Origin of the sequence: Micromonospora avicenniae, assembly GCF_900156065.1 — a bacterium.
In the GTDB taxonomy this organism is placed as follows: domain Bacteria; phylum Actinomycetota; class Actinomycetes; order Mycobacteriales; family Micromonosporaceae; genus Micromonospora; species Micromonospora avicenniae.
Map to the genome: position 1 here is coordinate 1 of NZ_FTNF01000021.1, position 96,142 is coordinate 96,142.

66 protein-coding genes are annotated in these 96,142 nt (G+C 68.8%); 37 read left to right on the forward strand and 29 right to left on the reverse strand.

Annotation, left to right across the window (positions count from 1 at the left end):
• Positions 1 to 145, reverse strand: a 145-nt coding sequence (locus BXA10_RS32610; protein WP_342742903.1) for a helix-turn-helix domain-containing protein, incomplete at its 3' end; no start/stop codon positions are given.
• 359 nt (positions 146 to 504) lie between these two features.
• The gene (locus tag BXA10_RS24505; RefSeq protein ID WP_084753216.1) at positions 505 to 915 is read right to left on the reverse strand and encodes a GNAT family N-acetyltransferase; all 411 of its coding nucleotides are present in this window, start codon (positions 913 to 915) and stop codon (positions 505 to 507) included.
• 1,100 nt (positions 916 to 2,015) lie between these two features.
• On the opposite strand from BXA10_RS24505, the gene BXA10_RS24510 reads away from it, so the two are divergent.
• From BXA10_RS24510 to BXA10_RS24525, 4 genes are all read left to right on the forward strand, one after another.
• A complete protein-coding gene (locus BXA10_RS24510) occupies positions 2,016 to 2,396 on the forward strand; it encodes a nuclear transport factor 2 family protein (protein WP_076473192.1) in 381 nt (126 codons plus the stop codon).
• 9 nt (positions 2,397 to 2,405) lie between these two features.
• Positions 2,406 to 3,227 (forward strand): isocitrate lyase/PEP mutase family protein, encoded by an 822-nt coding sequence (locus tag BXA10_RS24515; protein ID WP_076473193.1) that lies wholly within the window; start codon positions 2,406 to 2,408, stop codon positions 3,225 to 3,227.
• Between the two features lie 140 nt (positions 3,228 to 3,367).
• Complete coding sequence (locus tag BXA10_RS24520) at positions 3,368 to 4,654, forward strand: MFS transporter (RefSeq protein ID WP_076473194.1); 1,287 nt, start codon at positions 3,368 to 3,370, stop codon at positions 4,652 to 4,654.
• A 101-nt stretch (positions 4,655 to 4,755) separates the two neighbouring features.
• Positions 4,756 to 5,994: an MFS transporter gene (locus BXA10_RS24525; RefSeq protein ID WP_076473195.1), complete on the forward strand. Its 1,239-nt coding sequence runs from the start codon at positions 4,756 to 4,758 to the stop codon at positions 5,992 to 5,994.
• Positions 5,995 to 6,017: 23 nt separating this feature from the next.
• On the opposite strand, the gene BXA10_RS24530 is transcribed toward BXA10_RS24525, so the two are convergent.
• On the reverse strand, positions 6,018 to 6,497 hold the full coding sequence (locus tag BXA10_RS24530; protein WP_076473196.1) for an SRPBCC family protein: 480 nt from the start codon (positions 6,495 to 6,497) through the stop codon (positions 6,018 to 6,020).
• Positions 6,494 to 6,841, reverse strand: coding sequence for an ArsR/SmtB family transcription factor (locus BXA10_RS24535; RefSeq protein ID WP_076473197.1), 348 nt, complete (start codon positions 6,839 to 6,841; stop codon positions 6,494 to 6,496). The genes BXA10_RS24530 and BXA10_RS24535 overlap by 4 nt, the downstream gene beginning before the upstream one ends.
• Before the next feature lie 167 nt (positions 6,842 to 7,008).
• Here BXA10_RS24535 and BXA10_RS24540 point away from each other — a divergent pair, with 167 nt between their 5' ends.
• The 3 genes from BXA10_RS24540 (at position 7,009) to BXA10_RS24550 (ending at position 16,403) form a co-directional block, all read left to right on the forward strand.
• Entirely contained in the window at positions 7,009 to 9,963 is a 2,955-nt protein-coding gene (locus BXA10_RS24540) for an ATP-binding protein (RefSeq protein ID WP_076473198.1), read from the forward strand.
• Positions 9,964 to 10,043: 80 nt separating this feature from the next.
• Positions 10,044 to 10,199, forward strand: a complete 156-nt coding sequence (locus BXA10_RS31665; RefSeq protein WP_175649298.1) for a hypothetical protein — start codon at positions 10,044 to 10,046, stop codon at positions 10,197 to 10,199.
• A 15-nt stretch (positions 10,200 to 10,214) separates the two neighbouring features.
• Positions 10,215 to 16,403, forward strand: coding sequence for a S8 family serine peptidase (locus BXA10_RS24550; protein WP_076473200.1), 6,189 nt, complete (start codon positions 10,215 to 10,217; stop codon positions 16,401 to 16,403).
• An 87-nt stretch (positions 16,404 to 16,490) separates the two neighbouring features.
• Here the strand turns inward: BXA10_RS24550 and BXA10_RS24555 are convergent, their stop codons facing one another.
• The 4 genes from BXA10_RS24555 to BXA10_RS24570 form a co-directional block, all read right to left on the reverse strand.
• Positions 16,491 to 17,441, reverse strand: a complete 951-nt coding sequence (locus BXA10_RS24555; RefSeq protein ID WP_076473201.1) for an NAD-dependent epimerase/dehydratase family protein — start codon at positions 17,439 to 17,441, stop codon at positions 16,491 to 16,493.
• A gap of 264 nt (positions 17,442 to 17,705) precedes the next feature.
• On the reverse strand, positions 17,706 to 19,406 hold the full coding sequence (locus tag BXA10_RS24560) for a RyR domain-containing protein (protein ID WP_139338125.1): 1,701 nt from the start codon (positions 19,404 to 19,406) through the stop codon (positions 17,706 to 17,708).
• 158 nt (positions 19,407 to 19,564) lie between these two features.
• Positions 19,565 to 22,351, reverse strand: coding sequence for a TIR domain-containing protein (locus BXA10_RS24565; RefSeq protein ID WP_076473203.1), 2,787 nt, complete (start codon positions 22,349 to 22,351; stop codon positions 19,565 to 19,567).
• A 595-nt stretch (positions 22,352 to 22,946) separates the two neighbouring features.
• Complete coding sequence (locus BXA10_RS24570; RefSeq protein WP_076473204.1) at positions 22,947 to 23,726, reverse strand: DUF899 family protein; 780 nt, start codon at positions 23,724 to 23,726, stop codon at positions 22,947 to 22,949.
• Between the two features lie 133 nt (positions 23,727 to 23,859).
• On the opposite strand from BXA10_RS24570, the gene BXA10_RS31015 reads away from it, so the two are divergent.
• Both BXA10_RS31015 and BXA10_RS24580 read left to right on the forward strand, forming a co-directional pair.
• Positions 23,860 to 24,531 carry a winged helix-turn-helix transcriptional regulator gene (locus BXA10_RS31015; protein ID WP_245828448.1) on the forward strand — a complete coding sequence of 224 codons (672 nt, stop codon included), beginning with the start codon at positions 23,860 to 23,862 and terminating at the stop codon, positions 24,529 to 24,531.
• A 122-nt stretch (positions 24,532 to 24,653) separates the two neighbouring features.
• Positions 24,654 to 25,709 (forward strand): CapA family protein, encoded by a 1,056-nt coding sequence (locus BXA10_RS24580; RefSeq protein ID WP_245828451.1) that lies wholly within the window; start codon positions 24,654 to 24,656, stop codon positions 25,707 to 25,709.
• A gap of 132 nt (positions 25,710 to 25,841) precedes the next feature.
• On the opposite strand, the gene BXA10_RS24585 is transcribed toward BXA10_RS24580, so the two are convergent.
• The 8 genes from BXA10_RS24585 to uxaC all read right to left on the reverse strand — a co-directional run bounded on the left by BXA10_RS24585 (position 25,842) and on the right by uxaC (position 40,752).
• Positions 25,842 to 26,252, reverse strand: coding sequence for a DUF2267 domain-containing protein (locus BXA10_RS24585; RefSeq protein WP_076473207.1), 411 nt, complete (start codon positions 26,250 to 26,252; stop codon positions 25,842 to 25,844).
• Positions 26,253 to 26,551: 299 nt separating this feature from the next.
• Complete coding sequence (locus tag BXA10_RS24590) at positions 26,552 to 27,538, reverse strand: zinc-binding dehydrogenase (protein WP_342742901.1); 987 nt, start codon at positions 27,536 to 27,538, stop codon at positions 26,552 to 26,554.
• A 299-nt stretch (positions 27,539 to 27,837) separates the two neighbouring features.
• Complete coding sequence (locus tag BXA10_RS24595; protein ID WP_076473209.1) at positions 27,838 to 28,230, reverse strand: hypothetical protein; 393 nt, start codon at positions 28,228 to 28,230, stop codon at positions 27,838 to 27,840.
• A 254-nt stretch (positions 28,231 to 28,484) separates the two neighbouring features.
• Positions 28,485 to 30,947, reverse strand: a complete 2,463-nt coding sequence (locus tag BXA10_RS31915) for a type II secretion system protein GspG (RefSeq protein ID WP_217696843.1) — start codon at positions 30,945 to 30,947, stop codon at positions 28,485 to 28,487.
• 19 nt (positions 30,948 to 30,966) lie between these two features.
• Positions 30,967 to 32,871 (reverse strand): hypothetical protein, encoded by a 1,905-nt coding sequence (locus tag BXA10_RS24605; protein WP_076473211.1) that lies wholly within the window; start codon positions 32,869 to 32,871, stop codon positions 30,967 to 30,969.
• A gap of 134 nt (positions 32,872 to 33,005) precedes the next feature.
• Positions 33,006 to 34,835 (reverse strand): CocE/NonD family hydrolase, encoded by a 1,830-nt coding sequence (locus BXA10_RS24610; protein WP_076473212.1) that lies wholly within the window; start codon positions 34,833 to 34,835, stop codon positions 33,006 to 33,008.
• 253 nt (positions 34,836 to 35,088) lie between these two features.
• Positions 35,089 to 39,174 carry a glycosyl hydrolase 115 family protein gene (locus BXA10_RS24615; protein WP_076473213.1) on the reverse strand — a complete coding sequence of 1,362 codons (4,086 nt, stop codon included), beginning with the start codon at positions 39,172 to 39,174 and terminating at the stop codon, positions 35,089 to 35,091.
• Between the two features lie 159 nt (positions 39,175 to 39,333).
• Positions 39,334 to 40,752, reverse strand: coding sequence for a glucuronate isomerase (gene uxaC, locus BXA10_RS24620; protein ID WP_076473214.1), 1,419 nt, complete (start codon positions 40,750 to 40,752; stop codon positions 39,334 to 39,336).
• A gap of 179 nt (positions 40,753 to 40,931) precedes the next feature.
• On the opposite strand from uxaC, the gene BXA10_RS24625 reads away from it, so the two are divergent.
• The 8 genes from BXA10_RS24625 to BXA10_RS24660 all read left to right on the forward strand — a co-directional run bounded on the left by BXA10_RS24625 (position 40,932) and on the right by BXA10_RS24660 (position 49,819).
• On the forward strand, positions 40,932 to 41,921 hold the full coding sequence (locus BXA10_RS24625; RefSeq protein WP_076473215.1) for a LacI family DNA-binding transcriptional regulator: 990 nt from the start codon (positions 40,932 to 40,934) through the stop codon (positions 41,919 to 41,921).
• A gap of 67 nt (positions 41,922 to 41,988) precedes the next feature.
• Positions 41,989 to 43,209, forward strand: coding sequence for an extracellular solute-binding protein (locus BXA10_RS24630; RefSeq protein ID WP_076473216.1), 1,221 nt, complete (start codon positions 41,989 to 41,991; stop codon positions 43,207 to 43,209).
• On the forward strand, positions 43,206 to 44,345 hold the full coding sequence (locus BXA10_RS24635; protein ID WP_076473217.1) for an ABC transporter ATP-binding protein: 1,140 nt from the start codon (positions 43,206 to 43,208) through the stop codon (positions 44,343 to 44,345). Before BXA10_RS24630 ends, BXA10_RS24635 begins: the two co-directional genes overlap by 4 nt.
• Complete coding sequence (locus BXA10_RS24640) at positions 44,342 to 45,271, forward strand: ABC transporter permease (RefSeq protein ID WP_076473218.1); 930 nt, start codon at positions 44,342 to 44,344, stop codon at positions 45,269 to 45,271. Before BXA10_RS24635 ends, BXA10_RS24640 begins: the two co-directional genes overlap by 4 nt.
• On the forward strand, positions 45,271 to 46,137 hold the full coding sequence (locus BXA10_RS24645; protein WP_076473219.1) for an ABC transporter permease: 867 nt from the start codon (positions 45,271 to 45,273) through the stop codon (positions 46,135 to 46,137). Before BXA10_RS24640 ends, BXA10_RS24645 begins: the two co-directional genes overlap by 1 nt.
• 79 nt (positions 46,138 to 46,216) lie before the next feature.
• Positions 46,217 to 47,731: a UxaA family hydrolase gene (locus BXA10_RS24650; RefSeq protein WP_076473220.1), complete on the forward strand. Its 1,515-nt coding sequence runs from the start codon at positions 46,217 to 46,219 to the stop codon at positions 47,729 to 47,731.
• On the forward strand, positions 47,707 to 49,203 hold the full coding sequence (locus BXA10_RS31025) for a mannitol dehydrogenase family protein (protein ID WP_217696844.1): 1,497 nt from the start codon (positions 47,707 to 47,709) through the stop codon (positions 49,201 to 49,203). The genes BXA10_RS24650 and BXA10_RS31025 overlap by 25 nt, the downstream gene beginning before the upstream one ends.
• A 118-nt stretch (positions 49,204 to 49,321) precedes the next feature.
• Positions 49,322 to 49,819 (forward strand): SRPBCC family protein, encoded by a 498-nt coding sequence (locus tag BXA10_RS24660; RefSeq protein ID WP_139338126.1) that lies wholly within the window; start codon positions 49,322 to 49,324, stop codon positions 49,817 to 49,819.
• Positions 49,820 to 49,986: 167 nt separating this feature from the next.
• On the opposite strand, the gene BXA10_RS24665 is transcribed toward BXA10_RS24660, so the two are convergent.
• Both BXA10_RS24665 and BXA10_RS24670 read right to left on the reverse strand, forming a co-directional pair.
• A complete protein-coding gene (locus BXA10_RS24665) occupies positions 49,987 to 51,633 on the reverse strand; it encodes a hypothetical protein (protein WP_139338127.1) in 1,647 nt (548 codons plus the stop codon).
• Between the two features lie 27 nt (positions 51,634 to 51,660).
• Positions 51,661 to 51,939 (reverse strand): hypothetical protein, encoded by a 279-nt coding sequence (locus tag BXA10_RS24670; RefSeq protein ID WP_076473223.1) that lies wholly within the window; start codon positions 51,937 to 51,939, stop codon positions 51,661 to 51,663.
• Between the two features lie 508 nt (positions 51,940 to 52,447).
• Here BXA10_RS24670 and BXA10_RS24675 point away from each other — a divergent pair.
• The 3 genes from BXA10_RS24675 (at position 52,448) to BXA10_RS24685 (ending at position 60,085) form a co-directional block, all read left to right on the forward strand.
• Positions 52,448 to 54,133, forward strand: a complete 1,686-nt coding sequence (locus BXA10_RS24675) for a glycosyl hydrolase family 28-related protein (RefSeq protein ID WP_076473224.1) — start codon at positions 52,448 to 52,450, stop codon at positions 54,131 to 54,133.
• A 240-nt stretch (positions 54,134 to 54,373) separates the two neighbouring features.
• Positions 54,374 to 57,559 (forward strand): glycoside hydrolase family 28 protein, encoded by a 3,186-nt coding sequence (locus BXA10_RS31920; protein ID WP_217696845.1) that lies wholly within the window; start codon positions 54,374 to 54,376, stop codon positions 57,557 to 57,559.
• Positions 57,560 to 57,673: 114 nt separating this feature from the next.
• Complete coding sequence (locus BXA10_RS24685; RefSeq protein ID WP_076473225.1) at positions 57,674 to 60,085, forward strand: glycoside hydrolase family 28 protein; 2,412 nt, start codon at positions 57,674 to 57,676, stop codon at positions 60,083 to 60,085.
• A 147-nt stretch (positions 60,086 to 60,232) separates the two neighbouring features.
• Here the strand turns inward: BXA10_RS24685 and BXA10_RS24690 are convergent, their stop codons facing one another.
• Together BXA10_RS24690 and BXA10_RS24695 are read right to left on the reverse strand one after the other, a co-directional pair.
• On the reverse strand, positions 60,233 to 61,636 hold the full coding sequence (locus BXA10_RS24690; protein ID WP_076473226.1) for a DM9 repeat-containing protein: 1,404 nt from the start codon (positions 61,634 to 61,636) through the stop codon (positions 60,233 to 60,235).
• Positions 61,637 to 62,176: 540 nt separating this feature from the next.
• Positions 62,177 to 62,941 carry an SDR family oxidoreductase gene (locus tag BXA10_RS24695; protein ID WP_076473227.1) on the reverse strand — a complete coding sequence of 255 codons (765 nt, stop codon included), beginning with the start codon at positions 62,939 to 62,941 and terminating at the stop codon, positions 62,177 to 62,179.
• A gap of 69 nt (positions 62,942 to 63,010) precedes the next feature.
• Between BXA10_RS24695 and BXA10_RS24700 the strand changes: the two genes are divergently transcribed.
• A complete protein-coding gene (locus BXA10_RS24700; protein WP_084753226.1) occupies positions 63,011 to 63,718 on the forward strand; it encodes a TetR/AcrR family transcriptional regulator in 708 nt (235 codons plus the stop codon).
• A gap of 58 nt (positions 63,719 to 63,776) precedes the next feature.
• Entirely contained in the window at positions 63,777 to 64,307 is a 531-nt protein-coding gene (locus BXA10_RS24705) for an NADPH-dependent FMN reductase (protein WP_076473228.1), read from the forward strand.
• A gap of 36 nt (positions 64,308 to 64,343) precedes the next feature.
• Here the strand turns inward: BXA10_RS24705 and BXA10_RS24710 are convergent, their stop codons facing one another.
• On the reverse strand, positions 64,344 to 65,249 hold the full coding sequence (locus BXA10_RS24710) for a LysR family transcriptional regulator (protein ID WP_076473229.1): 906 nt from the start codon (positions 65,247 to 65,249) through the stop codon (positions 64,344 to 64,346).
• Positions 65,250 to 65,320: 71 nt separating this feature from the next.
• Between BXA10_RS24710 and BXA10_RS24715 the strand changes: the two genes are divergently transcribed.
• The 7 genes from BXA10_RS24715 (at position 65,321) to BXA10_RS24750 (ending at position 75,006) form a co-directional block, all read left to right on the forward strand.
• Positions 65,321 to 65,710 (forward strand): RidA family protein, encoded by a 390-nt coding sequence (locus BXA10_RS24715; protein ID WP_076473230.1) that lies wholly within the window; start codon positions 65,321 to 65,323, stop codon positions 65,708 to 65,710.
• A 56-nt stretch (positions 65,711 to 65,766) separates the two neighbouring features.
• Positions 65,767 to 66,132, forward strand: a complete 366-nt coding sequence (locus BXA10_RS24720; protein ID WP_084753228.1) for an enolase C-terminal domain-like protein — start codon at positions 65,767 to 65,769, stop codon at positions 66,130 to 66,132.
• Between the two features lie 1,164 nt (positions 66,133 to 67,296).
• A complete protein-coding gene (locus BXA10_RS24730; RefSeq protein ID WP_076473232.1) occupies positions 67,297 to 67,590 on the forward strand; it encodes a hypothetical protein in 294 nt (97 codons plus the stop codon).
• 541 nt (positions 67,591 to 68,131) lie between these two features.
• Positions 68,132 to 69,730, forward strand: a complete 1,599-nt coding sequence (locus BXA10_RS24735) for a WD40/YVTN/BNR-like repeat-containing protein (RefSeq protein WP_175649299.1) — start codon at positions 68,132 to 68,134, stop codon at positions 69,728 to 69,730.
• Positions 69,688 to 70,488, forward strand: coding sequence for a WD40/YVTN/BNR-like repeat-containing protein (locus tag BXA10_RS24740; protein WP_076473234.1), 801 nt, complete (start codon positions 69,688 to 69,690; stop codon positions 70,486 to 70,488). Before BXA10_RS24735 ends, BXA10_RS24740 begins: the two co-directional genes overlap by 43 nt.
• Positions 70,489 to 70,662: 174 nt before the next feature.
• On the forward strand, positions 70,663 to 73,812 hold the full coding sequence (locus BXA10_RS24745; protein WP_076473235.1) for a WD40/YVTN/BNR-like repeat-containing protein: 3,150 nt from the start codon (positions 70,663 to 70,665) through the stop codon (positions 73,810 to 73,812).
• A 447-nt stretch (positions 73,813 to 74,259) separates the two neighbouring features.
• Complete coding sequence (locus BXA10_RS24750) at positions 74,260 to 75,006, forward strand: SDR family oxidoreductase (protein ID WP_076473250.1); 747 nt, start codon at positions 74,260 to 74,262, stop codon at positions 75,004 to 75,006.
• A 164-nt stretch (positions 75,007 to 75,170) separates the two neighbouring features.
• Here BXA10_RS24750 and BXA10_RS24755 read toward each other — a convergent pair whose 3' ends face one another.
• Positions 75,171 to 78,530 (reverse strand): S8 family serine peptidase, encoded by a 3,360-nt coding sequence (locus BXA10_RS24755; RefSeq protein ID WP_076473236.1) that lies wholly within the window; start codon positions 78,528 to 78,530, stop codon positions 75,171 to 75,173.
• A 142-nt stretch (positions 78,531 to 78,672) separates the two neighbouring features.
• Positions 78,673 to 79,662, reverse strand: a complete 990-nt coding sequence (locus tag BXA10_RS24760) for a hypothetical protein (protein ID WP_084753232.1) — start codon at positions 79,660 to 79,662, stop codon at positions 78,673 to 78,675.
• A gap of 184 nt (positions 79,663 to 79,846) precedes the next feature.
• On the opposite strand from BXA10_RS24760, the gene BXA10_RS24765 reads away from it, so the two are divergent.
• Positions 79,847 to 84,121 carry a carboxypeptidase regulatory-like domain-containing protein gene (locus tag BXA10_RS24765; RefSeq protein ID WP_084753234.1) on the forward strand — a complete coding sequence of 1,425 codons (4,275 nt, stop codon included), beginning with the start codon at positions 79,847 to 79,849 and terminating at the stop codon, positions 84,119 to 84,121.
• Between the two features lie 171 nt (positions 84,122 to 84,292).
• Here the strand turns inward: BXA10_RS24765 and BXA10_RS24770 are convergent, their stop codons facing one another.
• Positions 84,293 to 84,862, reverse strand: a complete 570-nt coding sequence (locus tag BXA10_RS24770) for a TetR/AcrR family transcriptional regulator (protein WP_076473237.1) — start codon at positions 84,860 to 84,862, stop codon at positions 84,293 to 84,295.
• Positions 84,863 to 84,963: 101 nt separating this feature from the next.
• On the opposite strand from BXA10_RS24770, the gene BXA10_RS24775 reads away from it, so the two are divergent.
• From BXA10_RS24775 to coaD, 3 genes are all read left to right on the forward strand, one after another.
• Positions 84,964 to 85,929, forward strand: a complete 966-nt coding sequence (locus tag BXA10_RS24775; RefSeq protein ID WP_076473238.1) for a zinc-dependent alcohol dehydrogenase family protein — start codon at positions 84,964 to 84,966, stop codon at positions 85,927 to 85,929.
• A 107-nt stretch (positions 85,930 to 86,036) separates the two neighbouring features.
• Positions 86,037 to 86,387, forward strand: coding sequence for a vWA domain-containing protein (locus BXA10_RS24780; RefSeq protein WP_076473239.1), 351 nt, complete (start codon positions 86,037 to 86,039; stop codon positions 86,385 to 86,387).
• On the forward strand, positions 86,384 to 86,872 hold the full coding sequence (coaD, locus tag BXA10_RS24785) for a pantetheine-phosphate adenylyltransferase (RefSeq protein WP_076473253.1): 489 nt from the start codon (positions 86,384 to 86,386) through the stop codon (positions 86,870 to 86,872). Before BXA10_RS24780 ends, coaD begins: the two co-directional genes overlap by 4 nt.
• Positions 86,873 to 86,935: 63 nt before the next feature.
• Here coaD and BXA10_RS24790 read toward each other — a convergent pair whose 3' ends face one another.
• Positions 86,936 to 87,313 (reverse strand): MerR family transcriptional regulator, encoded by a 378-nt coding sequence (locus BXA10_RS24790; protein ID WP_076473240.1) that lies wholly within the window; start codon positions 87,311 to 87,313, stop codon positions 86,936 to 86,938.
• 113 nt (positions 87,314 to 87,426) lie between these two features.
• On the opposite strand from BXA10_RS24790, the gene BXA10_RS24795 reads away from it, so the two are divergent.
• The 3 genes from BXA10_RS24795 (at position 87,427) to BXA10_RS24805 (ending at position 90,105) form a co-directional block, all read left to right on the forward strand.
• Positions 87,427 to 88,134: an SDR family oxidoreductase gene (locus tag BXA10_RS24795; protein ID WP_076473241.1), complete on the forward strand. Its 708-nt coding sequence runs from the start codon at positions 87,427 to 87,429 to the stop codon at positions 88,132 to 88,134.
• A gap of 242 nt (positions 88,135 to 88,376) precedes the next feature.
• Positions 88,377 to 88,946, forward strand: a complete 570-nt coding sequence (locus BXA10_RS24800) for a TetR family transcriptional regulator (RefSeq protein WP_076473242.1) — start codon at positions 88,377 to 88,379, stop codon at positions 88,944 to 88,946.
• A gap of 229 nt (positions 88,947 to 89,175) precedes the next feature.
• Positions 89,176 to 90,105: an NADP-dependent oxidoreductase gene (locus tag BXA10_RS24805; RefSeq protein ID WP_076473243.1), complete on the forward strand. Its 930-nt coding sequence runs from the start codon at positions 89,176 to 89,178 to the stop codon at positions 90,103 to 90,105.
• Between the two features lie 202 nt (positions 90,106 to 90,307).
• Here the strand turns inward: BXA10_RS24805 and BXA10_RS24810 are convergent, their stop codons facing one another.
• From BXA10_RS24810 to BXA10_RS24825, 4 genes are all read right to left on the reverse strand, one after another.
• On the reverse strand, positions 90,308 to 91,192 hold the full coding sequence (locus tag BXA10_RS24810; protein ID WP_245828453.1) for a phosphotransferase family protein: 885 nt from the start codon (positions 91,190 to 91,192) through the stop codon (positions 90,308 to 90,310).
• Positions 91,193 to 91,214: 22 nt separating this feature from the next.
• A complete protein-coding gene (locus BXA10_RS24815; RefSeq protein WP_076473244.1) occupies positions 91,215 to 92,120 on the reverse strand; it encodes a ferritin-like domain-containing protein in 906 nt (301 codons plus the stop codon).
• Between the two features lie 280 nt (positions 92,121 to 92,400).
• Positions 92,401 to 94,395, reverse strand: coding sequence for an aa3-type cytochrome oxidase subunit I (gene ctaD / locus BXA10_RS24820; protein WP_076473245.1), 1,995 nt, complete (start codon positions 94,393 to 94,395; stop codon positions 92,401 to 92,403).
• Entirely contained in the window at positions 94,392 to 94,661 is a 270-nt protein-coding gene (locus tag BXA10_RS24825; RefSeq protein ID WP_076473255.1) for a hypothetical protein, read from the reverse strand. Before BXA10_RS24825 ends, ctaD begins: the two co-directional genes overlap by 4 nt.
• 538 nt (positions 94,662 to 95,199) lie before the next feature.
• Between BXA10_RS24825 and BXA10_RS24830 the strand changes: the two genes are divergently transcribed.
• Positions 95,200 to 95,568, forward strand: a complete 369-nt coding sequence (locus tag BXA10_RS24830; protein WP_139338130.1) for a GNAT family N-acetyltransferase — start codon at positions 95,200 to 95,202, stop codon at positions 95,566 to 95,568.
• Positions 95,569 to 96,142 lie beyond the last annotated feature (574 nt).

A 96,142-nucleotide genomic window follows, 5' to 3' on the forward strand; every position in this document is an offset into this window, starting at 1 on the left:
GGCCACCCGCCCACTGAGGGTCCAGGCTGGCCATCCCCATCTCGTTGAACCGGTGGATGACCTGCCGGATCGTGTCCTCATCGGCCTGCACGAGACGGGCGATCGCCGGCACCGTGTTCCCGCCAGCCGAGGCGAGCACGACCATCGCCCGTCGTAGTCGGATCGGGGAACCGGTTCCCCGGCGGGTGATTCTGAGCAGCTGCTGACCTTCCTGATCACTCAGCCGCCGCACGCGTACAAGATCTGCCACCGCCACAGCCTGACCGCCGCAACGCCGCCAGACCGACAGGCCGGCCGGCGTGTCAACCAACACCGTGAACGTTCGTGGTCACGGCACTAGCGATGCGACGACGCCTTCGGGTGAAGTGGCGAGTGGAAAGGACTCAGACATCTCGGCTCCCTGTTCGTGTTGGTTGAACGGTCGGCGACCAACTGGGCGGCATCGTCCAGCGGGCCTGCATCTTCTCGGCGGAAAGCGCGGGTTCGGGCGCCGACGACCGGTGTTCAGTGCCCATGCCAGACTAGCTGCGCGCCGGGGAATGCCGGATCCAGGACGTCGGCATATTCCGGATGGGACTTGACGAATGATGCCGCGAACGGACACGTGACGGTAGCGGTCTTTCCTTGCATTCGCAGCTCATTGAGGACGCCTCCGATCAGCCTGGCGGCTAATCCCTTCCCTCGGAACTCGGGGAGCACGGATGTCGCCATCAGCACGACGCGGCTCCCTACCTTGTTGTAGACGATCCCAGCGGCTGTCTGGCCCTTTATCTTGGCCTCGTAGATGCCGAGCGCGCTGTTGTCGGTGATGACGAGGTCTTCCGCGTCGGGCGCCACGGCTCCCGACAGGTCCGAGCCACTCAAATCCTGCGTAGCACTGGTCAATGTGATCATGTCCTCGGCGTTGCCCGCCATGTTGTCTCCTGAATTTCGCCGCTGGTCAGCGACCTGGGGCCGCGCCTGATCACTGCGTCTATGCCGTCACCGCCGGCGAGCGCCCCGGGGATGGGATTCTCTGCGGTGGCGATGTGGTCGTCCGCAATCCGGGGTGGATCGACTGGACCATTGCGTCCAGCGTAGACATGCGTGGCGCGAGTCGCCAAGCCTGGCCGGCTGGCGGTGGCCTGCGGCACAACAGGGCACCTGGGGATCATGACGTGCGACCCCTATGCGGCGCATGTCTCCCAGGCGACACATTCTGGACTAGGTAGTCCATGACTCGCGCCTAGAGATTGTTCCGGGCGGTCGTTCGACATGCCGCTTCGAGCGTGCAAGCTGTGGAAGTGCTGATTCAGCGCCCCTCGACGGGTAAGAGTGCGGTCGGCCGATTCCTCGAATCGTCGACCCTGGTGCCAGCGGAGACGTCGGTGGTAGCAGCTACAGCGATATCTGGTCGGGATGGGTCGGTGGAGGTTGGCTCAACTTGGATTATCGCGAGCCATCGAGGGCTCCGGAGCGAATATCGAAGCTTGTAGCCGCCGCCTGCGCCAGTGTCGCAGCAGGTAACCGCCGGGCCATCAAGGCCGGGGGAGCGGACTGCTACAGTCTAGCCAACAACAGGACGTTATGGTCCATGGACCTGGGTTTCCCGGAGGCGCTCCTGAATGGTGCCGGACGACCGCGTGCGCCAATGGGCTGCGCCGCCAGCCGCCCGCTCCGACCTGTTCAGGGCCGAGGCGAGTCGCAGGCCCAGCATGGTTGGGTCGTGCGCTTGCGAGCGGTGTCGCGAGGCCCTAAGCTGGACCAAACCGTCCTGTTACCACGCGGTCGGCGGGGTCGAACCCGTCGGGCCGATCTGCCGCATATCGAGGACGGGGCAGGCAGGAGTCATCAGCCGCGAAACCGACTGCGGTGGGCGGGCGTCGAGGCCCGACCGCTATTGCGACGTAGTCAGGAAAACGGCGCGACGAATCTGAGACCAACTAGGCGGTACGACCCTCATGCCGACACCGCATAACGGCACGGGGCGACAATCTATTCAGGGGAAAGTCGAACTTCATGGAGAAGAACAAGAAATGAACGGCACCAAGCAGTCCGCTGAAGATCTGGCGATCCTCGAACAGCTCAACCTCGACTACATCCACTCGGACGAGGCCAGCGATGCCAAGCGCTTCAGTGAATTCCTCGCCGAGGACTTCATCGTGCAGACACCGGGTGTCACCCGCAACCGTGAGGAGTACCTCGAATACATCGCCAAGCCCCGACCCATCAAAGACATCGCTCTGCGCGACGTCAAGATCCGCATCCTCGGCGACGTCGCGCTGATCCACGGCCGCGTCACGTACACCATGATCGCCGATGGAGTGTTGCAAGAAGCGCTGTACACGGACGTGTACCAGAAGCGCGAGGGCACCTGGGTCTGCGTCTCCGCCTGCGCGATCGCCCCAGGCGCCTGACCCGCCACCATGTCTGACATTGCCGCCCGGGCACGCTACGAACAGTTCGTCGAACTCCATCGCGGCCCCGACGCGTTCATCATGCCCAACGCATGGGACGGCCCGTCGGCTCTGCTCTTCAAAGAGGCCGGATTCAAGTCCATCGCGACCTCTTCAGCGGCTTTCGCCGCGACACTGGGCCGGCTCGACGGTATCCACGCCATCAGCCGCGACACGCACCTTGACCATGCCGCCCTACTCACGTCCGTGAGCGGTCTGCCGATCAACGGCGACTTCGAGGATGGCTACGGCGAGACTCCCGAAGACGTCGCGGCCACTGTCGACGCTGCCATCGCCCGCGGTCTCGCCGGCATCGGAATCGAGGACACCACCGGTGAGCCCTCGAACCCGATTCGTCGCTTCGATGACGCGGTTCGGCGCATCGAGGCCGCAGCCGCGGCTGCGCGTGGACGGATCGTGTTGACCGGCCGTACGGACAACTTCCTGTGGGGGATCTCCGACCTCGATGACACCATCCGCCGCCTCACGGCCTTCGCGGAAGCAGGAGCTGACGTCCTGTACGCGCCGAACCTGCCGGACATGGCCTCGATCAGCGCAGTCATCAAGGCCGTCGCGCCCAAGCCGGTCAACATCCTCGTAAGCCCCAAGGACACGGCCACCCTCGCGGAACTTCAGGCGATCGGTGTCCGCCGGATCAGCCTCGGGGTCGACCCGTACACGCACGCTCTCGCAGCTACCCGGGCGGCCGCGGCGAAGCTGGCGGGGGGAGACCTGACAGCGCTTGCTTCGGAGCTCAGCTTCGGCCACATCATCAAGCTCATCAAGGCCTGACACGGCCACCCAACCACGCAGCCTGTGCCGCTCTCATTCCGCCGAATCGGCACGTGAGTCATCTCGAATGCGTGCGTGAGTCGCGCGGAACGTCCTCGGGTGACCGGCCCTGTCAGGAGCATGCGATCAGTGAGGAGAACATGACCGACACCGAACAGGTGGCGCCGACCCACCACCCCTCGCCGGTGCGTGTGGTCGCGGCATCGTCGTGCACCGCCGCCATCCCGATCGAACCTGTAGTTGACCGCACCACCCCAGAGACCGGCAGCAGGCGGGGCTGGTTGTCCGTGGGTGCGCTCGCGCTCGGCGCGTTCGTCATCGTCATGACGGAGACGCTCCCGGTGGGGCTGCTGCCGCAGATCGCCGACGGCCTGGATGTCTCGCTGGGGCTCGCCGGGTTGATGGTGCTCGTGCCGGGTTTCAGCGCCGCGGTGTCCGCGCCGCTGTTCTTCCTCCGTTCCGGCCGCTTCAACCGGCGCTCGGTCATCCTCGTCCTGGGTCTGACGGTGCTCGTGTCGAACGCGGCCGTCGCGGCGGCGCCGAACCTCGCGTTGGTGCTGATCGCCCGCATGCTCTTCGGCGCAACTCTCGGCGCCTTCTGGACCGTGGTCTCACCGGTCGGACCCAAGCTGGTGGGCCGGGGCGGCGGCACTCGCGCCATCACCATCATCGCGGCGGGCATTTCCGGTGGAACGGTGGTGGGGTTGCCTGCGGGACAGTTCCTCGGCAACCTCGTCGGCTGGCGTCTCACGTTCGCCATTGCGGCGGCGGCGACACTGCTTGTCGTGGTCGTGCAGGCGGTCGTGCTGCCGGGTATTCCCCCGGACGGACGTACGCACCTGCGTGATCTCGTAGCGGTCGTGACGCGACGGGCCGCCCGGTTCGGGATGGCCGCGGGCGCGGTGGTGTTCATCGGCCAATTCACCGCCTGGACGTACATCACTCCATTCCTCATGGACCACACACAACTGTCCAGCGGCGTGATCTCCCTGCTCTACGTCATCTACGGCTGCGGTGGCATAGTCGGCTCGATCGTCGCCGGATCGCTGTTCAAGCGCGGGGTGATCGGCAGCTTCGCCGGGGCGGCGACGGTGGTGGCCGCATTACTCATTGGGCTGGCGTACCTGGGCTCCTTGCCCTGGCTGGCCGGCCTGTTGCTCGTGCTGTGGGGCCTGTTCTGGGGAGTCGTGAACCCGGGAACCCTGGTCTGGATACTCGACGCGGCCCCGGAAACCCCAGAGGCAGCGTCCGCAGTGAATGTGACGAACCTCCAGGTGGCCCTGGCGGCAGGGTCCGGCCTCGGCGCGGTCCTTGTCTCATCGACGACCTTGCAGATGGTGTTCCTCACGGCGGGCTTCATGGTCCTTGCCGCCGCCCTGCTCGCCGCGGTGGCGGCGCGGCTCGTGACCCTCGCCCGGAGGGAATGAGGGGGACCGGAACGAGGTGAAGGGTGGCCGGGCGCGTGGAGGTGCGGCCCTCGAACCCTCAGAAGCGCCAGCATGGTTCATGACAAGAGAAAGACGGCTCTATGCAACACGTAACCCCAGCGACCGATCTGGGCCGCCGGGACGGAAAGCTCGGGCTCGCATTCGTATCCGCGGTGGTCTCACTGGTGGCCGTGTTCGCCGCAGTGGGCTCGACGATCCCTCTTTTCAACATCTACCGGGCCGAGGACGGGTTCACCAACGCCGGAATCTCGCTGACCGTCGTCGCCTACTCCGCCGCTACTCTCGGCACACTGCTGGTGCTGGGACGGCTGTCCAACCATGTGGGCAGGCGGCCCGCGGCGATCGCCAGCCTCGTCCTGCTCGTACTGGGTTGTCTGCTGCTGTTGAACGTGCACCACATCGGCATCCTCATCGCCGGTCGGCTCCTGATGGGCCTCGGCGCGGGGCTGGCCAGCAGCAGCCTCACCGCCTACATCGTCGACGCCGCTCCCACCAGGCCGACCTGGCTGGCCTCCGTCGCTTCCAGTCAGACCGTCATGCTCGGTCTCGCCGTGGGCGCCATCACCTCCGGCGCCCTGGTCCAATTCGGCCCCTGGCCACGTGACCTCATCTACCTGGTTGTCATCGGGTTGCTCCTCCTGTCTGCGGGGCTCGTCGCCATCAGCCCGGAGACGGTTACTCCCTCGCCTGGCGGTTGGAGTTCACTGCGACCGAGCGTTCGGGTACCGGTCCGCGTCCGGCATCTGCTCCCCGTCGCGGCCGCGGTGCTCCTGGCCACCTGGGCAACCGGGGCCTTCTACCAGGCCTTCGTACCCGCACTGGTCGAGGATCAACTTCACACCAGCAACTCGCTCGTCCTCGGACTGGTGTTCGCCGCATACATGGGCCCCAGCGCTCTGGGTGCGCCCCTCGGCGGCCGGTTCTCACCGGCCGCAGCTCAACGCATCGGCATGATCGGCTTCCTGGCCGGATGGACCGGCATCCTCACAGCGATCATCACCGGCGCACTGCCGCTGTTCATCGCCGCAACCATCGTTGCGGGAGCCGCTCAGGGCATCGCCATCAGCGCCGCCACGCGTGGGCTGCTGTACGGCAGCGCTCCGCGGGACCGGGCACCGATCTTCGCCGTCGTGTATCTCCTCAGCTACAGCGGTGCGACGATCCCCAGCCTCATCTCCGCTCAACTCTCCAGCGTCTTCTCGGTGCCGCACATCGCGATCGGGTACGGCGCACTCGCGCTCCTCGCCACCGCGTTCACCGTCTTCGCCGGCGGGACACTGGAAGCCGATCATCAACGCCCTCGCCAGAAGGTTCGCTGACCGCCAGCCTCATCGCCTCCGCGTTATCTGGCGTCGATGAACAGATCGGCGTAGCGGTCCAGGTAGAGCGGCCAGCCCTGGTCGTGAGCGACGCCGTCACGAACCGACTCCCAGCCCGGACCGTGCCGGTCCAGGTTGCGGTGCTCCAACTCCACCCGGGTCCGCTGCGGTGTTTCGGCGACGAACCGGACCTCGACCTCGCTGGCGTTGTCCGGATCCTGTTCGACCTGCCATGCCGGGCTGATGTCCCAGCTGAACACGACCCGGTCCGGCGGCTCGAAGGCGAGGATTCGCGCCCAGGCGCACTCACTGCCGTCCTCGCTGCGGTCATAGATGTGCCCACCGACCTTCGGCTCGAACACAGTCTCCACAATCGGCGAACCCAGCAGGTTGTGCTCCTTCGGCTTGAAGTCGCCGAACCTCTCCGTGAACACCGCGAACGCCCGTTCAACTGGCGCGTCGACCACGATCTGCCGCCGCACCACCGCATCCGTGCCACTCATGATTCCTCCTCGTCAGGACGCTCGGTGGCGTCCCTGAAGCCGTCCAACGCCCGACTCCAGTAGGTGTCGAGCTGATCTCGTAACGCGGCCACGCCGGCGGGATTGAGTCGGTAGACGCGCCGCGTGCCCGCCGTACGGTCCGTCACCAGACCAGCCCCCTTCAGCACCCGCAGATGCTGCGACACCGCCGGCCGGCTGACCGGCAGCACCTCGGCCAGCTCGCCGACCGCCCTTGGCTGCTCCGCGAGACAAGCGATGATCGCCCGCCGCGTCGGGTCGCCCAGGGCGTCCCACCCGTCCTCAATTCGGTAAGTGGCCACGAACGGTAAGCTACGGCTTACCATCGGGATCCGTCAAGCCCCGCCACTCCTCAGAGCCTCCGAGTCGGCCAACGCCGGTAGCCGTCTCGACAGCAACTGCTCGAGGTTGGGCGGGACACGTACGAGGCTCCCGCAGCGCGAGTCTGTGAGACGTACTTGCGCCCGAGCATCGAAAAACGAGATCATCACGCATGCTCGACCCCTCGCCCCAGGACGACGGGACTTCACCAACAGTTTCCACGCCGGACTTCGTAGGCCGTGATCGCGAGATGGCGGCGCTCACCGGCGCCTTGGCCCGGCCACCGGCGATCGTGCTGGTGGAGGGCGAGGCGGGGATCGGGAAGAGCCGGCTGCTGCGAGAGTGGTTGGCCGCGCCGCACCAGCGCACCGCCCTGGTCTCGGTGTGCCCACCGCTTCGCGAGTCGCTGACGCTGGGGCCGATCGTCGACGCGTTCCGTGGGATCGACCGCCCGGCGTCGCGATTGCGGCTCACCGAGCTTGCGGGTGCGTTACGGCCCCTGTTCCCGCAATGGTCCTCGGACCTGCCGCCCGCGTTGGAGCCCTTGGACGATGCGAAGGCGGCACGGCATCGCCTGTTCCGCGCCCTGGACGAGCTGCTCCGGGCTCTGCGGGTCGACGTTCTCGTACTCGAGGACGCGCACTGGGCCGACGAGGTGACCTTGGAGTTCCTGCTGTACGTCACCTCCCGACAGCAGTCGGACGGGCCGAGCCTCGTGATCTCCTATCGCCCGGAGGAGGTGGACGCCGGATCGTTGCTGCTGCGGTTGACCTCCCGGTTGCCCGCCGGCGTGACCCAGCTGAGGATCGCCCTGGCGCCGATGCGACCCGACGACACGGCGGCGCTGGTGTCCTCGATGCTGGACGGTAACCCGATATCGCAGGAGTTCACGACGTTCATGCACGAGCGGACGGGTGGGGTTCCGCTGGCGCTGGAGGAGTCGGTTCGCCTCATGTGCGACCGTGCCGACCTCGTCTTCCGCGACGGGCAGTGGGTCCGGCTGAAGCTGCGTGAGCTGCAGGTGCCGCCAACGGTGCGCGACTCCACCCGGGAGCGGGTGGGCCGCCTGTCGCCGACGGCGCAGCAGGTGTTGCGAGCCGCGGCGACGTTGGCTCAGCGGTCATCGGTCGCCACGATCGCGGTGACCGCCGGCCTGTCACCAGCCGCGTGTCGTGGCGCCATCGCGGAGGCGGCCGCTGCCGGCATCCTTGACGGGGACGACCGTGGCCAGTGGCGATTCCGGCATGTGCTGGCCGCCACCGCCGTCTACGAAGCGATCCCGTTGACCGATCGCAAACACTTCCACCTGCTGGCCGGCCGGGCATTGGAGGAGATCGAGCCGCCGCCTGTCGCCCGCCTTGCCCGCCACTTCCGTGAGGCGGGTGAGACGGAGTCCTGGGCGCGGTACGCCGAGCAGGGCGCCGCGCTGGCCATGGCCTCCGGTGACCACACCAAGGCGGTCGCCCTGCTTGTCGATCTGTTGTCGTGGCCCGAGCTGTCGCCGTCGGATCGGGCGCGAGTCGCGCGGATCGCCGGAGTAGCCGCGCTGGGCCGCCGTGAACCGGTCGACGAGGTCTACCACCGCGTGATCCGTACCTTGCGTGCGGTGCTGGAGAGCCCCGGCCTCTCCGCACGCCAGCAGGCCGAGATCCGCAACCCCCTGGGCCGGCTCCTGATTCTCGGGGGAGAGGCGCAGGCCGCGCTCAGCGAGCTTGAGCAGGCGGTGGTCAACCTCGACCATGACCCGGTCGAGGCGGCTCGGGCGATGACCTATCTCGGCTGGGCCTATGCGGGCCCGTGGCCTGCGTCGACTCACCGCCGATGGCTGGATCGCGCCGCTGAGCTCACCGCCGAATTCGATTCGCCCGCAGAGCGGCTGAATCTGGCCGGCAACCGGGCCGCCGCGTTGCTCATGCTCGGCGAAGAGGAGGCGTGGGACGTCGTCGCCGACCTCCCCATCGACGGAGCGACCTCGGCGGAGCGCCTCGACGTGGCCCGCATCCACGCGAATGTCGGAACCGGCGCGCTGATCTGGGGCCGGTACGCCGAGGCGGAGGAACATCTCGTCGTGGCCATGCGCCTTGCCGAGGCCGAGCAGGCGTCCCGGTTGCAATACAACGTCCGACTCGAACAGGCCAACCTGGCGTGGCTCACCGGCCGGTGGGAGGGGCTCGCGGAGCGAAGCGCGACGCTCGCCGATGCCGACCGCGACCGGCCGGGGCTCTACCTCGGCACCGTCCGGCTCGCGGCCCGGCTGGCAGCCGCGGCCGGACGGCGGCGCGCCGCGGAGGAGCAGTTCCGCCTGGTCCTCGAGGAGTCCGCCCGTCTCGGCGCGGCCGACGACACGATGGAGGCCGCCGCTGCGCTGGCCCGACTGTGGCTGACGGACGGAAACAGCGGCCGGGCCTTGCAGGTCACGGACGAACCGATGGACACGGTCCGGAGAAAGGGCATCTGGGTCTGGGCGACGGACCTCGTCCCCGCCCGGATCGAGGCGCATCTCGCCGCAGGCGACCACCAGGCCGCGACACGCCTGGTCGACCAGTTCGCCAGGGGACTGCGTGGCCGTACGGCGCCCGCCCCTCGCGCCGCGCTCACCGTATGCCGTGCCCTGCTGGCCGCCGCGGCCGGAGACCACGCCCGCGCGGCGGCGGCATACGACCGGGCGGCGCGCGCCTGGAGCGTGTTGCCGCGCCCCTACGACGCCATGCTCGCCCGCGAGCGTCAAGCCGAGGCGTTCATGGCGCTCGGCCGGCTCGAACAGGGCCGAGAGCTACTGGCCGCACAGTACGAGCAACTGTTCAAGCTCGGAGCTCGCGGCGATGCGGACCGTGTCGCACAGCGACTTCGCGAACACGGCGGCGAGGTTCCGCGATTGTGGCGCGGCGGGCGACGGGGGTACGGCGACCGGCTCTCACCTCGTGAGCTCGACGTGGTCCGACTGGTTGTCGCCGGCAAGACGAACCGGGAGATCAGCCGGATCCTGGCCAAGTCTCCGGCCACCGTGGATCAACAGCTGCGGGCGGCGATGCGCAAGTTGAAGGTGGGCTCCCGGACCGCGCTCGCGGTCAAGGCAGTGGAGGCCGGAGTGTTCGCAGAAGAAGACTCCCTCGATGAACCTTCGTGAAAATTGACGTATCCGCTGGATAGCTAACGCCGCTCGTCGCCCCGAGCATGACTTCATGATCCATGGCCCTAGGGCAGTTCATGCCTGAGCGACCTGGCGAGCGTGACGACGCGGTCATCGAGGACCAGCCGCCACTCGAGTTGTCGCGCGAGCCGCGCGTCGGCGCCCCCGACACCCCTGACGTCGCCGACGATGCCGACGACCACGAGAGCCACGACCCCTACCAACCCCTGTAGGTCAAAGGACTCCACATGAGACTCAAAGCCCTCACCGCCGCGGTCGCCGCAGCGGTCGGCCTGAGCATGATCCAGCCACCACCGGCGTCCGCAGCTGAGCCGGATCCCGGCGCGTCCGCCAACAAGGTCGCGTCGGACCTGAAGGACCGCTTCCGCACGGAGCCGGTCTCCGACTTTCTGATCACGTTCGACACCAAGGCCGATCTCGCTCCCGCCAAGAAGATCGCGGACTGGACTGCCCGCGGTCAGTTCGTCTACGACGCGCTGAAAGCGGCAGCGAAGAGCTCCGCGGCGTCCGTCTCCGCCGAGCTCGACGCCGCGGGCGTGAAGTACACGTCCTATCCGCTCGTCAACGCCGTGCTCGTCAAGGGCGGCACGCAGCAGCTCGCGCTCGACGTCGCCTCGATCGGGCAGGTCGCCGAGATCCACGCGGCGCCGCAGGTCGCGCTGGTGGAACCCGTGGACGAGAAGACGCCGGCCGACCAGGCCGTCCGTCCCGCCGCCCCGAAGGCCGCCGCCGAGGATGGCACCGTCACGTGGGGTCTGGACGCCATCCACGCCCCCGAGGCCTGGGCCATGGGGGCCACCGGTGCGGGCATCACCGTGTCCAACCTCGACTCGGGCGTCCAGTTCGACCACCCCGCGCTGATGCACCAGTACCGCGGCACGAAGCCCGACGGCACGGTCGACCACAACTACAACTGGATGGCCGCCCGCGGCACGTGCACCGCCGTGCCGTGCGACGACAACGGACACGGCACGCACACCATGGGCACCATGGTCGGCGACGACGGCACCAACCACGTCGGCGTCGCCCCGGACGCGCAGTGGATCGCGACGAACGGCTGCTGCGACAGCACCGGCGTCGAGTCGCTGCTCAAGTCAGGCTGGTGGCTGCTCGCCCCGACCGACCTCCAGGGGAACAACCCCGACCCGTCCAAGCGCCCCCACGTCATCAACAACTCGTGGGGCCAGACCGTCGAGCACGCCTTCGACGACTTCTTCCAGGCCATCGACGAGGCCTGGAGCGCCGCGGGCATCTTCAGCGTCTGGTCGTCGGGCAACAGCACGCCGTACGCGGACTGCGACACCGTTTCCTCGCCCGGCTCCGCCGAGAGCGCCTACTCCGTAGGCGCGTACGACTCGGACGGCACGCTCGCGTTGTTCTCCCGCAAGGGCGAGGGTGAGGGTGGCCGGATCAAGCCGGAGATCTCCGCTCCGGGCGTCGCGGTCCGGTCGTCCTACCCGAACAACAGTTACGTCGAGATGGCCGGTACGTCGATGGCCGCTCCGCACGTCGCCGGCGCCGTCGCCGACCTGTGGAGCTACGACCCGACCCTCATCGGGCAGGTCGACCAGACCCGCCGCCTGCTCGCCGAGTCGGCCGTCGACGTCGACGACACCGAGTGCGGCGGCACCGCCGACTTCAACAACAAGTACGGTGAGGGCCGGCTCGACCTCGTCCGCCTGCTCGAGCTCGCGCCCCGGCAGGGCGGCACCCTGACCGGTGTCGTCACCGCCGACGGCGCCCCGGTCGCCGCCGCCGACGTGACGATCAGTGGACCGTTCAGCCGGTCGATCGGGACCGACAAGGACGGCCGGTTCACCACGAACCTCCCGGTCGGCGACTACCAGCTCAGCACCAAGGTCTTCGGCTACCTGACCGCGACCGCCAACGTCACGATCACCCTCGGCCAGGACACCTCCGTCAAGCTGCCGCTGACCGCCGCCGCGAAGCACGACATCAGCGGCAAGGTCGTCGACGACAAGAAGCAGCCCGTCCCGAACGCGGACGTCACCGTCACGAACACGCCGCTGAAGCCGGTACGCACCGACGCCAATGGCGCGTTCACGATCACCGGTGTGCCGGAGGGCCAGTACGGGCTCGCCGTCACACCCAACGCCTGCTTCTCGCCGACGTCCCTCCCGCTCACCGTGGGCGACGAGAACAAGTCGCTGGAGATCCCGGTCGGGCTCGTCGTCGACAAGGGCGGCTACAGCTGCGCCGTCTCCGAAGGCGAGTACCTGCGCGGCACCGACCAGGTCGCGTTCACCAGCGGCGTGTGGGCCACGGTGAACCTGCCGTTCCCGATCGCGCTCTACAACGGCAGCCACGACACCCTCGGCATCGGCCTGCGCGGGGTGATCTCCCCGGACACCTCCACCGGACCCGGCAGCGGCGGTGCGGGCATCTTCCCGTTCTGGGTCACGTCCCCCGTCGAGTTCGCCCCGGGCGGGGGAGTGTTCACGGCGGCCACCAAGGTCGACGGCGAGGACGCGTTCGTCGTCGAGTACCGCAACGCCAAGATCTGGGCCTACCCGATCCGGTCCGAGTACTCGGAGCCGGTCAACTTCTCGGCCACGCTCACCCGCTCGGGCAAGGTGATCTTCGGGTACGGCGACGGCATCGGCACCGACGACCCGGTGACCGGCGGCGCCCGCACCACCACCGGCATCCAGGGCTGGGCCGGCGTCGACGGCATCCGGTTCTCCGAGAACGTCCCGGTGCTCCACGACGGGATGATCGTCACCTACGACCTTCCCGACTGGGGCTACCTCGACGCGACAGTCGTCGACAAGAACGACGGGCTGCCGGTGGCCGGCGCCAAGGTCTCGTTCACCGACAAGGACGGCCTCGTCGAGAGCGTAACGACCAACGGCACGGGCATCGTGCACCGCCAGCTGCCGGTCGCCGACTACACGATGACCGTCGAGGCGCCGAACTACGTGACGGGGTCGTACGACTTCACCCTCGACAAGCTCTACGCGAAGGCGACGGTCGACGCGCGCCTCACCACGGGTGTCGCCGGCCTGAAGGCGAGCGGCCTCGACGCCGTCATGGGCACCGACCAGAACGGTGTGGGCTCGCTGACGCTGACCAACAACGGTTCCGCCCCGCTCACGTACGATCTGGCCGAGGCCGCGCGCCACCCCGAGCTCGACCCCACCGGCGCCACCACGCGCACCGGGACGGGCGCGGAAAGCAAGATCGACCTCACCGCGTGGAAGGCCGGTGCGAGCGGCATGAAGCCGTCGAACGCCGACGGCAAGGCTGCGACGGCGAGCGCCGCGGAAGCACAGGCGGCCGCCAAGGTCGGTACGACCTCCGGCGGTGACGTCATCACCCGCATCGAGATCCCGGGCACCATCGCGGAGAAGGAGCCCTCCGGCATCGGGTACGACGGCGACGTCTGGATCCACGACTACATCGAGCGGACCAACAGCGCCTACACGGTGACGGGCAAGCCGACCGGCAAGGTCTTCGACGCCTCGTGGAACCCCGCGTACCGCGCGTTCGACATGGCGCTCGACACCAAGACCGGTGACATGTGCCAGATGGAGGACAGCCCGGCCAGCTACATCCACTGCTTCGACCGGGAAACCGGCAAGGAGACCCGGCAGATCAAGGGTGACTGGTCCACGCTGCAGCTGACCGGCCTGGCGTACAACCCGGCCGAGGACGTGTTCTACGTCGGTGGCCGGGCGAACGGCATGATCGGCACCGTCGCCGGCACGTCCCACGACAACGCCGGTGCGCTGCTGTCCTTCTGCGCACCGCCGCTGCCCGAGGTGATGGGCCTGGCCTACAACCAGGCGTCCGACACCATCTGGTACACCGACCTCACCACGAACAGGCCCACCCGCCTGCTGCAGGTCGACCCCGACGACTGCTCGCTGGTCAACGCGTGGTGGTTCCCGGGCCAGAAGGCGACGCAGGGCGGCGGCCTCGAGACCGACTCGACCGGCGCGCTGTGGGCCGCGGACCAGGTCGCCGACGACGTCGTGCTGGTCGACGTCGAGGACGACCTGTTCACCGACCTGCCGTGGCTGTCGCTCTCCTCGACCGGCGGCACTCTCGCCCCGGGCGAGTCGACGACCGTCAAGGTCTCGCTCTCCTCGAAGGACGCCAAGCCAGGAGTCCTCGGCGCGAACATCGTCGTGCGGTCCGACTCCGGACGGCAGTCCAAGACCTACGTCCCGGTGACGCTCACGACCACGAAGTACCAGGTCGGCGTCAACGCCGGCGGCGCGAAGTTCACCGACGCCTCCGGTTTCACCTGGTCCGCCGACCAGGCGGCCGGTCACGGGGCGTGGGGCTACGACGGGAAGGGCAAGACGATCTCCGCGGGCTCCGCGATCGAGGGCACCGAGGACGACACGCTGTTCCAGTCCCAGCGCACCACGTCGGGCAAGGACCTGGTCTACACGTTCCCCGACGCGCCGAAGGGCACCTACGCCGTCGACCTCGGGTTCGCGGAGATCGCACAGGTGAAGCAGGGCAAGCGGGTGTTCGACGTCCTCGTCGACGGCGAGCTGACGCAGTACGCCTACGACGCCGTGGCAGCCGTCGGCCCGAACGCCGCCGACTGGCACAGCGCCGTCGTGCAGCACGACGGTGGTCCGCTGACCGTGGAGCTGCGGGGCGGGAAGGGCCTGCAGGCCCCGAGCATCTCGGCGCTGCGCGTGACGCTCGACCCGCGCGGAGACAAGGCGGAGCCGGAGCCCCAGCCCGAGCAGCCGGAGCCGGGCCCCGTGCCGGTGGCCCCCGCCGGTCGCTCGTACTCGATGAAGGTGACCGAGGGGCTCTACCGCCAGGGTACGGAGGAGTCCGGGTGGCACGGCGATGACTCCTGCGGCGTGCTGTGGTTCGACTCCAGCTTCCTGTTCCCGTTCTACGACACGGCCTGGGACGGCGTGTGCGTGACGACGAACGGTGCGCTGGTCTTCGACCGGGCCAGCACCTTGGGGGGCAACACGGAGCTGCCGTCGCCGTACCCGATGGACGCGATCTACCCGCTCTGGGACGATCTCGTCGTCGACGACCAGGCGAACATCTACTTCGGCAGGACCGAGGTGGACGGCCTGGCCGCCGAGGTCATCGAGTGGCGCAACGCCACCTTCTACAGCGATCAGACGGCTCGGGTGAGCTTCTCGGTCACGCTGATCGCGGACGGCCGCATCCAGATCGGGTACGGCGACGGCATCGGCGGCGACAACCCCGTCACCCGCGGGTCGTCGGCGACGGTCGGCGTGGAGAGCCTCACGCGCAACCTCGCGAGCCAGTACTCCTTCAACCAGCCCGTCCTGACGGCCGGCCTGGGGCTGGAGTACACCCTCCCGGCCGCGGGCACGATCGAGGGCACGGTCACCGACGCGAACGACGGCAAGCCGATGGCGGGCGCGATCGTCACGCTCAAGGGGCCGAACGGTGACCGGGTCATCACGGCCGACGCGAAGGGCCGGTGGAAGGCCCAGGCGCTGGTCGGCGAGAACACCGTGGAGGTCGGCGCACCGAACTACGTCACCGCCAGCCACCCGGTGACCATCACCAAGAAGGACCAGGCCGAGGTGGTCGACACCGCGTTGACCACGGGCGTGGCGACCGTCACCGGAGGTGACCTCGACTGGCTCGTCGGCCCGGACCAGAAGGCGACGGCCGACGTGACCGTGACCAACAGCGGCTCCGCCCCGCTCGAGGTGCGGCTCAGCGAGCAGAATCGCACCAGCGACGGCGGCCACGAGGCCGCCGACCTTCCGTGGCTGACCCTCACGGGGGCGGCCGCAACCGGCACGGTCACGCTCGCCGCCGGCGAGTCGACCACGGTCACGGCGACGGCCGACAACGCCGACGTCGAGCCCGGCGTGCTCGTCGGGGACGTGCTCGTCGCGTCGAACGCCGGCAAGGGTGAGACCCAGTTCAAGCCGGTCCGCCTGGCGACCTCGGCCTACTGGAAGGGTGTCGACGCGGGCGGGTCCGGGCACGTCGGTGCGGACGGCTTCGTCTGGTCGCCCGACCAGGCGCTCGGCTCGGGATCGTGGGGCTACGTCGACGGCACGGCGCGTGCCACCAAGGCCGACATCGCCGGCACTGAGGACGACGAGCTGTTCCGCACCCAGCGGACCGGCAAGACGTTCAGCTACGTGTTCAAGAACGCGCCCGCCGGGAAGTACCGGATCGGCCTCGACTTCGCGGAGATCGAGAATGTCAAGGTCGGCAAGCGTACCTTCGATGTCCTGGCCGACGGCAACGTCGTGCTCTACGACCACGACGTGCAGGCGAAGGCGGGTGCGCTGACCGCGGACCTGAACATGGTCACCGTCGAGCACGCGGGTGGCGATCTGAAGATCGAGCTCCGCGGCGAGACCGGTGAGCGCGACGCGATCCTCAACGCCCTGAAGGTCCAGGAGGACCCGCGCCTGTGAGATAGCCGAACCGGTCCACCAGTAGTGGTCAGAGCCTCCCCGGCGAAGGATTGCCGAGGAGGCTCTGACCGTGTGGTGCGATTGAACTCAGCGGTCGTTGCCCGCGCGCAGCCAGGCGATGTAGTCGGCGGCGGCGCGCTCGGTGTCGTACGCGGGGACGTAGCCGGTGTCCTCGTTCAGTCTGGTGATGTCGAGCCAGGATGCCGGGGGAGCGGACCCGCGCCACGGCAGGGTCAGGTCGGCGGACGGGACCAGGGTCTTGATGGCGGCGATGACGTCGGCGTTCGACGTGGCCCGGCCCGAGGCCACGTTGTACGTACGGTGGTTGAGCTTGTCGGTCAGGTGTAGCAGGGCGATCGCGCGTGCCGTGTCCTTCACGTAGCACAGATCCAGGGCGTCCTCGGCGTACGGTGTTCCGGCCTGCGACGACAGGTCGAGTTCGGTGCCGCGGGCGACCGCGTGGATCAGGGCGGGCGCCGGGAAGAACGGGTCCTCGTGGCCACCCGGGCCCCAGGTGGCGGAGATCCGGTAGTTGACGACGTCGAGGCCGGCAGCCGGGGCCAGCCAGTCGTCGAGCAGCTCACCGATCTTCTTGAAGGTGGGGATGACGTGGGACGAGTCCATCGGCAGCGGGAGGTCTTCCCGAAGGGCGCCGTACTCGGAAAGGCCGTGGTAGACGCCGATGGTGCTGGCGACACCCACTCGCCGTACGCCCCACTCTTGAGCGACCTGGAAGATGTTGAGCAGGCCGCCGAGCGCCTTGCGGGTGGCGGGGATCGGCTCGTCGGCGCCGATCGGCCAGGGCATGGAGCCGGCCAGATGGACGATCTCCGTGATCTTGTGGCGGGTGCCGAGGTCCAGCAGGGCCGGCAGGTCCGTGACGTCACCCTGCTCGATCGCGACCTGGGCGTCGGCGAGGACGGGCGGCAGCCCGCGGGCGCGGCGCTGCATGAGCACGCACTCCTCGCCCTGGTCGAGCAGCGCCCGCACGGTGTGCGACCCGATGAAACCCATGCCTCCGGTGACCAGAACGGCCATGACGCGTCCCCTTCCAAGACAAGCGGAACCTTGTTCCGTAACTATACGGAACGAGGTTCCGGATCTACAAGGGGAGTGCGTCGCGGGCCGCCCGGCACGGGTGCGAGGTACCGGACAGGTCGTCCCATCCGTGACCCGTGCTGCCGGCACGAATCAGCCCGGGCCGTGGAGAAGAGGTCGCCTCGACTGGACCTGCGTGACCCTCGGGATGGTGGGCACCTCCACCCGGAGCCGCCGTCCGTCCGAGCCTCTTTCGTCGGCAGGCTACGTGGTCGGAGGTGCGACAGCGGGCGGTGTCAGGCGCACGACCTGCAGCCCGTAATCGGCGAGTATCAGAGGGATGTCCCGCACGACGTCGCGATCCTTGTCTCGCTCGGCTTCCGACAGCTCACCCCAAGGCTTGATGCTGGGGTGCAGCTTTACTCGGTCGTCCCTGACCTCGCCGAATCGCCAGCCCTGTGAGATCCGTTCGGCCACCCATCGGTCGTGCTCGGCGACCGCCAGCGACTCGATCAGCGTGTCGTCGATGCGGTCGACGCCGGAGCCGGTGCGTGGAGCGACCGTGTATCCCAGTGCGATCAGCTTCGCGCCGATGTTCCGTGCCTGCTGAAGGTTGGCCTCGCGGAAGCCGGTCTCGAGCCGCTCCCAGGGAACCATCGCGGCCGTGTCGCCCAGGCGCGCGCCTTGGGCCACCCGGCGTTGAAGATAAATATGGTGGATCGACTGGGCCAAGCGTTCGTAGATGTCCTCGTGGATCGTTCCGGATTCGCCGGGAGTGACGTTGAAGATCAAACTGCCGACACTGATCGGCCACAACTGACCCTCGATGTCGTCCAGGAGGGTGGTCGAGTCCTGTCCGAAGACCTCGACCAGCCGCGCCAGCCGGTCCAGCGGCAGCACCAGAGAATGTGGTCCGCCGCGCCACAAAGGCGCCAAGGTGAGCGCCGCCAGCACCGAGGCGTCCTCGTCGTCGAAGCACAGATACGTGCGATGCGGCGGTACGGACTCGTCGTCGACTGCCGTGCGCAGATCGCCTGGGAAGGGCCGTAACAGGCAGGACTGCACCACCGCCGGCCAACGCCGCCGGAGATCGTCGGCGATGATCTCCGCCGCCGGGTCGACCAGCGTGACCGACAGCCGCTCGCCGCAACGCGGCGATAGTTGCCACATCCGCGCCAGCTCGACGACGAGCGCCTGGCCGAAGGCGCCCAGGCCGGCGATGACGACATGCGGAACGGCGTCCTCGAATGTGGCTGCATCACGGCGCACAAGCTCCCGCGCGGCAAGTTCGTCGGTGTTGAAGAAGTCGGAACCGGTGTTGGGCTGGCTCAGGTGACGCGCGCGTAGCGCCAGGGCGTAGGCGGGGTCGCTCACCTGGGCGTAGACGGCCAGTGGCCCGGCTTTTCGGGCGCGACGGGCCCGACTGGCGGTGGCAGCTGCCAGTACGTTGATGCTGCTGTCGGTACTGTCGTCCGCGCAGGCGTACAGCACTCGTGCACCTTGTACGCCCGCGTCGTAAAGGCTGCCGGCGTCACCGGTCTCGGTCCGGATCACCCGACGGCCGCTCGCCTGAAGTTCCGCGGCGATCGCGGCCGCTGTCGGCGTCTTGCCGGTAACGATGGCGTGCCCGGACATGTTCCGCTGCCGCACGACTCGCCAGGTGTCCGCGAACATCGCGCGAGCGGCCTCGAACAGGAAATAGACGGTCGCCGCCGGGGCGAGGAAGCGCGCGATCTGCAGCGGCCATGGGATCGGTCCCCCGGCCTCCAGCGGGCTGGAGCCGAGTACGAACAGCTGCAGGTCGTAGTAGATGAGGTCCAGTAGCCCGTCGTTCGTCTCGTGCCGGGGGTCACTGGTGTAGTCCCGCAGCCCCCACAGACCCAGCGCGAGGGCGGCGACCACTGTCGCGACGAGTCCCCACCGGGCCGCCGTCAGTGCTCGGATGCCGCGCGCAGGCACTGCCACCGATCCATTCCCTGCTCCATCCTCGGCTCCAAACTGAACGGCCGCGCCACCGGGTGACGGACGCCAACAGGCTATCGACTCCTGTCAGCGGCGATCACCGCCGGCGCCGGCGGTAGTGCGCCCAGACGAGACGGCCACGGGACACGGAGCCCCCGCGCTCACGCCGACGGACGGCCGCACGACAGGTCCTCAGGTGGACCGACGGCGGCGAGTGACTCCCACTCCGAGGTCGTAAGGTCGCGACCCGCCGTGTCGCATGCGATCCGCAACAACACGTCGTCTCTCATCGACCATCGGACAAGGCTGCCTCCCGACGTCGCGGTGAGGAGCTCGCCCGTGCCGGCCGCGCCGACCATGGCGGTCGCGTGCCACGGGCTGGCCGTCGAACCTCGCGTCATCGGCGGCAGTTGCACGGAGCCCACCACCGCACCCTCGTTGGTGTCGATGATTACGGCCTGCCCGTTCGCTCGGAGGCGAACCACAAGTCCGGTCCCGGGCACGACGGTGATCGCCCTCGCGTAGCCGACATCTCCGGCCACAGTTCGCAGCCGCGATTCGCCGCCCTGATCCCAAACCTCAAGATCGCCGCTCTCCCTGACCACCAGCAGGTGGCCGTCGCCGAAGGTGACCGCCGATGCGGGCGGACCGGGCAGGACCTTCGAGTGCAGTGACTTCGTGTCGATCACCGCGACGCTCTGGCTCGTCTCGGCGTGCACGACGGCCGCAGTCCTGCCGTCCGCACTGACGGCAGCCAGCCCGGCGCTCATGGGTCCCGAGGTACTTATCACGGGATCGACCGCGCCTGGCAGGTCGCGAACTACGCTGCCGTCCGTTGCACGGCGCACCTGCACCCCTGCGCGGTCATCGACCACGACGACCTCCTGGCCATCGCGTGAGACCCCGGCGGCGAGGACTTCCGCCTCGCCGAACGCCGGCCAGGTGCCGGCGTCGCGCGCCTCGGAGGTAAGGACTTGTGCCGCGCCACCGTCACCGATGAGCCACAAGTGTTCACCGGTCGCGCTCCAGACGGGCGTGACGTTGTCGAGCCGGCCCGCCGGGATCGCTGTGGTTCTTACCGCCTCGGTGGTGAACTCGTGGATCGCGCCCTGGTCACCGTTGCCGCCGACGACAGCGACTCGCGCACCATCGCTCGTGACGGCGATCCGGGGCGGCGGGCCGAAGTTCGCGACTTCCGGTACGTCGACCCGGAACGGCAGGCTCAGCCGCGACACCTGGTTCAGATCCCACAGCGCGAGCGACGCGCCAGCTGTGGAGACGAGCCGAGACGTCTTACCGAGGAATGCCATGGCCTCGATCCGGCCGCTCCCGGTCAATTCGGTGGGATCTTCGGCGTCCTCGGACGTGCCGGCGACCCAGAGTGTTCCCCCGCCCGACACCGCGACGTACCCGCCGTCGTCCCGGATCGCCAGCACCTCTGGTTCGGCGACTGGCACTTCCGCGCCTGGTATGTCGGTCTCGGCATCGCCGTTCGGGTAGACGAGCACGTTCCGGTACTTGACGTATCCCGAGTACCCCAGGCTCGTGGAGGAGCCGGGCACATAGTCCCCGGCGGGTACCTTCGGGTCGTCGGAGTATCCCGATGAGGAGAGGTCGCTGGTGCGGAGGACCTCCCACGAGCCCGTACCGCCCTCCAGGACGATGGAGCGTTCGTTCGGCATACCCACCTGAGACCAGGAACTTCGCGGTCGGGTGGAATGAAGCCGCTTCCCCGTCGTGGCCTCGTACAGCGACACGGTGGTCTCGACTTCCGAATCCGTGCCGCTCCTCACCATCACCGCGGCGAGCCGTCCCGATGGTGAAGCGGCGATCGCATACCCGCCCTTGACATCGAACCTCGAGGGTGGGGCGTCCCCTTCTCCCGTCCAGGTCGCCGCGACGGTCCCGTCGATGGCCAATGTGGTGGCGCCGTCCGCGCTGATCGCGATCCCGCCGATCGGGTTCGGCCCTAGTCGCACCTCGTCCAGCGTGCCCGCGTCCGGCCGCCATCGAAGGAGCCGGCCATCCTCGGTGCCCGCAACAATCGTCTTGCCGTCCGCTGATCCGGCGAGGGCAGTCACCCTTCCGCCCGCTGGTATCTGTCGCACGAGATGAGGGCTCGCGGTGTTGACCTCCAGTAGGGCGGCGCGAGTACGAGGATTGCGCTCCATCCGATAGCCCTCGACAGCCAGGAGTTGCGCTCGATCCGCCTGCACCTGCATCTCGGCAACGGCTGTTGCTGCGAAGAGCTGGGCCAACGCCGAACGCGCGTTGCGCTCGGCTTCGTTGCGCTGACCGATCGCGAAGACGCTCGCGGCAAAGAGGCACACGGCCAGCGTTGAGAGGATTGCAATCCCAGCGCGTGCCTGCCGCATCGCCTGCCGATGTCGCCTCACGTGCTCGCCGATGAGCAAATCCTTCGGTATGCCGCGGATCGCCGACCCCAAGTCCGCGATGCTTTCACGTAACCTCGGGTTTGCGGCATCTGCAAGGTTCGCATCGGCCAGCCAGCGCAGGTTGATGATGCGCGGCTCCGCGGCCAACAGGCCGCGCAGCGCGGGCGGCGCAGCCGTACTGCGCGCAAAGTCCACATCACCGGTCTGTGCGTTCCAGGCAAACTCGCCCCCGGTGGCTACGATGAGCAGCCGGTCGGGCGAGCGGTTTGCCGCCCACCACGCCACTTCTCGATTGACCCACTCGGATCGCGCGGCTTCTGGTGAAGCCATGAGCACGAACCATTCCGATGAGGCGAGAGCCAGTTCGATCGACGCCCAGAGATCCGATGATGCCGACAGGTTTGCATCGTCCCTGAAGACTCGAATCGCGCGCATCCGGTACCAGGGCTTGGCAAATTGCTCCAGCTCGCGTTGCACGACCGGAGCGAGCTTCCCGTCCAGCGCGTGACTGTAGGAGATGAATGCGTCGTACTTATCTGCTGAACGAACCAAGCTTCCTCCCCGGCATCGCCGTCCATTGCAGACACTCTGCGATGACATGTCAAGCGACGCTCGGTCGCGGTCGTAAATGTCCAGCTCCCACCGAAAGTGCCGTCGGTACTCCGTCCACCGATGCGGGGCGCCTGCCGACGCGCGACTGCCTGCACCGCCGCCGGACATGATTCAGCTCCGCACCACTTGCGCCACGTCAGCCGGAAAGCGTTGCGGATCAGAGGAGGCGACCAATGTCCGGCGCCAGCCGCACCTGGGCGGACATCAGCACCAGGTGGTCGCCCGATGCTTCACCGGATTCTTCGCCGTCCTGGTGATCCGCTGCAACCGCTGGCCCGCAGCCATCGGCACTGCCGAACGAACACCTCCGGCCGTCTATCCACCGGCCACCACCTCCCCAGAGGAGTGCTGGGAAACAGCCTGCCCGATAGGTGCTCAGAACTGATGGATTACACGATCAACCTCCGAGGCGAACCAGGGAAGGCCCCGCTGGGGATGGGCGCAGGCGTTGGAGCGGGGAGAGATGGAGGCCCCGCCGAAGGCCACCGTCAGCAGCCATCGGAGGGGATCGCTACCGATCATCGCCGGGGGAGGTTCATGACTCAGTCGGCGTCGAACCGCAGTGGCAGTGGTGCTCGCTGTCGGCGTGCCCGGTGGTGCCAAGGTCGTCGTCACGGCCGGCGGCGAGGCGCGACCATTGCGATGTGGGCCGGCCGTCGAGGCGGAACTGATCGCCGTCGGTCCGGAAGCGCTGGGGCCAGCCTTCTGGCGAGTTCTCCCAGTCCTCCTGGCGGCCGTAGACGGTCATGTCCAGCAACCCGTACGAGGGTGCCATCGCCTCGCAGCCGCGCCCGGTGGTCCAGTAGGTCTCGAACACGCGGTCGCCCTGGCGCAGGTAGCACGCCTTCATTCCGAACGCACGCCCGGCGACGAGCGGGTCGAGCGACTCCGCGGGCACGGAGTACCAGGGCGCCTGCCAGCCCATGAAGTCGCGGTAGCGCGACGACTCCTCGAACGGCCCCTGGCAGAAGACCGCGAACGTGACATCGCGCGAGTGCAGGTAGGACAGCTCGAGCACCTGGCCGGTGAAGAACGTGCAGCCCTCGCACTGGTCGGCGGCCGGCCTGCCCGTGTGCCACATGTGGTACGACGCGAACAACTGGGTCCTCCCCTCCAAGACGTCGAGCAGGGGCACCGGGCCGTCGGCACCGACCAGACGGGTGGTCGGGTCGACCTCCACCATCGGCAGCCGCCGACGGGCCGCGGCGATGGCGTCGCCCTCACGGGTGTGCGCCTTCTCGCGGAGCCGGAGCTCGTCGAGCTGCTTCTGCCAGGTTTCGCGGTCGGCGAGCGGGGGTGCTGCTGGCGTGGTCATGGGCTCCTCCTCAGGTAAGGGCTATGAGGCTAATAGTGGATGCTATGATCGAGCAAGTGTGAAAGGGAGGTGTTCGGTGCCGGCTCAGCGGGGTTATCGACAGGCTTGTGGCATCGCGCGTGGCCTCGACATCGTGGGTGAGCGGTGGTCGCTGCTCGTGGTGCGCGAGCTGCTGCTCGGGCCGAAACGGTTCACTGACCTGCAGCAGGCGCTCCCGACCGCCAGCCCGAACGCGCTGTCCGACCGGCTGCGCGAGCTGGCCGGCGCGGGCGTCGTACGCCGTCGGCAGCTGCCTCCGCCAGGCAATGTGCGGGTCTACGAGCTGACGACGTGGGGTCGCGGCCTCGAGCCGATCGTCGTCGCGCTCGGCACCTGGGCGCTGGCCGCCCCGCCGACCGGGGAACAGCGCTTCGTCAGCGCGGACAGCGCCATGCTGACCATCCGCACCTTCTTCGTCCCGACGCAGCAGCGGCCCGAGGCGACGCTGCGGATCGAACTACGCGACCACGGCCCTGCCGGGGTGTTCGGCGTCCGCCTCACCCCGGACGGCGCCGAGGTCGCCCACGAGCCGCCCGAAGAACCGGACGCAGTCCTGGTCACCACGACGGATACCCTTCTCGGCGCCTTCGGCGGCGACGACCTGGCCGGGCTCGTAGCTGCCGGCACCGTCATCATCGGCGATTCCGAGGTCGTACGCCTCCTCGTCGCGAACGTGCGGATCCCCGCATCCACAAATCAGTACGCAACCCCCACCTCTCACCTCGGGGGGCGAGCGGAAGGCCGCCAGACGCTGTCCGAAGGGTGATCCAGGCGGGCTGCACCCCCCGTTACCTTTGATCGTTCCAGCCGGGGACTACGAAGGTTGGGCCAAGGGCGATCCTGGCCGAACAGGCCCACGGTCGGCTGGGTTTCCGTACGCTGCGCTGAGTGAACTCGGCACCATGCTTCGTCGCGTTGGCGGCGACCCTGCTCGTCACGGCGTGCGATCCCGCCCGGACCCCGCCGGCCGGTGCGCCTACCCGCTCCGCCTCTTCCGCCTCTCCATCGCACCCCACCGAGATCACTTTGGCCTTCGCAGGCGACGTGCACTTCGCCGACCGGACGGCCGACCTGCTCGGCGACCCGGCCACCGCGTTTGGGTCGATCTCGTCGACCCTGTCGGCCGCAGACCTGGCGATGGTCAACCTGGAAACGGCGGTAACCACGCGCGGCACCCCCGAACCGAAGGAGTTCCATTTCCGAGCGCCGGCAAGCGCGTATGACGCCGTAAAGGCCGCCGGCATCGACGTCGTGTCGATCGCCAACAACCACGCGCTGGACTACGGGCGGACGGGGCTGACCGACACCGTGGACGCAGCCAGGGCCGCCGGTATGCCCGCCGTCGGGGCGGGCGCCGACGCGGCGGCAGCGTACCGGCCGTGGATCACCGAGATACGCGGTACCAGAATCGCTGTCCTCGGCTTCAGCCAGGTCTCCGAGCTGTGGTCGGAGTGGAGAGCCACCGACAACCGGGCCGGCATCGCGATGGCCCGGGACCTGCCGCGCGCCGTCGAGGCGGTACGCGCCGCCCGACGCCAGGCCAGCGTGGTTGTCGTCTACGTCCACTGGGGCACCGAGGGCGACGCGTGCCCACCCGACGAGGCTCGCGAGTTCGCGCGCGAAATGGCCGAAGCGGGTGCCACGATCGTGGTCGGCACCCACGCCCACCTGTTGCTCGGCGACGGGTGGCTCGGTAAGACCTTCGTGCAGTACGGGCTCGGCAACTTCCTGTGGTGGCGTGACGACGCGTACAGCAACGACACGGGAGTGCTGCGGGTGACCCTCGACAATTCGGCGATCTCGAAGACGGAACTGCTGCCCGCGGCGATCTCCCGACGTACCGGTCGACCCGAACTCGCCGGCGGGCGGGACGTGGCCCGGATCCACCGGGAGTACGCAGACCTGCGCGCGTGCACCGGACTCGCCGCTAGCCCCGTCTCGTAGGGTGGCGGCCGTGCTGCCGGCGGCAGGTCAGCGACGGGAGCCGCTGGGAGCAGGAGGCGATCGCCAGCGGCACCGTCCGCGAACGTAGGTCAGGAAGGCGTGGGCACAGCTGCTGCCTTCCGAAAAGGCGTGCTAAGAGCCGGGGCGTCGCCCGCCACCGGCACCCACCGGTTCGATCACCTGCCAGAAGTCCTTCGAAAGCTGGGCCGCCGCGTTCTGGAACTCGTCACGCGTGACAGCCTCACGGAGCGTGGTGAGCACCGCGATGACCCCGGGACCGGCGAGCGCACGGTCGATGTTCGGGCGGTCCGCCACCCGCCGCACGAACTCTTCAAACCCGAACGACGTAGCCTGTTCCCGTCCACGCGGTCCGCGCAGGTGGTCGGCCAGCTTGTCCGGAAGCTGATAGGCAAGGTCCTCTGCCTGGCCGGCGCTGATCCGATCTGCCAACGTCTCCAACGTCGTGGCGGTGAGTGCCGCCGCCTGATCGGTCGAAACCTTTGCCCGCGTCGCCACTGCGTTGATGAAATCCTGGTATTCCACCCGATTCCCCTCTCCGGCCGGATCGCCCTCGAAACTCCGGTTACGAGCCCTGACCGCGATGCGCCGCGGTTGGGTTCAGGTGCGCCTTGTCTACGCCGTACGGCAACACCCTCCCGCGGGAAGGGCTCGCGTCGAAGCTGCTCGGGTCGACGTCGCCCGACAGCCTCACGACGTGTTCGAACTGGCCTACCCGTTTAGCGAGGGCACATGCGAACCTCATCTCTCGGCTGCCGAGCGAACTGCTACCGGAATGCGGACCAGTGCTCCGGCCTTTGGCCAGCGATCCCAGGTGCAGGCCCTCAGATCAACAGCAGGGTCTTCCCCACGGCGGTGCGGTTTTCGACCGCGGCGTGCGCGTCGGCGGCACGCTCCAACGGAAAGGTCTGCCCGATGAGCGGCCGGACGAGTCCCGCTGCCGCCTGCGACATCATCTGCTCCGCCCACCGCGCCACATGCGGTCCGAAGTCGAAGAGCTGTTCGATGCCGATCACCGTCACGCCCCGTTGGCGCGCCTCCGCAGGGTCGATGAGCGTGGCCTCACCGCTGGAGGCTCCGTGCACCGAGAAACGGCCGCCGCGGGCCGTCACCTCGAACGCGGCACGCCCGATCTCGCCGCCGACGCCGTCGAACACCACATCCGGTCCCGCGCCACCGGTCGCTTCGAGCACCCGCCGGGTCCAACCTGGTTCGGAGTAGTCAACCGCCGCATCGGCGCCGCGCTCCCGGACCACCTCGAGCTTCCGGTCTCCGCGAGCGGCTCCGACGACGCGCGCGCCCATCGCACGGGCTATCTGCACCAGTAGGCTGCCCACCCCGCCCGCCGCCGCTTCGACCAGAACCCAGTCTCCGGGGCCGATCTTGGCGTGCTCGGCCAGCCCTTGCGCGGTGCTGCCGTCGCTGTAGAGGGCGATGGCCTCCGGCAGGCCGAGGCCGTCCGGCACCGGGAACAGCTCCCCGACCGGCGCCACCGCCCGCTCGGCGAAACCACCGGTTTCTCCTGTTCCGGCCACGACACGCTGCCCCAGCCAAACCGGATCCACCTGGGCGCCGACCGCGCTCACCAGCCCGGCCACCAGACCGCCCGGCACGTACGGCAGCCGCGGCCGTTCATGCCATCTGTCGGTGCCACGCCGGATCTGCGTCTCCACGAACGTCATGCCCGCCACCGCCACGTCGACCACGGCCTGGCCCGGCCCGGCCACCGGGTCGGGCGCCTGACCCGGAACCAGAACCTCGGGACCCCCGAAACGAACCGCCTGGACAACTCGCATGACACTGACTCCCATCCGTTCGCCGACGCGAACGCCGAAAGCATGCGACCTCTAGTCTGGTTGAGGTCAACCGAGGCATCCCCGATGTGACTCGTGGTCCCGCAGCCACTGCCTCAGGCCGCCGTCCGGCCCGCTCTCCTCGCACCCTCGGCGTGCTCGCTGGCGTGGACGGCTGTGGCGGCTCACCCGCCCATGGGCCTGGTTCTGACGCCGCCGACCAGACCGCCAGCCGACGCGAGCGGCGGCTGGCCGGGTTCCGCTGTCGCCGCGCTCCAACCGGCTCCACCAGCGAGGGTGCCTGCGGTCGGCCTCACCTATCCGCCGTAAAGATGCACGCGGTTGTCGGCATCATGATCCGGCTTGCGATGGATGAACCCGTCGGGCTCTACTGGGCCGTTGCCGACGTGCACTACCCAATCCTCGTAGAACCAGCTGGGGTTGCAGGCGCACCGAGTGACCGTGAACCGGAAGTTGGCCCGGTAGCGGCCTACCTGCCCCGGCGAGAGGGTGAAGAGGCGGGCCGTGCCACGGTCGCGCGGATATGCCGCACCGCCGGGTAACCGATCAACAGCCGTCGTGGAACCTTCAATGGTGAGCCACAAGCCCACTTCGCGGGCTCGCTCTATGCCCCCGCTGAGCACCTCGTCGTGGCCCACGTAGCCGGCCGCGTCGTCATAGAGCACCTCGTGGACGGCCACGTCACCCATCGGTAGTGAGGCAGGAAGTGGTACCGGCCGGTTCAGTCCACGGCGGAGGTTGGCGTGCCGAGCGCCGCGTGCAGCTGAGCTCCACCGCACCCGCACCCGCTGGACCGTGATCACCGCGCAACCATGACTCACAAGCCGCCAGCGTCGCCAGCTGTTATCCGCGCGTGCCGCGATGCGCTGCGGCTCGGGCGCCGAGGAGCCGTAGTCGCTGCCCCGTCCGGTCGCCGACCGGGTGATCGGCGAAGGACGGCAGTTCAGAGCGGGATCGACTGGACGTCGATGTCGATGCCGCTGGTCGGTGTGTAGTCGAACCAGGTGGCCATGAGCGACGCTCCTGCCGCCGCCGAGATGTCGGCGTCGACGCCGTCGCCGCCTGGCTCGCCGTCGGCTCCGTACGAGATGAGGTCGTAGTCGTTGCCGCTGCCCGGCAGCCGATAGACCAGCTCGCGGTTCCACGCATCGTGGAAGGGGCTGCCGGGCAAGTCGTCCAGCTGCGGCGGGTACTCGTCGTTCGCGTCGCGGTAGCGCTCCAACTCCTCGACCACACGCTGCATGATGTCCCAGGTGGTGCGCTGCTGCGGGTAGAGCAGCGGCCGAGCGTGCTGCTCCGGGTTCGCCGGTGGGATGCCCGCGTAGTTGGTGTGCGCGAAAGCGCTCACCTCCTGAGCGATCGTCAGGTACGGCGACTGGCCCGTCGGGCTGCCTGTGTCGAGCAGGTGGGTGAATCGTTCCTCGAAGCCGGGCCGGATCGGCACGACCACCCGGGCGTAGCCGGCTCGAAGGAAGTCGCGGTGCACCGGGTCGCCGTGCTCGAACAGCAGCTTTTCCCGGGCCAGGTCGTCGCTGCCCCAGAAGTACGGGTATAGGAAGTACAGCAGGTTCTCCCACTCGACGGCGTGGTGGATGAACTTGACCAGGTCTCCGAAGCCGGACATGGTTGCCCACTGGGCCGCAGTGAGGTTTCGGTCGGGCTGCGGCTTGTCGTCCGGGGTGTCGAGGCTGTCGGCGTCTCGGTCCACGGACTGCTTGATGATGCTGCCGACCTCGTTCGGCGCTGTCTCGAACTCCGGCCCGACGAGCCAGGTCAGGACAGTACGCATCAGCTCGTCGCGCTCCAGTCGCCGCAGCGTGAGAGTGTCCTTGCCCGACAGCAGCATCCACAGCCGGTCACGCTTGTCCTGCAGCAGCGCCTGCTGGGTCTGGTGCTTGGCCAGTGCGGTGTCGCGCAGGGCGGTCCACACCCGCTGCTTCCAGTCCCAGAACGTCCGGTCCTGTCGCTTGGCGCCCGCAACCAGCGAGAACTGCATTGTGTACTCGGGCGCCCTCATGAACGTCACCATGAGCTTGTCGCCGCCGACAATACCCTTGCCCTTCACCTCGGCGATTCCGGTGCCCGGCGCGGGCAACTGCAGTTGCATCTGGGTCTCCTCGGTCGGCCACAGCATCACAGGCATATCGCCCTGAGCCGGACCCCACCATTCGATGATCCCGGCGAACCCGCTGCCCATCGTGTAGCCGGGCGGAGCGGTGAACTCGATCGGCCCGTCGACGTCCTTGCCCGACTCGAACCGGTGCGCGTACGGGATGCTGATCCCTTCGGCCGGCGGCGGCTCCAATGCGACCCCGTACTCCTTGCCCAGGCTGGTCCAGCTCGTTTCGGTGATGTCGTCGATTGACAGCGCGAATGAGAACGGTGTGCGGATCCGCACGTCGAGGTCGGCCAGTTCGCGGTGGCGGGCCCAGAGGCGCGCACCTGGGTTGGGCACCGCGATGTCGAAGGTCAGCCTCAGTCCGTAGCGGTACAGGTCGACGCGCCACTTGCGCATCATGCGGTAGTAGTCGACGCGCAGCGCGCGGTCGGCGTGCGGGTTGGTGATGGTGCGGTAGGAGGTGTCTTCGGCGCCTCGCGTCGATTCCAGCTTCACCGACACCTTGTGCTCCTGCCGGGTACGCGCCGAGGCCTTCTGGGTGGTTTCGCGCGTATTCTGCACGCTCTCCTTCACCGCAGCGCGGTCCTCTGACGAGTTGTTGAGACCGACGGTGACCGAGGCGGTCACCGGGCCGTACCCGCCGCTGACGCTCGAGCCGAAGTTGAACGCGCTGGTGTGCCGGGATTCGTTCTCGGTCGAGATCGACGCATCGGTCTTGTCGACTACGCCGCGTTCGCTGTAACTCTCGAAGTAGTCCGAGATGATTTGCTCGTACTCGTCCTTGGTGGTGGACCATTCCTTGTGTGAGACCGTCACCGTCTCCATCGGCGTCAGCGGCACGGTGAAGACCAGCTCGCCTTTCTCCGTCCCGGCCGGCGACATCTCGATGCGCTCCAGGTGCAGCCGCCCGACCGGCGCGATTCGCAGGCGCTGCTCGAAGGCCGCCACCATGTAGGTGGCCGCCGGGGTGGACCGCAGCCTCGCGATGGCGTGCCCCAGCCGTAGGTATGCCGAGCCGTCCAGCTCCGCGAGCCGCCCCGCGACGGGCAGGTGCTCGGCGGGCTCGGCCATGAGCGTCTGCGCGAGGTCCAGCAGGTGGTGGTCGTCCGGCAGAGCGGGCCGCAGCGCGCGCAGTTCTTGCTCCGTTGGGGCCAGGTCCCGGACGAAGTTGACCTTCTCCATCGCACGGCCGCCGACCGATCCGATCCGGGAGCGCTCGGTGTCGCTCAGCTCGGTTTGCACGTAGCTGGCCTTCAGCAGTACCCGCTTGCTGTTGGTGAGTTCCACGAACACGCACCTCTCGAGGTCAACGGACGGTGATGCGGCCCAAGTAGCGGACCTTCAACGGGGGCGGGGGCTCGGGGGACCGGAACAGGTCCTGGTGGTTGCGGGTCTGCCCGTAGTCATGGATGTTGATTAGGTCGCCCTTGACCGGGTCCCGCGATCCCCGGTGGGCGGCCATGGCCCGCACCACGTACACCCCTGAGGACACCTCTGCGATGAGGTGCTTGGGGTCGGGGGCCTTCACGGTCGTCTGCGGCTGCTCCGGCTGCGCCTCGGCCGGGGGTGCTGGCGGCGGGGCGCTGGTGGCGGCGTACGCCTGGGTGGAGAAGGTCATTACCGCGATCCCGCCGGCTGCCGCCGCCGCGGCCCTGGCCACCGGCGCGGCCGCCCGCATCGCGGTCGTCAGCAGCGGTACGACGTTGCTGGTGGTGTTCGCGGCGCCCCCCGCCCCGCCGACCTGTGCCAGCGCGACATCCTGGAACGTCAACGCCGCACCGCGGCTGGCCGTCGCGAGGGCGACCTGCGGGCCTGAGCCGGCCTCCACCACCAGCTGCGGCAGCGCGGTTCGGCCGAGCCCGCCGATCATGTTGGCGCCGACCAGCTCGCCCCCGCTCAGCTCGGCGGCGGCCAGTGCCCCACCCGCGAGCAGCCCCGCGTCGATAGCCACGGCCAGTCCGCCGGTGACCACCACCGGCACCACCACCAAGGTGACGGCCAGGTACGGGTGCTCGTTGATCCAGCGAATCACCGCGTTGGCGAACTCTTTGAGCCCCGGCACGGCCATGTTCGCCATCCGGGCCATCTCCTCGACCTTCACCAGCACGTCCTGGCGCAGCATCGCCACCCCCCGGCGTCCGCCGAGCAACTCCGCCCACGCCTCGGCCTGCTTACGGAACTGCTCCCAGAGCGTGTCCACGTTCGGGCCCGGCAGCGGCACCAGCTGCCGGTGGGCGGCCTCGTCGCACACCAGCAGCCACTCCTCGCCGGGCAGCACGAGCCCGCGCTGGAACATGGCCTCCTCGATGCCGCTCTGGAACGGCCTCAGCTGGTCGATCACGTCGAACCGGCACTTGATGCGCGGGACGGCGTCACCCTCGTACGACGTGTCGCCGAGTTCCAGCTGCAGATCCTTGAAGCGCTCCGGAGCCAAGCAGTAGACGTACGCGGCCATGATGTGCTTGGCCAAGGCCTTGACCAGCACCTTCCGGCGACTGCCGTCGTCGGAGTCCATCTCGACGCAGATCTTGTACAGCAGTAGGCCCCTGACCTCCCGGCGCACCTGAAGAGCCATCCGGATCGCCTTGAATCCGTGTCGGGCCAGCAGCGTCCCGCACAGCACGACGAACAGCCGGTTGACCGGCAGCGGGATCTTCACTTCCTTGCCATACGGCGGGTAGTAGTCACCGGGCCGGTAGGGCAGCCGATACTTGCGGTAGACCCGGGTGATGTTTTCGAGCTTGGCCAAGCCGCGCTGGCGGCCGGTGTCGGAGTCTGGCTTGATCTCGTAGAACTCGTGCCGGCCACGCGGCAGCGCTGGCTTCGGCGCTGCCGGGCCGGCGCCCGCAGCGGGGCTAAGGATCAAAGAGTTGAGCAGAGCCGCAATGGGCGGGGCGGAGACGCCGTCGTGGGTGACGATGTCCGGCCACTGCATCCGCTCGGCCATCAGCTGCTCGACCGTGACGTGCTTGTTGCGCGCGGCCAGCATCTCGCTGTAGTTGCGCTTGCCGCCGTGGTCGGGCCAGTCCCGCTGGTCGAGCACCGCCTGTAGGAACGCGGCTTGGTTGGTGATCGTCACGTAGTGCTCGAAGATCACCTTTTCGGCGATGTCCAGTCCGAATATCTGGGTGCCGTTGAGCTGGCCGCGGTCCTTAGCTGCATCGAGCATCTCGCCAACGGTGTAGCAGCCGCCGGAGGTGGTAATGGCCATGTGGCACAAGGTAAAGACTGTGGTCTGGGTCACACAGTTGTCTGTCCGATGTGCGTCGCGTAGCGGTTGGTACGACAGCCGCCGTTCTGGCTGCCCGGCACCCGCCAGGCGGCGGGCACCGGGCAGCCATTCAGTCAGCCGATCCGGGAGGGCCTCAACGGGAAGGTGCCGCGGCCCACGTCGCTGAGCGTGGTGGTGTTCGCCGCCAGGTACGAGTCCAGGAACGGCGAGCGGTCACCGTGGGTCGCCACGTCGAACCGCGGGTTCTGCACGTCCAAGGTGAGGCGGGCGCCGGAGACCTTGATCGTGTGGCCGGAGGGCACGTCCCGCCACCTGTTGGAGGTGATGGTCCCGATCTGGACGCCCAGCTGGTGCCCACGTTCGAAGGTCCAGTCGGTCGACTTCAGGTCGAACGAGACGCGTCCGCCGCGCTCCACCAGCGCGACGTTCTCGTCGAACATCGTCGCCGTGCCGTCCGGAGCGACGTCCCACAGGCGCACCATCACGTTCCCGCTCGCGCTCGCGTTGAGCGTGATCCTCGGCGTACCCGTGATCCGGAGCTGCTGCGGCGCGGGCATCGACCAGGTCCAGAAGCTGTTGGCTGGGGCGTCGCCCTGCTTGGCGGCGTTCTTCTCGGCACGCGACAGCACCTCGGTCCGGGGCGCCCGCTCCATGTCCCACCGGCCATGATCCATCGCGGTGGTCTCCGCGACCGCCGCCGCGGCGCTGCCGTCGTCGACGTACCGGCCGGTGGAGAGCCGCGCGTCGTACGACGACGCGGTCGACGGCCAGGTCCGCTGCGCGCGCCAGTGCCCGAGGTTGTCCTCGATGACGTACGCCGGGTCGGTCACCGACGGGCGGGTGCCGCCGAGGTACTGGTCGTAGAAGCGCATCACCTCGTCGAACCAACCGGTACGGCCCATCGCCAACCGGCCGTCGCGTTCGGTGTCGTTGCCCCGCACGTGGTCCCACTGGCCGAGCCAACCGCGCTCCGGACCCTGGTGGTTGTCCAGGTACTCCTGCATGTCCTCCGGCTTGGTGTTGGACTCGATGAAGCCCTGGGTCACGAACAACGGCGTCCTGGTGCCGGCAGCGTCCTTGGCCAGGTTCCTGGCCCTCCAGTACGCGGAGTCGGCGTCAGGGTTGTTGTTGTTGGTCATGTTGTCGCTCAAGCACTCCGGATGGCTCGTCTCGTAGAGCGCGTTCGCCTTGTACCGGTCGCTGTCGTCGGCCATGGGAGGCATGACCGCGATCGAGTTGTAGGCCGCCGGTGTGCCCGTGACGTTGGGGCGCGGCACCTTGTTGCTGAACAGGTAGTTGTACATGTCCCAGACGGGTTCCTGGGCGACGACCCCCTTCAGGGCGTCCATCTTGAGGTTGTTGCCCACCAGCCCGGTGACTGCGTCGTAGGACTTGCCGTACATCCCGACCTTGCCGTTGGACCACGACTGGCCGGCCGACCACTGGATGGCTGCGCGGACGTCGGCCTGTTCGCCCGGGCCGACCCAGTCCAGGCATCCGGTGCTGCCGCCGAAGCCGCGCAGGTCGACCATCACGAACGTGTAGCCGCGGGCCATCAGGTCGGCGCCGTCGACGAAGTCCTGGAAGCGGGCCGACGGTCCGACCCGGTCCCAGCCCTCGGGGCCGGTCTGGCCGGCGTGGGCGAAGTAGGGGCCGATCGAGAGGATCACCGGCGTCTTCGCGTTCGGCGGCAGGTGCGCCGGGCGCAGCACGTCGGCGTGCAGCTCGACGCCGCTGCCGTCCGAGGACGGGAAGTACGCCTCCGTCCACGCGGCCCCCTCCGGGACCCGTGGGTTCTCCTCGTGGGTGATCGACTCGTCGGCTGCCGCAGTCGCTGTCCCGGCTGCCTGTGCGGCTGCGGGCGATCCGCCCGCAGCCAAAATCGTGACGATGCTCAATGCACCGGCCGCCGCGGCGGCCGACACCTTCCTGCCACGGATCATCCCTGCTCCTCTGAAATCGACTCCAGACGAGGCCCGCCTGCTTGCCCAGCCGAGCGTAGTGATGGTCGTCGTTCCTGTCTGCCCTGGACACTCCGCTTCGACCTTCGCCGGCCCGAGCGCCGCGAGATGCGGGTGAGTCCGTCTCGTCGGGCGCTGAGGAGCTCCGCACACACGACGGAACGGCCGGACCTTTCAGGTCCGGCCGTTCCGGTTCGCGGCGGGGCAGGATCTGCTGCTGCTCGGTGTCAGAGCGTCAGGAGGCGCTCGCCTTCCGGTCGCTGGGTTTCTGGAAGCCGGTAAGGCCGGGTGTGTCGTCCGTGGTCAAGGCGATCTGGTTGAGTACGAGCCCGGCCTCGCGAGGCGCCAGCGTGATCGTGTGCTCACCCGGCTCGAGCGCCAACGCGGCCGCAGCGACGCTCGTGGTGCCGTACCAGGTTTCGAACCCGGTCTCCGGCCCGGACTTGCTCGACTGGTACCTCCACTGCCCGTCGACGAGGACGTGGTAGGAGTCGGCGTCGGGGTTCGGGTTGCTGGAGTTGACGAACAGGTAGTACTTGCCAGCGGTCCGGATGTCGACCGTGAAGTCGAGCTGCGGCGGTGCCCCTGCCGCCGAGCTCCCGTTGACCTTCTCAGTCGGTCCGGCACTGAACAACGCCTCGGCCTGAGCCGTCGAGGTCGCCAGCCAGTTCGCCTTCGCGCTGGCGTCGGCAGGTGGGACGACCTGCAGGCCGTTGCGAGCGAGCGCCCAGCTGTGTGTCCCGTTGTTGCTGGCGGTCGCGTGGGCTGAGGCGCTGTTCTCGAGCGCGTCGGCCGCATCAAGGACGACCAGGCCGTCCTGCTCCAGGTACGGGCCGTCCGGCGCGCCCTCGCCTCTCGTCACCGTGACCGGCGCTACCCAGGTCTCACCGCCACCGGTGGTGATGGAGACCTCGGCCTTCCCGACTCTGTGCCCGGTGATGCTCAGCTCACCGCCCTCGACCGCGACCGAGGCGGCGGTCGTGTTGTCCGACTCCGCGGCCACCACGTCCGTCACACCCTCGACCGTGCTCGTCCGGCCCACCGACGTCTCGACTGCCGGCAGCCGGTGAAGCTCCGGCATCACGCCGGGAAGTGGTGCGGCGCTCGCCCTCTGGGGCGCGGCGATGTTGTTCGGGCTCTCGGGTGGGCCGACCAGGCTGTCACCGACCGCGCCGTCGCGGGTCTCAATGATGATCCGGTCGAAGAGGATCGCCGCGTCCGAGCGGTAGACCATCAGTTCGTGCCAGCCCGGTGTGGTCACGTCGACGGTGAAGTTCAGCGGTTCGATCTGACGCATGATGTTGAATCCCCAGGTACTGGTGCTGGTTCCGGCGACGGAGTTGCCGCGCAGCAGGCTGGGGACCTGGTCGTCGAGCCCGACCGCCGTGCGCGCGGTTCGCGGCGTGCCGTCGTCCTCTGTGCCTTCGTTCAGCGTCGGAATCCGGTAGAAGGTCCCGGTGAACTTCCCGGTGGAGGTGAAGTAGACCCGGTATTTCAGGCGGGCGGTCGTCTCGAAGGCGGAGTCGACCCGGGGCGCGATCTCTGGGAAGCTACCCATCGACGCTCCGCGCTGACCCACGCCCTGAAGGGGAGCCCACCGGCTCCCGTCGGCGCCGGGCACGTTGGCGGAGAAGTGCTCGGCCTCGAGGGCCACGTAACCGTTGGCCTCCAGGTGCGCCGGCTCGGCGGCACGGCGTAGATCCACGGCGGCCCGCTCCGCGTCGACCGTGAACGTCGCGACCGGGTCGCCGACCTTGGCGCCGTCGGCGGCGTTGAAGACCCGGATCGTCCCCGTCGTGGCTGGATGGTCCTTGGCGACCGTCACCGTGACCCGCTGCTCGGTCGCGGTCGTGCCGGAGCGCCGCGAGAGGGTGATCCACGGTGCGTCGGCCTCGGCAACCCACTCCTGCGGGTCGGCCACGTCATCGCGGGAGAACACGTCGAAGAACCGCTTGTCGTCGGGCGCGGCCGAGTTGAACGTCAGCGTGCCCCGGCCAGGCTCCTTGCTGCCCTCGGCGGCAGCGCCCACCGCATCGGCCGGCGCGGCCACCCGGGCGTACCGGTCGTTGGTGAGCATGACCGTGCCCTCGTTCGGGAACCCTTCGGGATGGCTGTGGCCGATGGCGTGGTCCCACTTGCCGTCGCTGATCGTGTTCCAGTAGTCCTCGTCGGTGAGGATGCGCTCACGGGCCTGCTTCGAGAGCAGCTCGTAGCTTCCCGCGCTGGCGTAGCGACCTTGGGCGGCGGCGAGTTGGTTCTTCCAGTAGTAGCCGATCTGCTCCGCCATGTTGCGGTAGGACCGGACTCGGTGGAGCACCTGCTGATAGAACGCCGAGCGAGAGCGCGGGTCGAGCTTCGCGGAGACACCCTCGAGAACGCCCACCAGCTCGTTGGACTCGTTGATGTAGCGCTGGAGCTCGTCCCCGTCCGAGGTGGCGCTGAACGGGAAGGCCTGACCGGTGTGGATCCTTCCGGAGTCCGCGTTGGATGAGTTGATCTCTCCCCAGAACTCGGCGCGCTTGGTGTTCTCGAGCGCGTCGAACCTTTCCAACGCGTCGGCGACGACGGCAGCGTCGTTGCCCTTCAGCCGGAAGTCTCGCTCCAGGTGCTCGGTGAGGAACCTGCTCCCGATGTTCGTGTCGTCGTAGCCCTCGACGTCCCATGCGAGCTTGGCGAACAGGTCGAGCTTGATCTCGCCGGGCTTGATGTCCCCGACGTTGAGGATCCAGTAGCGCCCCGCACCGGAGTTCCAGGCCCGATGCAGCTGCTGCACCATCAAGGACATCGGCGTCGAGTTGAGCCACAGGTAGCTCTTCGGCTCGCCCCAGTAGGAGACGTGGTAGTAGACGCCGTTCCCGCCGGACCGGGCGGCTTCGGCCCGCGTGGGCACCTGGCGCAGGTAGCCCTGGTTGTCCTCGGCCCACATCAGGGTCACGTCGTCGGGGATGTGGTCCTTGAGCCCGGCGTTGTAGAGATCGTTCATCTCCTTGTAGGGGATGAACACCTGCGGCACAGCGTCGGCGCTGCCGTAGACCTCCGCGATCATCTTGCGCTGTTCGCGGATGACGTCGGCCTCCATCTCGACCTTGTCCTTGAACCCGTACGGGTTACCGGGTGTGAACACGGCGTCGCTGTCGTGCACACCGCGGATACCCAGGGCGAGGATGTTCTCGAAGTCGGCGTTGGCGACCACCCGCTGGCGCCAGTACTCCAGGATCGCGGGCTTGTTGATCGAATAGTCGAAGGCCGCCACGGCGTCCGTGCCCTTGATGTCGAGCGCGTCCTTGTTGCGGTCGTACCACTGACGCCATTCGCCCTCGTTGTTGCGCAGCATCAGCTCCGCGTGGGACGAGGATGCGACCACGCCGTACGCTGCCGCCTCGCGAGCGTTGATCGGCGTCCCCTCGTCGTACCTCCCGGTGTCGGTGACCGCGTTGAACGCCGTCGAAGCCAGGTGCATCGCGGGCCACAGCGTGTTCAGCCTCAGCCGCAGCATCAGCTCGTAGACGTGCCGGTAGAAGTTGACATCAGGCGTGCCGTTGCCGGTGGGGAACTTCCGCTTCGCCCAAGCGATGGTGCGTTCCTCGTCGTTGACGAAGAATCCGCGGTACCTGACGTCCGGCCCGTCGTCGATCCGGGTCCCGGCCTTGACGTCGAGGTCGTCCCGCTGCTTGACCGGCACGTCGCTGTACCAGTACCACGGCGAGACGCCGATCTCCTCCGAGATCGAGTAGATGCCGTAGATCGTCCCCCGGGCATCACTGCCCGCGATCACCAGTGCCTTGTCGACCCCGGGAACCGGGTCCTTGATGGTCTTGGCCGCATACGCCTCCCATCTGCCCTCGATCCCGGTGGCCTCGTCGAACTTGCCGGCTCCGACGATCTCGTCGATCAGCCGGCTCTGACCGATCTGGCCGATGATGATCGCGGTCTGCTGACCCGCGGCCTCGGTCAGCAGGGCCGGCAGTTTGCGCTGGTCGGCCTTTGCCAGCCGCGTCTCCTTGGCCGACTCGTCGTCGACGAACACGCTCTGCACGTCACCGGGGTCGATCGCCCCGGTCACCATGGCGACGTCCTGCCGCAGGTCCTGAACCGCGCGGCGCACCTGCGTGTAGTCCCGATCTCCATGATCGCCGCCGTAGGACGGGTCGATCAGGATCGGAGCGGTCGCCCGACCGTCGAAGATGGTGAAGTCACCCGCCGAGGCGTACGCCGGCGTCACCCCGACCGACGTCAGGGACGCGGCCAGCACGACGCCGGTCGCGACAGCCGCGGACCACCGCCTGACCCGACCCACCATGTTGCGCTGGTCGTGCTGCACACCTCGATTTCCTTGTCTGGGCTGCGACATCCCTCGCTCCTCTCGTCCGGCACGTCATCGGGCTGGCCGGCACGCGAGGTAGGGATCACGTGACAGCCGCCAGACCGAGACCCTCGGTGTTGTGTTGCGGGTTTTCGCTGCTTCGACCCGGACGCCTCGCTAGTTCCGCCGGGCGTAGGCCTCCCGGGGAAGGCGGTAGGCCAGGTCGGCTGCCGTCTCGATCGCCTCGTCCTCGCTCAACCGGTGTTCCAGGACGAGACGGGCCAGGTAGCCGGCGTCGACGCGCCGGGCGAGGTCGTGCCGGGCCGGGATGGACAGGAACGCCCGGGTGTCGTCGACGAAGCCGCTGGTGTTGTAGAAGCCGGCCGTCTCCGTCACCAGTTCGCGGAATCGGCGCATCCCGTCTGGGCTGTCCAGGAACCACCACGGCGCACCGAGGCGTACGGCCGGGTAGACGCCGGCGAGTGGGGCGAGCTCTCGGGAGTAGACCGTTTCGTCGACTGTGAAGAGCACCAGCCGGAATCTCGGGTCGCGGCCGAAGGCGTTGAGCATCGGCCGGAGCGAGCGGGTGAACTCGGCCGTGATCGGGATGTCGAAGCCGCGGTCGGAGCCGAAGTCGCGGTGGATTTCGGGATCGTGGTCGCGCAGCACGCCGGGGTGAATCTGCATGACCAGGCCGTCGTCGCAGGACATCCGGGCCATTTCGTAGAGCATGTGACCGGCGAAGGCCTCCGTCGCGTCGGGGCCGGCCGTGCCGTGGCGCGCCTCGGTGTAGAGCCGCCGCGCCTCGGCCGGGTTCAGCGGCTCGGCGGTGGCGGCGCGGTGGCCGTGGTCGGTGGCTCGGGCACCGGCCGCGACGAACGCCGCGCGCCGTGCGCGCAGGGCCGCGAGGTAGCCGTCGTAGTCGCCGGTGTCCTCGCCGGTCAGCTCCTGGAGCTGCTCGAGCTGGCGGGCCCAGCCTGGGTGGCCGACATGGGTCAGGGCGTCCGGGCGGAAGGTGGGCACCACCCGATCGCCGAGCCCCGCCTCGCGGAGCCGGGCGTGGTCGTGCAGCGGCGAGGTCGCGGAGTCGGTGGTGGCCAGCAGCTCGATGTTGAAGGCGTCGAGCAGGGTACGCGGCCGGAAGCCCGGCTCGGCCAGTCGTGCGTCGATGAGGTCGTAGAGCTCGTCCGCGGTGTCGGCGCCGGGGGTGAGGTCGAGCTTGAGCACCTCGGCGATCTCGTGCTCCAGCCAGTAGCGGCTGGGGGTGCCGCGGAACAGGTGCCAGTGGGCGCAGAAGAGCCGCCAGATGGCGCGAGGGTCGGTTTCGACCACCGTCCCGTCGAGGCGGGGGACGCCGAGCTGGTCGAGCGTGACGCCCTGCGAGACGAGCATCCGGGTCACGTAGTGGTCCGGCACGACCAGCAGGTGAGCGGGGTCGGAGAAGCGCTCGTCGTCGGCGAGGACGGCGGCGTCCACGTGCCCGTGCATGCAGAGCAGCGGCAGTTCCCGGGTGGAGTGGTAGATGCGGCGGGCTACGGCGCGGACGTCGTCGCCAGCCGGTAGCGCGCGGTCGGGATGCAGACGCAGCTGTGCCACGAACTTCTCCTCTGCGGCTTCGATGGAACGGGCCCTGCAAAGGATTGCATCGACAGGTCTCAGTTACAAGGGTGGGTTGTAGCGGAGCCATGAACATTCATGCGCAACAGTATTGACAGACTTCTGCAATCGCTTTCAGACTTCGGACGTGACGGTTCCACGATCGAGGAGGTGAACCGTTGCGCACGACGATCCGCGACGTGGCCCGGGAGGCCGGCGTGTCACCGTCGACCGTGTCCCGGGCCCTGTCGATGCCCGGACTGGTCAACTCGGTGACCCGGGAACGGGTGCTGCGCGCCGCCCAGCGGTTGGGCTACGAACCCAACCGGGCCGCGCGCGGTCTCATCACCGGCCGGACCGGCAACCTGGGGCTGATCGTGCCGGACCTGGCCAACCCGTTCTTTCCCAGTCTGGTGAAGGGCGTGCAGGCCAGGGCCCGGGAGGCGGACTACGCCGTGTTCCTGGCCGACTCCGATGAGGACCCGGCCGCGGAGAGCGATCTGGTACGGGTTCTCGCCAAGCAGGTCGACGGGCTCATCCTCTGCTCTCCCCGAGGGCGTGAGGAGGACATCCTCACGCTCGCCGCGACCACGACCCTGGTCATGGTCAACCGGCGCTTCGGGCGGGTGCCTTCCGTCGTCTTCGACAACTCGGACGGGATCCGGCAGGCCGTGGCGCACCTGGCGGCGCTCGGCCACCACCGGGTGGCCTGGGTCGGTGGTCCGCGTACGTCCTGGTCCAACCGCGACCGGATCCGGGCGCTGCGCTCGGCGACGGACGCGGCCGGGATGGACCTGTACGTGGCCGGTCACTTCCCGCCCCAGTTCGAGGGCGGGATCGCCGCGGCGGATCTCATCATCGCCTCCGGTGTCACGTCCGTCGTCGCCTACAACGACGTCATGGCGCTGGGCCTGCTCGGCCGGCTCCGGGACCGCGGATTGCGCGTACCGCAGGACATCAGCGTGATCGGCATCGACGACATCCAGATGTCGTCGATGTCGTCGCCCACGCTCACCACCGTTTCGCTCACCAAGGCGCAGGCCGGCCGCGCCGCCGTCGACCTGCTGCTGTCGCTGCTGGAGCAGCCCGACGGCGTCCGCAAGCCGCGTCGGGAGCTCCCCACTCAGCTGCTGGTTCGCGCCTCGACCGGGGTCGCGCCGACCGACTGACATCCGGCCGAGAGGACGCGCCCCCAACCACCACCACCGTGACTGACGACCGAGAGAGGGAAGTTTCATGGGCATCACCCGGCGGAGCGCCCTGATCGCCGCAGCATCGTCCCTGCTGACCGTCACCGCCGCCTGCGGCGCCCCGGACAACTCCGGCGGCTCCGGCGGCAACAGCGATGGCGAGGTTCCCGACAAACCGAAGAAGGCCGTGGCGCTGAACATTCTCGACGTCGCGGGCAACCTGCAACTGACCCAGGGGATGATCGACGAGTTCGTCAAGAAGAACCCGGACGTCATCTCCCGGGTGACCTACTCCAAGTCGCCCGCCCCGGAGCTGGTCGGCAAGATCAAGGCACAGCAGAACGCCGACCGGGTGGACATCGGCCTGGTGCTCACCGGCGTCGACGGTCTCGCGGCCGGTATCGACCAGGGCCTGTGGCTCGACGTCCTGCCGAAGTTCCAGAGCCGGCTGACCGGCATGAACAATTACCTCGCACCGGCCGCTGCCATGCAGAAGCTCGCCGGCAACGCGGGCGTGACAGTCACCTACTACCCGTCCGGCCCGCTGCTGGAGTACTTGCCGGCGACGGTGGCGACCCCGCCGACCAGCGCGGACCAGCTTCTCGCGTACGCCAAGGCCCACCCCGGCAAGGTCCAGTACGCCCGTCCGTCGAACTCGGGTCCCGGGCGTACCTTCCTGATGGGGCTGCCCTACATCCTCGGCGACAAGGACCCGAAGGACCCGGTGAACGGGTGGGAGAAGACCTGGGCCTACCTCAAGGAACTCAACCAGTACGTCGACTACTACCCGTCCGGTACCACGGAGACGATGAAGAACCTGGCCAACGGGTCGGCGCACGTGATCGCGTCGACGACCGGCTGGGACATCAACCCCCGCGTGCTGGGCACCGTGCCGAAGGAAGCCAAGGTCACCTCGCTGCAGGGCTTCCACTGGGTGACCGACGCGCACTACGCGGTGATCCCGAAGGGCGCGTCGACGGACACCCAGGCCGCGGTGCTGGCTCTGCTGGCGTTCATGCTAACCCCGCAGCAGCAGGCCAAGGCGTACGACGACGGCTACTTCTACCCCGGCCCGGCGGTGCAGGGCGTGAATCTGTCGGACGCCCCGCAGAAGAGCCAGGACGCCATCCGGGACTACGGCCGGCCGGAGTACGAGTCGCTGATCGCGAACAACCCGACGGAGGTGCCGTTGGACGCGAAGGCACTGGTGGCGGCATTCGACAGGTGGGACCGCGAGATCGGTAGCGGGAAGGTTAAGCAGGGATGACCGCCGGCACCAAAGCCTTCACCCAGCTGCGACTGGAGGGTGTGTCGCGCCGCTTCGGCGGCCATGACGCGCTGCGCGACCTCGACCTGACGATCGAGGCGGGCGAGTTCGTCGCCCTTCTCGGTCCCTCGGGTTGCGGCAAGTCCACCGCCCTGAACTGCCTCGCCGGACTGCTGCCCCTGACGGCGGGCAGCATCTGGCAGGATGACCGGCGCATCGACACGCTGCCACCGGAGCGCCGCGGCTTCGGGATGGTGTTCCAGAACTACGCGCTGTTCCCCCACATGTCGGTACGCGCCAACATCGCGTTCGGGCTGAAGATGCGGCGGCTGCCCAAGGACGAGATCCGCCGCCGCACCGACGAGGCCGTCCACCTGGTACGCCTCGAGGAGCACGCCGGCAAGCTACCCGGCCAGCTCTCCGGCGGCCAGCAGCAGCGGGTGGCCATCGCCCGCGCGGTCGTCCTGGAGCCGTCGCTGGTGCTGATGGACGAGCCGCTGAGCAACCTCGACGCCAAACTGCGTCTCGAGATGCGTACCGAGATCCGCCGGCTGCACCAGTCGCTGGGGCTGACGACGGTCTACGTGACGCACGACCAGGAGGAGGCGCTCTCACTGGCCGATCGCCTGGTGGTGCTGCGGGAAGGCCGGGTCCAGCAGATCGGTTCCCCGGAGGAGCTGCACACCCGCCCGACCAACTGGCATGTCGCCGACTTCATGGGCTACCGCAACCTCTGGACGATGCGGGTGCGGGAGGCGGCGGACGACACCGTCGCCGTCGAGCTGGACGGCTTGCGGCTCATCGGTGTCCCGGTCGGCCCGGTCGCGCCGGGCGGCGAGGTGATCGTCGCGGTGCGCCCCGAGGACGTCCGGGTCGATCAGGCCGGCGCGACGACCAACGCGGTGCCGGCGGAGATAGAGGTGGTCGAGTATCAGGGCCGGGAACTGGCGGCGGAGGCGGTCACCTCCGCCGGCGCCCGGGTCCACCTGCGTACCGACCAGCGGGTGGCGCCCGCCGACCGGGTCACCCTGAGCATCGACCCGCAGCGGCTGCTCGTCTTTCCCGGCGATCCGGCCGCCATCCGGCACGCCGACGGGGCGGCTGCCGTGGTCGAGGAACCAGGGCTGGTCGGATGAGCGTCACGACTTCCACCCCCGTGGCGACCTCCGCCGGGCCGCCGCCGCCCGCGCGGGTCCACTGGCAGCATCGTCTCGCCGAGCGCGGCGTCGACCGTCAACTGTGGCTACTCACGCCGGCGCTGCTCTTCGTCGTGCTGCTCTTCCTCTACCCGTTCTTCTACGGGCTGGGCCTGTCCTTCCAGCCCACCGAGGGCGGCCCGTTCAGCGACTACGCGCGCTTCTTCAGCGACGCCTACCAGCGCGGGACGATCTGGACCACCCTCGGCCTGTCGCTGCCCGCCGCGCTGCTCAACGTGCTCGCCTCGGTGCCGATCGCGTACCGGATGCGGGGGCGGTTCCGCGGCAAGCGGCTGGTCACGATCCTGCTGGTGGTGCCCATCACCCTCGGCACCGTGCTCACCGCCCAGGGTCTGCTGAACTTCCTCGGCCCGACCGGGTGGTTCAACCGGGTGCTGACCGCGCTGCACCTCACCGACGAGCCGATCCGGCTCGTCCACAACTACTGGGGCGTCTTCTTCTCGCTCATCATCACCGGGTTCCCCTTCGCGTTCCTGCTCGTCCTGTCGTACCTGTCCGGCATCGACCCGACGCTGGAGCGCGCCGCGGCGACCCTAGGTGCCGGCTGGTGGCAGCGGTTCCGCATGATCACGCTGCCGCTGCTGATGCCCGGGCTGGCCACCACGTTCTGCCTGACGTTCGTCCTCGCGTTCAGCGTGTTCCCGTCGGCGGTCCTGGTCGGCAACCCGGCGGGCGAGACCCGGGTCATCTCGATCGCCGCCTACCAGGCGGCCTACGAGCAGTACGACTACCCCTACGCGTCGGCGATCGCGATGATCATGGGCCTGATCGAGCTGGTGGTCATCTCGGTGGTGCTGTTCGCCCGGACCCGCTTCTACACCGGTTCCACGGGAGGCAAGGGCTGATGGTCACCACCGCGACAACCGACGTGCGTACCCAGCGGCGAGTCGTCGCCCGTCCCGCCGCCTGGCTGGTCTGGGGAGCGGTCATCTTCTTCTTCCTGAACCTGCTGGGCGTCGTCGGATCCGTGCTGGTCAGCTCGTTCGGCCAGCGCTGGTTCGACACCTGGCTCCCGGACGGCTACACCACCAGGTGGTACGGCGAGGCGTGGACCGAGTTCGCGCTGTTCCAGGTGATCAAGGTGACCCTGGAGGTCTCCCTGCTCGTCGTGGGACTGTCGCTGGTGATCGGCGTACCGGCGGCCTATGTGCTCGCGCGCCGGAACTTCCCCGGGAAGCGGGCCATCTACCTGGTCTTCCTGCTCCCGATCCTGATGCCGCCGATCACCTACGGCATCCCGCTGGCGACCGTGCTCTACAAGTTCGGCTTCGCCGGCCACCTCTCCGGCGTCGTGCTGGCGAACCTCGTCCCATCCGTGCCGTTCGTGATCCTGACCATGACGCCGTTCATCGAGCAGATCGACCCGCGGATCGAGAGCGCGGCCCGGATGTGCGGAGCCGGCATGCGTTCGGTGTTCCTGCGCGTGCTGGCGCCCCTGCTGCTACCGGGGATGCTGGCCTCGGCGATCCTCGTCCTGGTCCGGACGGTTGGCATGTTCGAGCTCACCTTCCTCACCGCCGGCCCGGACTCGCAGACCCTCGTCGTCGCGCTCTACTACTCGATGTCCGCGGCCGGCATCCGCGCCCAGCAGTCGGTGGACGCGATGGCGGTCATGTACACCGCGATGATGCTGGTGCTGCTCGTCATCGCCCTCCGGTACGTCAACCCGACCCAGCTCGTCGCCCGGGTCAAGGAGGAACCGGAGCCGTGAGGATCACCGACGCCCAGGTCCCTGTGACCCGCCCGGCCCGCGGACGGCACGGCACACCCGCGCCGAGGGAGGCGAACCAATGAGCTTGGTGCTCCTGTACGACAGCGACGACGTCGCGGTGGCGACGACCCCGATGAAAGCGGGGGAGCAGTTGACGGCGGCGGGTGTGCCGCTGCGCGACGACGTGCCCGCCGGGCACAAGGTCGCCCTGCGTGACCTCGCCGCTGGATCGCCGGTACGCAAGTACGGCCAGGTGATCGGCCGGGCGCTGGCGGAGATCCGCGCGGGCGAGCACGTGCACACGCACAACCTCGGGATGCCGCAGGACGCAGCCGCCCGCATGGCCGGTGGGGAAGACACAACCGCCGTGCCGCACCTTCCCGCCGACCTGCGGCGCACCTTCCAGGGCTACCGCCGACCCGACGGTCGGGTCGCCACCCGCAACTACGTCGGCGTCCTGACCACCGTCAACTGCTCGGCCACCGTCGCGCGCAAGATCGCCCGGGTCACCGAGGACGACGCGGAAGGCGTCGACGGCGTCGACGGCGTCGTCGCGCTGACCCACGGCACCGGATGTGGGATGGCCGACCGGGGCGAAGGGTGGGACCTGCTGCGCCGTACCCTCGCCGGCTACGCCCGCAACCCGAACATCGGGGGGCTGGTCGTGATCGGGCTCGGCTGCGAGGTGAACGCGGTGGCCGGGCTCATGACCGACCTCGGGGTGGCCGAGCATGTGCCGGTGTCGTCGTACACCATCCAGGAACTGGGTGGCACGTCCGCCGCGGTGGCCCGCGGCGTCGAGCTGGTCCGGGGCATGATGCGCGACCTCGCCGGCGCGGCACGCACCGAGGTGGGGGTCGAGGAACTCGTGCTCGGCCTGCAGTGCGGCGGGTCCGACGGCTGGTCCGGGCTGACCGCGAACCCGGCCCTCGGGGTGGCCTCGGACCTGCTGGTGGCGGCCGGCGCGACGTCCGTGCTCGGCGAGACACCGGAGATCTACGGCGCCGAACACCTGCTGGCCGCGCGGGCGACCAGCTCGGAGACGGCCGCGGCGCTGATGGAGCGGATCCGGTGGTGGGAGGAGTACACCGCACGGCAGGGCACCACGATGGACGCCAACCCGTCCCCGGGCAACAAGGCGGGCGGCATCACCACCATCCTGGAGAAGTCGCTGGGCGCGGTGGCGAAGGCCGGCAGGAGCCCGCTCGCCGCGGTGCGGCACTACGCGGAGCCGATCCCGCGACCCGGGCTCGTCTTCATGGACACCCCCGGCTACGACCCCGTCTCGGTGACCGGGATGGTCGCCGGCGGAGCCAACCTCATCTGCTTCACCACCGGACGCGGTTCGGTCTTCGGCAGCCGCCCGGTCCCGACCGTCAAACTCGGCACCAACGCCGAACTGGCCAACCGGATGGCCGGCGACATCGACCTGGACTGCTCGCCGATCGTCGAGCAGGGCGTCTCTGTCGACGAGATGGGCCGGCGGGTCTACGACCTGCTGCTGGACGTGGCGTCGGGCCGCCGCAGCGCGAGCGAGGAGCTGGGCCTCGGCGGCGAGGAGATCGTCCCGTGGCAGTTGGGGGCCGTGCTGTGACCGACGGGCCGGACGCCACACCGCGGCTGCGCTTCGACACCCTGGACCTCGCGTCCCGTGGCGCGTTCACCCCGCCGCCGGTGGATCCGCGCGCGCTGCGGGTCGGCGTCGTGCACCTCGGGATCGGGGCGTTCCACCGGGCGCACCAGGCGGTCTTCACGGAACTGGCCGCGGCGGCCGCCGGCCGGGACGACTGGGGCATCGCGGGGGTCACCCAGCGGTCGGCGTCCGTACGCGAGCAGCTCATGCCGCAGGACGGCCTGTACTCGGTGCTGGAGCGCGGCCGCGGCGCGGCGCCCCTGCGCGTCGTCGGCAGCGTCCGCGAGGTGCTCTTCGGTGCGGGCGACCCGGCGGCGGTCGTCGACCGGATCGCCGATCCGGCGGTACGGGTTGTCACGCTCACCGTGACCGAGAAGGGCTATCGCCGCGACCGCGCCGGACGGCTGGACCGGTCCGATTCGCAGGTCGCCGCCGACCTCGCCGGATGTCCACCCCGCACCGTCGTCGGGCAGCTCGTCCGCGGGCTCCAGCGCCGGGCCGCCGGCGCCGCCGGACCCGTCACCTTGCTCTCCTGCGACAACCTGGTCGGCAACGGCCAGGTCCTGCGCGGGCTGGTGCACGACTTCCTGGACGCGTTGCCGGAGGCCGAGTCCGGGCCGCTCGCCGATTGGATCGCCGCCTGCGTGCGCTTTCCGTCCAGCATGGTCGACCGGATCGTGCCGGCCACCACCGACGACGACCGCGCCGACGTCCGCGCAGTCCTCGATCTGGACGACCGGGGCGTCGTGGTGGCCGAACCGTTCCGCCAGTGGGTGATCGAGGACGACTTCGCGGCCGACCGGCCCGCCTGGGACCTCGCCGGCGCGGTGTTCACCGACGACGTCGCCGCCTGGGAGTCGGTGAAGCTGCGCATGCTCAACGCCACCCATTCGCTGCTCGCCTACCTGGGGGCCCTGCGCGGTCACGACACCATCGCGGCCGCCCTCGCCGACGACGAGCTCGCCACCGCCGCCGAGGCGCTGATGATCGAGGACGTGACGCCGACCCTGCGCGTGCCCGACAGCCTGGACCTGTCCGGCTACCGGCGGCAGGTGCTGGAGCGGTTCGCCAACCCGGCGCTGCGCCACCGGACCGTGCAGGTCGCCATGGACGGGTCGCAGAAGCTGCCGGTCCGGCTGCTCGGCACCGTCCGCGACCGCCTGGCCGCCGGGGCGATCCCGCGGCAGGCCGCACTCGCGGTCGCGGCCTGGATGGTGTACGTCGCGAAGGGCCGGGACGCCGGCGGACGCGAACTTCCGCTCGACGACCCGCTGGCCGACCGGCTGCGGATGGCCGCAGCCGCCGGCGCGGGCGACCCGAATCGACTGGTCGACTCGCTGCTGAACGTCGAGGAGGTCTTCGGTGCGGACCTCCCCGAGCACGACGGCTTCCGCGACGTCCTGATCGACCACGTCGCCCGACTCACCGCCTGAGACCTCCTGCCGGGAGGCGTAGCGTGGGGCTCGTACGGCTCGGCCCAGGCATGTCGTACTCCCGGTGTAGCTTCCAGGCGGGGTCAGGTTCATGCTCTGCGGTTGACGGAGGAGCGGGTTGACGATTACGACAGGCGAACCTGTGGTGGTGGTGTCCCGGCGCATCGGCGCCCCGGCCGGGGACATCTTCCGGATCCTGGCCGATCCCGGACGGCACGTGGACCTCGACGGTTCGGGAATGCTGCGCGGTGGTGTCTCCGACGCCGTGGTCTCTGGCGTGGGCGACGTCTTCGTGATGCGGATGCACTACGAGCGCTACGGCGACTACGAGATGAACAACCACGTCGTCGAGTACGAGCCGGACCGCCGCATCGGCTGGGAGCCCAGGCCCGGTCGCGGGCACCCGGACGCCACTGAGCCTGGGGCCGCCTGGGGCCACCAGTGGATTTTCGAGCTGGTGCCGGACGGAGCCGGGGCGACGGTCGTGACCGAGATCTTCGACGGTTCGCGCCTGCCGGAGGACAAACGCGCAGAAGTGGACAGCGGGCGCGCCTGGTGGCAGACGCAGATGGCGAGCACCCTGGAACGCCTCGCCGAACTGTGCGCCGCGCGGTGAACACCGAACTCGACGCCCGCAAAGGCGCCCATGCAGCCGAGGCGTCTTCTTCCCACTGCCAGGCGGGCAGGTAGGCGCGCCCAGCAGCATCCCGGCGGCGGTCAGGAGATGTCGGCGATGCATCGTCATCGTCAGGGCGGCCTTCCACGCTCGCGGTGAAGGACGGTTCAGGCGTCGTGGCCGTGCATCGTGAGGACGACGGCCTCGCCGGTGCCCAACGTGATCCGGACGTGCCCAGCGGTGGTGGTGCCCGTGGTGGGCTGGAATCCGGGCCAGCTGCCGTCCGGGGCGACGACCCGGCCGTCGATGCGTACGCCCGGCGCGTCGAGGGTGCGGCCCGCGCCGCTCGGGTCGTCGGGGGTCATCCGATCGAGCTGGTACGTCCTGCCGGGCGCCGCCACGTCGACCGACGCCTGCCGGTCACCCTTGTTGATCAGGAACAGCCGTCGCTCCGACGCGGCGCCGTCGACGCGCCAGGCCTTGACCTGCCCGCCCGGCGGGGCGTTGACGTTCACCGGCACCGACCGGAGGCCGGTGGTGCCCTGGGCGAAGCGGGAGAACAACAGCAGCGCGTAGTACTCCGGGGCCGGGGTCGGCGATCCCATGGCCGGCGACGGGTCGAAGTTGACCGTGTTGTAGTAGCCGTTGCCCTCCTCAGGGTGGGAGAAGGCCCGCACCTCGGCGTTGTGGAAGTTCACACCGACGGCGCCGGTGCCGCACTCGGCGTTGACCGACGGGGCGTGCGGCGGCCGGGGGCAGGCCGCGTTGAACATCGCGTCGAGCGCCCAGAGCGCGCTGGCCGCGACGTCGCTGACGCCGTGGGCGCCGCGTCCGGCGGTGGTGTTGAGTTCCTCGACCCGGTAGGCGAGGCCGTGGCGGGCGGCCTCGTCGGCGTGGGTGTGTACCTGGTAGGTGAAGTTGTCCAGCCGCTCGTCGGAGAGCAGGGCCGCGATGGTCGGGCAGCGGTATGGGTCCGATGCGCAGGTGCGGGCCAGCGGGTAGAAGTGGTCCGCGGCCCACGGGCCGAAGCTGCCGGCCTTCGCCTTCGTCGGACCGGCGGTGGCGTCGAGGATGGCGGGCCAGTCCCCGAAGAAGCGGGTTTCCACACTGCCGTCGGCGATGCTCTGCCAGGGTGCGATGGGCTCGCTGGTGTTCGGCGTGACAAGCGGGTACGGCCCGGTGACGTCCGCGCCCGAGTAGGCGGCGAAGTCGCTCAGGTACTCCGGCAGGTCGTAGCCGTAGGAGAGGTCCGGCTCGTTGCCGAGCGACACCGCGGCGACGTAGTCGTCGGCACCGGAGAACGCCGGCCGGACCCCCTGCGTGACGAAGGCCCTGGCGTGCTCCGGGCCGCGCCAGGGCCGCCCGGCGGTGGCCGGTGCCATGGCGGTGCCGAGGGTCACCCCCCAGCGCGGGGTGTCGCGGCCGTCGGCGTTGGCGGCGTCGAGGGTCGCCCGGATGTCCGCGAGATCTTCGGGCGTGATCACCTCGTTGGTGTTCGACGCGTTCGCGTCGAACTGCATCACGTCCTGCGACGAGCCGCCGATGCGCAGCACGCCGGTGTCGAGGTTGCGCAGCAGATTCACGAAGGCGGGCCGGGCGTCCGGGCCCATGTACCGCTCGATCAGCGACCACTCGATGCTGAATCCGACGAAGTGCGCGGGGACGGACCCGCCGCCCACCATGCGCCGTGGGTCGAGCCGCACCGAGGCTTGGGATTCGGCGGGTTCGGCGGTTGCGGCGGCGCTCACGCCGGGGTAGGCGAGCACGGCCAACGCCACGACCGCGGCGACACCGCGGGCCGGGTGTCTTGTCATGTCGAGTTGCCCTTTCAGAGTCGGGGTTCAGGACAGGACGAGCGCGGCGAAGCGCCAGTACTGGCCGGTGTTGTCGGCGGCGAAGCCGAGGTCGACGGCGCGTCCGTCCGCGCCTGCGTCGACCGGGAAGGTCAGCCAGGCGAACTGCCCGGTCGGCGCCGGGTCGGTCAGGTGGGCGAGCGTGCGCCCCTCGCTGGACACGGTCATCGCGTCGGTGGCGAAGCCGGCGTCGCCCGCGAGCAGGGCGACCTGGTGTGCGCCGGCCGGTACGTCGAGCCGGAGTGTGGCGGGAGTCTGCCCGGTCACGACGTCAGTTCGGAGATCTGCACGTCGTCCAGGTAAAACCGTACGGCGGTGGTCCCCGGCGGTGCTTCGACCTCGAGGTCCGCGGTGCCGCTGAGCTGGCGGACAGGCAGGACACCATCGGTCTGGGAAGCCGGATCCTCATGACATCGTCCTCGTGGGTGTGACGGACGGGCGGTCTCGCTTCCGGCCAGGTGCCTGCGCCGCCGGGCGTCGCAGCATTCTGAAACCGTTTGCGGTTACCTGATGGCAACAAACGGCGGGGGCGTCCGTCAATGCGTCCAAGGGGATGAAACAAGTTTCAAACGCGATCGTGGTCCGGCCGGTTCGCCGCTCCACCGGGAGGTTCGTCCACCCGCCCGGCGGCGATCGCCGAGGACGATGATCGATTCTGAAACAAGTTTCAGGCTCGTAACGCATTGACCAGTGACCAACTGTTTGGTGTCGTGAACGTCGGACCGCAAACGATTTCAGGTCCGCGCGGTCCCCGACGAGGTTCGGAGGAGAGGCCATGGCGCCGATGACGGATCCCGCCATCACCCGACGCGGGCTGTTCGGTCTGGGGGCCGCTGCCACCGCGGCCACGACGCTCGCCGGCGTCGCCGACCCCGCGCGGGCGGCCGTCCCGGATGACCTCACCCCGCCAGGCGACACCGCCGCGGAGCTCATCCGGCAGTGGCGGGAGGCGTCAGGCAGCCATCCGCTGCTCCCGGACGTGTCGACCGCCGGCTACCGGCTCGGCCAGCGGCCGCCGCGACCACGGGTCGCCACGAAGGTCACCGACTTCGGCGCCCGGCCGGACGGGACGGACTGCACCGCGGCGTTCAACGCGGCCGTACGCCACGCCGGCGAGCACGGCGGGGGAGTGGTGCTGGTGCCGCCCGGGACCTGGACGCTCTCCGGGCCGGTCTGGATGCACTGGTCCGGGGTGGTGCTGCGCGGGGCCGGCCGGGACGCCACCGTGCTGCACTGCACCCGTACCCTCGACGACGGCTACCGGCCGAACCGCCAGTCCAACGGCAACAGCCGCTGGTCGTGGACCGGGGGACAGATCTGGTTCGTCGCGCCCGAGCGGCGTGCCCGCTCCGAGGCCGAGGACTACGCGGGCACCGAGGGGTGGCTGCTCGGTGACGTACTCGCCGAGGTAGGTAGCGCCTCCCGCGGCCAGCGGACCCTGGTGGTCTCCGGCACCAGCCGGCTGACCCCCGGCGACATGGTCGTGCTCGAGTGCCAGAACCCACCGGACGCGAGCCTGCTGCGCCACCTCGCCGGCGACGTGCCCGGCACCCGGGACTACGACTGGCCCCGCAGCGCGCCGCAACTCGTCACCGGGTCCGGCGGGCAGTACGTGCAGTACGCGACCCTGCAGTGGCCGGTGCGGGTGGCAGCGGTACTCGGCGACCGGATGATCCGGCTGGCGCAGCCCCTCAAGTACGACCTGCGGCCCGGCTGGCCGGCCCGGCTGCGCGCGATCGGCCCCACCGTCCACGACGCCGGCGTCGAGCACCTCACGATCCGCAACGAACTCGTTCCGCAGACCGCGCACAACCGGCACCCGGGCTCGAACGGGGTGTGCTTCCAAGCGGTCCACGACTGCTGGGCGCGGGACGTCCGCGTGGAGAACTGCGACCTCGGGTTCGGGTTGACAACCGCCAAGTCGGTCACCATCACCGGGGTGACCGTCGGCGGGCGGGCCGCCCACCACAGCTTCGCCTGCCGGATGCAGTCGAACGACAACCTGGTGGAGGACTTCGAAATCGAACGTTTCACCGTGCCGGTACCCTCCGGCGCGATCCACCACGGCCTCAACGTGGAGGGGCTCTCGGCCGGCAACGTCTACCGGGGCGGGCGCATGGCGGAAGGCACGTTCGACACCCACCGCGCACTGCCGTTCGAGAACGTCCGGACCGACATCACGCTGGAGAACAACGGAAGGGTGGGCGGATCCGCCGCGTCCGGACCGCTGTTCGGCGCGCGGATGACGCACTGGAACGTGCGCATCACCAACGGCCGGCCGTACGCGATCACGATCGCCGATGTGGCGCCGCGAAGCGTGACCGTCGGCGTGCAGGGCGTCGAGGACACCGGCAGCGGCCTGCCCCGCGATTTCTCCGGCGATCTGGAATCACTGCTCGCCGACCACGGGTCGGCACCGTCCGTCGAGGACCTCTACCTCGCCCAACGTACGCGGCACTAGTGCGGTGTCCAGGAACGTTGGCGGTGTCGCGGCGAGGTCCAGGCGGCGGTCCGGCAAGGCGGAGTCGGGCCTGGATACCGGTGTTGTATCCAGGCCCGACTCCAACGCCGCCGGTCGTCGTCTGGGCCCGGCACGGCCCGGTGAACGTTTCTGGACACCGCACTAGCTTCGGCGCCGGCCCTCGACGGATCGGTCTGGCCCCGTGATGCCGCACTCCGGCCACCACCGCAAGGAGAATTGATGGATCCGCACAACGAAGCTGTCGACGGGGCGGCCCGCCTCACGGCACCCACTCGCCTACGGCCGGGCCTCCTGCGCCGGTCATTGGTCGCCGGAGCGCTGGCGACCGGGCTCGTGGCGGCCGTTGCCCTGCCCGCCACCGCCGACACCGCCGCCGCGACGAGCCTCACCCTCACCGCCACCGTGGACGGACGCAACGCGGTGCTGAGCGGCGAGTTCCAGGGTTCGGTGGAGTCGGCGGACTTCGCGCACGGCTACCTGACCCGGGAACGGATGGCCGAGCGGCTGCAGACGCTCGGCCCGCAGGGTGTGATCCGGCTCGGCGGCTACTCCATGGATCTGGTGTGGCCCGCGTTCGGCGAGTGGACAGATGTGCCGGCCCCGCCCGAGGCGATCGGCGGCACGGTCGATCAGAGCGACCTGGACCACCTCAAGGAACTGCTCGACGCCACGGGCTGGAAGGTGACCCTCGGCGCCCCGCTCAAGACGGTCATCGACCCTTCCAAGATCAAAAATCCTGCCCGGGACCCGTCACCCGACGTCAGCCTGGAGCAGGTGGTCGCGGAGGTCACGGCCGCGCACGAAGCCCTGGGCGAGGACCTGATCGGCGTGGAGCTCGGCAACGAGTACGACAACGTCACCACCCTCACCGAAGCGGAACTGTGGGAGACGGCGAAGCAGTACCGGGTCGCCATCGACCAGGCGCTCCCGCACGCCAACCTCAAGGTGATCGGTCCGTCGGCGAACACCGCGAAGACCAACACGCGGCTGGAGGGGTTCGTCTCCGCCGCACTCGCCGACACCGCCACCGAGCCGAAGCAGGTGCTGGGCGAGCTGGCCTCGCACTGGTATCCGTGGAGCCACTGCGGCTCGTCCCGGGTGACCGTCGAGCAGCTGATGTCCCCGCTCACGTACACGAACACCCGCAGCAAGCTGGCCGGCATCATGGCCGTCGACGACCAACTGCACGGCACGGTCCCGGTGACCGTCAACGAGTCGAACAACGCCTCGTGCAGCGGCATGCCGGAGGTCAGCAACTCGTACGCGACCGCGCTGTGGTCGCTGGACTACCTGCTTCAGGCGGCGCAGAGCGGCGTCGACCGGCTGCAGTTCCACACCAACACCACAGGCGTCTGCGGCGACTTCAAGCCACGTGACTCCGCCGACTACCCGATCTCCTACCGGTACTACGGCGCGTTCTGTGCCGCAACCCAGGCGTCACTCGAGGCGGACGAGCTGTCCGCGAACCCGCTCTACTACGGCATCTGGGCGTTCCGGCAGGTGCCGCAGGGCCGCTTCGTCGACCTCGACGTCGCCGACGAGCACCTGGACAAGCTCCGCGCCTACGCCGTCGAGGGGGAGGCCGGCGCGCTGACCGTGGTGCTCATCAACGTCCAGGACCCGGCCCGGGCGGAGAGCACCCAGGACGCGGTGACGCTGAACCTGCCCGCCGCGTGCCGCACCGGGCGTCAGGTGACCCTGCGGAGCGACGCGCCGGAGGGGCTCGCCTCGCTGGACGCCGGTCAGATCTCGTTGGGTGGCCAAGACCGTGGCACCCACGGGCGTCGCCAGCGGTACGCCGCAGGCGGTCGCCGTTCCGGTCGACCACCGGTCGGCCACGGTGACCGTGGCACCGGGCACCGCCCAGATCGTCACCTTCTCGCACTGAGCACCGGCCGGTCCCGCCCCGGCGGGACCGGCCCGCCCGTACCGGACCCTGTGCCAACCGACGATCGGGAGAGTGCAATGACCACCGAACACAGCAGGCGTAACGTCCTTCGCTGGGCGGCGGCGACGGGCGCCGCCGCAGCTCTGACACCGCTGGTCGGCGGTCGGGCGTACGCCGATCCGATGCGCGCCGGTAACCCGTGGGCCCGTGCCCGGTACATCAGCGCCAAGGTGGGCCGCCCACACTTCCCGGACCGCTGGTTCGACGTCACCCGCTACGGCGCGGTGGGCGACGGCGTCACCGACTGCACAGCGGCCATCCGGCGGGCGGTCGAGGCGTGCCACACCGCCGGGGGCGGCCACGTGCTGGTGCCGGCCGGCCGCTTCGCGACCGGCCCCATCCACCTGCTCAGCAACGTCGACCTGCACGTCACCGCCGACGCCGTGGTGCTGTTCAGCCAGAACCCGGCCGACTACCTGCCCGCCGTGCTGACCCGGTTCGAGGGCGTCGAGCTCTACAACTACTCGCCGCTGATCTACGCCTACGGTCAGGAAAACATCGGCGTCACCGGCGCCGGAACGCTGGACGGCCAGGCGGACAACGCGCACTGGTGGCCGTGGAAGGGCAAGACGGAGTACGGCTGGAAGCCCGGCGACCCAAAGCAGGACGACGCCCGGGCCCGGCTGTTCGCGATGGCCGAACAGGGGGTGCCGGTCGCGCAGCGAGTCTTCGGTGAGGGGGACTATCTGCGGTCGTCGTTCATCGAGCCGTACCGCTGCCGCAACGTGCTCATCGAGGGCGTCACGATCGTCCGGTCCCCGATGTGGGAGATCCACCCGACGCTGTCGACGAACGTCCTGATCCAGGGCGTCACCGTCGACTCCCACGGCCCGAACAACGACGGCTGCGACCCGGAGTCGAGCCGGCTGGTCGTCATCCGGGACTGCACCTTCGACACCGGGGACGACTGCATCGCGATCAAGTCCGGGCGCAACGCCGACGGGCGCCGGGTCGCCGTACCAAGCGAGGACATCCTCATCGAGGGGTGCGTGATGCGCGACGGCCACGGCGGTGTGACCATCGGCAGCGAGATGTCCGGCGGTGTGCGCAACGTCTTCGTCGACGACTGCGAGATGTCCAGCCCCAACCTGGACATCGCGCTGCGGTTCAAGACGAACTCGGTCCGCGGCGGCTTCATCACTGGCTTCCACGCCCGCGACATCCGCATCGGCGAGGTCGCCAGCGCCGTCATCGACATCAACTTCTACTACGAGGAAGGCCCCGGATACGGCTTCAACCCGGTCGTCGGCGACATCGACGTCCGAGACCTCACCGTGCGTTCGGCCGGGCGGGCGCTCAACCTCCGCGGCTATTCAGATGCGCACATCCGCGGCGTGACCCTCACCGACATCGACTTCGGCACGACCAGCAGTCCCGACGTGGTCGAGTACGTGGACGACCTCGTACTACGCAACGTGCTGGAGAACGGCGTGCCGCTCGAACCGGCCTCGGCATGAACGCGGCAGCCGCTCGAGCAGTCACCCCGCGTGCGGCCGGAAGCCCCTCGTCTCGCCGTGCGCTGCGACGTCCGCGAGATCTGAAGGGTCAGGCCCGATGAGGGGAGCCGAGGAGTGAAGCGTCGTACGCGGGTTCTGCTGTGCCTGGGCGTGGTCGCGGGCATGACGGCCGGGCTATCGGGCACGAGCCTCGCCGCCGGGCCGGACGACACGACGGCCCCCGGAGGCCGGCCCGAAGTGCGTTCGACGGGCACGGTGGTGGTGGCCCGCCCGGGCTCCGCGCCCATCGTCGCCAACGTCGGCACGTCCACGATCACCGTGCGCGCCGGCGCCCGGGTGCCGGCGGTCACGGGCCAGCTGGTCGCCTCCGACCGGTCGCGGCAACGGCTCACGGTCGTCGATGCGGACGGCAGGGAGAAGCGGGCCGAGCGCATCGAGGCCGGAGACCGGCTGCGGGTCACCGCCGAGGACGACCACTCCGTGGGCAGCTACACCTTCGCCATCGATGACCCGGACGCCGAGCGGCGCGACGGCGTCTACTGGAACCATCCCCGGTACGAGGGGATCGATCGGACCGTCAACGCGAGCACTCCGGTGTTCCCGGACCGCCGCTGCGACATCACCGACCACCGGTACGCGCACCTGGTCCGGCAGGTCACCGAGCGGTATGCCGTCGGCAACGAGGCCGGTGATCCGGCGGTCAAGTCCTCACCGCTCGTCTACGCGTCGCATCAGGTCTGGTACTACACCGATGCCATCGCCGCGGCGATCACCGACTGCCACCGGGCGGGCGGCGGCATCGTCGTCGTCCCAGCCGGCGGTTCGCGCAACCCCGACGGGGCCTACTATTCCGGCGCCATCACCCTGCTGAGCAGAATCAACCTGCGCATCGACACCGGCGCCACCGTGAAGTTCGTCCGCAACAAGACGAACGAGTACTACCCGGTCGTGTTGACCAGTTACGAGGGCAGCGACCTCTACAGCTTCTCGCCCTTCGTCTACGCGCTGCACCAGACCGACATCGCGGTCACCGGCGGCGGCCTGCTGGACGGGCAGGAGGACATGTGGAACTGGCGTCCCTGGAAGAAGGGCTACTGGGGTGAGCCCTCGGTGGAGAACAAGGACACCAACGCACCGTACGGCACCAACGGCGTCCTCAACGCCATGAACTACGCCGACGTGCCGATCCAGAAGCGCATCTTCTCCGACGACGGGCACCTGCCCGCGACCATTCCCGTGATCGACGGTGACATGGTGCGGAATGTGGCGCCGCCTGCCGATGCGGTGCCCCTCAAGTCGACCTTCCGGCCATCGCTCATCCAGACCTACGCGTCCAGCAACGTCCTCATCGAGGACGTGAAGATCCGCAACACGCCGTTCTGGGTCGTGCATCCGGTCAGCTCGAAGAACGTCCTGATCCGCAACCTCGACATCTACAGCGACAAGACCAAGGACTTCGAGGCCGGCGGTTGGAACAACGACGACGGTGTGGACCCCGAGTCGAGCAGTCAAGTGGTGATGGAAGGCAACCACGTCACGGTCAGCGACGACGGCGCGGCGATCAAGGCCGGGCGTAACGTCAACGGCAGGAGGCACCGCAATCCCAGCGAGGACATCATCATCCGGCACTCGGTCTACAACAACGACGGAGGCGGGTCCGCGGCGGTCTCGATGGGCAGCGAGATGTCCGGGGGAGTCCGCAACGTCTTCATCCACGACAACGAGTTCGGTGGGCCCGGACTGTCGCTGGCGTTGAAGATCAAGACCAACTCCAACCGGGGCGGCTACGTCGAGAACATCTACCTGAGGGACTGCCTGTTGCGCAGCGGCATCTCGGGGATGGTGCAGTTCGACGGCAACTACTCCGAGACCGTCCCGTTCCCAGGCGCGGACGTGTTCAACCCGACCATCCGGAACATCTACCTGGACAACGTCGACACCGCGCCCAGCATGACGCCAGGTCGGACGACCTTCCAGATGTCCAGTGCGGCGTCGCGGTCACCGGTGGAGAACGTCTACTACCGGAACTCGGACTTCTACACGACGAACACGCTCGATGCGGGCTTCCGAGGGAACAAGAACATCAAGAACTTCGTCGTGGAGAACGTCTCCTACATCGACCCGGCAACGCTGCAGCGCACGGTCTACAACACGACGCCGCTGAACCTGCTGGACCAGACGGAGGCGGTGACTGACTCGGGTCAAACCGTGCGATTGACAGCGGCGAGCATCGCTGCCCCGGACACCATCACCGCGGTGCCGGCGAGGACCTTCACCCTTCGCGGAAAAGTCGACCTGACGGCCTATCCCGACTTCATGGAAAAGGGGACCGTCCGGGTGTTCGTCGACCGCAGTGGCACGCCCATCCCGGCCGCTGTCGCTGCCGACGGCAGCTTCGCGACGGGATCGATCACTCTCGACGACGACCAGAGCTGGTACCAGGATCGGCACTACGTCGCGGTGAACTTCTACAACGGCATCGACATGAACACGGCGGTGTACCAGCTGACATCCTCTCTGCCCTAGAAGGGGGATTGCCCGGCCCGGTGGCCGGCAGGGACCACGGTGGGGCTTGCCCATGGGCCAAGGTCAAGCGCCGGGCGGTGCCTGCAGTGCTCTCATCCGAACTGGGGGACCCCACCACCGATCCGGCCTGCGGGCTCAGGATCACCTCTACGCGGGACGGCCGCGGTAGCCGATGGGGCCTTCCCCGACGCGCTGGTAGGTCCCCAGGAACCCGCCGTCGTCGAAGGCGATCGTGCCGTTGTTGCCGCGGGCATCGCGCCAGGTCAGCCTGGTGAGCGGGCGGTCGGGCACACCCACCGCGAGGACCAGCAGGTCAGCGGCGTGGTGCCACCCGCCGCTCCAGCCTTCCTCTTGGGAGAAGCGTCGAGCCTCCTTGGCGAAGGAGTTGCGCTCGATCAGCCGGCCGCGGAACTCCCTCGGCCGCTCACCCGGCTGCCGGCTCCAGCCGTAGATGGCGGCCTGCTGCTTCTCGAACGTGATCGCGTATTCGGTGCCGGACGCGTCGGCCCAGGCTGCCTGGTCGAGGACGGCCTGCTCGCCGCGGTCGATGAAGATGGTGACCTCACCGACGGTGGTCGCGTACCGCAGCACCGGCTCGGCGATCGCCTGCCGTTCGAGTGCCAGCCGCGCCTGATCGTGTGCGTGCATCGGGTCGATGGTCACCCGGTACAGCCACAGCATGCTCCGGGCGTCGTCACCGTTGTCGATCCGCAACGTGTTCCAGCCGGCCACCAACTCCTCGGCCGGAACCGCGAAGACCAGTCGTTGCGGGAGTCCTCCGCCGTTCGGGATCCGCAGCCGGTCGGCCAACGGTCGGCCATTGAGTCGAACGGTGAGCGGGGCGTGTCCAGGCGCCTGGGAGAGCATCGACGCGAGCGCCAAGAGGGCGACGCAGGCCTCGCGGACGACGGATGGGTCGGGCACGTCGAACTTCAGCTCGACCGACCCGCCGGCGCCGATGGCCAAATGGTCGTCCGCGGCCGAGGACCGGTCGGTGCCCGTGATCGCGACGTTTCCGGTGCGGGGCGGCTCGCTGCCGAAATCGGCGTAGGTAGGTCCCATCTGGATGCCGGCACGCCCCGAGGACTCTGGCGGCAGAGACGACGACGGGTGCAGCAGCACCTCGTACGAACGAACGTTTTGCTCGCCGTCGCCGTATCCGATGTTGGCGGCGCCGAACGCGGGCCGCACCTTGCCGATGTGCAGTGTGCCGGGCGCGACCGCCGCGCGGGCGACGTAGAGCGGCTCACCGTCGTCCTCCCGGCCCGCCGGCAGCGCGTCCGTGGGCACCGCGCCGGCGGACGAGATGCCCCAGACGCCGCGGTCCATCAGCACCTCGTACTCGTCGACGCTGACCTTTTTACCGTTCCAGGTGGCCTGGGCCGCGCCGAAGCCCGGGCGGACCTTGCCCGGGTGCACACCGCCGTGCATCCGGACTCGGCACGCCCACAGCGGCTCGCCGTCCGCCTCGTAGCCGTGCGGTACCGCGCCGGGCGGGATCTGGCCGCCGCGTGCGGTTTCCCAGCGATATGCGTCGGCAGAGATACCCATTCGGCAGACGATAGATCAACAGCTTCAGGACTCGTGAACGCCGGTGGCCAATGGGCGGCCGTGACGGCGACATCCGGAACTTCCTGGGAACAGGCTGCGGAGGTCGGGCCGGAGCCTTGGCGATCCGGAGCCGCACAGGTTCGGGCGCCCGCACCGGTTCCGGCCTGGGAGGCGGGTCACTGTTCACGGTGGCGCTCCTGAACGTCGGAGTCGGCCGACACTACTGGTATCAACGCATGCGCGGCGCACGCCAGATGGGTTGCGAGCCGCTCCGCCAAGGTCTCGCCGATCTTCGGTGGCGTGGCCGCCTCGGCGACTCCTTTGCCAACACGGTGATGATGCGGCCCGCCCTGCCGAGTGGCGGAAGCACGAGAAGACTTGCGCCACTTGGTACGTGACGAGAGGAGGCTCAGCCTCCAGTAATCATGCCGGCGAACCAGCTACAGACGAATCACACTTCGTGGCGTCTGAGCGGCCCTGGCCGCGGAGTTGTGGGCCTCTTCGCGGTCCGGCTCCGGTATCGGACCTTCTCCTTTCCGGTCAGGCGCGGGGTCCGAGGAACAGGCCACCACTTGCGTCGATGACCTGACCGGTGATCCAGCGTGCAGCGTCGGAGGCGAGGAACGCGACGACGTCGGCGATGTCGTCGGGCCCGCCCAGCCGGTTGAGTGCCGTCATTCCAGCGATGAGTTCGGCCAGGCCCGGCGCTTCGAACGCAGATCCGTTGGTCGCCGTCCGCGTGGCGCCGGGAGCAACCGCGTTCACCGTGATTCCTCGGGTACCGAGTTGGATGGCCAAGGTCCTGCTCATCGTCTCGACCGCGCTTTTCGTCATGGCGAAGGACGTCTGGGTGGGGTTGGCCATGCGGGTTGCCACGGACGAGAGCGTGATGATGCGGCCACCGTCGCGCAGTAGTGGCAATGCTCGCTGGATGATGAAGTACGGCGCGCGCACGTTCACCGCGAAGAGGCGGTCGAACTCGGTGCGCGTTGTGGCCCCGAGCGGGCCGGCGGGCGTAGCCGCCGCGTTGTTGACCAGGATGTCGAGTGGCCGACCGGCCAGGCCGGCCTCGGCTCCGGCGAGGAGCGTGTCGACGTCGTGATCCACGCCCAGCTCAGCCCTGACGACGAGCGCGGTTCCACCGGCCCGTTCGATCTCGTCGACCGTCGCTGTCGCACCGTCCTTGTCCGTGCCGAAATGCACGATGACCATTGCCCCTTCTGTCGCCAGCCGGGCTGCGATCGCCCGCCCGATGCCACGGGACGCTCCAGTCACGAGAGCCGTTTTGCCAGTCAGCTCATTCATGCCAACCAACCTCACGATGCGAGTCACTACCAAGACGATAGTAACTACCAGTGCGGTAGTGTCTACCACATGCCCGATCAGCACTCAACCCTGAGAGCGCAACGGCGAGCCGAGACGCAACGCGTGATCCAGGCGCACGCTGTACGTCTGTTCACCGAGCGCGGCTACGACGCCACGACCGTCACCGACGTCGCCGAAGCCGCAGGCGTGTCTCCCATGACCGTGTATCGGCACTTCCCCACGAAAGAGGATCTCGTCCTCATCGACCAGCACGGCCAGCTCGTCGCCGAGTGCATCGCCGCGACGCCCGCCGCGCAGCCCCTGGTCCGCCGCATCGGCAGCGCGCTCATCGACTCGGCCACGGCACTGACCAGCGGCCGCCACGGAAACGACCTGACAGCGGACGGGCGGTTCCTCCTCGCCCGCCTTCGGCTCATGATTTCCACGCCGGCCTTGCGGGCCAAGCACCTGGACAACCACTACGCCCTTCAGCAGGCCATCGTCACCGCCATCGAGGACGACGCCACCGATCCCGAAACGACGTTCCACGCCCAGGCGGCGGCCAGCGCATGCCTGGCCGTTCTGCACACGGCACTGACGCGGTGGGCCGAGGACGACGGACGGGCCGAACTACCGGACCTGATCGCGAAGGCGCTCGCTGCCGCCTTCGGCGATGACATCGTCGACACCCGCCGCGACTCCGGCCGACCGCAACCGGCGGGTAGCCCCACCAGGCTCGCCGGAGCGGATCCAGGTGACCCGCGATGCGTGCGATAGCACTCACCGCAGGTGGCTATCCGGTGGATCGTGAGCTGGCCTGCCGTACGGTCCCTTCATGACGCACCTTCTGTTGATCTCCGGCAGCACCCGCGCGGGGTCGACCAACACCGCAGCCCTGCGTACGGTCGCCTCGCTCGTTTCCGATGACGTCACCACCACTCTGTACGACGGACTCGTCGCCCTCCCCGCGTTCGTCCCCGGCGACCAGGAACCGCCGGTCGCTGTCACGGAGCTGCGCCGCACGGTCGAGGACGCGGACGCCCTGCTGTTCTGCACCCCCGAGTACGCCGGCAGCATCCCGGGCAGCCTCAAGAACCTCCTCGAGTGGCTGATCGGGAGCGGAGAACTCAACGGCAAGCCGGTCGCCTGGCTCTCGGTGGCAGCTCCCGGGCGTGGTGAGGGAGCCCGCGAAACACTGGAGACCGTGCTCGGCTACGTCGACGCGAACCTGCTGACGTCGGCGTGCGCGCGTATCCCCGTCACGCGCGATGCGGTGACCACGGACGGAATCATCGTCGACCCGCAGGTAACCGCCGCGCTGCGAGACATGCTGACGCGCTTCACCCAGGCGATCGACGGCAACTGAGAGCGCCGCGTGGTGGCGGCGGCAACCCGAAGAGGCCTACGGCCTGTCCGGCGGATTTGGGCTGACGGTCGCCAGCAGGTGTTTGACCAGAGCGTTCTGATCGTTCTTGCGCCAGGCGACGGCGACTCGCGTGCGGGCGGTGCCGGGCTCGACCCTGCGGAATGCGACGCCTTTGAGCCGGATGCGTCGGATGCTCGCCGGGGCAAGCGAGACGCCCAGACCAGCCCCCACGAGCGCGCACACAGTCTGCCACTCCACCGCGTGCTGAACTATGTGCGGCGTGAAGCCTGCTGCGGTGCACAGGCCAGTGATCTGGTCGTATAGCTGTGGACCGGCCGCACGGGGCAGCAGCACGAAGGGTGAGTCCGCCAACTGCGCGAGCTGTACGGTCCCGGCGGCCAGCGGGTGGGTGGCCGGCAGCACGGCCACGAAAGGCTCGCTGAGTACCGTCCTGAATCCGAGTTCCACCTCGCCGGCGGGCGGTTCGCGCAGCAGGCCGATGTCGATGGCCTTGTCGTGCAGGGCGGTGATCTGCGGTGCGGTGGTCATTTCTCGGATGTCCAGGTGCACGCCGGGGAACCGCTGCCCGAAGGTGCGCAGCAGGTCGGGCAGGATGGTCAGGGCGAGGGAGGCGGCAAAGCCGATCCGTAGGCGTCCGGCTTGGCCGCTGCCAACGGCGCGGGCCGCGGCCAGACCGTCCGCAAGATCGGTGAGCGCCCGCCGCGCCGCGGGCAGCAGTTCGCGTCCTGCCGGGGTGAGCGTGACGCGTCCTGGTTCGCGGCTGAACAACGCGTGGCCGACCTTGTCTTCCAGCCGGCGGATCTGCTGGCTCAGCGGCGGCTGGGCGATGCCCAGGTGAGCGGCCGCGTGACCGAAGTGAAGTTCCTCGGCGAGCACGACGAACGCGTGCAGCTGCGCGAGGGGAAGTTCGGGGCGCGCCATACGCCTAGAGATATCACGTCATGCCGCAGGCTCTATTGGACGTATTCCCGGCTGCCACCTAGCGTTCGCACATGACAGAGCGACGTGCGATCCTCAGCGGCTCGACCTTCGAGGGGCAGATCGGCTACGCCCGTGCCGTGGTGGACGGCGACTGGGTGCATGTGTCCGGGACGACCGGCTTCGACTACCCCACCATGACGATCTCCGACAGCGTGGTGGAGCAGGCCGAGCAGTGCCTGCACAACATCGAGGCCGCGCTCGCCGAGGCGGGGTGCACTTTCGCGGATGTGGTGCGGGTGCGCTACCTGCTGCCCGACCGCGATGACTTCGAGTCCTGCTGGCCGGTCCTGCGCCGCTACTTCGGCGACGTCCGGCCGGCCGCCACGATGCTCGTGTGCGGCCTCGCCGACCCCCGGATGAAAATCGAGATAGAGGTGTACGCGCGGCGGGCCGCGGCATAGGTACGACAGGAGCGCTACGTCCACCGCGGCACCGTCACCGTCGGCACGGTCTGTGGATGGCCGACGAGACGGTCTTCGGCGTCGCCGATCTGGTCGAGGTGATCCGCCGCCGCGCGGCCGACATGGTGAACGTCAAATTGGCCAAATTCGGTGGACTCCGGCCCGCCCGCACCCTGCTGGAACTCGCCGAAGCCCAACAGATGGGCACCATGGTCGGATCCATGCTGGAGACCGAGATCGGTACCGGAGCGGCCGCCAGCCTCGTCGCGGCGTACGGCACCAGCATGGTCAGCGACCTGGACGCGGTCTGGTGGCTTGAGCGTGACGCCGTGACCGGGGGGATGCGCTACGAAGGCGCGACGGTCGTGCTGCCTGAGACTGCGGGCCTGGGGGTGACCAGCGTCGTCCCCTTGGACGAGTAGGTCGCGTGACCCTCACGGTGCGGCGGCCGGTGACGCGTTCAAATTGACCGACATCACCTGGTCCAACTTGGCCACCCTGTCGTCAGCGCTGGATGGTGAACTGTGCTCATGCCGAGCTGGTCGCCGGCTCGACACGGCAGTTGTGCGCGTAATGAAACATTTGCGAACGCGCAGAATGTGATCTGCAGCACACGACGTAACGGGGTGCGGGAACCCGGACGCCAATCAAAATGATGGATTTCTGCACTCTCCAACCCCGCCCCATCAAACTGGTCTGTCTCTGGATGGCTCGTGGAGGGATCTATTGACAGAGACTGGTCGTCCGGCCGAGTCGTGCTTGCGGAGATTCTGCCCTCGCATGGACCGCGCCGGCCGGGACGGGCTGTCGGGATGACACGGCTTGCCCTCCTGGTCCTGTCCGTTGTCGCTGGGTGTGGCTTGTGGCTGCTGCTCAATGCCGAGGCAGCGCATGCGGATCCTTCACGAGTAGCCGTGGGTCGCACCGGGGGTGACGGCCGCGCCGACGCACGGGGTCACTGGGGGCACGGCGGCCAGGCAGGCAAGGGCCTGGGCGTGAACCTGGACGAGGTACCCATCAGGGCGACGAGTACCGCGGTACCGAAGCGCAAGCCGCTGAAGAACAAGGCGCCCAAGCCGCCGAAGGTCGTCAGGTCGCGGGCAACAGGGGCGCATCGCCGCCACGAGGACCAGCGAGCGAAGCTCCTCGTAGCGCCGGTCGCGGTACTGTCAGCCTCGTCCACTGGCGGCTCGGGCTGGGCTCCGCTCGCGGTGCCGGCGGCCGAGGGAATGTCTGCTGCGCAGGCGTGGCGGCGCATGTCCCGTGCTCGACTTGGGGACCGTTCGAAGTCACACCGCGTCACCGGATTCTCTCGGCGAATCTGTCAAACCTCAGTGTCTCGCCAGTCCTCGGCGCGACAGGTCGTCACCGTCGCCGTCGCAACCGCGGCGACCGGAAGCGATCTCGCCGCTCACATTCGGCCGAGCGCCGTCCTCGACTACGCCGTGCCCGGTCCTGGAAGCTGCGGACGGGCCACCCGGTCAAGAAACGAGCGGGCCGACGGTCGCTCGGTCCAACGTGCGCCCCCACCACCGCGCCGCGCTCCTGATCACCGTCAGTTCCGACAAGACGATCAGGAGATCGACATGCTTAAAGCAGTCATCTACCTCCCCGAGGGGCCGGATATACGGCGCTGGGAGCGCATCTGCTTGAACTGGTGCAGCAGGCACGACTACCAGCTCGTCGGTCTGGTACGTGACGACCAGGACCAGACCCGCTGGCGGGAGGTGCAGGGGATGATGGTCCACGGCCGAGCCGATGTCGTCGTCGTCGCCAGTTATCGACACCTTCCGCAGAGCGCCGTGCCGCGAGTTGAGGCAGCTTCCCGTGCGTTGTCGGTGGTCGGTCCTCAGCACGACGATCTGAACGCCGACGATTAGCGAACGCAGCGGCACCCCCGGAGCGAGCGGCGGCCGCTCCGGGGGTGCCGTTCTTCGGAGTCGAGCACAGCCAACGGATCCGCAGCCCCGCTTCCATCGGCGCCGCCGCACCCTTTCGCCGTCGTCGCCGCCGAAAACGCTCGCGCCCCGCTGACGGTGCTTGCGCGCCACGACCGATATCGGCCTCCGCCACGCCAGGCAGGGGTGACCGCGCGGTCACGCCACATCGCCGTCCACTGTCGCGGGCTGACGAGTCGGCTATGCGGGCGAAGGTCCATCGGCCGAACAGCCGATGTCGTCGGTCGAACTTTCGAGCGCCTCAGGAAATCGAATGACGACGATGTAAACACCGCGAGCGTAACGTTTCATTCTGCTTGATCAATGGGCCTTTCGGCAGCCGATCAATGCGGTCGATGTCCCACCAAGCCCAGCCTCTGCTGGGCCACCGGCCCTCGACGGGGAACTGCGCGGGGTCCGGTGAGGTGCACTTCCGAGACGGACGAGCGGGGTGAGGAAAATGAGACAAAGGATCGCTGGGCTCGTGGCGGCTGTTGTGCTGGCCGCCGTCGGAGCCGCAGCACCGTCCACGTTGGCCGCCGCAGCCGATGCGGACGACCCGAACAACATCGTCGCGTGCGACGCCGACGATCCGGACTTCGGCACGAACTGCGAGGACGAGGAGGAAGAGGAGGACGAGTCGGAGCTGCGCGATGTCTATCTCGACTCCCGGCAAGCACCGGGCGACGTCATCACGACCGGCGACCTCGAACTGGCCGCGCAGCAGGCCGCGGCGATTCCACCGGAGCTGCACGGGCTCGCCGACCCGAACTGGTCCCTCGTCGGGCCGTCGAACGTCGGCGGTCGGGTGACCGACATCGCGCCCGACCCGACGCAGCCTGGCCGCGTCTATGTCGGCGTGTCCACGGCGGGTGTCTGGCGCAGTGACGACGCCGGCGTCAACATGACCAACGCGTGGCCAGACGACTTCCCGCACTCGATTGGCGCGGTGACAGTCGCGCCGAACGGCGACGTCTGGGTGGGGACAGGCGAGGTCAACCCCGGCGGCGGTAGCCTGAGCTACGGCGGCGACGGGCTCTACCGGTCGACCGACCACGGAGCCACCTGGACCCGCATCGGGCTGCAGGGGTCCAGCACCATCGGCGCGATCCGCTTCAACCCGCAGAACCCCAACGTCGTGTACGCCGCCGCCGGCGGTTCGCTGTTTGCGCCCGGCGGTGTGCGTGGGCTGTACAAGTCGACGGACTACGGCGCGACCTGGAGCCGAGTCCTGGAAGGCCTCAACGACTTCACGGGCGCCAGTGACATCGCCATGGATCCGACGAACCCGGACAAGCTCTTCGTGCCGATGTGGGACCACCACCGTGAGTCGATGTGCCGCTGCTACACCGGGCCAGGCACCGGCATTTATCTGACCACCGATGGCGGCGCCACCTGGACCCGGTTGGAAAACGACCGCATCACATCGTTCACCCCCGGCGACACGATCGGGTTCGCGTCGACTGACAACCAGACAACGACAGCACAGGCCCGGATGGCGGTCGCGATCGCGCCGAGTGATCCGAACCGCGTCTACATCACGACCGGCAACTGGAACCAGACCGCAAACGGTGGGGGACAGACGCAACGCGGCTTCCGTGGGTTCTACCGATCCGACGACGGCGGGGCGACGTTCCGCACGATGACGAACGCCAACCCGGGCGGCGACACGGTGTGGACGTCGAAGACCTGGGTCGACCCGGCTGACCCTGACCGGCTGTTCATCGCCGGCGTCAGCCTGCGGCTGTCCCAGAACGGCGGGTCCACCTGGGCCAACGTCGGCAACCTCCACGCCGACCACCACGCGATGGCCTGGGACCCGACAACGCCGAACCGAGCCTATGAGGGCAACGACGGCGGCTTCTACTGGTCGACCGGAAATGGTGCCAGCGGAACCTGGACCGAGGCCTTGGGGGCGCCCAGGACAACGGCTGCCTCCGCTCGTGGAACTCGGCCGGCGTCGTCACCGGGGACTGGGGGTCGTACGGCGGATGCGGCGACGGTCTCTACACGCTCATCGACCCGAGTGACCACAACTTCGTGTACGCGTGCTCCCAGTTCGGCAACTGCTCGCGCTCGGTGAACGCGGGGAACAACAGCTCGAGCTTCACCAACCAGACCGTCTCGCAACGCCGCAACTGGCAGACGCCCGTCCAGCTGGACCCGACTGACCCGGCGGTCGTCTACTACGGCGGTAACATCCTCAACCGCTCGACCAACCGGGCGCAGACAGGGACCTGGTCGGCGATCAGCCCGAGCCTCAGCAACCCCGAGTCGGGCACCGACCCGTCGTACCCGTTCGGCACGATCACCACGGTGGCCGCGGCGCCGTCGAACCCGAACGTCATCTACGCCGGCACCGACGACGGCTGGTTGTGGGGGAGCAAGGACCTCGGCCAGACCTGGACCCGCTTCACCGACCCTGACCTGCCGGATCGTTGGGTCACCCGGGTGGCCGTCGACCCGAGGGACGCGAACGTGGCGTACGTGACGTACTCCGGGCTGCGAAACGCCGACAACGACGCCCATGTCCTGCGAACCACGGACGGCGGTGCCAACTGGGTCGACATCAGCGGCAACCTGTCGATGGCACCCGTCCAGGACATCGTCATCGACCCGCTCAACCGCAACCGGATCATCGTCGCCACCGACCTCGGCGTCTTCACCGCGAACGTGGCCAAGGCGAACAGCCAGAACCCGGACGTCCGGTGGTACGGCCTCGGGCAGGGCCTGCCCCGGGTTCCGGTCAACGACCTCGAATACCAGGCGTCGACCAACACGCTCTACGCGGCGACCTACGGGCGCAGCATGTGGAAGTTGCATCTCGATCGAAACGACTGACGTTCGGACGTGCGACCACCCGGCGGCGGTCACCCGACCAGCGCAACGCCCTCGACATCCGTATCAAATCCAAAGGGATTGAGTATGACCGGACACGTACATCAGCGAGCGGAAAAACCATCCGCACCAATACGCGCCGACGGAAGACTGCGGCCCGGGTGGTCACGGCGAGCCATGGGCGCGTTCCTCGCGCTACTGCTGGCCGTCACCGGGCTCGGAACTGCCACGACCGGCCCGGCCGCCGCGTCGGGTAGTAAACTCGTCGACCCTGGCCTCTACGAGTCGCTGCAGTGGCGCAACATCGGCCCGACCACGGGCGGCCGATCGATTGCCGTGGCGGGCAGCACCGCACGCCCGAACGAGTACTACTTCGGCGCCACGGGCGGTGGCTTGTGGAAGACCATCGACGGTGGCGCGAACTGGTCTTCGGTCACCGACGGCCAGATCACGAGTGCCTCGGTCGGCGCGATCGAGGTATGCCCCACCAATCCCGACATCGTTTACATCGGGATGGGCGAGGTCGAGTTCCGCGGCGATGTTCTGCCCGGTGACGGTGTCTACAAGAGCACCGACGGCGGCGCGACGTGGAAGCACATGGGCCTCTCCGACACCCAGATGATCGGCCGCGTCCGGGTAGATCCCACCAACTGTGACCGGGTGTTCGTCGCCGCGCTCGGCCACGGCTTCGGCCCCAACACCGAGCGCGGCGTGTTCCGCTCCAGTGATGGTGGCGAGACCTGGCAGCGGACCCTCTACCGCGACGACCTTACGGGCGCGGTGGACCTGTCGATCGACCCGTCAAACCCGCAGGTGATGTACGCCGCGCTGTGGCACGCCTACCGCAAGCCGTGGCTGCTCAACAGCGGCGGGGACTCGAGTGGCCTGTTCAAGTCCACCGACGGCGGCAGCACCTGGACCGAGTTGACCAACAGCCCGGGCCTCCCGGACGGTCCACTCGGCAAGATCGGGGTCAGCGTATCCGGTGCCGACTCCAACCGGGTCTACGCCATTGTCGAAGCGGCCAACGGCGGGCTGTTCCGGTCCGACGACGCCGGTGCCACCTGGCAACTGGTCGACGACAGCGCGAACCTACGCCAACGGGCGTTCTACTACACCCGCGTCTACGCCGACCCGGTGAACCGTGACCGGGTCTACGTCCTCAACACCTCCTTCTACCGCTCCGACAACGCCGGGGCGTCCTGGCAAACGATCTCCACGCCGCACGGCGACAACCACGACCTGTGGATCGACCCGCACAACAACAGCAGGATGATCGAGGCCAACGACGGCGGCGCGAACGTCTCGACCAACGGCGGCGCCAACTGGACTGCCCAGGACTACCAGACGGCCCAGATGTACCACGTCGCGACGACGAACAACGACCCCTACCTGGTCTGCGGCGCGCAGCAGGACCGGTCGACCGTCTGCGTGTCCAGCACCGGAGGAGCCGACAATTTCACCGTGGGCGGCGGCGAGAGCAGCTACGTCGCGGTGGATCCCCGGGACTCCAACGTCTTCTACGCCGGCAACTACGGCGGTAACCTCACCCGCCTCGACCGCAGCGGCCTGAGCGGGATCGGCTCGCGCCGCATCGACGTCTGGCCGGACAACCCCATGGGCTCGCCGGCCAAGGACATCAAGGAGCGGTTCCAGTGGACGTACCCGATCGTGACGAACCCGGCGGAGCCGGACGCGCTGTTCGTCGGATCCCAGTACGTCTACAAGAGCACCAACGGCGGGCAGGGCTGGCAGCGGATCAGCCCGGACCTCACCTACGCCGACCCGGAGACCCTCGGTGACTCCGGCGGCCCGATCACCAAGGACCAGACCAGCGTCGAGTACTTCGCGACGGTGTTCTCGATCGCGCCGTCCACCCGTGACCCCAACGTGATCTGGACCGGCTCGGACGATGGTCTGGTGCACGTCACCCGGCAGGGCGGTGACCCCGGGCCGCGGCCGCAGGCGTGGCGCAACGTCACGCCGCCAGGACTGGAGAAGTACAGCACCGTCAGCATGATCGACGCCGGGCACCACAACACCGATACGGCGTACGTGTCCGCCCACCGGTACCGGCTGGACGACTTCCGGCCGTACATCTTCCGGACGCATTCCTGGGGGGCCTCCTGGGAGAAGATCACGAACGGCATCGCCGACGACGACTGGATCTACGCGGTGCGGGAGGACCCCGAGCGCAAGGGGCTGCTGTACGCAGCGGCCGAGCACGGCGTGTACGTGTCGTTCGATGACGGGGACAACTGGCAGCCCCTGTCGCTCAACCTGCCGGACATTCCCGTGACCGACCTCACGGTGAAGAACGGCGACCTGGTGATCGCCACCCACGGCCGCAGCTTCTGGGTGCTTGACGACGGCGCCACACTGCTGCGTCGGCTGACCCGGCAGACGACGCCGGGCGACATCGCCGACTTCAAGCAAACCGTGCCACCGGTGACGCCGCTGCCGTCGGTGAGCCCGCCACCTGCGGTGATCCCACCGACGAACACCGCTCCGGATCAGGAGAACGACCTGGCGATCCTCAAGGACCCGAACAACCCGGTCCGCGGGGTCAGCAGTAACGCCACCGTCAGCTACACGATCAAACAACCGGTCGAGTCGGCCACGATGTCGTTCCTCGACGCGCAGGGAGAGGTGATCCAGACCGTCAATCTGCCGACCACTGCGGGCACCCGGACCCAGAACTGGAACCTGCGGTATCCCAATTCGACGAGCTTCCCCGGTCTCATCTACTGGTCGGCGAACTCGACCGGGGCACAGGCGCCAGTGGGCACGCACGGTGTCCGGCTCACTGTGAACGGGCAGTCGCTGGACCAAAGTTTCGAGATCCTGCGGGACTCGCGGCTCACCCAGGTCAGCGACGCCGACCTGGTCGCACAGTTCAAACTGGCGAAGGAAGCCGTTGACCGCACCAGCGACGCGAACAACGGCGTCATCGCGATTCGTGATTGCTCTGGCCAGATTGCCGACCGGATCGAGCGGGCGGGCGACGACGCTGTCACAGTCGCCGGGCGCAGCCTCCAGGACGCCCTTTCCGTGGTAGAGAACGAGCTGTACCAGACCCGCTTGCGCAGCGGACAAGACCCACTCAACTTTCCCATCAAGCTGAACAACAAGATCGCCGGGCTACGCGGCGTCATCGAGAGTACGCAGAGTCCGCCGACGGACCAGAGCTATGAGGTCCTGGCGGAGCTGTCCGGCCAACTTCAAAAGCAGCTCGACCGGCTCGGCGAGATCGTTACGACCGACGTGCCCGCCTTCAACCAGGTACTCCATTCGAAGGGTCTCCAGCCGATCACCTGCGCGGCCTGATACCCCCGTCAGCAAGAGATGCCAGAGGAGTCTCGGTCGGGCCGAGACTCCTCTGGCACTGCACGACGATCCTGCCCTCGGCGCAGAGATGACGGAGCCATCGGCCCTGCTTCTGACAGCGCCGGTCGCGTGCCTGTACTAGACCAGACATGCAAGGGATGTTTGGCAAATTCCGGGCAGGACGCTAGAACCTGACGAATCTTCGCTGCGGGGCGTGCGAGCGGGAGGTCCCGGAGGAACTCGGCTCCGTTGGTGACTTGTTGTGGGCGGGGACTGGGTGAGGCGGCCCACTGCCCGGACGCAGGTCGGCACCCGGAGTTGGCCAAGCTTGGACGGTATAGTCCAGTAGGAGCCTCAACTCTGACCAGATCAGCCAGGCCGCCATGCCGGCGGCGCGTTGCCATTGGCCCGTCCAGTCCAGCCAACAATGACGATGAAGTGAGTATGATGTCGGAACGTACGGCCCTGATCACGGGCGGCACCAGCGGAATCGGGAAGGCGGCCGCGCGGACTCTGCACGAGCGCGGCTACCGCGTTGCCGTCACCGGACAACGTCAGGAGAGTGTGGCTCGCGCGCGCCAGGAATTGCCCGACGATGTCCTGGTTTTGCAATCTGACGCGCGTTCGCCATCGGACATCGACAAGCTCGTGTCCGAAGTTGGACGACAGTTCGGGAGTCTGACCACGCTGTTCCTGAACGCCGGCGTCAACCGTCCGATGACGTTGGAGAATTGGGATGAATCGGGCTACGACGAGGTGTTCGCCGTCAACACGAAAGGGGTGTTCTTCACCCTGGTCAAGGCCTTGCCGCTGCTTGCCGACGGCGCTTCGGTAATTGTGACCGTGGGTATCGGAGCAACGCGCAGCCTCACCGGCAGCAGCGTCGCGGCCGGGTCACACGGCGCGGTGCTGGCCATGATCCCGACACTTGCGCTCGAGCTCGCACCGCGCGGGATTCGTATCAACGCGGTCAGCCCCGGAATGACCGACACTCCGATGACGAGAGCCTCGATCCGGACGGCAACCGATGACGTCGCGGGGACGATGACGGCGATGGCCGAGCACAATCCGTTCGGCCGCCTCGCAACGCCAGAAGACATCGCCGGGACTGTCGCTTTCCTGGCTTCGGACGACGCCGCTTACATCACCGGGCAGGAGATCGTCGTGTCCGGGGGCGCCGGGCTGGCCATCTGACCGAACTGGTCCAGCTCAGGTCGTGGTCGAACGAGCCGATCCGATGGTCGTCATCGCAAGCGGGCTTCGTGTCGGAGTGCGGGTCTCGATCTGTACGAGTTGGATGTCGGCCTGGAGGGGGTGGCGGGCCGTCGCCCGCCACCCCCTCCGCACGTGCCCCGGGATCAGGAGATGGCGTACGCCCGGATCACGGTCTGGGCGACCGTGTTCCCGGCGGCGTCATCCGCCTGCACCCGCAGCGACACGAACCCGGCGGCGTTCGGATGGCTCACCTTCGCGACACGGTGGTCACCTGAGCCCGTGACGACCGCCCGCCGCCAGGTCTGCCCGTCGTCGTACGACACCTCCACGGACACCCGCTTCGTACGCCCGGCCGATGAGCCCGGCTGCCGCTCCACCGTCAACGGGATGTCGAAGCGCCGGCCCGCCGGCGCCTCGTTCAGCTCGTCCAGCCGCGGGCTGAGCCGCACAGTGGACAGCGGCAACCGCTGCGGCGTCTCCTCCGCCACGTGCCCGGACCGGAACGTCCATACGCCTGACACGCTGGTCGACAACGTGCTCGGCTCGGCCCGGGTCGCCGATGCCTCCAGCCGGTAGGTCGCCGGCTCGGCCGGCACCGTGAACTGCCCGACCGGCTTGTCGACGGAGCCGAGCAGCGTGTCGCCGCGGTAGAGGGCGACGCGGGTGGCGGCGACGTTCGAGTTGCCCGGTCGACCGGTGCCGTCGGCGAACATCGGCACTCCGGCCTGGATCACGTCGCCGGTGCGGGTCAGCCAGTCGGCCGGCCCGGTCGGGCTGGTCGACGACGGGCCGAATACCGCCTGGTTCCACGACTGCCGGTACGTGCGCCCGCCGAGGTACGTCTGCCACGGCTCGTTCGACTGGTACATCGTCACCGGGTAGGTGCTCCCCGCCGGGATCGACCGGTGCATGAACGTGGAACTCCATCCCACCCCACCGTCGGTGTTGACGTATTCGGTGCGGCGGAACGGCAGCTCGAACGGGACGTACACGGTCCAGTAGGTGTCGCTTGGCGCGAGCCGGCCGCCGTTGGCTTCCACGCCGTCCTCTCCGGGCATTCCGGTGCTGGCGTACGTCGACTCGATGGTGGCCAGGTCGGCCGGTTGCGGTGCCTTGGTGAGACCGTCGAACATGCCGCCCCGGTCGAACCACACCAGGTCGTACACGTACGGACTGTTGCGCACGGTGCCGCCGGTCAAGGCGGCGAACGACACCCCGATCGAGCTCTTGAACTCCGGGGCGGGCTCATCCGACCCGATCTGACCGACGTAGTTCCCGGCGAAGGCGGCCGGCGTGCTGAGCGCGACGGCGCCCTTGCCGGGGCCCGCGTACCAGGTCGCGTTGATCGCGATCAGCGTCGGCACCGCGTCGGCCTTCGGCACGGTGACCGAGATCGGTTTGGCCAGTCGGGCGTCGAGTTGGATCGTCAGGGGGCGGTCGACGACGAACGCGGGCTGCACGAGCATGGTCGAGGAGTAGCGCGTCGGGTCGGTGTCCGGGCCGTTGATCCAGGTGTACAACCCGTACCGTCCGCTGGGCAGATGCAGCACCGGCGTGGGGTTGGTGGTCCACTCGTAGATGACCTCGTAGGTGTCCAGGTTGACGATCGAGGTGTAGCGGGTGGTCGCCGCAGCACCGTTGCGTCCGGTGTGCACGAGGGTCACGTCGTAGCCCTCGCCCTCCCGGTCGACGGCGAACGGCGTCTGCACCTGTACGCCGCCGGCCGCGGTGGCGGACAGGTAGCCGGTCCAGTAGCCGTCCGGACCGTCGACGGCCGTGTCGGCGGTGAGCGTGGTCGAAGCGGTGCCGCCCGCGGGCACGGTCAGGCTGGTGGCGCCCGTGGTGAAGGCGCCCGCCGGTACGCCCGCCGCGGTCTGCACGCTCAGCGACAGCGTCACCGGGTCCGGGCCGTCGTTGCGGTAGGTGACGGTCTTCACGATGGGCGCGTCGTCGGTGTGCGGCCAGGGCTGGCGGCCGAAGCTGACGCTGCCCTCCTGGGTGGCCACCGTCTGGCTGATCGCCCGCGCCACGTCGACCCGACCTGCGCCCTGCCCGAGCACGGTCACCCCCGCGGTGGGCTTGGCCGCCGCCATCAGGGCGGTCTTGCGCTGCTGCGCCGACCAGCCGGGGTGTTCCTGGGTGAGGATCGCGGCGGCGCCCGCGACATGCGGCGTCGCCATCGAGGTCCCGGACATCGTGGTGTAACCGGCCACCGGCGCCGGGGTGCCGCCGGCGCCGTGCACGGCCTTGGCCGCCACGATGTTCACGCCCGGCGCCGCGATGTCGGGCTTGACCGCGTGGTCACCGACGCGCAGGCCCCGGCTCGAGAAGGAGGCGAGTTGATCGGTGCTGTCGACCGCGGCGACGGCGAGGGCGGCGTCCGCGCTGGCCGGCGAGCCGACGGGAGAGGCAGCCTCGTTGCCGGCGGCGATCACGAACAGGGTGCCGTACTGGGCGGTGAGGTCGTTGACCGCCTGCTCGAGCGGGTCGATGCCGGCGGTGTCGCCACCACCGAGGCTCATGTTGACGATCTGGGCCTGCGGTGCCGCCCACGCCATGCCCGCCAGGACGTCGGACTCCGTGCAGGATCTGTCGCCGCAGATCTTGCCGATGAGCAGCTTGGCCCCCGGTGCCACACCCCTGTACCGGCCGCCCGAGGCGGCGCCGGTGCCCGCGATCGTCGACGCGACGTGGGTGCCGTGCCCCACCGTGTCGTCCGTGCTGGGCGTGCTGGTGAAGTTCTGCATGCCGACGATCTGCCCGGCCAGGTCGGGATGGGTGGCGTCGACTCCGGTGTCCAGGACCGCGACTGTCGTGCCGGTCCCGTCCAGGCCCGCCTGCCAGGCTACGGGCGCCCCGATCTGCGGCACGCTCACGTCCAGGTCGATCGTGCGCTTGCCGTCCAGCCAGACCCGGTCGACCCCGGTGGACAGCGTGCGGGCGGTCGCCGTACCGCCTGTCAGCGACTGCCACAGCCTCGCGCGGCCGGCACGGTCCGCGCGGACCGCGAGGGCGCCGATGCTGGACAGGTCGCGCACCACGCGGGCACCGGCGACGGTCGAAGCCGTACGCGCGGCGGCCGCCTTCTTCGTGCCTGAACCGGGGTACGACACGAGCAACGGGAGTTCACCGGACCGGTCGTCGTAGCCGAACTCGGCCAGCGTCGTCAGGTCGAACAGCCGCCGGTCGAGCCGGCCGTCCTGGAGCAGCGGCAACGCGTCGGCCGGGATGACGTACTGGTGGCCGCCGATCGTCTGGCTCACGAAGTCGGTACCGGCGCGTCCGGGCCCGCGCTCGACGGCCGTCCCGCCGCGACCGTCGGTGATGACCCGGTCCCCGGTGATCAGGGTGATCGTCGTGGCGGCTCCGGTCGGGGACGCCGTCGGTGGCGTGCCGGCCGGAGCCGCGTCTGCCGTGGGGGCGCCGGTGGCCGTCACGGCGACCGCGGCGACGCCCACCAGCAGGGTGCCCAGTAACAGGCTCGGTAACCTTCGTCGACGCATACGCCGCACTCCTCGAGATCGTCTTACCGTCCGGATTGGACGGTGGGCCTCGATGGTGTCCGAATGCCTGTCCGGCGACCATCGAGCAGTCACGATCTTGATCATTGATGATGATCTCGTCAACCGGCCATGCCGGGCCGGGTCAGAGCAGGCCGCGCCGGACCGCACGGACCCCGGCCTGGAACCGGCCGGTGGCGTCGAGGTCGTCGAGCAGAGCGGCGATCCGGCGCCGGACCGTCCGCGGGCTCACCCTGAGGTGACGGGCGATCGACTCGTCCTTCATTCCCGCGTTGAGCAGGTCGATGAGCTTGCTCGTGTCGGCGTCGCGCGCGTCCTGGCGGCCCGATCCGAACCGGATGGGGCTGGCGTGCGACCACAGTTGCTCGAAGATGGCCTGGAGACCGTCGGTCAGCGCCGACCGGGCCGCGACGACCGAGAGGGTTTCCGGCGCGGTCTCTTCGCCGGCGAGTAGCACCACGGCGGTCTCCCGGTCGACCACCAGCAGCTTCATGGGCACCTGCGGCAGTGTCCGGGCTTCCTCGCCGTTGTCGACCATCCACTGGATGCGGGCGACCAACGCCGGTTCGTCGAGGACCTGGCTGGCGTAGAGCGAGCGGAAGCGGACGCCTCGTTGCAGCAGACCGAGTTCGGCGTCGCTGATGGGGGTGCTGTTCGGCGCGACGTACGGCGGGGTGTCGATCCCGACCACCTCCGTCCTCGCCGAGCCGAGCAGGTCGTGGATGCGGCTCGCGGTCGCCGTGCGTCCCTCGACCACCTCGAAGAGCCGTCGTGGTTCGGTGCGCATCAGTCCGGCGGCGAAGACCCGGGACAACTCGTACGACGCGGCCTCGAGCCGGTCCAGGGCATGTCGGCGATCCCGCACCAACGCGGCCAAGCCGGCGAGCGGGTCCACGGCCTGGTACCGGCCGTCGATCTCGGTGTCGTGGCGGATCAGGCCCAACGAGGCCAGACGGTCCAGCGCGGCGCGTACCTGCGCGGTGGAACACCGCAGCGCGTCGGCGTGCGAATCGGCGTCCGCCCTCGGGTCGAGCAGGAGCCGCCGGTACACCTGTTGGTCCAGGTCGGACAGCCCGACCAGGTCCCATGCTCCCCGCTCCCCGTTGTCCAGCACAGCGCGAGCATAGGCCCGTGCGTCCGGAACAGGCACCTGGCCGAATCGGGCACCGTTGCGCGCCACCACGCTGTTAATGTCTCGCCGCCGGTGATCAAGGTGCATGGAGAGCATGTGGGATCCCCTCGCGGCGACGCATGACGACCGTGACGTTCGGTGCCGGCACGATTGAGGAGGAGCAATCATGTCGCGTCGTTTGTTACGCGCGCTCGCGGTGGCCGCCGTGGCCGTCTGCACACTGGTCGCCCAAGGTGCTACGGGCGTGGCCCACGCGGCCGCGCTGACCACGACATCCACAGATCTCGCCACCACCGCGACCGGTTCCGGACCGTCCGGCGAGTGGCGGGTCGAGCGAGTGTGCAGCGGACCCGCGCAGGTGGGGTACGCACAGTGCAATTCGATCCGCCGCATCCCGCCGACAGCCCCCACGCAACCGTCGGCGCCGTCCCGGCAGGCCAGCGCCGACGATCCGGTCTACGGGTACGGGCCCGCCGACCTCGTCTCCGCGTACAACCTGCCGGCCGCGGGGGGTGACGGCATCACCGTCGCGGTCGTGGCCGCCTTCGACAACCCGACGGCCGAGGCGGACCTCGCCGTCTATCGGGCGCACTGGGGCCTGCCCCCGTGCACCACCGACAACGGCTGCTTCAAGAAGATCGACCAGCGCGGCGGCCACGACTACCCCATCCCCGACGAATCGTGGGCCGGGGAGATCTCGCTCGACCTCGACACCGTGTCGGCGGTGTGCCCGCGCTGTCACCTCCTACTGGTGGAGGCCGACACCAACTCGGTCGCAGACCTGGGCCAGGCCGTCGACCAGGCGGTCGCCAGCGGCGCGCAGGTGGTGTCGAACTCGTACGGCGGCCCGGAACACCCCGACGTGAGCTCCACCTACGGCAAGCACTACCAGCACCCGGGCGTGGCGATCGTGGCCGCCTCCGGCGACTACGGGTACGGCATGTCGTTCCCTGCCTCGTCACCGCACGTGACGGCCGTCGGCGGTACCAGACTCACCCGCGATGACAGCACCAGCCGCGGCTGGACCGAGCAGGTGTGGGACAACTACTCCGGCGCACCGGGCAGCGGATGCTCCACTGTCGAGCCGAAGCCCTACTTCCAGGCCGACCCCGGATGCCCCGGCCGTACCGTCGCCGACGTGTCCGCCCTCGCCGATCCGCTCAACGGTCTGGCGGTCTACCAGACGTTCGGCGGCTACGGCTGGGCGCAGGCCGGCGGCACGAGCCTGTCCGCCCCGATCATCGCCGGCGTGTACGCCCTCGCCGGTCGGACGCCGGCCGGCGACACACCGAACTGGTACCCCTACGCCGCGTCCGCCGGCAGCCTCAACGACATCACGACGGGCCGCAACGGCAACTGCGACCCGGCGGCGGCGTACCTGTGCACCGCCGGTGAGGGATTCGACGGCCCGACGGGCCTCGGAACGCCGAACGGTGTCGCCGCGTTCCGGGCACCCGGTCCGCACGGCCATCTCGCGGGCACGGTGACCGACGCGACCAGCCACGCGCCGATCGCGAACGCCACAGTCACGGTGAGCGGCGGCGGCCGCAGCGTCACCGCCACCACCGACGCCGCCGGCCGGTACGACGTCACGGAATCCGTCGGCACGTTCACCGTGGCGGTCGCCGCGTTCGGCTACGCCGGCGTGACCCGTGACGTCGAGGTCACCGACGGGCAGACCGCCACGGTGGATCTCGCGCTGCACGCCAAGCCCCAGGTCACCCTCGCCGGCACGGTGAAGGACGGTTCCGGGCACGGCTGGCCGCTGTACGCCACGGTCTCCGCGCCCGGCACCCCACTGCCGGCCGTGCGCACCGATCCGTTCACCGGCCGCTACCAGATGCGGGTGCCCGTGGAGTCCGCCCTGACCCTGAGCGTGCGGGCCGATCCGGCCGGGTACCGCACCACCGACGCGCAGATCACCGTCGACGCCACAGATGTCGGCCGGGACTTCGCGGTGCCGGTGGACGACGAGATCTGCGGGGCCGCCGGCTACCACCACAACTACGCCGGCCTGCCCGCCGAACCGTTCGACTCCACCGGCGTGCCGACCGGCTGGCGGGTCGACAACGCGACCGAGAACGGCGGGTGGGAGTTCAACCGGGGCACGGTGATCCCGCGCACCAACGAGACGACGGGCAGCGGGAACTTCGCCCTCATCGACACCCAGTTCCAGGACCGCAAGGACACCACGCTCACCACGCCGCCGGTCGACCTCACGGACGTCGACCACCCCGTCGTCGGGCTGCGTACCCGCTTCGTCGGCTACCTGCCGACCCAGTCGGCCGACGTACGCGTCTCGATCGACGGCGGTGCCACCTGGTCGACGATCTGGAAGCAGGACGCGCTGGCCATCATCAACGGACCCCTGGCCCTGCCGATCCCGCAGGCCGCGCACCGCAGCGGGGTGCTGGTGCAGTTCCACTACGCGGGACAGTTCGCCCGCTACTGGGAACTCGACGACGTGTACGTCGGCAGGCGAACCTGTGACCCGGTGGCCGGCGGGATCATCGCCGGACGGGTCCTCGACGCGAACACCGGCGACGGCGTCGACGGGGCCACCGTGACCTCGGTCGCCCACCCGGATTCGCAGGCCACCTCGGTGGCCACGCCCGACGACGACAACCTCGGCGACGGCTATTTCGCCCTGTTCGGGCAGGACGTGGGCGACCAGAAGTTCACCGTGTCGGCGCGTAACCGGGTCAGCCTCACCCGATCGGTGCACGTCGCGGCCGACACGGTCACCCGAGCCGACTTCTCGCTGGCCGCAGCGGCGCTCACCGTCGACCGGTCGACCGTGACGCGTGACGTGCGGCTCGGCGAGAGCGGGCAGGCATCGTTCACCGTCACCAACTCCGGTTCGGCCAAGGCACACGTCTCGCTCGTGGAGCAGCCCGGCGGCTTCGTCCCCGCCGGCGCACGGGTCGCCGCCGCAACCGCGGTGCCGGCGCGGCGGGTCCCGGGCGGCGCCACCGCGGTCCGGCGCGCCGCCGGCGGGCAGCGCGTCACCTCCCCGCCGACCGTCACCTCCCCGCCGGCGATGGGCGCCACGACGGCGTCCGACGCTCCGGCGTGGGCGCCGATGACCGACTATCCGGGCGGCCCGATCATGGACCACGCGATGGCCCGCGGAGACGACGGCAAGGTCTACGTCGTCGGTGGCACGTCCGACGGGTACGGACCCACCGCGAGGGCGTACGTCTACGACCCGGTCCGGCTGCTGTGGTCCCCGCTGCCGAACCTGCCGGTGCCCGTACAGCGACCGGTGGCGGCGTTCCTCTCCGGCCGGCTCGTCGTCGCCGGCGGCTGGGGCCCGCTGGACGCGGTCACTGACGTGCAGATCTACGACCCGGCCACCGGAGCGTGGACGCGCGGCGCACCGATGCCCGCCCCGCGCGGCGCCGCCGGCGGTGCCGTGCTCGACGGCCAGCTGTACGTGGTGTCCGGCTGCACCGTCGGTGACTGCATGCCCGCCACCACGACCGTCTTCGCCTACGACCCCGCACGCGACCGGTGGAGCAGCCGGGCCGACTACCCGGCGAGCGGGGCGTTCATGTCCTGCGGCGGACTGGCCGGGCAGGTCATCTGCGCCGGAGGTGTGGACCTCACGACCGGCGACGGGTCGGCTGCCACCTACTCGTACGACCCGCGCACGGACGCGTGGACCCGCGCCGCAGACCTGCCCACCGGCTGGTGGGGCGCGGCGTCGACGGTCGCCAACGGGCAACTGCTGCTCAGCGGCGGCGTCGCCGGCGGCACGGGCCCGACGTCGTCGGTCACCAACGAGGGGCACGCGTACGATCCGGTGGCCGGGGAGTGGCACGCCCTGCCGAACGCGCCCACGCCGTTCTACCGTGGCGCCGCCGCGTGCGGCGTGTACCGGGTTGGCGGGGCACGGCAGTACTTCGAGGCCACCGCCACCGCCCAGGAGCTGCCCGGATACGACATCTGCGGGCCGACCGGCGACGTACCGTGGCTCTCCGAGAGCGACAGTGCCTTCACGCTCAAGCCCGGGCAGAGCAGGACCGTGACGCTCAAGCTGAACGCCGGCAACGCGTCGACGGTGGATCAGCCGGGCGACTACCTGGCCGCGCTGGCGGTCCGGGTCGACGGTCCGGTGCAGCCCGCACCGGTCCAGGTCACCATGCACGTCGACCCGCCGAAGAGGTGGGGCCGGGTGAGCGGCACGGTCAGTGGCGCCGACTGCACCGGTTCCGTCGCACCGCTGTCGCGCGCCATGGTCACGGTGAGGACGAAACACTCCACCACCACGCTGTGGACCGACGAGGCCGGGAACTGGTCGGTCTGGGTCGACAAGCGGGACAGCCCGGTGACGCTGGTCTACTCGAAGGACGGATTCAGCGACCTGACGAAGCGGGTCGAGGTGCGCTCCGGTAGCACGGTCAGCACGGACGTGGTCCTGCAGCCGGATCGCTGCTGAGCCTCACCGCACGGGCACGGGCCGGTCGGCGCTTCGGCGTCGACCGGCCCGTACCCGTTGGGTGTCTGATACCGGGCAACAGGCAGGTGGCTTGCGCCGAGCCCAACAACATTTCTTTCCCGCACGTGCCCGAAACCCGTCCGGACCACGGGGTATCGCGGTGAGCGACGATCAGGCGCGGAACGCCCGGATCGCCAGCGCGGCGAAGCGGCGAGAGGCAGCAATCCGGGCGTCTGCCGATGCGGCGTGCAGGCCGCCGTTCGCCATGAGCACGAGGATGAGATCGTCCAGGACGAAGTCGGGCCGTAGCTGGCCGGTGTCCTTGGCACGGCGCGCGAGCTCGGCGAGCGAGCCGAGCGTGCGCTCGCGTTCCGCGGCGAGATCGATGGCGTGGGGGAAGGCCGAGGTGAACGCCGTGGTGACGCTGCGGTTTCGTGCCTGCAGCTCAAAGAGTCGCTCGATCATTCGGCAGAAGCCGCGCCACGGATCCGGGTCGGCGAGTTCCTCCTCGGCGATGGTGCGGCACGCGTGCATCTGCTCGGTGAAAGCCTCAGTGGCCAGCGCCTGCTTCGTGGGGAAGCGGCGGTACAGGGTGGCGGGTCCGACGCCGGCGCGTCGGGCTATCTCGCGCATCGGCACGTCCATGCCTTCGGCGGCGAATACCGCCCGAGCCGCGTCGAGGATGCGCTCGCGATTGTCCAGGGCGTCGGAACGCAACTTGTGAGGCAAATCGTCGGCCACTGTCTCACTATAGCTAAGCGGACGCCGGCGTCCGCTACCGTTCCCGAGCAGGCAGGGTCGCCGCACGGCGGCTCGGATCCAGCTCACGAAAAGGGACAACCGTGAAGGCAATCGCGATCGAAGAATTCGGACGCCCCGAAGGGCTGGCTCTTATCGACATCCCTGACCCGGCTCCCGCTCGCGGACAGGTGCTGATCGCCACCGAGGCGATCGGAGTCGCAGGCGTCGACGTCATGATCCGAAGCGGCGCTCTCGCCGCCTACGGCTATCGAGAGGGACACATCCCAGGCGGCGAGGTCGCCGGAACGGTGACCGCGGTGGGCGACGGCGTCTACCCCGGATGGCTCGGGCAGCGGGTGTGGGGGTTCACCGGTACGGGTGGGGGATACGCCGAGCAGGCAATTGCACCGGTCGCGGAGGTCGTACCCCTCCCGGTGGGTCTTTCCGCCGTCGATGCCGTAACGCTCGGCAGCGCCGGCGTCGTCGCCCACTTCGGTCTCTCCCACGCTCGTTTCTCCCCCGGGGAGGCCGTGCTGGTCCGCGGCGCGGCCGGAAGCATCGGGATCATGGCGGTCCAACTTGCCGCGCACGGTGGTGCCAGCGCTGTGGCGGTCACCACCTCCTCCCCGGAACGCGGCCGTCGGCTGCGCGACCTCGGTGCGACCCACGTGCTGAACCGCTCCGGAGAAGGGCAGCCGGACGATCCCGCTGGCTATGACGTCATCATCGACGTCGTGGCAGGTCAAGGCATGCCTTCGTTCTTCGACAGGCTCAACCCCAACGGCCGGCTCGTGGTCGTCGGCGCGGTCGGGGGCCAGCCGCCGGCCGACTTCGGCACGAGGTTGATGGCTGCGTTCCAGAAGTCGATGTCCTTCGCCACCTTCAGCGCCGCGACGGTAGCTGAGCCCGATCGACGCGCCGTGCGGATGGAACAGTTCGCCGCCGTACGTCGTGGCGAGCTCCAGACGGTTGTGCACGAGGTGCTGCCGTTGGAGCACGCCGTGGCGGCGCACCAGAAGCCGGACGCCGGCGAGGTCTTCGGGAGGATCGTGCTGACCCCGAACTGACCAGCACTCGGGTCAGCGCGGCATGACGGCTCGGGATTCGTCGTCCAAGCGCGTCAGCCGAAAGCTGTCCGGCGGATCATGGCCGGGCGGGGCGGTAGGTTGGCCGCATGCCTTCTGCACTTGTCGTCGGCTACGACCCGCAAGCGATACCTGGCGTCGACGCAGACGCACTTCGTGCGGCGCTCGATGCGGAGCTGGCCCGGTTCGCTGCGCAGGGCATCGACGCGGCCATGACGCTGATCGTGTTCGACGAATCCGCCGAGTCCACTCTCATCGCATCGTTGACGAGCCGGCCCTGGGATGTCGTGGTCGTCGGTGGCGGGATCCGCAAGGCCGAGCAACTGCTTCCGCTCTTCGAACAGGTCGTGAACCTGATCCGCCGCCATGCGCCCCAGGCCGCCATCGCGTTCAACACCAGTGGCGGGGACAGCGTCGAGGCAGCACAACGATGGCTCTGAGACCCGAGGACCCGCACCCCGCCTACTTCCGGGGACGGCCAGAGCCAAGTTCGACAGCACGCACCCCCGATCGCGTACGTGTTCGCGCGGTCTACCCCGGCACCTTTGATCCCTTCACTTCCGGGCACTTGAATGTGGTCGACCGGGCACGCGACCTCTTCGACGAAGTGGTCGTGCTCGTCGCGGTCAACAGCAACAAGCATCCAGGCGCCGACGAGGAGGAGCGAGCGGCGGCTGTTCGCGCCAGCCTGCCGATCGAGTGGACCTCGGTCACCGTTGCGGCCTGGAGCGGGTTGACCTCCACCTACTGCCACCGCAATGAAGTAGGAGTGATCGTCCGCGGCGTGCGTAACACCACCGACCTTCACGCCGAGTACCAGCTCGCCGCGATGAACCAGTCGCTGGATGTCCCCACGGTGTTTCTGCCTGCGCAGCCTGAACTGGCCGCGGTGTCTTCGACCGCGGTGCGGACGCTGGGGGAGTGAGCCTCCTCCACGCAACCGGGCGACGACCCTCTTGAGACTGCCGCTTCAAAATCGGTTCGAGTACTACGCCGATGCGAGATCCACGTGGGTGCACCCGCTCGCCGGGCTTTCGCTGGAGGTGATGACCGCGTCGAGTCGCTCCCTGGCCGCGACGAGTTCGGAGATCCGCTGGTCGATGCGGTCCCGTTCGGCGCGCAGCAGGGCGCGGGACGCCGGGGTGTTGACCTTCGCGTCGACGCAGGGCAGCAGGTCGAGGATCGTCTTGCTGGACAGGCCGGCGGCGTACAGCGTCTGAATCAGGTGCACGCGGTCGGCGGCGTCGTCCGGGTAGTGGCGTTGCCCACCGCTGCTGCGGATCGAGGTAAGCAACTGCTGTTCCTCGTAGTAACGCAACGCCCGCACCGACACGCCCGTCCTCGCGGCCAGTTCACCGATCCGCATGGGCATGGCTCCTCTCCCGCGGGTGACCCCGACCACAGCTCTTGCCTCTCACGTCAACGTCAGGTTTTAGCGTAGCTCGCGAACGGCCCACCCTTCCTGGCTGGAGGCAAGACATGAAGATCAACGGTTCGATCGCGCTGGTCACCGGCGCAAACCGGGGCATCGGCCGGCACTTCGCGCACCAACTGCTCGAGCGTGGTGCGGCGAAGGTCTACGCGACGGCCCGCAACCCGGAGCGGATCGACACCCCTGGCGTGGCGGCCGTCCGGCTCGACATCACCGACCCGGAGCAGGTCGCCGCCGCGGCGGCGATCGCTTCCGATGTGACCCTGCTGATCAACAACGCTGGGGTCGCCACCTGGACCAACCTGGTCACCGGCGACCTGGCCAACGTTCGGCTGGAGATGGACACCAACTTCTACGGAACACTCAGCATGGTGCGAGCCTTCGCTCCGGTGCTCGGCGGCAACGGCGGCGGCGCCATCCTCAACGTTCTGTCCGCGGCGTCGTGGTTCTCGCACGACGGGGCCAACGCCTACGGCACGACGAAGGCGGCGGCCTGGAGCCTCACCAACGGCATCCGACTCGAACTGGCCGGCCAGGGCACCCTGGTGACCGGCCTGCACCTGGGTGCCGCCGACACCGAGATGATGGCCGGCTACGACGGCGACAAGGGCGATCCCGCCGATGTCGTCCGCGCCGCTCTCGACGGCATCGAGGCCGACAAGCTGGAAGTCATCGCCGACGAATGGAGCGCCCACGTCAAGGCGTCGCTGGCCGGCGAGCCGAGCGCCTTCTACACCGACCTCGGCCGCAGCTGACGGCGAGCGCGGGGGCGGGCGAGCACTGACCGGAGCAGCCGGCCGAGCTCGGGATCCCGCCCCCGGCCGCCGGCTTGGAGCAACACCAGCGGTGCACCAACCGCCTTCCATCAGGGCGTGGTGGTGGCTGCCGCCCGCCCGCCCCGGCCTGGACGATCGTCGGCGGCCGCCGGGCCTGAGTCCGGCGTCCTGGGACGTACGATGTCTCTGGATGGCGTCACTGCTGAGGCGGACAGGGGATCATGGCGCGTTGGGAGCCCGGGGCGCAGGCGCGGCTGCAGAGTGCGGCGCTTGAGCTGATCGCGCGGCAGGGGTTCGAGCGGACGACGGCGGCAGAGATCGCGCAAGCCGTCGGGCTGAATCGGCGTACATTCTTCCGGCATTTTCCCGACAAGCGGGACGTGTTGTTCTCCGGCCAGTCGGAGCTTGAGGCCGCCCTGGTTGCCGGGGTCGAGCAGGCGCCGGAGGGTGAGTCGCCGATGGGGCTGGTGGGTTTGGCCCTGGCTCGCGCGGCCGACCTGTTCGTGAATGTGCCGCGCGAGCGGGCGCGGGCCAACCAGGCGATCATCGACGCGGAGCCGGCGTTGCGGGAACGTCAGCGCCAGAAGTACGCCGACCTGGCCCGACGCCTCGGTGAAGCCCTGCGGGACCGGGGTGTCAGCGACCTCGCGGCCATGCTGGCGGCCGAGTCCGCCGCCATCGTCTTCACGGTGGCGTTCGTTCAATGGCTGGCCGACGGCGAGTCGCGATCCCTGTCGCTGATCATTGCCGAGACCCTGGCCGAGCTGCGCGCGCTCTACGTCCCGCGCTGACACCCTTCCGTCTGACGTCTCTCGGAGACGTCGCAAGGCCTGGGTGCATCCTATCTGCGATCAGGGGGTAAGTGGCCGTCGCGCGGTCCACGAACAGCGCAGACGGCATTTTCATTGGCACGTAAGCAGATTTGGGCGCGTCTCCATGCCCCCACCGTGATGTCACTTGGTGACGTGGCGGTGCTATGGTTATGTCTCTGAGAGACATCAAGGTGGGGAGGGTGGCGCCATGAAGCGCATCCAGTATCACGAGTACGGCGGCCCCGAGGTCATGCGGCTCGAGGACTTCGAGCCAGCACTGCCAGGCAAGGGTGAGGTCCTGGTCCGCGTGCGGGCGGCGGCGGTGAACCCGATGGACGCGGGCATCCGCCGCGGCAGGCTGAAGACGGTGACCGGCCGGAAGTTCCCGCGCGCCCTCGGGCACGACTTCTCCGGCGTCGTGGAGGCGGTCGGCGAAGGCGTCACCCGGGTCCGCGTCGGCGACGAGGTTCTCGGCGGGGCGAGCATCAAGGGGGCGGGAGCATTCGCCGAGATGGTCGTCGCTGAGGAGAACGGCGTCGCGAAGAAGCCGGCGAACATCTCCTGGGAAGAGGCCGCCGCACTACCGACGCCCGCAGTCACCGCGTACCAGGCGCTGGTCAACAAAGGCAAGCTGAAGGCCGGCCAGTTCGTCTTCGTCGCCGGTGCTCTCGGCGGGGTCGGCCGGTCCGCCGTCCAGCTCGCCTTGATGATGGGCGCCTCCGTCGCCGGCAGCTGCCGCGGAACCGCCGTCCAGGAGGCACACGACCTCGGCGTATCCCCGATCGTCGAGTTCGATTTCGACCCGGCGAAACTCGCGGGGCGGTTCGACGTCGTCCTCGACGCCTCCGGCAAGCTGCCGCTCACGTCGGCGAAGACGTTGGTGAAGCCCGGCGGTCACATCGTCGACATCCACCCCGCGCCCGCGAAGTTCGCGCGGGCCGCCTTGCCCGGGCCGTACGAGGTGCTGGTCACCAAGGCGGTCCCCGCCGACCTCGAACAAGTCGCGCGGGCCGCCGAGAAGGGGGCGCTGCGGATGCCGATCGCCGGAGTCGTGCCGCTCAGCGAGGCGATCCCGGCGCTCACCGACTTCGAACTCCGGAGTGGGCCCAGGCGCGGCAAGCTGATCATCATGACCTGACGACGAGGGCCGCGGAGCCCGGACGCCCGGCGGCCCGTAACCGGGGGTCAGATTTGGAAGCGGGCCACCGGGCTCGGACAGTTGGGCCGCTCACGAGCGCGTGCCCCGACGGTGCTGGACAGTCGGCGGATCAGTCGGCTCGGCCGGATCGGACGGCACCGCGACACGTGCAGATCGCGCAGAGCACTCGTGTCGGGCGGCCTCACATCCGGGATTTCAACACGTCGATCTCGCAGCCGGGCGCGGCGGGGTCGAAGCCGTGCTCCGCCAGCCAGCGGATCGCCAGCAGGCTCCGTAACGACCACCACGCGCGGACAACGTCCAGGTCGACGTCGGTTCCGTAGCCGGCGACGACGTCGCCGAGGTGCTCCTCGTGCCCGAGCGTCAAGCACGCGAGGTCGAAGAGAGCGTCGCCCTGGCCCGCCTCCGACCAGTCGATCACGCCGGTGACCTCGTCGTCCTCGAGGAACACGTGGGCGATCTGCAGGTCGCCGTGCATGAACACCGGCGTCCGCGGCCTCAGCGCGGCTTCGGCGATCTGGCGGTTGCGGGTGACCAGGTCAGCGGGGAGGGTGCCGCTGGTGACGAGCCACTCGCATTCAATGTCGAGCCGCGACGCCAACCCGTCGAGGCACCGGCTACGCCACGGCGGCAGCGGCGCGTCGTGCAGCCTCCGCACGGCGGCACCAGCCGCAGCCCACGCCGCCGAGGACGCGGTCGACGGCTCGCCGAGGCGGCCCAGCACCTTCCCCGGGACAGCAGCGAGCGCGAGTACGGACGGCTTGCGCCACAGGATCTCCGGAGTGGGGATCGGCGCCAGCGCCATCGCCTCGACCTCGACTTCGATGCGGGCCTGATCAGCGTCGACTTTCAGGAACACGTCGCCGACGCGAAGCGTCGCGCGCTCCCGATGGGCGACGACGACCTCTACCTCTTCCACGTCGGCCAGTTTCGCGGAGATGACTACCGACGTCACCGGATTATTGGCTGTGACCACGCGGTCGACCGCAGCGCGATCGACCCCATGCAGGATGCGGGAAACCATCCGGCCCGACGTGTGGCGGACGGCTCCCGCACCCAGGTTCATTCCACAAGGCGTTGCCGCAGGCTCAGGCCGCCCCGGCGCTCATCACGACCTCGCCGTTCAGACCGGCTGGATAGAACCCACCGGAGGCGGCCGGTGTGGGGCTCAAGTACACGATGTTCAAGACGGACTGGGCCGATCGGCCATAGCACATCCCGTGCTCATCCGTGGGGATGAAGTTCGGGTTCGCCGCCGTGCCGACACCCTGGTCGTCATCCGCCGGGCCATCGAGACTGTTTCGCGCGTCGGAGAGCTTCTGCACCGAGTCGAATACCGTGTCGTCGGTGAGTCCAACGCTGTAGAGCGCGGATCGTACGATCCCCGCGTGGTACGCCTCGGTCGCCAGCAGGCCGGCTGCCGCGTCAAGGTACGTCTTGTTCGACAGCAGTGCCGCGGATCCCTTGAAGGCCGAGACTCCGACGTCTTCGAAGAGGAACGCCGCGAACAGGAAGTTGAGGTCGTTGGCGTACGGGTCGAAGCTTTCGCCTTGCTTGATCAGACCAGCGGCGGTCGCCGCCGTAGTGAAGCTCGCATCCAGCGAGATCGCGGGACGAGCAACAGCGGCACTGCCGAGCGCGGATCGCAGGAAGGCCACATGCTGCATCTCGTCGGAGGCGATCTCCTTCGCGAACCGCTGCACGAACTTGCTGCTGAAGTTGACTGACCCTCCGCCGGACACCTCACCGCGTTCCCCGGTGCCGGTGGTCATCTCGTCAGGAAGCCCGGATCCCGTCGTCGCACGAAGATAGAACTCAGCTTCGAGATATTCGAGGTTGAGTGCGAAGTTGAGGATGGCCGCGTCGCTCGGCGAGCCACCACCCGCCGGGTCGGCCTTGCACATCCCTGGATCTACCAGGGCGGCAAGCCTTCGCCGGTCCGTTTCGGATTCTGCACTGCGTGACACCGACTCTGTGATGAACCAGTTGTCCATGCTGCCTCCGTTTTGGCGCATCCAGGTCCCCTGCCTGTACGCGCCGGCCGACCTGACTGGAAGGGGTGGCCCTTACGTTAGTTGCGCGAAAATGCCTCAGGAATCTTTTGGGGAATGCGCTACTGGGTCGGCCGGACGTGGACTACGCTCCGCGCCCGGTGCACCGTGCACCGGGCGCGGAGCGCGCAGTCGCCAAGGCTCGCCGGGTGCGGTGAGGCTCCCGGCGCCCGGATGCTCGGCGTCGGCGATTCTCACCCGCCGGGCTTGAGCCGCGGCCGGATCATTCCCCCTTCATCTCTCCCGGATCCCGCCGAGTGCGTGGACCTTGGTCCGGTCTCCGTTGCGAGTCGAGCGGGTTCTCGTTCGCTTCTCGGGTGCCTTCGAAGCCGGGCCGGCGGATCTCCTCGGGTCTGGGGACGTCGACCGGACGCGCGCCCGAGTCCGGCATCGGCTCGTACCCGGCTGCCGCCTCCGCGCCGACCGCACCCTCCGCGCAGGGTACCGGCGGCGCGTGCTCTTGCCGGTGCAGCACTTCGTGCATTCGCTGCGGTGGCCTGGCGGCGCGTTGGGGCAGGTCGCGGCCGAGGTCGGAGACGACAGGTCCGTACTTGGCGTCGAAGGCGGGGCGTTCTGAGCGGATTCTCGGTATGCGGTCGAAGTTGCGGAGCGGTGGCGGACAGGTAGTGGCCCACTCCAGCGAGTTTCCGAACCCCCATGGGTCGTCGACCGAGACGACGGCGCCGAACCGCCAGGACTTCCAGACGTTGTAGAAGAAGAAGAGGGTGGATGTGCCGAGTATGAACGCGCCGATTGTGGAGACGGTGTTCAGCGTGGTGAAGCCGTCCTGAGGCAGGTAGTCGGCGTAGCGGCGGGGCATGCCCTTGTTGCCCAACCAGTGGTGCACCAGGAAGGTGGTATGGAAGCCGACGAACATGGTCCAGAAATGCACCTTGCCGAGGCGTTCGTCGAGTAGCCGGCCGGTCATTTTCGGAAACCAGAAGTACACGCCGGCGAACGCGGCGAAGACGATGGTGCCGAAGAGCACGTAGTGGAAGTGCCCGACGACGAAGTAGGTGTCGTGGGTGTGGAAGTCCACCGGAGGGCTGGCCAGCAGCACACCGGTGAGGCCGCCGAAGAGGAAGGTGACCAGGAAGCCCACCGAGAAGAGCATCGGTGTCTCGAAGGTGAGCTGCCCCTTCCACATCGTGCCGATCCAGTTGAAGAACTTCACGCCGGTCGGTACGGCGATGATGAAGGTTGTGGCCGAGAAGAAGGGCAGTAGCACCTGCCCGGTGGCGAACAGGTGATGAGCCCAGACGTTCAACGAGAGGAAGAAGATCGCCCACAGGGCGAGCACCATGCCCTTGTAGCCGAAGAGCGGCTTACGGGAGAAGACCGGGATGACCTCGCTGATGATGCCGAAGAACGGCAGAGCGACGATGTAGACCTCGGGATGGCCGAAGAACCAGAAGAGGTGCTGGTACAGCATGGGTCCGCCGGTGCTGGCGTCGTACACGTGGGTGTGGACCACGCGGTCGGACAGCAGCGCCAGGAGTGCCGCGGACAGCAGGGGGAAGACCATGATCGCCAGCAGCGCGGTGATGAACATCGCCCAGGTGAACAAGGGCAACCGCCACATGGTCATCCCTGGCGCCCGCAGCGTCAGGACCGTGGTGATCAGGTTTACCGAACCCAGGATGGTGCCGACGCCGGACAGCACCAGGCCGACGACCCAGAGATTGGCACCCACGCCGGGGCTATGCGCCTCCTGGCTGAGCGGGGTGTACGCGGTCCACCCGAAGTCGGCGGCACCGCCCGGCTGGACGAACGAGCCGAGAACCAACAGCCCGCCGAAGAGGTACAGCCAGTAGGCGAGCGCGTTCAGGCGGGGAAACGCCACGTCCGGGGCACCGATCTGCAACGGCACCAGGAAGTTGCCGAATGCGAACGCCAACGGGGTGGCGAACAGGAACATCATGATCGTGCCGTGCGAGGTGAACAGCTGGTTGTACTGCTCGGAGGAGAGGAACTGCAAACCGGGGCGGGCCAACTCGGTGCGCATGAGCAGCGCCTCGATGCCGGCGGCGCTGAAGAAGAAGAACGAGGTGACGAGGTAGAGCAGACCGATCTGCTTGGCGTCGGTGGTGCCGAGAAGCTTGGTCAGCGTGTTGCCGGGCACCGGTCGCCGAAATGGGCCGGGATAGTCCCCAGACGTCGCGTGGGTCACTATCGCCGGCTGGCGGTCCCGGCCGCGACTCGAGACTCGTCCCGTCACCGGTACCGGCCGTCGTAGCGGACGCCGCTCCGGGTGTCCGTGAAGCTGACGCCTACCCGTACGCCATCGTCGGTGATCCACCGGACCGTGTACGTCGCCCGGTACGTCGGCGGCCAGAAGGAGGCGAAGGTCCCGTCACCCGTAACAGACCACTCGCCGGCCGACGGTCTGCCTCTCTCGACGTAGGTCGTTCGCCCATCCGCTGTGAACGATTGAGTCGCCCCGTCTTCGAACACGAACTCCGCGGCGGTCAGGGCGGCGACCATGTCGGCCGCGCTGACCGGCTGGCCGTCGACAACGTCCCCACCGGAGGCGGAAATAGGGTCCATCGAACTCTCCTGACATCGAACAAGACACTGGCCCGTGGCCTCAGCAGGCTAGCCAAGTCGGACTAGATAGTCCAATCTGATGCTTCACCGCACACGCGCTCTGCCGCCGGAACCCATCGCCTCTGGCGTCGTAAGCTGCGCGGAAAACGGGTCGATGTCCAAGAGACCCCGGCCCGAGAGTGGCTCGGCCGGAATTCGGCATCGGACTGTTTGGTCCGTGAGTGGGGTCACATTCCGTGTCGCGGACATCGTCGATCAGCCGGGTTGGACACCCGGACGGGTCGCTTCTTCGTGTCGTTCGTCTCGGTCCGGTGATCGCCGGGCGCGCCTAGTAAGGCGTGAATGGACCGCCCGGTCCACTGATGCGGTAATCGATCCCCGCACTACCGCCAACCATGTGCCATGCTTGGACCGCAGGGTCCCAAGCGAGGTCGTCTGATCTCGCGGCGTATCTACATGTCGGAAGGGTGTGGCGATGAGCAGCGAAGAGCAGGCGCTGGTGGCCGAGGAGTTGATCGACAGCGTCGAACGGGGACGCTTTGAGCTCTACCGGGACGGCGAGCTGGTCGGCTGGCTCTACTACACCCACCTGAAGCCCAACCGGTACGCCCTCCGGCACACCGAGGTCGAGTCGAGTCATCAACACCAAGGCGTGGCGGGCGCGATGGTGCGGCGAGTGTTCGACGAGATCCGCGCCCGCGAGGGCACGATCACCGCAATCTGCCCGTTTGTGGTCGAGTTTCTCTCGCGGACGACCACCTACGCCGATCTGATCGACGCCCGACACCCCGGATATTCCGACCGCGCTGCCGCCGAGTCTGCGCAGGCGAAGACCGGCGGCTGAAACTGCCGGGCCTGCGCGCGGGGCTCCTCGGACGAGCCTGTCGCCGTCTCATGACGTGCTCGCGCGATAGCGCGATCTCTTCGCAGCACCACCGTGTCACGCGCGGAAAGCCGGCCCGGGCCCGCCCCGCCTTCACCTGGACCCGATCAACCCGATCGCAATCGTGTTCTGGAGCGCCCGGACGACGAGTTCGGAGGTCGCCAGCGCTTCGCATCGGCGACCAGGTGCCGTCTCGCACCACGCGGTGAGCGTCTCGACGCAGTAGCCTGACCGCCGTCCACAACGAACCCCTCGAACACCCTCCAGGAATGGGCCGCAACCGAGGGGTGCCGCGGGCGAATCAGCGTCGAGCGTCTGCGGCGAATTGAAGTCGGTGCATCTCATCGGCTACGCGAGTGAAACTCTGAAAACCTTACCCCGGTGGCTGCATCATTTCATGCTTGCCTCACGCGCCCGCGCCCGCGCCCGCTCGCGGTCGCGCTAGGTGTACTGCCCAGGGACGTTGGTCAACCTGGTGATGGGCGGCTTGCCGCCGGTAGCAGTGTGGGGCCGGTGGTGATTGTAGTGATGGAGC

Bases quoted from the DNA above. Each gene is read 5' to 3' on its own strand.
- BXA10_RS24505 (WP_084753216.1), bottom strand. From the start codon at position 915: ATGGCGGGCAACGCCGAGGACATGATCACATTGACCAGTGCTACGCAG.
- BXA10_RS24510 (WP_076473192.1), top strand. From the start codon at position 2,016: ATGAACGGCACCAAGCAGTCCGCTGAAGATCTGGCGATCCTCGAACAG.
- BXA10_RS24515 (WP_076473193.1), top strand. From the start codon at position 2,406: ATGTCTGACATTGCCGCCCGGGCACGCTACGAACAGTTCGTCGAACTC.
- BXA10_RS24520 (WP_076473194.1), top strand. From the start codon at position 3,368: ATGACCGACACCGAACAGGTGGCGCCGACCCACCACCCCTCGCCGGTG.
- BXA10_RS24525 (WP_076473195.1), top strand. From the start codon at position 4,756: ATGCAACACGTAACCCCAGCGACCGATCTGGGCCGCCGGGACGGAAAG.
- BXA10_RS24530 (WP_076473196.1), bottom strand. From the start codon at position 6,497: ATGAGTGGCACGGATGCGGTGGTGCGGCGGCAGATCGTGGTCGACGCG.
- BXA10_RS24535 (WP_076473197.1), bottom strand. From the start codon at position 6,841: ATGGTAAGCCGTAGCTTACCGTTCGTGGCCACTTACCGAATTGAGGAC.
- BXA10_RS24540 (WP_076473198.1), top strand. From the start codon at position 7,009: ATGCTCGACCCCTCGCCCCAGGACGACGGGACTTCACCAACAGTTTCC.
- BXA10_RS31665 (WP_175649298.1), top strand. From the start codon at position 10,044: ATGCCTGAGCGACCTGGCGAGCGTGACGACGCGGTCATCGAGGACCAG.
- BXA10_RS24550 (WP_076473200.1), top strand. From the start codon at position 10,215: ATGAGACTCAAAGCCCTCACCGCCGCGGTCGCCGCAGCGGTCGGCCTG.
- BXA10_RS24555 (WP_076473201.1), bottom strand. From the start codon at position 17,441: ATGGCCGTTCTGGTCACCGGAGGCATGGGTTTCATCGGGTCGCACACC.
- BXA10_RS24570 (WP_076473204.1), bottom strand. From the start codon at position 23,726: ATGACCACGCCAGCAGCACCCCCGCTCGCCGACCGCGAAACCTGGCAG.
- BXA10_RS24590 (WP_342742901.1), bottom strand. From the start codon at position 27,538: ATGGGAGTCAGTGTCATGCGAGTTGTCCAGGCGGTTCGTTTCGGGGGT.
- BXA10_RS24595 (WP_076473209.1), bottom strand. From the start codon at position 28,230: ATGGGTGACGTGGCCGTCCACGAGGTGCTCTATGACGACGCGGCCGGC.
- BXA10_RS24605 (WP_076473211.1), bottom strand. From the start codon at position 32,871: ATGGCCATTACCACCTCCGGCGGCTGCTACACCGTTGGCGAGATGCTC.
- BXA10_RS24610 (WP_076473212.1), bottom strand. From the start codon at position 34,835: ATGATCCGTGGCAGGAAGGTGTCGGCCGCCGCGGCGGCCGGTGCATTG.
- BXA10_RS24630 (WP_076473216.1), top strand. From the start codon at position 41,989: ATGGGCATCACCCGGCGGAGCGCCCTGATCGCCGCAGCATCGTCCCTG.
- BXA10_RS24635 (WP_076473217.1), top strand. From the start codon at position 43,206: ATGACCGCCGGCACCAAAGCCTTCACCCAGCTGCGACTGGAGGGTGTG.
- BXA10_RS24640 (WP_076473218.1), top strand. From the start codon at position 44,342: ATGAGCGTCACGACTTCCACCCCCGTGGCGACCTCCGCCGGGCCGCCG.
- BXA10_RS24645 (WP_076473219.1), top strand. From the start codon at position 45,271: ATGGTCACCACCGCGACAACCGACGTGCGTACCCAGCGGCGAGTCGTC.
- BXA10_RS24650 (WP_076473220.1), top strand. From the start codon at position 46,217: ATGAGCTTGGTGCTCCTGTACGACAGCGACGACGTCGCGGTGGCGACG.
- BXA10_RS24665 (WP_139338127.1), bottom strand. From the start codon at position 51,633: ATGACAAGACACCCGGCCCGCGGTGTCGCCGCGGTCGTGGCGTTGGCC.
- BXA10_RS24675 (WP_076473224.1), top strand. From the start codon at position 52,448: ATGGCGCCGATGACGGATCCCGCCATCACCCGACGCGGGCTGTTCGGT.
- BXA10_RS31920 (WP_217696845.1), top strand. From the start codon at position 54,374: ATGGATCCGCACAACGAAGCTGTCGACGGGGCGGCCCGCCTCACGGCA.
- BXA10_RS24690 (WP_076473226.1), bottom strand. From the start codon at position 61,636: ATGGGTATCTCTGCCGACGCATATCGCTGGGAAACCGCACGCGGCGGC.
- BXA10_RS24695 (WP_076473227.1), bottom strand. From the start codon at position 62,941: ATGAATGAGCTGACTGGCAAAACGGCTCTCGTGACTGGAGCGTCCCGT.
- BXA10_RS24700 (WP_084753226.1), top strand. From the start codon at position 63,011: ATGCCCGATCAGCACTCAACCCTGAGAGCGCAACGGCGAGCCGAGACG.
- BXA10_RS24705 (WP_076473228.1), top strand. From the start codon at position 63,777: ATGACGCACCTTCTGTTGATCTCCGGCAGCACCCGCGCGGGGTCGACC.
- BXA10_RS24710 (WP_076473229.1), bottom strand. From the start codon at position 65,249: ATGGCGCGCCCCGAACTTCCCCTCGCGCAGCTGCACGCGTTCGTCGTG.
- BXA10_RS24715 (WP_076473230.1), top strand. From the start codon at position 65,321: ATGACAGAGCGACGTGCGATCCTCAGCGGCTCGACCTTCGAGGGGCAG.
- BXA10_RS24720 (WP_084753228.1), top strand. From the start codon at position 65,767: ATGGCCGACGAGACGGTCTTCGGCGTCGCCGATCTGGTCGAGGTGATC.
- BXA10_RS24730 (WP_076473232.1), top strand. From the start codon at position 67,297: ATGCTTAAAGCAGTCATCTACCTCCCCGAGGGGCCGGATATACGGCGC.
- BXA10_RS24745 (WP_076473235.1), top strand. From the start codon at position 70,663: ATGGGCGCGTTCCTCGCGCTACTGCTGGCCGTCACCGGGCTCGGAACT.
- BXA10_RS24750 (WP_076473250.1), top strand. From the start codon at position 74,260: ATGTCGGAACGTACGGCCCTGATCACGGGCGGCACCAGCGGAATCGGG.
- BXA10_RS24755 (WP_076473236.1), bottom strand. From the start codon at position 78,530: ATGCGTCGACGAAGGTTACCGAGCCTGTTACTGGGCACCCTGCTGGTG.
- BXA10_RS24765 (WP_084753234.1), top strand. From the start codon at position 79,847: ATGTCGCGTCGTTTGTTACGCGCGCTCGCGGTGGCCGCCGTGGCCGTC.
- BXA10_RS24780 (WP_076473239.1), top strand. From the start codon at position 86,037: ATGCCTTCTGCACTTGTCGTCGGCTACGACCCGCAAGCGATACCTGGC.
- BXA10_RS24790 (WP_076473240.1), bottom strand. From the start codon at position 87,313: ATGCGGATCGGTGAACTGGCCGCGAGGACGGGCGTGTCGGTGCGGGCG.
- BXA10_RS24795 (WP_076473241.1), top strand. From the start codon at position 87,427: ATGAAGATCAACGGTTCGATCGCGCTGGTCACCGGCGCAAACCGGGGC.
- BXA10_RS24800 (WP_076473242.1), top strand. From the start codon at position 88,377: ATGGCGCGTTGGGAGCCCGGGGCGCAGGCGCGGCTGCAGAGTGCGGCG.
- BXA10_RS24805 (WP_076473243.1), top strand. From the start codon at position 89,176: ATGAAGCGCATCCAGTATCACGAGTACGGCGGCCCCGAGGTCATGCGG.
- BXA10_RS24810 (WP_245828453.1), bottom strand. From the start codon at position 91,192: ATGAACCTGGGTGCGGGAGCCGTCCGCCACACGTCGGGCCGGATGGTT.
- BXA10_RS24815 (WP_076473244.1), bottom strand. From the start codon at position 92,120: ATGGACAACTGGTTCATCACAGAGTCGGTGTCACGCAGTGCAGAATCC.
- BXA10_RS24825 (WP_076473255.1), bottom strand. From the start codon at position 94,661: ATGGTCGCCGCCCTGACCGCCGCGGAGTTCGTGTTCGAAGACGGGGCG.
- BXA10_RS24830 (WP_139338130.1), top strand. From the start codon at position 95,200: ATGAGCAGCGAAGAGCAGGCGCTGGTGGCCGAGGAGTTGATCGACAGC.